This window comes from Chryseobacterium camelliae, assembly GCF_002770595.1.
GTDB classification, from domain to species: domain Bacteria; phylum Bacteroidota; class Bacteroidia; order Flavobacteriales; family Weeksellaceae; genus Chryseobacterium; species Chryseobacterium camelliae.
The window spans coordinates 4,037,005-4,152,347 of record NZ_CP022986.1; the positions used below are offsets into that span (position 1 = coordinate 4,037,005).

General features: G+C 42.8%; 107 protein-coding genes (2 of these 107 only partly in view). 65 read left to right on the top strand and 42 right to left on the bottom strand.

From position 1 onward, the window contains the following. The 3 genes from CGB83_RS18525 to rluF all read left to right on the top strand — a co-directional run. Positions 1 to 540 carry the 3' portion of an AAA family ATPase gene (locus CGB83_RS18525; protein ID WP_100077167.1) on the top strand. Its footprint begins 3 nt before the window's first position, so 540 of the gene's 543 nt are visible here — the last part of the coding sequence; its start codon lies off the left edge, out of view; the stop codon is at positions 538 to 540. 70 nt (positions 541 to 610) lie between these two features. Then, positions 611 to 1,345, top strand: a complete 735-nt coding sequence (gene truB / locus CGB83_RS18530; protein ID WP_100077168.1) for a tRNA pseudouridine(55) synthase TruB — start codon at positions 611 to 613, stop codon at positions 1,343 to 1,345. Then, positions 1,320 to 2,045, top strand: coding sequence for a 23S rRNA pseudouridine(2604) synthase RluF (gene rluF, locus CGB83_RS18535; RefSeq protein ID WP_100077169.1), 726 nt, complete (start codon positions 1,320 to 1,322; stop codon positions 2,043 to 2,045). The genes truB and rluF overlap by 26 nt, the downstream gene beginning before the upstream one ends. A gap of 45 nt (positions 2,046 to 2,090) precedes the next feature. Here the strand turns inward: rluF and CGB83_RS18540 are convergent, their stop codons facing one another. Continuing rightward, positions 2,091 to 3,377 carry a helix-hairpin-helix domain-containing protein gene (locus CGB83_RS18540; RefSeq protein ID WP_100077170.1) on the bottom strand — a complete coding sequence of 429 codons (1,287 nt, stop codon included), beginning with the start codon at positions 3,375 to 3,377 and terminating at the stop codon, positions 2,091 to 2,093. 143 nt (positions 3,378 to 3,520) lie between these two features. Then, complete coding sequence (locus CGB83_RS18545; protein WP_100077171.1) at positions 3,521 to 3,865, bottom strand: MerR family transcriptional regulator; 345 nt, start codon at positions 3,863 to 3,865, stop codon at positions 3,521 to 3,523. Between the two features lie 161 nt (positions 3,866 to 4,026). Here CGB83_RS18545 and CGB83_RS18550 point away from each other — a divergent pair, with 161 nt between their 5' ends. Continuing rightward, positions 4,027 to 4,908 carry an AraC family transcriptional regulator gene (locus CGB83_RS18550; RefSeq protein ID WP_100077172.1) on the top strand — a complete coding sequence of 294 codons (882 nt, stop codon included), beginning with the start codon at positions 4,027 to 4,029 and terminating at the stop codon, positions 4,906 to 4,908. Positions 4,909 to 4,910: 2 nt separating this feature from the next. Here CGB83_RS18550 and ccoG read toward each other — a convergent pair whose 3' ends face one another. Further along, positions 4,911 to 6,353, bottom strand: coding sequence for a cytochrome c oxidase accessory protein CcoG (gene ccoG / locus CGB83_RS18555; protein ID WP_100077660.1), 1,443 nt, complete (start codon positions 6,351 to 6,353; stop codon positions 4,911 to 4,913). A 210-nt stretch (positions 6,354 to 6,563) separates the two neighbouring features. On the opposite strand from ccoG, the gene CGB83_RS18560 reads away from it, so the two are divergent. After that, positions 6,564 to 7,457 (top strand): SMP-30/gluconolactonase/LRE family protein, encoded by an 894-nt coding sequence (locus CGB83_RS18560; protein ID WP_100077173.1) that lies wholly within the window; start codon positions 6,564 to 6,566, stop codon positions 7,455 to 7,457. A gap of 58 nt (positions 7,458 to 7,515) precedes the next feature. Here the strand turns inward: CGB83_RS18560 and CGB83_RS18565 are convergent, their stop codons facing one another. The 3 genes from CGB83_RS18565 to CGB83_RS18575 form a co-directional block, all read right to left on the bottom strand. Further along, a complete protein-coding gene (locus CGB83_RS18565; RefSeq protein ID WP_100077174.1) occupies positions 7,516 to 8,325 on the bottom strand; it encodes a PhzF family phenazine biosynthesis protein in 810 nt (269 codons plus the stop codon). Positions 8,326 to 8,336: 11 nt separating this feature from the next. Then, positions 8,337 to 9,644, bottom strand: coding sequence for a DEAD/DEAH box helicase (locus CGB83_RS18570; protein WP_100077175.1), 1,308 nt, complete (start codon positions 9,642 to 9,644; stop codon positions 8,337 to 8,339). A gap of 88 nt (positions 9,645 to 9,732) precedes the next feature. After that, positions 9,733 to 11,001: a carcinine hydrolase/isopenicillin-N N-acyltransferase family protein gene (locus tag CGB83_RS18575; protein WP_157761463.1), complete on the bottom strand. Its 1,269-nt coding sequence runs from the start codon at positions 10,999 to 11,001 to the stop codon at positions 9,733 to 9,735. A gap of 290 nt (positions 11,002 to 11,291) precedes the next feature. On the opposite strand from CGB83_RS18575, the gene rpsA reads away from it, so the two are divergent. From rpsA to CGB83_RS18595, 4 genes are all read left to right on the top strand, one after another. Next, positions 11,292 to 13,088, top strand: coding sequence for a 30S ribosomal protein S1 (gene rpsA, locus CGB83_RS18580; RefSeq protein ID WP_100077177.1), 1,797 nt, complete (start codon positions 11,292 to 11,294; stop codon positions 13,086 to 13,088). Between the two features lie 230 nt (positions 13,089 to 13,318). Further along, positions 13,319 to 15,928, top strand: coding sequence for a T9SS-dependent M36 family metallopeptidase (locus CGB83_RS18585; protein ID WP_228419997.1), 2,610 nt, complete (start codon positions 13,319 to 13,321; stop codon positions 15,926 to 15,928). A 109-nt stretch (positions 15,929 to 16,037) separates the two neighbouring features. Beyond that, positions 16,038 to 17,024, top strand: a complete 987-nt coding sequence (locus CGB83_RS18590; protein ID WP_100077661.1) for a DMT family transporter — start codon at positions 16,038 to 16,040, stop codon at positions 17,022 to 17,024. Positions 17,025 to 17,092: 68 nt separating this feature from the next. Continuing rightward, positions 17,093 to 18,091: an alpha/beta fold hydrolase gene (locus CGB83_RS18595; RefSeq protein WP_100077179.1), complete on the top strand. Its 999-nt coding sequence runs from the start codon at positions 17,093 to 17,095 to the stop codon at positions 18,089 to 18,091. Positions 18,092 to 18,188: 97 nt separating this feature from the next. Here the strand turns inward: CGB83_RS18595 and rplS are convergent, their stop codons facing one another. Next, complete coding sequence (gene rplS / locus CGB83_RS18600) at positions 18,189 to 18,545, bottom strand: 50S ribosomal protein L19 (RefSeq protein WP_100077180.1); 357 nt, start codon at positions 18,543 to 18,545, stop codon at positions 18,189 to 18,191. A gap of 410 nt (positions 18,546 to 18,955) precedes the next feature. Here rplS and purB point away from each other — a divergent pair, with 410 nt between their 5' ends. From purB to CGB83_RS18630, 6 genes are all read left to right on the top strand, one after another. Continuing rightward, the gene (purB, locus tag CGB83_RS18605) at positions 18,956 to 20,383 is read left to right on the top strand and encodes an adenylosuccinate lyase (protein WP_100077181.1); all 1,428 of its coding nucleotides are present in this window, start codon (positions 18,956 to 18,958) and stop codon (positions 20,381 to 20,383) included. A gap of 83 nt (positions 20,384 to 20,466) precedes the next feature. Next, entirely contained in the window at positions 20,467 to 21,426 is a 960-nt protein-coding gene (locus CGB83_RS18610; RefSeq protein WP_100077182.1) for a WG repeat-containing protein, read from the top strand. Between the two features lie 14 nt (positions 21,427 to 21,440). Next, complete coding sequence (locus tag CGB83_RS18615; RefSeq protein ID WP_100077183.1) at positions 21,441 to 21,908, top strand: transposase; 468 nt, start codon at positions 21,441 to 21,443, stop codon at positions 21,906 to 21,908. 448 nt (positions 21,909 to 22,356) lie between these two features. Beyond that, positions 22,357 to 26,052 (top strand): phosphoribosylformylglycinamidine synthase, encoded by a 3,696-nt coding sequence (locus tag CGB83_RS18620; RefSeq protein ID WP_100077184.1) that lies wholly within the window; start codon positions 22,357 to 22,359, stop codon positions 26,050 to 26,052. A 124-nt stretch (positions 26,053 to 26,176) separates the two neighbouring features. Next, positions 26,177 to 26,590 carry a barstar family protein gene (locus tag CGB83_RS18625; RefSeq protein ID WP_228419999.1) on the top strand — a complete coding sequence of 138 codons (414 nt, stop codon included), beginning with the start codon at positions 26,177 to 26,179 and terminating at the stop codon, positions 26,588 to 26,590. Positions 26,591 to 26,641: 51 nt separating this feature from the next. Further along, positions 26,642 to 27,271, top strand: coding sequence for an SGNH/GDSL hydrolase family protein (locus CGB83_RS18630; protein WP_100077186.1), 630 nt, complete (start codon positions 26,642 to 26,644; stop codon positions 27,269 to 27,271). A 51-nt stretch (positions 27,272 to 27,322) separates the two neighbouring features. On the opposite strand, the gene CGB83_RS18635 is transcribed toward CGB83_RS18630, so the two are convergent. After that, the gene (locus CGB83_RS18635; protein ID WP_100077187.1) at positions 27,323 to 27,685 is read right to left on the bottom strand and encodes a diacylglycerol kinase family protein; all 363 of its coding nucleotides are present in this window, start codon (positions 27,683 to 27,685) and stop codon (positions 27,323 to 27,325) included. A gap of 87 nt (positions 27,686 to 27,772) precedes the next feature. On the opposite strand from CGB83_RS18635, the gene CGB83_RS18640 reads away from it, so the two are divergent. The 4 genes from CGB83_RS18640 to CGB83_RS18655 all read left to right on the top strand — a co-directional run bounded on the left by CGB83_RS18640 (position 27,773) and on the right by CGB83_RS18655 (position 32,840). Beyond that, on the top strand, positions 27,773 to 28,372 hold the full coding sequence (locus CGB83_RS18640) for a hypothetical protein (protein ID WP_100077188.1): 600 nt from the start codon (positions 27,773 to 27,775) through the stop codon (positions 28,370 to 28,372). Between the two features lie 83 nt (positions 28,373 to 28,455). Then, complete coding sequence (gene dnaN, locus CGB83_RS18645) at positions 28,456 to 29,586, top strand: DNA polymerase III subunit beta (RefSeq protein WP_100077189.1); 1,131 nt, start codon at positions 28,456 to 28,458, stop codon at positions 29,584 to 29,586. A gap of 285 nt (positions 29,587 to 29,871) precedes the next feature. Further along, a complete protein-coding gene (pheT, locus tag CGB83_RS18650; protein WP_100077190.1) occupies positions 29,872 to 32,274 on the top strand; it encodes a phenylalanine--tRNA ligase subunit beta in 2,403 nt (800 codons plus the stop codon). Between the two features lie 155 nt (positions 32,275 to 32,429). Then, entirely contained in the window at positions 32,430 to 32,840 is a 411-nt protein-coding gene (locus CGB83_RS18655; RefSeq protein ID WP_100077191.1) for an META domain-containing protein, read from the top strand. Between the two features lie 184 nt (positions 32,841 to 33,024). On the opposite strand, the gene CGB83_RS18660 is transcribed toward CGB83_RS18655, so the two are convergent. The 7 genes from CGB83_RS18660 to CGB83_RS18690 form a co-directional block, all read right to left on the bottom strand. Beyond that, positions 33,025 to 33,267: a hypothetical protein gene (locus tag CGB83_RS18660; protein ID WP_100077192.1), complete on the bottom strand. Its 243-nt coding sequence runs from the start codon at positions 33,265 to 33,267 to the stop codon at positions 33,025 to 33,027. A gap of 38 nt (positions 33,268 to 33,305) precedes the next feature. Continuing rightward, positions 33,306 to 34,625, bottom strand: a complete 1,320-nt coding sequence (locus CGB83_RS18665) for a hypothetical protein (protein WP_100077193.1) — start codon at positions 34,623 to 34,625, stop codon at positions 33,306 to 33,308. A 65-nt stretch (positions 34,626 to 34,690) separates the two neighbouring features. Continuing rightward, positions 34,691 to 35,581: a 3-hydroxybutyryl-CoA dehydrogenase gene (locus tag CGB83_RS18670; RefSeq protein ID WP_172954742.1), complete on the bottom strand. Its 891-nt coding sequence runs from the start codon at positions 35,579 to 35,581 to the stop codon at positions 34,691 to 34,693. A gap of 23 nt (positions 35,582 to 35,604) precedes the next feature. Continuing rightward, positions 35,605 to 36,015 carry a hypothetical protein gene (locus CGB83_RS18675; RefSeq protein WP_100077195.1) on the bottom strand — a complete coding sequence of 137 codons (411 nt, stop codon included), beginning with the start codon at positions 36,013 to 36,015 and terminating at the stop codon, positions 35,605 to 35,607. 51 nt (positions 36,016 to 36,066) lie between these two features. Next, positions 36,067 to 36,945: a CGA/CIA family class A beta-lactamase gene (gene bla-A, locus CGB83_RS18680; RefSeq protein WP_100077196.1), complete on the bottom strand. Its 879-nt coding sequence runs from the start codon at positions 36,943 to 36,945 to the stop codon at positions 36,067 to 36,069. A 60-nt stretch (positions 36,946 to 37,005) separates the two neighbouring features. Then, positions 37,006 to 37,470 (bottom strand): DUF5362 family protein, encoded by a 465-nt coding sequence (locus CGB83_RS18685; RefSeq protein ID WP_100077197.1) that lies wholly within the window; start codon positions 37,468 to 37,470, stop codon positions 37,006 to 37,008. A 146-nt stretch (positions 37,471 to 37,616) separates the two neighbouring features. Then, the gene (locus CGB83_RS18690; protein WP_100077198.1) at positions 37,617 to 39,347 is read right to left on the bottom strand and encodes a cellulase family glycosylhydrolase; all 1,731 of its coding nucleotides are present in this window, start codon (positions 39,345 to 39,347) and stop codon (positions 37,617 to 37,619) included. A 286-nt stretch (positions 39,348 to 39,633) separates the two neighbouring features. Here CGB83_RS18690 and CGB83_RS18695 point away from each other — a divergent pair, with 286 nt between their 5' ends. Genes CGB83_RS18695 through CGB83_RS18705 form a run of 3 tightly spaced genes read left to right on the top strand, consistent with a single transcriptional unit; the run spans position 39,634 to position 41,162 of the window. Then, positions 39,634 to 40,194: a DUF6624 domain-containing protein gene (locus CGB83_RS18695; RefSeq protein ID WP_100077199.1), complete on the top strand. Its 561-nt coding sequence runs from the start codon at positions 39,634 to 39,636 to the stop codon at positions 40,192 to 40,194. A gap of 13 nt (positions 40,195 to 40,207) precedes the next feature. After that, on the top strand, positions 40,208 to 40,753 hold the full coding sequence (locus CGB83_RS18700) for a Crp/Fnr family transcriptional regulator (protein ID WP_157761464.1): 546 nt from the start codon (positions 40,208 to 40,210) through the stop codon (positions 40,751 to 40,753). A gap of 52 nt (positions 40,754 to 40,805) precedes the next feature. Then, positions 40,806 to 41,162, top strand: coding sequence for a bleomycin resistance protein (locus CGB83_RS18705; RefSeq protein ID WP_100077662.1), 357 nt, complete (start codon positions 40,806 to 40,808; stop codon positions 41,160 to 41,162). A 99-nt stretch (positions 41,163 to 41,261) separates the two neighbouring features. On the opposite strand, the gene CGB83_RS18710 is transcribed toward CGB83_RS18705, so the two are convergent. Further along, the gene (locus tag CGB83_RS18710) at positions 41,262 to 42,236 is read right to left on the bottom strand and encodes a Gfo/Idh/MocA family protein (RefSeq protein ID WP_100077201.1); all 975 of its coding nucleotides are present in this window, start codon (positions 42,234 to 42,236) and stop codon (positions 41,262 to 41,264) included. Between the two features lie 134 nt (positions 42,237 to 42,370). On the opposite strand from CGB83_RS18710, the gene CGB83_RS18715 reads away from it, so the two are divergent. From CGB83_RS18715 to CGB83_RS20660, 8 genes are all read left to right on the top strand, one after another. After that, complete coding sequence (locus CGB83_RS18715) at positions 42,371 to 43,021, top strand: protein-L-isoaspartate(D-aspartate) O-methyltransferase (RefSeq protein WP_100077663.1); 651 nt, start codon at positions 42,371 to 42,373, stop codon at positions 43,019 to 43,021. Positions 43,022 to 43,208: 187 nt separating this feature from the next. Next, positions 43,209 to 44,189, top strand: a complete 981-nt coding sequence (locus CGB83_RS18720; protein ID WP_100077202.1) for a 2-hydroxyacid dehydrogenase — start codon at positions 43,209 to 43,211, stop codon at positions 44,187 to 44,189. Positions 44,190 to 44,242: 53 nt separating this feature from the next. Continuing rightward, positions 44,243 to 44,536, top strand: coding sequence for a hypothetical protein (locus tag CGB83_RS18725; RefSeq protein WP_100077203.1), 294 nt, complete (start codon positions 44,243 to 44,245; stop codon positions 44,534 to 44,536). Positions 44,537 to 44,704: 168 nt separating this feature from the next. After that, entirely contained in the window at positions 44,705 to 48,904 is a 4,200-nt protein-coding gene (locus CGB83_RS18730) for a T9SS type B sorting domain-containing protein (protein ID WP_100077204.1), read from the top strand. A 273-nt stretch (positions 48,905 to 49,177) separates the two neighbouring features. Next, positions 49,178 to 51,166 carry a urocanate hydratase gene (locus tag CGB83_RS18735; protein ID WP_100077664.1) on the top strand — a complete coding sequence of 663 codons (1,989 nt, stop codon included), beginning with the start codon at positions 49,178 to 49,180 and terminating at the stop codon, positions 51,164 to 51,166. Next, a complete protein-coding gene (locus tag CGB83_RS18740) occupies positions 51,147 to 52,193 on the top strand; it encodes a cytochrome-c peroxidase (RefSeq protein ID WP_100077205.1) in 1,047 nt (348 codons plus the stop codon). The genes CGB83_RS18735 and CGB83_RS18740 overlap by 20 nt, the downstream gene beginning before the upstream one ends. 466 nt (positions 52,194 to 52,659) lie before the next feature. Beyond that, entirely contained in the window at positions 52,660 to 53,424 is a 765-nt protein-coding gene (locus CGB83_RS18745) for an isocitrate lyase/PEP mutase family protein (RefSeq protein ID WP_100077206.1), read from the top strand. Between the two features lie 2 nt (positions 53,425 to 53,426). Further along, entirely contained in the window at positions 53,427 to 54,470 is a 1,044-nt protein-coding gene (locus tag CGB83_RS20660; protein WP_100077207.1) for a bifunctional transcriptional activator/DNA repair enzyme AdaA, read from the top strand. A gap of 606 nt (positions 54,471 to 55,076) precedes the next feature. Here CGB83_RS20660 and CGB83_RS18755 read toward each other — a convergent pair. The 6 genes from CGB83_RS18755 to CGB83_RS18780 form a co-directional block, all read right to left on the bottom strand. Then, complete coding sequence (locus tag CGB83_RS18755) at positions 55,077 to 55,370, bottom strand: GIY-YIG nuclease family protein (RefSeq protein ID WP_100077208.1); 294 nt, start codon at positions 55,368 to 55,370, stop codon at positions 55,077 to 55,079. Between the two features lie 765 nt (positions 55,371 to 56,135). Beyond that, a complete protein-coding gene (locus CGB83_RS18760; RefSeq protein ID WP_100077209.1) occupies positions 56,136 to 56,510 on the bottom strand; it encodes a helix-turn-helix domain-containing protein in 375 nt (124 codons plus the stop codon). A 145-nt stretch (positions 56,511 to 56,655) separates the two neighbouring features. Continuing rightward, on the bottom strand, positions 56,656 to 58,119 hold the full coding sequence (locus CGB83_RS18765; RefSeq protein ID WP_100077210.1) for a DUF2130 domain-containing protein: 1,464 nt from the start codon (positions 58,117 to 58,119) through the stop codon (positions 56,656 to 56,658). 288 nt (positions 58,120 to 58,407) lie between these two features. Further along, positions 58,408 to 59,196 carry an EcsC family protein gene (locus tag CGB83_RS18770; RefSeq protein WP_100077211.1) on the bottom strand — a complete coding sequence of 263 codons (789 nt, stop codon included), beginning with the start codon at positions 59,194 to 59,196 and terminating at the stop codon, positions 58,408 to 58,410. A 256-nt stretch (positions 59,197 to 59,452) separates the two neighbouring features. Further along, positions 59,453 to 60,097 carry a hypothetical protein gene (locus CGB83_RS18775; protein ID WP_100077212.1) on the bottom strand — a complete coding sequence of 215 codons (645 nt, stop codon included), beginning with the start codon at positions 60,095 to 60,097 and terminating at the stop codon, positions 59,453 to 59,455. A 17-nt stretch (positions 60,098 to 60,114) separates the two neighbouring features. Then, complete coding sequence (locus CGB83_RS18780; protein ID WP_100077213.1) at positions 60,115 to 60,366, bottom strand: hypothetical protein; 252 nt, start codon at positions 60,364 to 60,366, stop codon at positions 60,115 to 60,117. 365 nt (positions 60,367 to 60,731) lie between these two features. On the opposite strand from CGB83_RS18780, the gene CGB83_RS18785 reads away from it, so the two are divergent. The 3 genes from CGB83_RS18785 to CGB83_RS18795 all read left to right on the top strand — a co-directional run bounded on the left by CGB83_RS18785 (position 60,732) and on the right by CGB83_RS18795 (position 64,263). Continuing rightward, positions 60,732 to 61,187 carry an Hsp20/alpha crystallin family protein gene (locus CGB83_RS18785; protein ID WP_100077214.1) on the top strand — a complete coding sequence of 152 codons (456 nt, stop codon included), beginning with the start codon at positions 60,732 to 60,734 and terminating at the stop codon, positions 61,185 to 61,187. Between the two features lie 125 nt (positions 61,188 to 61,312). Further along, positions 61,313 to 62,473 (top strand): cation:proton antiporter, encoded by a 1,161-nt coding sequence (locus tag CGB83_RS18790; protein ID WP_228420001.1) that lies wholly within the window; start codon positions 61,313 to 61,315, stop codon positions 62,471 to 62,473. A gap of 161 nt (positions 62,474 to 62,634) precedes the next feature. Next, positions 62,635 to 64,263 carry an NADP-dependent glyceraldehyde-3-phosphate dehydrogenase gene (locus CGB83_RS18795; RefSeq protein ID WP_100077215.1) on the top strand — a complete coding sequence of 543 codons (1,629 nt, stop codon included), beginning with the start codon at positions 62,635 to 62,637 and terminating at the stop codon, positions 64,261 to 64,263. Positions 64,264 to 64,519: 256 nt separating this feature from the next. On the opposite strand, the gene CGB83_RS18800 is transcribed toward CGB83_RS18795, so the two are convergent. Further along, positions 64,520 to 65,353, bottom strand: a complete 834-nt coding sequence (locus CGB83_RS18800; RefSeq protein ID WP_100077216.1) for an alpha/beta fold hydrolase — start codon at positions 65,351 to 65,353, stop codon at positions 64,520 to 64,522. A gap of 184 nt (positions 65,354 to 65,537) precedes the next feature. On the opposite strand from CGB83_RS18800, the gene CGB83_RS18805 reads away from it, so the two are divergent. Then, positions 65,538 to 66,035 (top strand): RNA polymerase sigma factor, encoded by a 498-nt coding sequence (locus tag CGB83_RS18805; RefSeq protein WP_100077217.1) that lies wholly within the window; start codon positions 65,538 to 65,540, stop codon positions 66,033 to 66,035. Positions 66,036 to 66,054: 19 nt separating this feature from the next. Then, complete coding sequence (locus tag CGB83_RS18810; protein ID WP_100077218.1) at positions 66,055 to 66,648, top strand: hypothetical protein; 594 nt, start codon at positions 66,055 to 66,057, stop codon at positions 66,646 to 66,648. A gap of 89 nt (positions 66,649 to 66,737) precedes the next feature. Here CGB83_RS18810 and CGB83_RS18815 read toward each other — a convergent pair whose 3' ends face one another. Continuing rightward, positions 66,738 to 68,300, bottom strand: coding sequence for a S41 family peptidase (locus CGB83_RS18815; protein WP_100077219.1), 1,563 nt, complete (start codon positions 68,298 to 68,300; stop codon positions 66,738 to 66,740). A 273-nt stretch (positions 68,301 to 68,573) separates the two neighbouring features. Here CGB83_RS18815 and CGB83_RS18820 point away from each other — a divergent pair, with 273 nt between their 5' ends. Beyond that, positions 68,574 to 69,671 carry an MBL fold metallo-hydrolase gene (locus CGB83_RS18820; RefSeq protein ID WP_100077220.1) on the top strand — a complete coding sequence of 366 codons (1,098 nt, stop codon included), beginning with the start codon at positions 68,574 to 68,576 and terminating at the stop codon, positions 69,669 to 69,671. Here the strand turns inward: CGB83_RS18820 and CGB83_RS18825 are convergent, their stop codons facing one another. Both CGB83_RS18825 and CGB83_RS18830 read right to left on the bottom strand, forming a co-directional pair. Beyond that, the gene (locus CGB83_RS18825; protein WP_100077221.1) at positions 69,672 to 69,959 is read right to left on the bottom strand and encodes a GNAT family N-acetyltransferase; all 288 of its coding nucleotides are present in this window, start codon (positions 69,957 to 69,959) and stop codon (positions 69,672 to 69,674) included. A gap of 85 nt (positions 69,960 to 70,044) precedes the next feature. Then, the gene (locus CGB83_RS18830; RefSeq protein ID WP_100077666.1) at positions 70,045 to 71,346 is read right to left on the bottom strand and encodes a hemolysin family protein; all 1,302 of its coding nucleotides are present in this window, start codon (positions 71,344 to 71,346) and stop codon (positions 70,045 to 70,047) included. A 209-nt stretch (positions 71,347 to 71,555) separates the two neighbouring features. On the opposite strand from CGB83_RS18830, the gene CGB83_RS18835 reads away from it, so the two are divergent. From CGB83_RS18835 to CGB83_RS18855, 5 genes are all read left to right on the top strand, one after another. Further along, entirely contained in the window at positions 71,556 to 72,461 is a 906-nt protein-coding gene (locus CGB83_RS18835; protein ID WP_100077222.1) for a helix-turn-helix domain-containing protein, read from the top strand. A gap of 88 nt (positions 72,462 to 72,549) precedes the next feature. Then, positions 72,550 to 73,551, top strand: coding sequence for an aldo/keto reductase (locus CGB83_RS18840; protein ID WP_100077223.1), 1,002 nt, complete (start codon positions 72,550 to 72,552; stop codon positions 73,549 to 73,551). Between the two features lie 70 nt (positions 73,552 to 73,621). Further along, positions 73,622 to 74,623 (top strand): aldo/keto reductase, encoded by a 1,002-nt coding sequence (locus CGB83_RS18845; protein ID WP_100077224.1) that lies wholly within the window; start codon positions 73,622 to 73,624, stop codon positions 74,621 to 74,623. Positions 74,624 to 74,695: 72 nt separating this feature from the next. Next, positions 74,696 to 75,886, top strand: coding sequence for an MFS transporter (locus CGB83_RS18850; RefSeq protein WP_100077225.1), 1,191 nt, complete (start codon positions 74,696 to 74,698; stop codon positions 75,884 to 75,886). 14 nt (positions 75,887 to 75,900) lie between these two features. After that, complete coding sequence (locus CGB83_RS18855; RefSeq protein WP_228420003.1) at positions 75,901 to 76,869, top strand: MBL fold metallo-hydrolase; 969 nt, start codon at positions 75,901 to 75,903, stop codon at positions 76,867 to 76,869. Between the two features lie 157 nt (positions 76,870 to 77,026). Here the strand turns inward: CGB83_RS18855 and CGB83_RS18860 are convergent, their stop codons facing one another. Next, a complete protein-coding gene (locus CGB83_RS18860; protein WP_100077226.1) occupies positions 77,027 to 79,246 on the bottom strand; it encodes an NADP-dependent isocitrate dehydrogenase in 2,220 nt (739 codons plus the stop codon). A 243-nt stretch (positions 79,247 to 79,489) separates the two neighbouring features. On the opposite strand from CGB83_RS18860, the gene tpx reads away from it, so the two are divergent. The 15 genes from tpx (at position 79,490) to CGB83_RS18935 (ending at position 90,146) form a co-directional block, all read left to right on the top strand. After that, entirely contained in the window at positions 79,490 to 79,990 is a 501-nt protein-coding gene (tpx, locus tag CGB83_RS18865) for a thiol peroxidase (protein ID WP_100077227.1), read from the top strand. Between the two features lie 94 nt (positions 79,991 to 80,084). After that, positions 80,085 to 80,489, top strand: a complete 405-nt coding sequence (locus tag CGB83_RS18870) for a glyoxalase superfamily protein (RefSeq protein WP_100077228.1) — start codon at positions 80,085 to 80,087, stop codon at positions 80,487 to 80,489. A gap of 32 nt (positions 80,490 to 80,521) precedes the next feature. Further along, positions 80,522 to 81,313, top strand: coding sequence for a helix-turn-helix domain-containing protein (locus CGB83_RS18875; RefSeq protein WP_228420005.1), 792 nt, complete (start codon positions 80,522 to 80,524; stop codon positions 81,311 to 81,313). A gap of 67 nt (positions 81,314 to 81,380) precedes the next feature. Next, positions 81,381 to 82,520, top strand: a complete 1,140-nt coding sequence (locus CGB83_RS18880; RefSeq protein WP_418219566.1) for an FAD-dependent oxidoreductase — start codon at positions 81,381 to 81,383, stop codon at positions 82,518 to 82,520. A gap of 76 nt (positions 82,521 to 82,596) precedes the next feature. After that, positions 82,597 to 83,808 carry a DUF763 domain-containing protein gene (locus CGB83_RS18885; RefSeq protein ID WP_100077229.1) on the top strand — a complete coding sequence of 404 codons (1,212 nt, stop codon included), beginning with the start codon at positions 82,597 to 82,599 and terminating at the stop codon, positions 83,806 to 83,808. Between the two features lie 152 nt (positions 83,809 to 83,960). Beyond that, positions 83,961 to 84,560 carry a Crp/Fnr family transcriptional regulator gene (locus CGB83_RS18890; RefSeq protein WP_100077230.1) on the top strand — a complete coding sequence of 200 codons (600 nt, stop codon included), beginning with the start codon at positions 83,961 to 83,963 and terminating at the stop codon, positions 84,558 to 84,560. Positions 84,561 to 84,720: 160 nt separating this feature from the next. After that, a complete protein-coding gene (locus CGB83_RS18895) occupies positions 84,721 to 85,125 on the top strand; it encodes a VOC family protein (RefSeq protein ID WP_100077231.1) in 405 nt (134 codons plus the stop codon). A 55-nt stretch (positions 85,126 to 85,180) separates the two neighbouring features. Then, positions 85,181 to 85,612 (top strand): VOC family protein, encoded by a 432-nt coding sequence (locus CGB83_RS18900; RefSeq protein ID WP_100077232.1) that lies wholly within the window; start codon positions 85,181 to 85,183, stop codon positions 85,610 to 85,612. Positions 85,613 to 85,685: 73 nt separating this feature from the next. Next, positions 85,686 to 86,102, top strand: a complete 417-nt coding sequence (locus CGB83_RS18905) for an SRPBCC domain-containing protein (protein ID WP_100077669.1) — start codon at positions 85,686 to 85,688, stop codon at positions 86,100 to 86,102. Positions 86,103 to 86,113: 11 nt separating this feature from the next. Next, the gene (locus CGB83_RS18910; RefSeq protein ID WP_157761465.1) at positions 86,114 to 86,377 is read left to right on the top strand and encodes a helix-hairpin-helix domain-containing protein; all 264 of its coding nucleotides are present in this window, start codon (positions 86,114 to 86,116) and stop codon (positions 86,375 to 86,377) included. A 66-nt stretch (positions 86,378 to 86,443) separates the two neighbouring features. Continuing rightward, complete coding sequence (locus tag CGB83_RS18915) at positions 86,444 to 87,307, top strand: VOC family protein (RefSeq protein WP_100077233.1); 864 nt, start codon at positions 86,444 to 86,446, stop codon at positions 87,305 to 87,307. A 49-nt stretch (positions 87,308 to 87,356) separates the two neighbouring features. Beyond that, positions 87,357 to 88,190 (top strand): SDR family oxidoreductase, encoded by an 834-nt coding sequence (locus CGB83_RS18920; protein WP_100077234.1) that lies wholly within the window; start codon positions 87,357 to 87,359, stop codon positions 88,188 to 88,190. Between the two features lie 100 nt (positions 88,191 to 88,290). Continuing rightward, positions 88,291 to 88,731 (top strand): SRPBCC family protein, encoded by a 441-nt coding sequence (locus CGB83_RS18925; protein ID WP_100077235.1) that lies wholly within the window; start codon positions 88,291 to 88,293, stop codon positions 88,729 to 88,731. Between the two features lie 26 nt (positions 88,732 to 88,757). Further along, positions 88,758 to 89,216: a DoxX family protein gene (locus tag CGB83_RS18930; protein WP_100077236.1), complete on the top strand. Its 459-nt coding sequence runs from the start codon at positions 88,758 to 88,760 to the stop codon at positions 89,214 to 89,216. A 174-nt stretch (positions 89,217 to 89,390) separates the two neighbouring features. Beyond that, a complete protein-coding gene (locus tag CGB83_RS18935; protein ID WP_100077237.1) occupies positions 89,391 to 90,146 on the top strand; it encodes an SDR family oxidoreductase in 756 nt (251 codons plus the stop codon). A gap of 72 nt (positions 90,147 to 90,218) precedes the next feature. On the opposite strand, the gene lipB is transcribed toward CGB83_RS18935, so the two are convergent. The 8 genes from lipB to CGB83_RS18975 form a co-directional block, all read right to left on the bottom strand. Then, positions 90,219 to 90,962, bottom strand: coding sequence for a lipoyl(octanoyl) transferase LipB (gene lipB, locus CGB83_RS18940; protein WP_100077238.1), 744 nt, complete (start codon positions 90,960 to 90,962; stop codon positions 90,219 to 90,221). A 32-nt stretch (positions 90,963 to 90,994) separates the two neighbouring features. Next, entirely contained in the window at positions 90,995 to 91,729 is a 735-nt protein-coding gene (gene trpA / locus CGB83_RS18945; protein WP_100077239.1) for a tryptophan synthase subunit alpha, read from the bottom strand. Positions 91,730 to 91,750: 21 nt separating this feature from the next. After that, the gene (trpB, locus tag CGB83_RS18950) at positions 91,751 to 92,962 is read right to left on the bottom strand and encodes a tryptophan synthase subunit beta (protein WP_100077240.1); all 1,212 of its coding nucleotides are present in this window, start codon (positions 92,960 to 92,962) and stop codon (positions 91,751 to 91,753) included. Between the two features lie 67 nt (positions 92,963 to 93,029). After that, the gene (locus tag CGB83_RS18955) at positions 93,030 to 93,707 is read right to left on the bottom strand and encodes a phosphoribosylanthranilate isomerase (RefSeq protein WP_100077241.1); all 678 of its coding nucleotides are present in this window, start codon (positions 93,705 to 93,707) and stop codon (positions 93,030 to 93,032) included. 9 nt (positions 93,708 to 93,716) lie between these two features. Beyond that, positions 93,717 to 94,508, bottom strand: a complete 792-nt coding sequence (trpC, locus tag CGB83_RS18960; RefSeq protein ID WP_100077242.1) for an indole-3-glycerol phosphate synthase TrpC — start codon at positions 94,506 to 94,508, stop codon at positions 93,717 to 93,719. Between the two features lie 75 nt (positions 94,509 to 94,583). Next, a complete protein-coding gene (gene trpD / locus CGB83_RS18965) occupies positions 94,584 to 95,570 on the bottom strand; it encodes an anthranilate phosphoribosyltransferase (protein ID WP_100077243.1) in 987 nt (328 codons plus the stop codon). Between the two features lie 32 nt (positions 95,571 to 95,602). Then, positions 95,603 to 96,217: an anthranilate synthase component II gene (locus CGB83_RS18970; protein WP_100077244.1), complete on the bottom strand. Its 615-nt coding sequence runs from the start codon at positions 96,215 to 96,217 to the stop codon at positions 95,603 to 95,605. A gap of 66 nt (positions 96,218 to 96,283) precedes the next feature. Then, positions 96,284 to 97,705 carry an anthranilate synthase component I family protein gene (locus CGB83_RS18975; RefSeq protein ID WP_100077245.1) on the bottom strand — a complete coding sequence of 474 codons (1,422 nt, stop codon included), beginning with the start codon at positions 97,703 to 97,705 and terminating at the stop codon, positions 96,284 to 96,286. A 332-nt stretch (positions 97,706 to 98,037) separates the two neighbouring features. On the opposite strand from CGB83_RS18975, the gene CGB83_RS18980 reads away from it, so the two are divergent. The 4 genes from CGB83_RS18980 to CGB83_RS18995 all read left to right on the top strand — a co-directional run bounded on the left by CGB83_RS18980 (position 98,038) and on the right by CGB83_RS18995 (position 102,136). After that, entirely contained in the window at positions 98,038 to 98,265 is a 228-nt protein-coding gene (locus CGB83_RS18980; protein WP_100077246.1) for a hypothetical protein, read from the top strand. Further along, a complete protein-coding gene (locus CGB83_RS18985) occupies positions 98,265 to 98,636 on the top strand; it encodes a c-type cytochrome (protein ID WP_100077247.1) in 372 nt (123 codons plus the stop codon). The genes CGB83_RS18980 and CGB83_RS18985 overlap by 1 nt, the downstream gene beginning before the upstream one ends. A gap of 129 nt (positions 98,637 to 98,765) precedes the next feature. Continuing rightward, positions 98,766 to 100,466, top strand: a complete 1,701-nt coding sequence (lysS, locus tag CGB83_RS18990; protein ID WP_100077248.1) for a lysine--tRNA ligase — start codon at positions 98,766 to 98,768, stop codon at positions 100,464 to 100,466. A gap of 263 nt (positions 100,467 to 100,729) precedes the next feature. After that, complete coding sequence (locus tag CGB83_RS18995) at positions 100,730 to 102,136, top strand: T9SS type A sorting domain-containing protein (protein WP_100077249.1); 1,407 nt, start codon at positions 100,730 to 100,732, stop codon at positions 102,134 to 102,136. Positions 102,137 to 102,161: 25 nt separating this feature from the next. Here CGB83_RS18995 and CGB83_RS19000 read toward each other — a convergent pair whose 3' ends face one another. Further along, positions 102,162 to 103,190 (bottom strand): cytochrome d ubiquinol oxidase subunit II, encoded by a 1,029-nt coding sequence (locus CGB83_RS19000; RefSeq protein ID WP_100077250.1) that lies wholly within the window; start codon positions 103,188 to 103,190, stop codon positions 102,162 to 102,164. Then, positions 103,187 to 104,533, bottom strand: coding sequence for a cytochrome ubiquinol oxidase subunit I (locus tag CGB83_RS19005; protein WP_100077251.1), 1,347 nt, complete (start codon positions 104,531 to 104,533; stop codon positions 103,187 to 103,189). The genes CGB83_RS19000 and CGB83_RS19005 overlap by 4 nt, the downstream gene beginning before the upstream one ends. Positions 104,534 to 104,824: 291 nt before the next feature. Between CGB83_RS19005 and gyrB the strand changes: the two genes are divergently transcribed. From gyrB to CGB83_RS19030, 5 genes are all read left to right on the top strand, one after another. Next, positions 104,825 to 106,759: a DNA topoisomerase (ATP-hydrolyzing) subunit B gene (gene gyrB / locus CGB83_RS19010; RefSeq protein WP_100077252.1), complete on the top strand. Its 1,935-nt coding sequence runs from the start codon at positions 104,825 to 104,827 to the stop codon at positions 106,757 to 106,759. Positions 106,760 to 106,873: 114 nt separating this feature from the next. Next, on the top strand, positions 106,874 to 108,766 hold the full coding sequence (locus tag CGB83_RS19015) for a DUF3857 domain-containing protein (protein ID WP_100077253.1): 1,893 nt from the start codon (positions 106,874 to 106,876) through the stop codon (positions 108,764 to 108,766). Positions 108,767 to 108,768: 2 nt separating this feature from the next. Continuing rightward, positions 108,769 to 110,706: a transglutaminase-like domain-containing protein gene (locus CGB83_RS19020; RefSeq protein WP_100077254.1), complete on the top strand. Its 1,938-nt coding sequence runs from the start codon at positions 108,769 to 108,771 to the stop codon at positions 110,704 to 110,706. Positions 110,707 to 110,803: 97 nt separating this feature from the next. Then, positions 110,804 to 111,628 (top strand): RsiV family protein, encoded by an 825-nt coding sequence (locus tag CGB83_RS19025; RefSeq protein WP_100077255.1) that lies wholly within the window; start codon positions 110,804 to 110,806, stop codon positions 111,626 to 111,628. Between the two features lie 44 nt (positions 111,629 to 111,672). Then, positions 111,673 to 112,524 (top strand): diacylglycerol/lipid kinase family protein, encoded by an 852-nt coding sequence (locus tag CGB83_RS19030; protein ID WP_100077671.1) that lies wholly within the window; start codon positions 111,673 to 111,675, stop codon positions 112,522 to 112,524. 2 nt (positions 112,525 to 112,526) lie between these two features. On the opposite strand, the gene CGB83_RS19035 is transcribed toward CGB83_RS19030, so the two are convergent. The 5 genes from CGB83_RS19035 to CGB83_RS19055 form a co-directional block, all read right to left on the bottom strand. Continuing rightward, entirely contained in the window at positions 112,527 to 112,982 is a 456-nt protein-coding gene (locus CGB83_RS19035) for a VOC family protein (RefSeq protein ID WP_228420007.1), read from the bottom strand. A gap of 67 nt (positions 112,983 to 113,049) precedes the next feature. Further along, the gene (locus CGB83_RS20260; RefSeq protein WP_157761466.1) at positions 113,050 to 113,196 is read right to left on the bottom strand and encodes a hypothetical protein; all 147 of its coding nucleotides are present in this window, start codon (positions 113,194 to 113,196) and stop codon (positions 113,050 to 113,052) included. Positions 113,197 to 113,413: 217 nt separating this feature from the next. Further along, on the bottom strand, positions 113,414 to 113,872 hold the full coding sequence (locus CGB83_RS19040) for an SAM-dependent methyltransferase (RefSeq protein ID WP_100077256.1): 459 nt from the start codon (positions 113,870 to 113,872) through the stop codon (positions 113,414 to 113,416). 449 nt (positions 113,873 to 114,321) lie between these two features. Continuing rightward, on the bottom strand, positions 114,322 to 114,768 hold the full coding sequence (locus tag CGB83_RS19050) for a GNAT family N-acetyltransferase (protein WP_100077673.1): 447 nt from the start codon (positions 114,766 to 114,768) through the stop codon (positions 114,322 to 114,324). Between the two features lie 12 nt (positions 114,769 to 114,780). Further along, on the bottom strand, positions 114,781 to 115,343 hold the final stretch of the coding sequence (locus tag CGB83_RS19055; protein ID WP_100077674.1) for a dicarboxylate/amino acid:cation symporter. The gene runs 718 nt beyond the window's last position; 563 of the gene's 1,281 nt are visible here — the last part of the coding sequence; its start codon lies off the right edge, out of view; it ends in the stop codon at positions 114,781 to 114,783.

The window sequence follows — 115,343 nt, forward strand, 5'->3', positions numbered from 1 at the left end:
AAACTGCATGTTTTCGGAGCATCAGGAAGCGGGGTCACGACATTGGGGCGTGCTTTATCAGCAGAGACCGGATTACCCTATTTTGACAGCGATGAGTATTTCTGGATCAAAACAGAAACACCTTTTACCGAAAAACGGAATCCTGAAGAGAGAAACCGAATGATCATTGAAGATCTTCATAAAGCAGGAAACTGGATATTGGGCGGTTCTACTTTTACGTGGGCTGATAACCTTTTCCCAGATTTTGACCTCGTAGTTTTTCTATATTTACCAGCCGGAATCAGGATGGAAAGACTGAAGAAGAGGGAATGGGAAAGATACGGAGATGTCATCTTCAAGGATGAAGAAAGGTCAAGGCTGCATCAGGAGTTTATCACCTGGGCAGAAGGCTACGATTACAAGACTGAATTGCATAACAGAACCCTCAAGGCACATGAAGCATGGTTGCAGCAACTGAAATGCCCTGTTTTAAAAATAATCGGCACTCAGTCGGTAGAGGAAAAAGTACAGCTGGTTTTGGAAAAGTTGTCAGTATTATAATAGGCCTCTTTATATAAAGCCTAATCACAAAGAAATTAAATTTAATCCGAAAAGTATCATAGACGATAAGATGACCGCAGAAGATTTACAGTCAGGACATATATTTTTATTGGACAAGCCATTGGACTGGACTTCTTTCCAGGCAGTCAATAAACTGAAATACAAACTTAAAAGGGAATTTAACCTTCCGAAAAAATTCAAGATCGGGCATGCCGGCACACTGGATCCCAGAGCCACCGGACTTCTGATTGTCTGCTGCGGGAAATTCACTAAGAATATCCCCGAAATACAGGATGCACCGAAAGAATACTGGACGGAGATCAAGATAGGGGTTCAGACCGAATCGTATGATACCGAGAAGCCTGAGATCCTTCATCAGGATATTTCTGATATTACCGAAGAGCAGATCAGGACGGTACTGGAAAAATTTACAGGGGAGATCCAGCAGAAGCCGCCTGTTTTTTCAGCCATAAAAATTGACGGGAAACGAGCCTATAATCTGGCCAGGGCCGGTGAAGAAGTGGAAATGAAATCCCGGGCAACCACCATTTTATACATCAATGCAATTGAAATTGATCTTCCGTTTGTCCGTTTTACGGTAGGATGCTCGAAAGGGACGTACATCCGCAGCCTGGCCCATGATATCGGTCAGGAGCTGGGAGTAGGCGCCTATCTGACCCAGCTGAGAAGGACCAAAATAGGAGAGTACTCCGTGGAACAGGCAAACAGCCGTTTCCTGGAGAATGATTTTAGATTTAACGATACCGAATATATAAGCGATGCAGGAAAAGACACGGATCAATAAGTACTTATCGGAAATAGGCTATTGCTCAAGACGGGCAGCAGATAAACTTCTGGAGGAAGGACGGATCAAAGTGAACGGGAAAGTGCCCGAGCTGGGAACGAAAATTTCAGATGAAGATGTTGTGGAAGTAGACGGAAAGCCTGTACGTGAGTCTCAGGAGAAACCCGTATATATTGCATTCAACAAACCCGTAGGCATTGTCTGTACCACAGATACCAAACGGGAACAGAATAATATCATAGACTATATCAACCATCCCCAGAGGATTTTCCCGATCGGAAGACTGGATAAGCCGAGCGAAGGACTGATCCTGCTGACGAGTGACGGCGATATTGTCAACAAAATACTACGGGCGCGGAACAATCACGAAAAAGAATATATTGTACGGGTAGATAAGCCTATTACACCGAGGTTCCTGGATAAAATGCGCAACGGAGTTCCTATTCTGGATACGGTGACCAAAAAATGCGAAGTAGAGAAGATTGATGAAATGAATTTCAGGATCGTCCTTACCCAAGGGCTCAACCGGCAGATCCGCAGGATGTGTGAATATCTTGGCTACGAAGTGAAGAAGCTGAAACGCATCCGCATCATGAATATCATGTTAGACCTTCCGGTAGGTAAATGGAGGGACCTGACCGAACAGGAACTTTCAGCTCTGAATGCCCTTCTTGAAGATTCAAGCAAGACAGCAGACTAACTTTGATAGAGCTACAGATTATGGATGATACAATATCTTTACGGTTTATTTAAGATACCACTTCATCCTTTCTTCATATTCCGGCTTGAGTTTGAGGAATTTCCAGATTTTCTTTTCATTAGGTTCGCTGAGACGGTAGAAAATAATTTTATCTGCTGAATATTTAAAATAGGGATGGTTCTTCAGCCATTCTTCAGGAGCTTCAGCAAGAGTGTATCGGGGAACATCTGATGTGTTCAGCGGAGCAGTGTTGACCAGTTTCTGTACCAGTTCCTGGTCAATATTGTAGGTCTGGAGGATCTGTTGGTTATTCATAAAGCCACCAAGCTTCTTCCTGAACCCAATGATCGACCCGGCACTTCTTTCATCAAGTCCAAACTCCAGGAGTTGCCTGAATGTAATGGTATTCAGGTCTGTTTTTGAAAAATCCGTTTTTTCCTGTTGCGGAATTTTATAGGTCATTTTATCTTTTGAATCAGCTGTTGCAGGATTCAGCCTGATGTACGGTTTCAGCTCCTCAAATTTTTCAGGTGATACCACGAAACATTTTTTAAGATCTTCAACGGTCCTGAACTGTCCTTTCAGAACTTTATCCCGATAACTGATGATGGTCTGTGCCTGTTTTTCAGAAAATCCCAGACGCTGCCAGTCGTCTGCTGAAGCGGCATTAGGGTCAAAAGTGAAATACCGGATTGCTGCTTTCTGATTGTTGAAAGTTTTGGTTGATGCCGGTGTCTTTTCCGGCAGTATAATGTAGGGCGCGAGCTTTTGGTAATTTTCGTCACTGATAATGAAACATTCCCTGAACTTTTCTTTGCTGAGGAAGCTGCCTCCGAGGTATTGTTTGTATTTCAGGATGGCCGCGGCCTGTTTTTCAGAGAATCCCATGGTCTGCCAATCCTGATGGGACAGATGATCGGGATTAAAGGCTCCCGGGACTGAAAGGGTTCTTTTCTCAGCTTTCCTGTAGCTGTCATAGGTACCTGCTCCTGCTTCCGGAAGGAGGATGTATTGTTCAAGCCTTGAGAATTGGTCTTCAGAAATGGCAAAACATTTTTTCAGCTGCTGCCGGGATGTGAAACTGCCACCTACGACTTTTTTATAATTCAGGATAACGGCTGCCTGGGATGCCGAAAATCCAAGCTTTTGCCACTGCTTCACATCCAGATCGTTGGGATCAAACTCCGAGAGTTTCGCCGGAATTGTATTTTTCGAAATAAAGGTAATGTCGGAAAAATCTGCTTTTTCCCTCCCGGTATATTCCTGGAAGATCAGTAAGGTCACCAGGATAATCCCCAATACACCCAGTTTTTGGTAATCATTTTTTTTCATCCTGATAAACTTAGGGCTTTAGAATCAGAATATCAAAAAAACAATCTTAAAATTTTGGTATACAGTCTGTTTGGATGTGATTTGTCTGTTTTCTGTTGATGCAGTACACCAAAAAAACAGCAGAGGTAAATATTTTGAAGATGCTATTCTGTATCCTTTTCTACCAGGGATTCCTTTAGCTTCAGAAGCTCAGCCTTCACAAATTCAAGCCGGTCGATCAGCGTGATGGTTTCGGAAATTCTGCTGTTGGTGGTCAGTGCTATCTTGGCTCCGTCCAGCGTATATCCTTTTTCTTTCACCAGGTGATAGATGATCTGAAGGTTTTTAATATCTTCCGGGGTAAAGTACCGGTTTCCTTTTTTGTTCTTTTTAGGCTTGATAATCGGAAATTCCTGCTCCCAATAGCGTATGAGGGAAGTGTTTACGTCAAATGCCTTAGCCACTTCACCGATGGAATAATACAGTTTATCTGGGAGATTTATCTTCATTGTAGCAATCGTAATGTTCAAAGATAAATATTTTTTGATTTTCGTAAAGAATATATGGAGTGAAATTATTAGCCCTTTGCAGGCGCTTAGGGGAAAAGTCAGTAATATTATTGATAAAATTGCTTTTGTTTTTGCTATTTTTGAATCTAAACAAAAGCAGGGTGGATTCCATTTCAGTACTTAACATCAATCTGTTCCAGGGCGGGAAGAATACCTCCGACTTTTATTTCAGCACCCTGAAGAATCATCTGATCGTAGGACATCGCCATCTTGAAAAACCGCATCGCCACGATTTTTATGCGACCATTCTGTTCACCGGCGGAACCGGTGTCCATGAAATTGATTTCCAGAAATATGATGTTGCCAGAGGCAGCCTCTTTTTTATGTCACCCGGACAGATCCATAGCTGGGAACTTTCCTTAGATATTGAAGGATATATTTTCTTTTGTTCGCAGGATTTTTATGAGATGCATTATGTAAGCCAGAAACTAAGGGATTTCCCTTTCTTCGGCTCCGTACATTTTCCGCGGAAACTTCAGCTGGACGATGATCATCTTAAACAATACCTCGATAAAATCGTGGAACTTGAACAGGAGTACAAGGCTCAGGACCTTATGAAAACCGGCCTTATATTATCTGTATTATCGCATATTTTTATCCTTTCGTCCAGGCTTTTTTCAAAAGATCTGGATCACAGGTCTCAATCTGCCGGCATTTCTTATCTTAAACATTACCAGGATTTTGAAGACCTTGTGGAAGAGCATTTTGTCCGTGAGAAGTCCGTTGCCTTTTATGCAGCAAAACTGAATGTCTCGGCGAAGCACCTGAACCGCATTATCCAGACTGTTGTTCAGAAAACAGCAACTGAGGTCATTACGGAAAGGGTAGTCCTTGAAGCTAAGCGAATGCTGATCCATCTGGATGAAAACCTGGGTGAAATTTCTTTCCGGCTGGGGTATGATGAATATTCTTACTTCGTAAGGGTTTTCCGGAAATCTTCCGGCGTGACGCCAACAGAGTTTATCCGGAAATACAACTCTTAGGATTACAGGGCAAGGGTAAAAGGCCCCTCAAAAACCGTCTCGAAAGTGTCCAGGAGTTTTCCTTTTTCATCATAGACTCCGATAGCGAGGTTCTGTTTGGAAAACCTAATTTCGTTTTCCGGAAATGAAATATTGATGTTGCCCTTCAGGATCTGATCGCCTTTAAGGGTGATTTTTTCTGAACCGAAAAATTCTATCCGTGCATGATCTGCATTAAGCACCTTGATCGTAAGCGTTTTTTGTTCGTTAGACTTATTCAGGAACGTATATATGAAGGTATTGCTGATTCTTCCGTCTTTAACGAAATAAGTTGATCCCGCAGGTTTGATGAATTTTGCCTCCAGCGAACCTCTGTCATACATTAGGAATCCCAGGAATCCGATCAGCAGAACGAGAATCAGGCTGGTAGCTTTCATCCGCGAAGTAAACCTGAATTTTTCACGGTTTTCTATTTCGGCCTCCGTAGCATAGCGGATCAGGCCTTTGGGAAGGCCTACTTTTTCCATGACCTCATCACAGGCATCGATACAGGCGGTACAATTGACGCATTCCAGCTGCTGCCCGTTTCTGATGTCTATTCCGGTAGGGCATACCACTACACATTGCTGGCAGTCGATACAATCGCCTTTGCCCACCGCTTTTCTGTCTTCCTGATTCCTCCATTTGGAACGGTTTTCTCCTCTCCGGAAATCATAGTATACATTGATGGTATTTTTGTCAATGAGTACCCCCTGAAGCCTCCCGTACGGACATACGAGCGTACATACCTGCTCACGCAGCCATGCAAATACAAAATAAAACGTACCTGCGAAGGCAATCATTCCCAGGAATTTCAAAGGGTTTTCCACAGGCCCCTGAACAATAATGCTGAAAACTTTTTCGTACCCTGCGATGTACATGAACATGAAGTTGGTAATGATGACTGAAATGACGGCAAACACGAACCATTTCAAAAGTCTTTTCCTCAGCTTTTCAGCGTCCCAATCCTGCCTGTCGAGCTTCATCTGCCTGTTGCGGTCACCTTCAATCCAGAATTCCACTTTCCTGAAAACACTTTCCATAAAAATCGTCTGCGGACAAAGCCACCCACAGAAGATCCTGCCGAAAACGACCGTAAAAAGCATGACAAAAATAACGGACGTTACCGCTCCCAAGGCAAGAATGAAAAAATCCTGCAGATAAAACGGCTGCCCGAAAATGAAAAATGCCCGGTCAATCACATTGAACAGCAGAAATGGATTTCCGTTAACCTTGACAAACGGCAATCCGAAAAATAGAGCAAGCAGCAGATAGCTGGTGTAATTCCGGTAATCGGTAAATTTACCTTTCGGTTTGCGGGGATACACCCATTTTCTCTTACCGGTCTCATCCATTGTACCTACTGAATTTCTGAAATGGTGAGCATCTTGTGGACGGGCCTGAAAACTGTCGGATTGCATATTCATCGTTTTTGCATGAATTAAGTAAGGTAAACTGTACGCCTTACGGTTAGTGCAAAGCTCATAAATATCAGCTTTTGCTGCTAATATCATCTTCGCTTTAAATAGGACTATTCGGACATTATGCCGTTTGATTCTATTATCTTTCAATGAGAAAATAACTTTTGAATCTGAGAGTACAAATCGTAAATTGTACCCATCAAAATTTATGAAGCAATGAAGAATATCTGGCGTGCCGGTTCGGTTGGTTTGGTTTTAGCATTAGTCAGTTGCAAATCACTAAATACTAATGCTATGTTTTATGAAGACATCAAACCGGAAAAAGTTTCGGACCAGTTTACCTTTACGGAAGGCCCATCTTCCGACAGCGAAGGAAATGTTTATTTTACGGATCAGCCCAATGATAAGATCTATTACTGGGACTGGAAAACAAATAAGGTGAACCATTTCATGGATCAGGCGGGAAGGGCTAACGGAACGCATTTCGACAAAGATGATAACCTGATCACCTGTTCAGACCATAAGGGTGAAATCTGGAAAATCTCAAAAGATAAAAAGGTAGAAATCCTGGTGAACCATTTTGAGGGCAAAAGGCTGAACGGCCCCAATGATATCTGGAATGATGCCTTTGGAGGAATGTATTTTACCGATCCTTTATATGAAAGGGATTACTGGGTGGATTTTAAACAGGAAATCCCTCACAAAAGCCTTTATTACAGGGATAAATCAGGCAATGTAACCAAAATTGAGACGTTTACGCAGCCTAACGGTATTGTAGGGAGCGAGAAATTTAAAAAACTCTATGTTTCCGATATTGATGCCGGCAAAACCTATGAATATGATATTCTGGGTGAAGGAAAACTGTCTGAAAAAAAGCTGTTCTGTGAAATGGGCTCTGATGGGATGACGATAGACAAGCACGGCAATCTTTATCTGACTGGCGATGGTGTTCATGTATTCAATCGTGAAGGAAAGAAAATCTACCACATCCCCATCAAGGAAGACTGGACATCCAACGTTACCTTTGCAGGAAAGCATAATGACATCCTGTTCATTACCGCTACAAAATCAGTCTATACTTTACCGACGAAAGTGAAAGGAATAAAATAGCGTCTATTAAAAAAACAAAAGCCACAAAAATCAAACAGATTTTTGTGGCTTTTAAATTTTAAACCGGCAGATGGATTTCACCGGACATGAATATAACGGCATTGCTCCTTATGACGGTTTGTCCATCCTCCAACTCAACCTCCATGCTTCCCGTCCGTTCAGAACACTGGAATGCATGAAGTACTTTTTTACTGAGCTTCACAGTCCAGTATTTACACAGGAAACTCTGTACGCCTCCGGTTACCGGATCTTCATCAGATCCTGACCATGGCCAGAAGTAGCGGTATTCAAAATCATAACCTTGTCTTTCCGAGCGGGCAGTGACGAGAACACCATTAATGGTAGTGTCAATGCTTTTCAGTCGGTTAAAGTCGGGCTCCAGAGCCTGAAGATCTGTGCTGCTGCCGATTTCCACCAGTACGATGTTATGGTATTCATTATAGGCACAGTCCAGCATGTCTTTAATTCCTATAGCGTCGCCTATTTCATCCGGAAGTGCATACTGCTGTGTATCGTGTACAGGAAAGAGCATTTCAATGCGGTCAGCATTTCTCAGCTCCAGGACAGTGCCGGAATGCGTTTCAAAGGTAATGGCCTTCATGTCCGGATGTTCCGTAAACAGCACTTTTGCAGAGGCCATAGTTGCATGGCCGCACAACGGGATTTCCATCACCGGAGAGAAGTAACGGATAGCATAGCGGCTATGGTCTTTTTTGGTTACAAATGCCGTTTCAGAAAATCCGAATTCTTTGGCAATCAGAATCATGTGTTCCTCAGACACCGGTGTTTCCAGGATGCAGACACCGGCCTGGTTGCCTTTGAATAACTCGTCTGTAAAAGCATCTGCAATAAATGTTTTAATTTTCATCCAATCTGTATTTAGTAGGCGATCTCCATTTTCACCTTTTTACCCTTCAGTTTTTCGCTGCTCAGCTTTTTCAATACTGTATTGACTTGAGTTCTGGCGACGGCTGCATAAGAGGTCGTATCCTTTACTTCAATCAGGCCGATATCCTCCTTCTGAAGTTCTCCTTTTTTAATTAAGTATCCAACAATGTCTACCTTATTTACCTTATCCTTTTTTCCTGCACTGATGTAAATGGTCTGGAATGGTGTTTTTTCGGGAACTTTATGGAAGCCTTTTACACTTTCTTCCTGCGTATCCTGTTTAATGAACGGGAAATTTTCATCTTCCGTCATGATCAGATAGGCAAAACCTTTGGCATTCATTCTTGCCGTACGCCCGTTCCTGTGGATAAAAGCATCCTCTTTCGGCGGCAGCTGGTAATGCACGATAGACTCTACTTCAGGCACATCCAGGCCTCTCGCAGCCAGGTCTGTCGTGATTAAGATCCGGGCTGAATCATTCCTGAATTTCAGCAGGGCACGTTCCCTTTCATCCTGTTCCATGCCACCGTGGAACGTTTCATGGTCAATGCCTTTTTCCCTTAAAAGTTCGGAAATACGGTCCACAGCATCCCTGTGGTTGCAAAAGATAAGCGTTCTTTTATTCCCGATCTTACAGATCAGGCTGAAAAGGGTATCCAGTTTCTCCTCAGATATCGTCATTACTTTTCTAAGCTGAATATCAGGTTTTGCTTCATTAAGCTTCAGGAAGCTGACTGTTTTTTCATTTTTAAGTCCTGTAAATGCAGGGATTTCATCCATGGCAGTAGCGGACGTAAGGATTCGTTGGCTTAAGCCTTTCAGGGAATTGGAAATGAATTCCATATCATCATGAAATCCGAGTTCCAGGGCCTTGTCAAACTCATCAAGCACCAATGTCCGGATGCTTTTAGGGTCAAAATTATTGTTTCTCAAATGATAAACCACCCTTCCCGGTGTACCGATCAGGACAGCAGGAGCTTCTGTTAAATTATTGACTTCAATCTTTTTATCATGGCCTCCGTAACAAACGGAAACTTTAAAATCGGTTCCCATCGATTTGAAAACCTGCTCGATCTGAAGGGCCAGTTCTCTTGCCGGCACCAGAATCATAGCCTGGATTCCCTGGGCATCCTTTGTAAGATTTCTCAGTACCGGAAATAAAAAAGCCAGCGTCTTACCGGAGCCCGTAGGAGAAAGCAGCACTATGTCCTGCCCGTTTTCCGTTGCCTTATAAGCCGATTTCTGCATCTGATTCATATCCTGAATCTGGAGTTTCTGATAAATAGATTGTAATTCCATGATGCAAAGGTAATAAATTTGGATGGGGGAAGTGTGGGAGGGATTAAGGGTTATTTATTCTCTGCCTTTCTTCAATGAAGATTTCATGTTATTTATTTCCGTTTATTCTTTCAAGCATTTCTTTTCCGCGAACCAGAGTTACACTGTATGCCTGTTCAGGGTTGAATATTGCTTTTTCATATAACTCTTTGGCTAAAATATTATTTCCCTGTGTGAGATTGGTGAAACCCAAGATTTCGTACATGAAGCTTTGTAATTTGTGATCGATGTGGTCTTTGGCTGATAAATATTTTAATAGTTTCTCCGCACAATCAAGTTTAGAATCTTTATATTGCTTTATTTCATATCCTAAAGGCTTGCTGAACCAATAATCCCACATACCGCCGTGATTATGCTCATTCCAGGAATATTTAATAAGCTGTAAAGCAACCTCCAGTAAGGCAGGATCTAAATTTTTATTTTTTGATGTTTTACTTTCTGATATATAGCGATCTGTGGTGGCTGTGATACCTTTATCTGTCATTTCCCGGAAGATAGATTCTTTAAGATATAAAGCATGGTTTTTTGAGAAACTTTCATAAGCAAATGTTGCAGGAAAATGATCTGCCAGATTTTCTATCCTGTAGCCTTTTTTCAGCTCAGCTTTCAGATCAATTTTATATACTGTATTGTAATCATGAAAAAGATAAACATAGATCATTCCGTTTTTCAAATCGCAGATTGTGGAATACAATGTATTTAATTCTCCTTCCTGATGAGTTTTGTCGAGGATGCTTTTCAGGAAATTCACATTGTTTTCTTTAGATTCAGACAGCATCTCATTGGCGATTTCCGGTCTTCTGCATGCCAGCTTTCCATTAATCATATTGCAGTTTGAGTTGATCTGGAAGTCGCCTTCTTTTTTGATAATACCTTTGGGGTTAATCAGGATAGAATTTCCTTCTTTATCGGCCAATAAAACCTGCGACTGAGAGATGTAGTCATATTGTTTCAAAATGACCATCGCTTCTTCTACATTTTTACATCTTCCCAAAACCTCCCACATGATATCACTTTTATAAGGGTTGGTAAGATTAAGTTTACTTAAATCATAATTGGCTGCTGCGTAATCAAAAAATAATCCATGTTCATTCATGGCAGCAGCAATCTGCATATCCGGTGCTCCAAAACAAATGGAAGCGTAACGGTCTTTGGTCGCAGGGTTATACCATATTCTGGTAAAAGGTGTTGTATCATCCTCATTAGAGGCTACATATGCTTTTCCTCCTCTGGAACAGGAAAAAATAGTACATGCTTTTAAACTGTGGAAACCAGAGGTCATCATACTGATTACCAACAAAAGAATAATTTTATTCATGAGATAGTTTTTATAGATTGATCTTTTGATCGTTATAAATTGATATTGTTAAATGACTGTATGGATTTAAATCGGAATATATGGATCTTAAATAATGATTGACCTTTGATGATCTAATCCTAAGAGAAAGTAAACATGTTGTTAATCTAAAATAAAACGTGTATCTTTGCACCGCTTTTTGTGGCGAAAGGTTTGAAAAGCAAATAACTAAAAATTAATTACTTCCGTATTTTTTAATCCGCATTGATTCGAACCGTTAAGAAAGAAGGAATACAAATTTTATTAGAATTATGTCAAAAGAGACAAATTCAGCAGAATTATTATTAAACCAAAACGTAGCACCTGAACAATTTGACTGGGATTCTTTCGAATCTGGTCTTGATGCTGATGCTAGAAAAGAAAAAAGCGATCTTGAGGAAATCTACAACGGATCTTTGAACAACCTTGACGATAACGACGTATTGGTTGGAAAAGTAGTTAGATTAACTGACAAGGAAGCTATCGTAGACATCAACTTCAAGTCTGAAGGTGTTATTTCTCTTAATGAATTCCGTTACAACCAAGGCCTTAAAGTAGGGGACGAGGTAGAAGTAATGGTAGACAGAAGAGAAGACAAAACCGGACAGTTACAGTTATCTCACAAAAAAGCAAGAACGCTTAAGGCTTGGGATAAAGTAAACGAGCTTCACGAAACAGGTGAAATCGTAAACGGTTTTGTTAAGTCTAGAACTAAAGGAGGTATGATCGTTGACGTACACGGAATCGAAGCATTCTTACCTGGTTCTCAGATCGACGTTAAGCCAATTAAAGATTACGATCAGTTTGTTGGTAAGACTATGGAGTTCAAAGTTGTGAAAATCAACCCTGAGTTCAAAAACGTAGTAGTATCTCACAAAGCTCTGATCGAAGCAGATATCGAAGGTCAGAAAAAAGAAATCATCGCTCAGCTTGAAAAAGGTCAGGTTCTTGAAGGTACTGTTAAGAATATTACTTCTTACGGTGTGTTCATCGACTTAGGAGGAGTAGACGGATTGATCCACATTACAGACCTTTCCTGGTCTAGAGTGAACCACCCATCTGAAATCCTTGAAGACGGACAGACTGTGAAAGTGGTTATCCTTGACTTCGATGATGAGAAGACAAGAATCCAGTTAGGTATGAAGCAATTAGAAGCTCACCCTTGGGATGCTCTTTCTGCTGACTTAAAAGTTGGAGATAAAGTAAAAGGAAAAGTAGTAGTTCTTGCTGACTATGGTGCGTTCGTAGAAATTGCTCCTGGTGTGGAAGGATTAATTCACGTTTCTGAAATGTCTTGGTCTACACACTTGAGATCTGCAGGTGACTTCGTAAAAGTAGGTGATGAAGTGGAAGCTGAAGTACTTACTTTAGACAGAGAAGACAGAAAGATTTCTCTTGGTATCAAGCAGTTAAGCAAAGATCCATGGGAGAATATCGAAGCTAAGTATCCGGTAGGATCCAAGCATGTAGGAACGGTAAGAAACTTCACCAACTTCGGAGTATTCGTAGAATTGGAAGAAGGGATCGACGGTTTAATCTACATCTCTGATCTTTCTTGGACTAAGAAAATCAAGCACCCGTCTGAGTTCTGTGCAGTTGGTGATAAACTAGATGTTGTAGTTCTTGAACTGGACATCCAGGCCAGAAGATTATCTTTAGGTCACAAACAATTGACTGACAATCCATGGGATGCATTCGAAACTAAATATGCTGAAGGAACCATTCATGCAGGTAAAGCTGTAGACGTTCACGATAAAGGAGCTTCTGTACAGTTTGAAGATGCTGAGGTTGAGGCATTCTGTCCTTCAAGATTATTAGAGAAAGAAGATGGATCTAAAATCAAGAAAGGAGAAGAAGCTGACTTCAAAGTAATTGAGTTCAACAAAGAATTCAAGAGAGTTGTAGTTTCCCACACAGGAATTTTCAGAGATGAAGAGAAGAAAAACGTAAGAGAGTCTTCTAACAACAGATCAAACAATGTTTCATCATCTTCAAACGAAGAGAGATCTACTCTTGGAGATATCGATGCATTAGCTGAACTTAAAAGAAAAATGGAAGAAGGTAAATAATCTTTAACCATCATTAATATTAAGAGCTGTTTCTGAATGAAACAGCTCTTTTTTTTATTACTTTTCCCAAATACAGGTTAAATTATTTCGCTAAATCATCATAGGGTAAATATATCATAAAGTGGTGTTTTTTATTGATTTTATTGCATTATGATTTTATAAGTGTAAAAGTTTAAATATTTATCGTTTTAATGGTAAATATTTGTAATTTAGCGCCCTTATTAATGGATATGAAGAAATTAATTTTACCTGTTTTGATTGCTGTTTTTTCAGCATTTCCTCTTTCTTTACATGCTCAGGATAGCGAAAAGCTGATCAAGCAATATATTTCTCAAAATACAATCAGAGATTATAAAAAACCGGATCTTACCGGTTTCATTATTGATAATGTTGATCCATCCACATCCATGAATGGGGATGTCATCAAAATTCAGCAGACATACAAAGGATTTCCTGTGTATGCTTCAGTAGGAACAGCTTTAGTCAAAGATGGCAGGGTTGCTTATTATACTGATAATTTTGTAAAGGATTATACGGCTGTATCTTCTGCCTCAGCTGGGATTACACAGGAAACAGCATTGCAGAAAATAGCAGCTGAATTAGGCCGGCCGGAAATTTCTCAAATGTCCGTGATGGCTTTTTTTGAAAAAGGGGTGCATAAAAATTCTGCTGCTAAGCAGAGACTTGTGTATACCAAAGATGCAGATAGTAATTTGAAGCTGGCCTATGAGTATCTTTTGCATGAGCCTAAAACCTCAAATCACTGGAATATTCTTGTGGATGCTTCTACCGGAAAAATTATAGCAAAACTCAACCTGAATCTTTCCTGTAACTTTGGTGAGGGTGCTTATTCCCATGGCGAAAATACCATGGTTTCCCTGCCGCAAAACGAGGATTTCTACCATACAGACCACAGCAATACCAATTTTATCGCTTTAGCACCGGATAATGCAACTTACAATGTATTTGCCCTGCCTCTTGAAGCGCCTACATTCGGATCCAGATCAATAGTGAGTAATCCCTGGATTCTTGCTGCGTCACCGGAAGGATGGCATTCCAATGTAGCCAATCATTATACGATTACGAGAGGGAATAATGTCTATGCATATGATGATAAGGATGATGATGAAGATACATTTGGAACCTCCCCGAATGGTGGAACAGCAAGAAATTTTGATTTTTCATACAATCCAGCGGATTTATCATATCTTAACCTACCAGCTGCTACCACTAACTTATTCTATATAAGTAATATGGTGCATGATATCTTCTATAAATTCGGTTTTACCGAGTCTGCAAGAAATTTTCAGAGCAACAATTTTAACAATGGGGGGTTGGATGATGACGAGGTTTTCGCAGAGTCGCAGGATGGCGGAGGTTTTAACAATGCCAATTTTGCTTCTTATCCGGATAATTATAATCCCGTTATGCAGATGTATTTATGGCTGGGATCAAACCGTAAGGTATTTTATAATGCCCCCTCTGATGCTGTAGGGAGAATAGTGAATGCAGGTGCAGCTCAGTTTGGGTCACCTTTAAATGACATTGGAATTACAGGAGATGTGAAATTAGCAAGCGCTATTACCGGATGTGCTGCATTGCCTGCTGGTGAAATGTCAGGCAAAATCGGTCTGATTGAAAGAGGAGGAGCTTCAAGCTGTACATTTACTGTAAAAGTTAAGAATGCACAGAATGCAGGAGCTATTGGTGTCATCATTTATAATAATACGGCTAATGGTTCCACATTAGGTAATATGAGTGGAACAGACAATACCATCACGATTCCTTCTGTTTTGATTACCAATGCTGAAGGAGAATATATCAAATCGAAACTTGCTGCATCTATTCCTGTAAACTTATCGCTGAGAGCTGATACGAAATATGACGGAAGTTTTGATAACGGTATTGTAACCCATGAGTATGGCCATGGAATTTCCAATAGGCTAACAGGCACAGGATATAACTGTCTTAATTCCGGAGCGGATAAGGAACAGATGGGAGAAGGCTGGTCTGACTTTTTTGCTTTAATGCTGACCAATAAACCCGGGGATAATGCTTCAGTAGCCAGAGGAATGGGTACCTATCCTATAGGTCAGGCAACTAGCGGCGGGGGAATAAGACCTGCAAAATACTCACCTGATTTTTCAATTAACGGTTTTACTTATGATGATACTAATGGCATGGAATATACTGCTTCAAATGGAGCAATTGTTCCGGATGTACACTCTATAGGATTCGTATGGGCTTCAATGCTTTGGGATCTGCATTGGCAGTATGTCGCAAAATATGGTTATGCTTCCAATGTTACTTCCAATACGACCAATGGAAGTTCAAGAGTATTGCAATTGGTAACTAATGCATTGAAATTGCAGGTATGTAATCCGACTTTTATTGACGGAAGAGAGGCTATTCTTACTGCTGATCAGAATACAACCGGTGGAGCTGACAGATGTATGATCTGGAGAACTTTTGCCAAAAGAGGATTAGGGGTAGGCGCCAGCGCAGGAAGCAAAACGAATATCAACGATCAGATTGCAAGTTTTGCCGTTCCTTCAGACTGTGTACTTGCCACTGATGAAGTAAAAGCTGTGAAAAGTAATATCTCAATTTATCCGAACCCGGCAAGAAATGAATTCTTTATCAATTTCCCATCCAATACATTAGGGAAAGTAAGTGTGGAGATTTATGATATGTCAGGAAAATTGGTTTCTTCAGAAGATAAAATTTCCCCTGATGCCAAAAAATCGATTCCTACAGATAAGCTTGTTAGCGGAACATACCTTGTAAAAGTCAAAGGGCTTAATGTGGATTCAACTTCCAAAGTGATCATAAAAAAATAAGCGGATCATCACTTTATTTAAAAAAAAATACCCCGGCTTGTCCGGGGTATTTTTTTAATACCATTTCTTTTCAATGTCATATCTTTGCAGGGTCAAAAAAACAATGGAGATGAAAAAGAAAAATGTTCTAAAAGGAGTCCTGTTTGTAGGACTGGGAGCCAGTATTTACGGTATGTTGGCTACGTTTGTTAAAATGGCTTATCATGAAGGGTATACAACGTCGGAAGTTACTACATCACAATTTGCACTGGGAATCATCGGGCTTCTGATCCTCAACGTCATTCAGACCGCTGCATCAAAAAAAGATTTACCGAAACCGGATTCCAGGGAAATAGGGAAGTTGTTGCTGGCGGGTACTTCCTTAGGGTGTACCAGCCTGTTCTATTACATTGCGGTGCAATATATCAATGTTTCTATCGCTATTGTACTGCTTATGCAGTCGGTATGGTTCAGTGTGGTCGTAGAAAGTGTGATTACGAAAACATTGCCGAATGCAAGGAAAGTTATTGCCACCATCATAGTCCTTGCAGGGACAGTCCTGGCAACCAATCTCATCCATGCGGACATCGATCTGGACTGGCACGGAATATTCTGGGGGCTTATGGCGGCTGCATCGTATACTTTAACAATGTTTACATCCAATACCATTGCCACCCATCTTCCGGTGTTCAGGAAGAGTATTATCATGCTTTGCGGAGGATCGGTTATCATCCTCCTATTCCTGTTTTTTGCTCAGATCGGGCCTTTGCACTCTGAGGTTTTAAGGTCATTCTATCTGAATTTTACAGAAAACACCGGTCATATAAGAGCTTTTGATTATTCCATATTCTGGAAATATGGTTTCATTCTGGCTTTATTCGGAACGATTATTCCTCCGATCCTGTTCAATGTAGGTTTTCCACAGGCGGGACTGGGTTTAGGAAGCATTGTCTCTTCACTTGAATTGCCCGTATCTGTAACCATGGCTTTTATACTGTTGGGTGAAAAGGTTCTCCTGATACAGTGGATAGGAATTATTCTTATTCTATTGGCTATCGTACTGATGAACCTGCCTGCAAAAAAAGATCTTCATATCGCTGATGAACAGGTGTTATAATACTGAGAAAATAATCAAAACCGTTTCTTTTGGAACGGTTTTTTTATAACCATGGTAAATTAAAAAAGATGATTCGATCCCTTAAACTAGCTGCCCTTAGAATTTTTCTGTGCTCTGCACCTGTATTGGCTTTTTCCCAGATAAAGCCGCTGGATGCCATGCTTACCGAATACCGGTATCCTTTTCAGGTAGAATATATGAATCTGAATTCCCAAAACAATATTCTTAAAATGGCCTACATGGATGTAAAACCGAAAAAGGCTAATGGGAAAACTATTATGCTTCTGCATGGCAAGAATTTTAACGGAGCGTACTGGGAAGAGACTGCAAAAGATCTTTCTTCAAAGGGGTTCCGGGTGATCATACCGGATCAGATCGGTTTCGGGAAATCCTCAAAGCCGCAGACTTACCAGTTTTCATTTTCGCAGCTGGCGGAAAATACCAAACTGATTCTGGATCAGCTGAATCTTGATAAGGTTATTGTACTTGGACATTCCATGGGAGGCATGGTAGCGGCAAGATTCGTACTGCAATATCCGGAAAGAGTTCAGAAACTGATCCTGGAAAACCCTATCGGACTGGAAGATTATAAAACCTTTGCTGCCTATCAGGACATAGATAAAGCCTATCAGTCTGAACTTAAAAATACTACCGAAACATATAAGGCTTATCAGATGAAATTTTATTATGATAATCAATGGAAGGCAGAATATCAGCCATGGCTGGATCTGATTGCAGGCTGTACTTTGCATCCCGACTATCCTAAAGTTGCCTGGGATGCTGCGCTTACTTCAGATATGATTTATAACCAGCCCGTATGCTACGAGTTCAAAAATATTAAAGTCCCTGCACTGCTTATTATCGGGACGAGGGACAGGACAGCCATTGGGAAAGACCGGGCACCGAAAGAGCTCCAGGAGAAAATGGGACAGTACCAGGAATTGGGTAAAAAGACACAGAAGGAAATACCGGGATCGAAGCTTGTAGAACTTGATAATGTAGGACATCTTCCCCATATTGAGGCTTACAGCCGGTTCTGGAATGCTCTGTATGACTTTATAAAATAGAAATAATCTGGGAATTTTACATTCTAAAAATACAGCAAAAAAGTAAAAGAGACTGTCCGGATGGAACAGTCTCTTTTGGTATGTATTGTTGTCTGAATTATTTCTTTTTGTAAGCAGCGTCTTTGATTCTTGCTTTCTTACCTCTAAGATCTCTGAAGTAATAGATTCTTGATCTTCTAACTCTACCTTTTCTGTCAACTTCGATTTTCTGAAGTGCAGGCATGTTGATCGGGAATACTCTTTCAACACCTACATCACCACTCATCTTTCTGATGGTAAATGTTTTTGTAGAACCTGTACCTCTTAATTGGATAACCGTTCCTTTGAAGAACTGGGTTCTTGTTTTCTGTCCTTCTTTAATCTCGTAATACACAGTGATGGTATCACCGGCTTTGAATTCAGGGAATTCTTTTTTTGTAATGTACTTGTCTTGTACGTACTTTAATAAATCCATTATTAATAAAAATAAAAGTTTAAAAGCTAAGCAACTTACACGGTTATCGTCAGAGGTTGAATAACAGGTTGCAAATGTACAAAATACTTTTCAGATACTCCAAATAAATTATTTCCAAATATCAATAATTATTCTTTTGTGTAAAGTCCTGATAATTAATGGCTCATCATCAAATCACATCACTGCATCATGCGGATCACCAAATAGTTTATTATAAGAATAAGCTTATTTAATATGTATAAAGGCTGTTTTTAAAATACGCTTGATATCAGGAACAGATCTTCAGCTGATATTAATGATACAATGAGTACATGTGCATCTTAATATTCTGACTGCAGTAAACCGCAATTCTGATTTTTCACTCTCAGCGAAAAACCTTATTTTTGCATATCTAAAAGTAATAAGAAAAAATGAATTCCTACAAAAATCCATTGGAAGAGCGCTACTCCAGTGAAGAAATGTTATTTAATTTCTCACATAATAACAAATTCCGCACCTGGAGAAAACTTTGGATTGCGCTTGCTGAAATTGAAAAAGATTTAGGCCTTGACATTACCGATGAGCAGATTGCAGAGCTGAAAGCCAATGCCGAGAATATCGATTACGATAAAGCAGCAGAGTATGAGAAAAAGTTCCGTCATGACGTGATGGCACATGTTCATACGTATGGTGATGTAGCTCCTTCAGCTAAAGGAATCATCCACCTTGGAGCAACTTCCGCATTTGTAGGAGATAATACGGATTTGATCCAGATCCGTGACGGACTGTTAATCCTGAAGAAAAAGCTCGTTAACGTCATGAAGAATTTGGCGGATTTCGCTATTCAGTATAAAGACCTGCCAACATTAGGCTTTACGCACTTCCAGCCTGCTCAGCTGACAACTGTTGGAAAAAGAGCCACATTATGGCTTCAGAGCCTGGTGCTGGACATTGAAGAGCTGGATTTCTTCCTGGAAACTTTACGCTTCAGAGGCGTTAAAGGAACCACAGGAACGGCGGCCAGCTTCCTGGAGCTGTTTAACGGGGATTATTCAAAAGTAAAGCATCTGGATAAAGAATTATCCAAGAGATTCGGATTCGAAAAGGTATTCGGTGTTTCCGGACAGACCTACGACCGTAAAATAGATGCTAAAGTGGTAGCTTTACTGGGGAATATCGCACAGTCTGCCCATAAATTTACCAACGATTTACGCCTGCTTCAGAACCTGAAGGAGATTGAGGAACCATTTGAGAAAAACCAGATCGGTTCATCGGCAATGGCATATAAGCGTAATCCGATGAGAAGCGAAAGGGTCGGGGCGTTGGCAAAATATGTAATGTCTCTTACCACTAGCTCTGCCATGGTAGCTTCAACCCAGTGGTTCGAAAGGACACTGGATGATTCCGCTAATAAAAGGTTAACCATTCCTCAGGCATTTTTGGCTGTTGATGCTATCCTGTTGATCTGGAACAACATTATGAACGGAATCGTAGTTTATCCGAACAGGATCAACAAACATATCATGGACGAGCTTCCCTTCATGGCCACGGAATACATCATCATGGAAGAAGTGAAAGCCGGAGGCGACCGTCAGGAAATCCATGAAGTGATCAGAGTGCATTCCATGGAAGCATCCAAGCAGGTAAAAGTAGAGGGTAAAGAAAACGACCTGATTGAAAGAATCCTGAATGATGATTCTTTAAAGCTGGATAAATCCAAACTGAAAGAAGTACTGGATCCTAAGAACTTCATCGGTTTTGCTCCGGTACAAACGGAAGAGTTTATTAAAAATGAAGTACAGCCGATCATTGATCAGAATAAAGACCTGATCGGGCTCGAGGCTGATCTTAAAGTATAAAGCAGTATGCAGTCTTTCGGGCTGCATATTTTTTTTGTAAGCGTTTCAGGATAGATTTTTTGTACCACCATAAACCCAGCAAAATGAAAAAAATACTTATCGCCACATTATTGATCCCGATGATTGCTTTTTCACAGAAGAAAGAGGTTTTGAACTATTTTAAGACCAGAGATTCTTTGGTGGGTGTTAAAAATGCAGCCGGTAAAATTATTGTTCCGGCACAGTTCAAAATTTTTTCCGATCTGAAAGACGGTGAACCGGTGAAAGGAGAAACCATCTATTTCGATGGTCCGAAAAAAGATGAACTGCCGGAGAAAAATGCCTGGGGATATGTCTATGACACAAAAGGAAACTTCCTGTACAGGCCTTTCTTTTATGATAATGGTGCGGATTATTTTTCTGAAGGGGTCAGAAGGTTCGTTAAAAACGGGAAAGTAGGTTTTGCAGACAGAAACGGAAAAATGATCATACAGCCTGAACATGATTTCGTGTCGCCCTTCAGGTATGGTTATGCTGCTTACTGTGACGGCTGCGATTGGGAAAAGACAGAAGAAGAGCATAAAGCCATGGTAGGCGGAACCTGGGGTGTAATGAATTTCAAAGGAGAAACCGTACAGCCGGTAGCCAAATCCGCAAATACCATAGAAGTTAACGGGAATCATTATCCTTATCCGTTTTCATACAGCAGTAAAGAAAAACAGATGTTGCAGTTTTTTGAAAAGCAAAATAAAAAATTATCGGATCTCTATTACGTCAACTACTATGAGAAATTATCCGATGCCGATAAAAAACTATATTTTGAAATTGTAGAACGCCCAAAAGAAAACTTTCCTTTTTATCAGGTGAATGCTTACGACTACAGGAAAATAGAAGCCGGTTTATCCGGGATGAGGTTTCTGGTTTCGGAAGATGGTAAAAAAGTCTTCGCGCTGGAGTACGATGATGAACAAGTGCCTTTTGAACAATGGCTGAAAGATCAGAGAGCGCAGGCTGAGAAATTTCAGGAGGAACATCCGGATAATCCGAATAAGTTAAGGGAGTAGAGTTATACTAAAAAATGCCAAATACCTATACACAGATCTATCTTCAGGCGGTATTCGCAACGGAAGGGCGCGAGATTAAAATCATGCCTGATATCCGAGAGGAAGTAGAAAAATACATTTGCGGAATTTTTGTCAATAAAAAGCAAAAAATACTTGCCATTTATGCAAATCCCGATCATTTACACGTATTCTTCAGCTACAAGAACTTGCAGATCACAATCCCGGATCTTATCAAAACGGTTAAAATAGAATCTACAAACTTTATTAATGAAAAGAAATTCTGTTCAGGAAAATTTTCATGGCAGGAGGGATACGGTGCTTTTTCTTATGCTAAAAGCCAGAAAGATAAAGTGGTAAATTATATCTTAAATCAGGAAAAACATCATGTAAATAAAAATTTTAAAGAAGAATATTTGGAGATGCTGGAAGCATTTGAAATTGAATTCAAAGATGAGTATTTATTTGAATTTTATAATGAATAAGATAGCATTCCTACGGAATGCCGATGGATATTAATGAATTTGCTACACAGATATAATTCCTACGGAATTTGGAAGAGTTTGATAAATAATAGTACTTGGATCCAGTAACAGTTATGTAGAATTAAACGATTAAAAATGGAATTATCTTTTGAAGGAATTAAAATGTGTGAGGTTGAATATAATACAGCAGTATATGATATTGTCCAACATAATTCTGCAAAATTTTAAGGGAGCATAATTCGCAACGAACATAAACATTATCTTATTGTGCAGAAAAGGTTTTAAAGATTCATTATTCATTCCGTAGGAATGAAATCTGTGTAGAAATGTAAGTCCAAATAGGACAAGCATTCCGTAGGAATGCTATCTTTGTGATGACAAAAAACAAAGCCGGCGCTAAGTAAATTTGAAATAAATAAGTCTAATAATATATAATATCTGACATCTAATGTCTCAAAACAAAAGAATTTTCGTAGAAAAAAGAGGAATTTTCGATGTGGAAAGTCCAAAAATTTTTGATGAAGTAAAAGCGGTTGTTCCATCCGTAAAAAGCGTAAAAGTATACAACGTATACGATATCTTCGGATTGAATGAAGGTGAATTTGAAAAAGTAGTCAACAGTACTTTCGTAGATCCGGTTACAGACATCCTGCACACCGGTAATCCTGCAAAAAGAATGCATTTCGCCATGGAATTCTTACCGGGTCAGTATGACCAGCGTGCAGATTCTGCCCAGCAGTGTATAGCTTTGCTGACTGAAAATGAGAAATCCAAAGTAAGAAGCGGAAAACTCATTGAACTGGATGGGGTATCTGAAGACGAACTGTCTGCGATCAAGGACCTGCTCATCAATAAAGTCGAGTCACAGGAAAAAGACCTGTCTATCCTGGATATTCCGGCAGAGGAAGCGCCGTCAAAAGTGATGATCCATGACAATTTCATCAGCTTCGATGATGCGCAGCTGGAAAATTTCTACAATAACCATGGTTTTGCCTTGGGACTGGACGATCTGAAATTCATTCAGGAATATTTTAAGTCTGAACAGAGAAATCCTACCGAGACTGAGCTGAAAGTTCTGGATACTTATTGGAGCGACCATTGCCGCCACACGACATTTGAAACAGAATTATCAAATATTGAGTTTGAAGGACAGTTTAAACATACGCTGGAGACCATCTTTAATGACTATATCGAAAAAAGAAAATTCTTAGGCCGCGAGCTGAAGCCGATTTCCTTAATGGATCTTGCTACAGTTTGTGCCAGGTATTTCCATAAAACAGGCAACCTGGAAAATCTGGTGGTCTCTGATGAGATCAATGCCTGTACCATTCAGATTGAAGCGGAATACGACGGTAAGAAAGAGCCGTGGTATTTACTTTTTAAGAACGAGACCCACAATCACCCGACGGAAATCGAACCTTTCGGAGGCGCTTCAACATGCCTTGGAGGCGCTATCCGTGACCCTCTGTCAGGACGTTCTTTTGTATTCCAGGCCATGAGATTAACCGGTGCCGCCGATGTATTGGAGCCGGTGGATAAGACATTGCCGGGGAAACTGCCGCAGAAAACGATTACCAAACAGGCTGCCAACGGATACTCTTCTTACGGGAACCAGATTGGACTGGCCACAACTACGGTTTCTGAAATTTATGATGAGGGTTATAAAGCTAAAAGAATGGAAGTCGGTTTCGTTGCCGGTGCCGTTCCGGTAGACTGGGTGAGGCGTGAAAAGCCGGCCAATGGTGATTCGATCATCATTTTAGGAGGCGCTACAGGACGTGACGGTGTTGGAGGTGCCAGCGGAAGCTCAAAAGAGCAGGATGAAACCTCTATCCACACCATGAGTTCTGAAGTGCAGAAGGGAAATGCCGTTGAAGAACGTAAAATCCAGCGCTTGTTTAGGAATCCTGAAGTAACGAAGCTGATCAAGAAATCAAATGACTTTGGCGCAGGAGGTGTTTCCGTAGCTATTGGTGAAATTGCTGATTCTCTTGAAGTAAACCTGGATGTACTGCCTTTAAAATATGAAGGACTGAACGGAACCGAGCTTGCTATTTCAGAATCTCAGGAAAGAATGGCCGTGGTGGTAGATCCGCAGGATAAAGAAGCGTTCATCAGGTTCTGTGAAGCAGAAAATATTGTCGCTGTTGAAGTGGCTAAAGTAACCGATTCCGGAAGGATGCAGATGTTCTGGAAAGGCGATAAAATCGTAGACCTTTCAAGGGAATTTCTGGATACGAACGGCTGTTCCAAAACACAGGAAGTGAAAATTACCCATCTTGATGAAGTTAAAGAAGATACACAGGCTTTCAGCGGAGAAAACTTCCTGAAAATATTAAGCGATAAAAATGTCGCTTCCCAAAAAGGTTTGCTGGAAATGTTTGATTCTTCCATCGGAGCTACTACCGTAGCAATGCCTTTGGGAGGAAAATACCAGCAGACTCTGATGGAAGGCAGTGTTCAGACGCTTCCTGTTTTAGGAGCAAAAGACATTGAGACCGTTTCCCTGGCCAGCTGGGGCTTCGATGCGGAGATTTCCAAGCAGAATTCGTTATTAGGAGCTTCCTATGCCGTCCTGGAAAGTGTAGTGAAAATTGTAGCGATGGGCGGCGATTACAGGAATATCAGGCTAAGCTTCCAGGAGTATTTTGAGAAACTGGGGCAAAACCCTGAGAAATGGGGTAAACCTCTGGCTTCCTTGTTGGGGGCATATGATGCGCAGATGAATCTCGGTCTGGCAGCCATCGGAGGAAAAGATTCCATGAGTGGTACGTACCAGGACCTGAATGTTCCGCCAACATTGATTTCATTTGCCTGTGCAAACGGAGAGAAGAAAAACATCATTTCCCCTGAATTTAAACAAGCCGGAAACAAAATTTATCTGTTCAGCCACAAGGCACAGGAAAACGGTCTTCCGGATTACAATACCCTTAAAGCTGTTTTTGAATTCATCTTTGAAAACATCAGAGCCGGAAAAATAATTTCCGTAAAAACAATAAAAGAAGGCGGAGTGGCCGTGGCTTTAGCGAAGATGAGCTTTGGAAACCGTTTGGGTGCAGATATCACGGTTGATGAAAACGTATTGCTGACTAAAAGCATCGGCAGCCTTATCATTGAATCTACAGAAGAATTGGGTTTTGCAGATCTTAAGCTTATCGGATCAGTCAATGATTCAAAAAATCTCAAAATCAACGGTTCCGAATTTGCCATTGAAAAATTGCTGGCTGCGAATACCCATACTTTTGAGAACCTTTTCCCGACTGCTGAAAAGGAAAAAATAACGGTTGAACTGGACGGAAAACTGAATTCGGTCAATCCGAGGAATATCATCATTAAAAAGCATGGAATCGCGCAGCCGAAAGTATTCGCTCCGGTATTCCCCGGAACCAACTGTGAGTACGATACGCTGAATGCATTCGCAAAAGAAGGAGCAGCCATAAGCAGCCTGCCGCTGATCAATATCAACCACCAGCTGCTGGAGGAGAGTATTGATGCCTGGGTGAAAGAGATTAGTACTTCACAGATTTTAGCTTTCTCAGGAGGGTTTTCTGCCGGTGATGAACCCGATGGATCAGCAAAATTCATCGTGAATGTGCTGAAAAACGAAAAGATGAAAAATGCCGTTCACGAACTGCTGGAGAGGGACGGAATGATCATCGGGATCTGCAACGGATTCCAGGCGTTAGTGAAGTCAGGCTTACTTCCATACGGAAGGATTAAAGATCTGGATGAGCATTCTCCTACATTGGCTCATAATGCTATCAGAAGGCACATTTCCCAGATGGTAAACGTAAGAGTTGTCAATGATGAGTCGCCTTGGTTAAAAGGAATGAAAGACCAGGTATTTACCATCCCGATTTCCCATGGGGAAGGCCGTTTCATAGCCTCGGAAGAAGAAATCCAGAAGCTGTATGAAAATGGGCAGATCGCTACGCAATACCTGGATCTGGAAGGGAATATTGCCCACGGGATGCCGTTCAATCCTAACAATTCACTGTTCGGTATTGAAGGGATCACCAGCACCTGTGGTAAAATCTTCGGAAGGATGGGCCATCCGGAGCGTTTTGCAGAAGGACTGATGAAAAATATTCCTACCGCGAATTACCATAATATATTCAGGAATGGAGTTGAATATTTCAAATAAAAATAAATAAAAAAATGGCTGTCATACATGACAGCCATTTTTCTGATCTATCCCTAAACCTAACGAGTTTACAAAACCCGTTAGGTTTGATTATTGTATCATTCAGCGTTTAAAATTACCGTTGATGAATGTAAATGACAATAACATTAACAACAAAATAATCGTCATCCATGGCAGTCATTTTAGTGATCTGCAGGGTTTTTATGAAGAAGCCTCAAGGGTATTCATGAAAGATACCGGCTGGAACATCGGAACGCTGGACGGTTTCGATGATATCCTGTACGGAGGGTTCGGTGTCTTTGAAAATGGAGAAAATATTACCGTTACCTGGAAAGGTGCCCGCAAATCAGAACAGGACCTCGGTCCAGACGCTACAAAAGCATTTTACGAACATAAAATCCATCAGGGAAAGCCCTTCAATACACAGCTGATCCAAGAGAAGCTGGATGACCTGATCAACGGAAAAGGGCAGACGCTGTTTGAAGTTTTAGTAGAGATTATAGAGTCCCATAAACATATTACCTTAATTTTGGACTGAAATATAAAACGGCTGATGATAACAATATCAGAAACTATTACATTTAAAACAATGAAAAAAATGAGGTATGGATTATTCTTCGGGGATAGCATCACTTATGGGGAATATGACGGCGTATTTGGCGGCTGGGTCGATATTCTGAAGCGGTATGCCCTGCAGAAATACCATGAAGGAAGCCATGAGCTGATCCTGTTCAACCTGGGAATCGGTGGTGAAACAACCGAAGGGCTCGTAAAGCGGATTTCCCACGAAATGGGTGCCAGAAATGCTGCAGACGGGAATATTGTTTTTATCGGTTACGGTGCGAATGATCTTGCCATAAAGAATGGGGATCAGATGATAAATCCGGAACTGTTTGAACAGAATATACGGTCTGCTGTTCAAAAAGCCAGACAGTATGCTGAAAACATTTATCTCTTAAGCATTCTTCCGTTTTCAAAACGCGTTGATGGAGTAGTGGTGGCTTCAGGAAAGCTGAGAACGAATGATGAAGCGATAAGATACAACTGGATATTAAAAAAGATCGCTCTTGAACTTGAAGGCCTTCATTACATTGATTTCCATGCCGCATTTGAACATGACAAGGAATTCCTGCTTTCTCCGGACGGGGTCCATCCTAATGAAAAAGGGTATGGAATAATGGCTGAAATAATGATTCCGGTCATTGAACACTATCTCTGAACACAAATCCAGTGAATTGCTTAAAGATCTGATTTTATGTAAATTGCAATATTAAAAAGCATTGACGAGATACTTTCCGTAAACCATAATTCCCACCACTACAGAAGCAATAGCCATCAGAAGCACGGCGCCTGCTGCAACATCTTTGATAAACCCGATTCTTTTGTCGAATTCAGGATGAACCATGTCACAGACCTTCTCAATCGACGTGTTGAGCATTTCTGCGGCGAGGACTGCAAAAGACATGAGAAGGATGAGCGCGGTATCGTATGATGAAAGGTGGAAATAAAAAATCAGCACCACATTAACGGCAAAAGCAAGGAGTTCAATCCGGAAATTCCGCTCACTTTTCATGATGAGGAAAACACCCCGGAAAGCATTCAGGAAACTTTTATGGAAAAGTGGTTTTCGCATGGAGTGATTTATTTTAGCAAATATAAAACAAGTATTCCGGGATTATCTGTTTTATCGGCTATCTTTGAGAAACGATAATTGAAATTCATGAAAAAAAATCTGTTTGCCTTATTCCTGATCCTGCTTTCTACAGTGGCATTTTCGCAGGAATACAAAGCTAAGATCGGAAAGTCGGCCTGTGAATGTTTTAAGAAAGTGAAGGCAGAAAACCCTGATCCCAAAACACTTGAAACCAAACTGGGATTCTGTATTATCAATGCTGCGGAACCTTATGCCAAGCAACTCAAAAACGACTATAACCTGGATATCCTCCGTGATGATTCTTCGGAAACCGGAAACCTGATCGCTGCGTTGATCCTGAAGGAGTGTCCTGACCTCTTTATGGAAATGATGGAAAATGAAAAAAAGGATGACACCTCGGAAAAGTCCTCTGAACGATCAGTCAGCGGTACCGTTACCCGGATAGAAAAAGATGGCTTTGTTGCGTTCCATATCGTGGGAGAAGACGGCAATCTGACAAAGCTGTACTGGGTAACCCCTGTACAGTCGGGCTTAGACCTGCCTAAAGTATATCCAACGCTGCTGCATCAAAAAGTAACGGCCAGGTATTACAGGAATGAAATATTTGATGCCGGATTAAATGCTTACAGAAATCTGAATATAATCTCTGCCCTGAAAAAAGATTAACGGTCTTTGTGAAAAACTCCTTTGATTATTTTTTTTAATCTGTTTTCTATTTGTTATATTTGTAAAAATTTATTTTTAAATCTATGAAATTTATTATTTCAAGTGGTGAACTTCAGAAGGCTTTACAAACTGTAAGTGGCGTAATATCAAGTTCTCAGTCGAGACCGATTTTAGAAAACTACCTTTTTGAATTAGACGGAAACAACGTTACCATTACAGCATCTGATGGCGAAACGACTCTGGTGACTTCCCTTGAGGTAAGGTCTGATGATTCGGGTAAATTTGCCGTACCGGCCAAAATCTTTCAGGATTTTATCAAGACCTATGGCGAGCAGCCTCTCACACTGTCTGTAAAAGACAATGCGGAAGGTACAGGGAGCCAGCTTGAAATTTTAGATGAAAAAGACAACTTTGCCGTGGCGCTGGACAATGCGGACGATTATCCGGAACTTCCGGAATTCGATGCTTCGCAGAGTGTGACCATGTCAGCCGGAGTTTTGTCCGAAGCATTGACCAATACGCTTTTTGCAACCAGCAACGATTCCCTTCGCCCGGTAATGACAGGAGTATTGTTCCAGTTCGGAGAAAATGAGACCAACTTTGTGTCTACAGACTCTCACAGACTGGTCGTGTACAAGAGAATTGACCTGATGAATGCCGAACCTATGGAGTTCATCATGCCTAAAAAGCCGCTGAACATCTTTAAAAATATTCTTGCCAGCTCTAACGATGACGTAACCATCGATTTCAATGAGAACATGGCACGTTTCACTTTTGGGAAGCATACCTGGATTTGCAGGCTTATCGATGGAAAATACCCGAACTATACTGCGGTGATTCCAAAAGAGAACCCAAATGTCCTGACGATTAACAGGAACCTTCTTTTGGGCGCTATTAAAAGAGCCTCTATCATGTCCAATAAATCAACCAACCAGGTAAGATTTAAGCTTTCGGGCAATATTCTCCACCTTCATGCAGAAGACACGGAATATGCTAACAAAGCGGATATGCAGATCCCTTGTGATTATAACGGGGAAGATATCAACATCGGTTTCAGCTCCAAGTTTTTAACGGAGATGTTAACCATCCTGGGTTCAGACGATATTACGATGAAAATGTCCCAGCCTAATAGACCGGGAATCATTGAGCCTCTGGACGGTCTTGAAGAAAATGAAAATATCCTGATGTTATCTATGCCGGTAATCGGATTGTAACAGGACAAGGTTTTAATATACAAGAGGTTTTGATTTCAAAGCCTCTTTTTTTATGGATATGAGTACAATAAAGTTAAGTGTATATCTAAGATGCTGGTGTAAAGAATCAAAATATACCGTTGTCTAAGATCATTTTCAGGTAGGGAAATCATTACAAAAAGCAATATTCATGATCTGAAACAGCCGGATAAATTTCGCTGTTTCTCAAAAAACACGACATTTGTAGGCGGAAAATACCTGCTGGTATCGGTACAAAATTCAAACAAAAATTTTCAAAATATAAAAATGAAAATATCAAACAACTGGCTGAAAGACTTTATCAAAACGGAACTGAAGACGGAAAGAATAGGGGAGTTCCTTACCGATATCGGTCTTGAAGTGGAAGGTATAGACAAATTTGAAAGCGTAAAAGGAAGTCTTGAAGGTATTGTCGTAGGAAAAGTCCTTACATGCGAAAAACATCCGAATGCAGATAAGCTGAAAAAAACAACCGTTGACGTAAGCAGCGGAAAAGTACTGCATATTGTTTGCGGCGCACCAAATGTGGAAGCGGGACAAACCGTTCCTGTAGCGGTAGTCGGAACAAAAATCTATGACAAGTCCGGAAGCTTTTTTGAAATCAAGGAAGCTAAAATAAGGGGAGAGGTTTCCCAGGGAATGATCTGTGCCGAAGATGAATTGGGATTAAGCGATGATCATGGCGGCATTATGGTGCTGGATGAAGACAAATATGAAGTGGGGAAAAACTTTGCCGATTATTTCGAGCTTTCCAATGATGAGGTATTTGAAATCGGCCTGACTCCGAACAGGACGGATGCGATGTCACATTACGGGGTTGCGCGTGACCTGCATGCCTATCTTTCCACCAATCAGCAGAAATCCCAGTTTGAAAAACTGTCTTCCGAAAGCCTGCAAAGTGAAGACTCGCATGAGTTTACCCTGGAAGTGGAAGATGCAGAATTATGCCCGAGGTATATCGGAGCCGTCATCAGGGATGTTAAAGTGACAGACTCTCCTGACTGGCTGAAAAACAGGCTTAAAGCCATTGGTTTGAGTCCGATCAATAATATTGTGGATATCACCAACTATATCCTTCATGGCTATGGCCAGCCGCTTCATGCCTTTGATGCCGATAAAATTGCAGATCAGAAAGTGAAAGTCGGAGTTGTTAAGGAAGGAACCAAATTCACTACCCTGGATGGGGTAGAAAGGACATTGAATGGTGCTGAGATCATGATCAAGGACGGAAAAGACCAGCCGATGTGTATTGCCGGAGTTTTCGGTGGTGCCCATTCCGGTGTTTCTGCGGAAACGGTCAATATTTTCCTGGAAAGTGCCTATTTCAATCCGGTAGCAGTACGAAAGGCAGCAAAAGCCCACGGACTGAATACCGATGCATCATTCAGGTTTGAAAGAGGCGTGGATCCGAATATCACCAGAACAGCGATTACCCATGCCATTAAACTGATCCAGGAACTGGCAGAAGGAAAGCTGACAGGTGAATTGCTGGAGCAATACCCGAAAAAAATAGAAGACAGCTATGTGATTTTGCGTTTTTCTAAAATTGAACAGATCCTAGGAACGAAAATTCACCGTGAAAAAGTAAAGGAAATACTAAAAGCCCTGGATATCCAGGTGCTGAATGAAATTCAGAACGGATTTGAGGTTTCCGTACCGGCTTACCGGGCAGATGTTACCCGTGAAATTGATGTCATTGAGGAAATTCTGAGGATTTACGGATACAATAAAATAGATGCCCCACAGAAAATATCGTTCACCCCGGTGAAGCTGAACGCCAAAGACCAGGATGAGCTGGAAAACAACTGGGCGAGAAGCCTTCAGGCATTAGGCTTCAACGAAGTGATGAATAACTCGCTTACTTCGGTAAAAGATGAGACGGATGCCGTTAAACTTTTGAATCCGTTGAGCGGTGACCTGGCATTCATGCGGAAATCATTACTGGAAGGCCTTCTTCAGAATGCGGTGTACAATATCAACCGTAAAAATGCGGATATCAAATTCTTTGAATTCGGTAAGATTTATCATAAGAAAGAAAAATATCTGGAGCGGAAACAGCTTGCGATACTGGTAACCGGAAGGGAAGTGGCAGAAAACTGGCTGCAGCCTAAATCTGCAGTAAGCTTTTACAACCTGAAGGCCTATGTTAAGGTATTGCTGGAAAAACTACAGGCAGATTATACGGAAACAGCATTGTCAGACGAAAGGTTCTCAGACGCTCTGTCCTATGAAGTAAAGGGTAAAACCCTGGTAAGGATAGGAAAAGTATCTCCTGCATTGCTGAAGGAATATGACATCGACCAGGAGTGTTTCTATGCTGAAATCGAGCTGGAATACGCGCAGGAACTGAGGTCCGGAAATGAACTGAAATTCAGGGATATCCCTAAGTTCAATACCATCAGGAGAGACCTTGCCCTGCTGATCGATAAAAATATCGGCTATCAGGATCTTTACCGTACGGCAAAAAGCAACAAGTCCCGTTTCATTAAAAACATTAACCTGTTTGATGTATACGAAGGGAAAAACCTTCCGGAAGGAAAAAAGTCCTATGCCATGAGTTTTGAACTCCTGAACGAAGAGAAGACCCTGGAGGAAAAGGAAATATCCGCAGTGATGGACAGCCTGATCAAATCCTTCCAGAAAGAATTCAATGCGGAACTGAGATCATAACAGATAATCAGCATTTAAAAAACAGAACGGGCTTTTGGCCCGTTTTTTTATGTATGCTTGTAGCAACGGCATCAGAGTGCATCCTGCTTCTGTCAGCCGTTCCTGTAAATAAAATAAAATTTCCGTACATTTGATAAGATCTAAAAAAGAAACGAATGAAAAACCTTTTTTTAAGTATATGTGCAGCTGCCGTTCTGGCATCCTGCGGAAGCATGACAAGTGCCTCTGCTTCTAAAGTAGGCAAATCCCAGCCGTCACTGGCCAACACGAAATGGACACTGGCAGACAATGTAAAAGGCAAAGTCCCTACGCTCAACGTTGAAGGAGAAAGAGTAAACGGAAATGCGGGATGCAACAGCTATTTCGGAACAGCAAGACTCGATGCCTCCAACGGAAGCTTTTCGGCATCCCAGATTGGATCTACTAAAATGATGTGCGACAACATCAGTGTCGAGAAAAACTTCCTGGATATGATGGCCAAAGCCAATAAGTATGTGGTATCAGGAAATACACTTGAACTGTACCAGGACAATCTGTTGTTGCTTAAATTCAATAAATCAGAATAAAAATCGAAGACCCGGACGTATAAACATCCGGGTCTTTGATTTTTTTAATATTGATGCTGTCTGCCTGTTATCTGACAGGGCAGGAATTGAGGCACAAAGACTTTTAATCCCATAGTATATCGACAGATATAAACAATAAAAGGAACTCAAGTGAGTCCCTTTTGTATGTTGAATAAAGATTTTCTTATTCTTCGTTTTCTTCGTCATCGTATTTAGCCAGCTCTTCATCGCACCATTTGAATGCAGCTTCTACCACTTTAGTCGCTTCATCTGCCATAGTTTCTTCATCGTCTCCTTCCAGATCATCCAGCCATTCTACTTCTTCCTCTTCCACATTCAGGATAAACCTTGGATATTCCGTATGAACAACGAATAAATCTTCTGGAAATTCCGAATTATCTGCTAATAAAAACTTTGGTAATTTCATTTTTTTAATGTTTTAACGTTAAACCAAAGATAATAAAATTATTGATATTTGTTCTTGTGGATTTTAATTTTTTGAAAAACTTTATAATGTGTTAATGTGGTTCTTTTAAGCGTGTCTTCCGGTGTTTTTACTACTGTAATTCTGGGATTTACGGTGCTGATAAGTTCGGCCATCTGGCCGCCTTCCATATCATCCGGACCATTGACGTAGAACTTGAGGGTAGCGGTTTCCAGCTTTTCAGATTGTAGGTAGCGGCTCACTTCTTTCCTGTTCTCCAGGTAATTGCCCTTGGAAAGCCAGGTGAATACGCCCCCGGTCATAAGGCTTAATGCTCCTACCGCATATACTTTAAGAGAAAAAATATTGAACAGCTTCCGGAAGTAGATGATCCATACAGGAAAACTGAACGGCGCCAGAAGCCTGTAATCCAATGGGTCCGTCGGATAAAAGAACTGGACCAGGAACATGCAGCCAATGCCTGTGCCACCAATGAAAATAAAGTAGGACTCGGTCTGATTCAGCCTGTATCTGATGAAAAGCCAAATCATACCAAGAATATTGACAAAGCCTAAACCATAAATCCCATAATTGACTATACCGCCACCCGGACTGGCAATATGGATGAACGGATTGAAAGTAGTACATAAGCCCTGGAACAGTTCCGTCAGAAGCTCGGGAATATTCTGAGAACCACCTTCCAGAACGTTTTTAATATAATCCTGGGTAAAATAATCAATGAAAAGAAACTTATAGGCTACGACATATATACAGGCTAAAGCAGCCGATATGGTAAAGGCTGCAGAATATTTTTTACGCCAGCTAACCAGGCCGAAAAGCCCGGACGCCCCGATAATAAATAACGCATTATAACGGATCGTATACATCAGGATCAATAAAAAGGAAAGATAGAAGACCGCTTTCCGTAATGGTAGCTTTTCCCGTATAACCAGATCCGAAACATAAAGAAGTATAAAAATAAAAGGAAGAATGAACGCTTCACTCAAAGTAAAGGAAAAGATGGATACGAAACTGAACAGTGAACAGGTTATCAGCACCTCCCGAAAATAAAAATTCTTTTTCCATGCAAAAAGAAAGATACCCAAAAGCGACACAATCCCGATGATCTTACTGCTCCAGAATTCATCCGTACCTAAAAAAGTGAACAGCCTGATGGCTGCGGGATAGCCGGGCGGGGCAATGGTGTTGTCTATCTCCGGCAGGCGGCGGGCAAAGCGCATAAAACGGATGGAGTCCGGGGTAATCCTGCCTTTTTCATTCAGCAGAAAACGCAAAATGGTCATCATTACCGTAATGATGACCAATGCTGTCTGAATATATTTTTCTTTAAGTTTAATCACGGTTCACCGTTATCAGGTTACAGGAAACTTTACGGATAGGCAATACAGCGGGAGTAAATGCCATACTATTTTAAAAACATTTTGGACACTTTTTCCGCCTTTTTGCTTTCAGCATAATCATAGAATCCCTCCCCGGATTTTACGCCCAGTTTTCCTGCCATCACCATGTTGACCAATAATGGGTTCGGAGCATATTTAGGGTTTTTAAAGCCGTCATACATTACGTTCAGGATGGCCAGGCAAACATCCAGCCCGATAAAATCTGCCAGCTGAAGCGGTCCCATCGGATGGGCCATTCCCAGTTTCATGACCGTGTCAATTTCTTCCACGCCTGCTACGCCATTGTACAATGTTTCAATAGACTCATTGATCATCGGCATTAAAATTCTGTTGGCTACAAATCCAGGGTAGTCATTTACCTCTACAGGCACTTTCCCTAAGGTTTTGCTCATGTCATATACAGCATCAAACGTTTCTTTTGAAGTGGAATACCCCTTGATGATTTCCACCAGCTTCATGATAGGAACCGGATTCATAAAGTGCATCCCGATCACTTTATCCGCTCTTTTGGTAGCTGCAGCAATTTTGGTAATGGAAATAGAGGATGTATTGGTTGCCAGAATACAATGCTCCGGAGCGAACTCATCCATCTGCCCGAAGATTTTCAGTTTCAGGTCCTGGTTTTCCGTAGCCGCTTCCACAATCAGGTCAGCATTTCCTGCTGCTTCCTGAAGCGCTGTAAAAGTGGTGATATTGCCTAATGTTTCTGCTTTCTGTTCTTCGGTAAGGTTTCCCTTTGCAATTATTCTGTCAAGATTGGTGGTGATCGTTTTCAGGCCTCTGTCCAAAGCTTCCTGGGATACATCTACCAGATTAACTTTAAAACCGCTTTGCGCAAAGGTATGTGCAATACCGTTCCCCATGGTTCCTGCACCGATAACTACAATGTTCTGAATCATTTTTCCTTATTTAATTAAAATTATTTTTTATAGATCGTTAGGTTTCTTGCTTTGGAAAGATCTGTTTTCTTTATGGTCTCATTGACATTAAAATTAACCATTCCGTCGCTCTCTTTTTTCCTTGAATTATTCTGGGCATCGATGGCCGCTTTCAAACCTTTCATCAGGTTCGTTTTCTGCGTTCCGGACAGCCTGTCGGTACCGATGTACAGGTTATATTCTCCTTCCCGACCCAGTCCGCTCTGCTTGAGGATTTCCAGGGTGCTTACCCTGTTCTTTTTCTTAAAACTGTTCAGGTAGTCTATCACAGGTTTTTCAGATGGCGTTCCGCAGCAGACGCTGGCGTAGCCGACCTGAAGGTAATTTTCGCTTTTCTGTGCAAAGATGGTTGCGAAGCTGAATATGCAGGATAAGATCAATAGCTTTTTCATAACAGGATTTGTTTTAGGTGATTTCGTGTGCTTAAAATTAAGCTTTAAATTTTACTTATTCAAATCATCCCAGACGGCTTTGGAAATATCTGAGATCATCCTGCAGTTCACCGCATCAGATTCTGTTGAATCACTTACCAGTACGGCGATTGCGTAATGGTTTCCATTCGGTAAAGTGACAATGGCAATTTCATTTTCAGCACCGGTTAATCCCGCATTGTTTTTTCCTGAAGCTCCCGTTTTTCTGGCCACAGGTGTATTCTTCGGGAGCTGCTCTACTATTTTATTCATCCCTGTTGAGGTGGAAAGCATTATTTTCATCAAATAAGCGGTGGACTTTTCAGACAGCAGTTTTCCGTCATAGAACTTTTTAAGAACATCAGTGGCAGATTCTGCTGTAGTATAATTAGAATATTGGGCATTCCAGTCTTTGTGCATTTGCGCTTCACTATAACGGATTTGAAAGTCTTTTACACCTTTGGAGTCCATGAACTTCTGAACAGTATCTGTTCCTCCCAGGAGATTAAGCAGGATATCACAGCCATTATTGTCGCTTTTGGCTACAGTCATTTCCAGGATTTCACTCACCGGAACACCCGGATTTCCATCCGGATACCGGTCTCTGAGCGGAGACCAGGTGTTTTTAAGCAGATTGGAGGCATTAAGCGGAATTTTCTGATCCAGTGACAGCTTCCCCTGATCCACAATATTCAGGACCGCAACTGCAATGTGAAACTTGAAGACACTCTGCATGGGTAGTTTTTGATCTGCATTTTTATGATAGGCAAACCCATTTTCAAAACCCAGGACAGAAATGCCTACGGTGGCTTTTTTATTGCTGATGATGGATTGTATCTTCTGGTTCAGAACGGTTTGCTGGCCAAATGTCCAGATGGAAAACAGGAGGGTGAGCAGGCTTATTTTTTTCATAAGGTAATATTAAAAAAAAATCCTTCTGAAAAGAAGGATTTAGATATAAAATAATAGGGTTTATCTGATATTACCCATTCCGGCAATCCCCATAAACATGCCTGCAATAATGGCTAAAATGTAAAGTCCCATCATGACAATCGTAAGGATGCCGATAAACTTATAATGCGATTTAAGGTACTCAAACGCTTTGGTCAGGCTTGCCTGGTTATTGGAATTGATAGCTGTTTTCATATTGGAACCGAACCTGTACAGGTAATTGACCGGAATGAAATATAACGCTGCTATTACGAGATAGACCAGTGAAAATACCATTCCGCCTCCCATAGGCATCATGCTGTTGTAAGAACTCATAGAGGCACCTACAAACATCATGAATACGGCAGCCAGGATCATAAACCCGATGCCGATATACCCTAAGATGGCCAGAAAAGTAGTCCATTTCGCTGCCTCAGCAAGAAAAAGTTTGCCTGAAGCATCAATTCTGAGTTCGTCAAATTGTTCAAAAGGAGATTGATTGTCCATGTAAATTGTTTTAGATTATTATCTTACCAAAATACTTAATTGGCGGAACTCTTACAATAGGATAAGCCATCTTTTTACTCCATCATGATATTCCTGAACTATTGCCTGTTTCAAAAAACTAAACAGTATCAGAATTACTGTATATTCTATTTCAGTTCAATGTAGTTCAGGTTGAGTCCGCTGGTCTCAAAAACAATCCTGATTTTATTCTCTCTCTTCTTCAGATGGATACTCTTTACGGCAAAGCTTTTCCATTTCTCGTTGCCTCCTGTTGACGGCAGGGAAACAGAGGCCAGCTTATTTCCGGTACTATCTTCAATCCTGATTTTTGCATTATTTGGCGATGCATAACGGATTTCAGCCATATAATTTTTATCGGATGCAGACTGAATGGTATACTGCATCCATTCACCGGTCTCCGTCTTGCCTACGTAGTACTGGTTGGTTACCTGATCATGGCAGGGGTAAATATCCACACCATCGTTCCTCATCTGGTTTCCCGAGTTCCATTCCGATCTTTTGGCAGGATCGCTCACCCAGAGGTTGATGTAATCCTTGTCCAGATAGGCTGAACCCATCCGTCCAAGGTCATATTCTGAAGCGAAAATCCTTCCGGGAGCCTGATGGTTTTTAAAGGGCAGGGTAGAGGTCTCTGTGGTCTGCCTGAACATTGCATCAATCACATCTTTTTTAATTTCCACGCGATCGAATTTGTAGCCTTCTGCAATGTCCATCAGTGCTTTGGTAGCGAATTCCCTTGATGGTTTTTCACCGCCTTTTTTCCAGTAATCAAGCAGTTTCTGATATTCAGGCGTGATTTTTACATTGGTAATGCCGGCAATATTATCAATCTTTTTCATCGGCCAGAAGGCATAACCGATGTTGTGTCGATCCAGCAACTTGATAAGTTCCGTAAACCAGACATTGGAATTTTCACCGGTTTCTCCCAGCCATATCGGGGCATTATGTTTACTTCTTAGGTCAAGGGCAAATTTCAGGGTTGCATCATCATTATTGTTCCAGTACTTATGGAAGCTGAATACCATATTACTGTCCCAAAGCGGCGGAAGCCCGTTGTAATTATTCCCCCATCCGTTTCCTTCAATAATGATGATGTGTTTTTTATCCGCTTCACGGATGGCCTGGGTGATTTCCTTTTGCAGTTTCCAGAGCGGTGCATTGGACATTTCATCGGTTCCGTTCGGATTTTTACCGGTGAAATTAATATTCGGCTCGTTAATCAGGTCATAGCCTCCGATCCATGGTTCATCCTTATACCTTTCGGCCAGCTTTTTCCATAGCGCTATAGTTTTTCTCTGGTTTTCAGGACTTTCCCACAGGGACGGTTTGGATTTGTCATTATCGGAAATATTAACGTCATTGCCCTGGCCGCCCGGAGCGGCATGGAGGTCCAGGATCAGGTACATATTATTCTCTGCGCACCATTTCAGAAGGTCATCCGTCATCCTGAAGCCTTCCTCCAGCCAGGTATCCTTGCCTTTCACCGGCTCCTTTTCAATAGGAAGGGTGTACAGGTTATAGTGCATGGGCAACCTGATGGAATTGAATCCTGCCTGTTTTAAAAAGTCGATATCTTTTTTGGTAATGCCGTTTTTCAGGTAGGTCTGATAGAACTTCTTCATTCCGTCTTCACCGGTAAGCTCTGCAATTTTTTCTTTGATCTTGTATTGTGGACCAGCAAAATCCGCGGTTTTAAGCATATAGCCTTCCTGGAGCATCCATCCACCGGGCCCGAGGCCTCTGAGCTGAATATTTTCACCTTTGTCATTCACGATTTTCTGGCCGCTCGTTTTTAAAAGCTGTGATGTCCCAAATTGAGACAATAATAAAGCGGACAATGCGATAGCTCTTTTCATAATGGTTTGATTATTTAATATGAGGAGATTTGTTTAAAGAAATTAAGTTATTGCAGACAAATATATTTAAAAATTATTCATCACCTTATCATTTTAATCAGAAAATCAATTTAAATGCTACAATTACATCTTTGGTACTGTACCAAATTGGTTTAATTGCTGTTTTTAAATGTATTATTTGATATTTCCTGATCTATATTGCTGATTTATTGCAAAATTTGTGGATGCAGATCATAATTGTTTATATATTTATGCGCTGAAAATGCACTGCAAAAACTGAATAATAATGAAAAATGAATTCTCTGATCAACTGATCCGAATGGCAGCCTCTGATCAATCAGTCCGGGAAAGGCTCCTGGAAGAGAATGCGCTACGAGGGGGTTACCATCCGGAAATGGAAAGCGTCCACCGCGAAAATACTGACAGACTAAAAGCAATCATTGCTGAAATCGGATTTCCTACCATTTCAAAAGTTGGGGAAGAGGCCGCTGAGGCCGCATGGCTGATCGTTCAGCACTCCATCGGAGATCCGGATTTTATGAAAGATTCATACCGGGAAATGCTGGAAAGCCGAAAGGATATTAATCCTGCCAATCTGGCTTTTCTGTTTGACAGGATTCAGTATTTTCAGGGGAAACCTCAGCAATACGGTACCCAGCTCAACGCAGATGGCAGCATCTATCCGGTTATGGATAAAGATCGGCTTAATACTTTGAGGCAGGAAAATAACCTTCCGGCTTTACCGCAGGATAGGATCGCTGATATCCTTCCGGCAGATCAGATAGAACAGCTGGAAAATCAAAACCCCGATTATATCCTTTGGAGGAAGAATGCTGGATGGAAATAATATAATTTCTGATATGCTGGAACAATTCGGGTCTTTTTCAGAAGCTGAGACACAGCTTTTCCATACGATGCTGGTCAACAAATCTGTGCACAAAAATGAAACGCTGGTCAGGCCTGGTGAAATTTCAAGGTCCATATTTTTTGTTAGAAAAGGTTCCTTCTTCCAGTCTTACTTCAGTGAAGATTGTGAACAGACCATGATTACGGATCTGTACATGGAAAACGAATGGCTTTTTAATGCGGACAGCCTGATCAACCAGATCCCGTCAACATCAGCCATCATCTGTTTTTCTGATGCTGAGGTAGCTGAACTCACGCTGGAAAATTTGCATCAGCTGATTGCTTATTCCCCTAATTTCCTGCTGTTGAATAAAATATTTAATGCATTAAGTGCTAAAATAGGTCTTTACGATGAAAATATGAATCCTGCCCGGAAATATACTTATATACTTTCTTCAAGGCCTCAACTGTTGCAGGCATTCCCGCTGTCGATGATCGCTTCCTACCTTAAAATAAGACCGGAAACGCTGAGCAGGGTAAGGGCAAACATCGGTATTTGATTTCAGTCAAGTGCCGGTATGGGAAATTATGATGATATTTGATCAAAAAAATATGATCGAAAGTATAATTCCCAAACTGCCGATGCGCCATAAGGCAATGACCGAAAAGTTCTATACTGACTTAGGATTTGAAGCCTCAAAGGACGGCTTCCCGCATTACCTGATGATGAAAAACGGAACTGTAGAAATTCATTTCTTTGAGTTTAAGGATCTTATTCCGGAACAGAATTACGGTCAGGTTTATGTCCGATGTTCCGGTTTGGAAGAACTCTATCACCTTTATATAGAACGTGGAATTACCATTCATCCGGCAGGAAATCTAAGCAGTAAGCCATGGGGACAGAAAGAATTTTCCATCCTTGACCCTGACCATAATTTAATAACATTCGGTGAGGCAACCGGTCTCTAATGCTGATACAGCATCCGGGTCAGTATCAACGATAAACCCTCCGGATGGGAGGGTTTTATGTGTATGCTTAGTATTTTTAATGCTGATGAATGGGTAATCCTATTTTGAGGATGGAGAAATGAGTTTCATGATTTCCAGCGCGACTTTCAGGGCTTCGGTACCGTCTTCCAGCGAAACTTCCACATTTTTGTTATTGACGATGGCATCAGCGAAAGAATTCAGTTCGTCCAGAATCGCATTATTGGCCTGGATGTTCGGGTATTCAAATAGAATCTGGTTTTTCTCGCCGTCTGAGTTTTCTATGATCATATCAAATGGAGTAGGCTGTTCCGGAGCCTCTTTCATCCGGATTACTTCTGCTTTCTTCTCCAGAAAATCCACGGAAATGTATGCATCTTTCTGGAAGAAGCGGCTTTTCCTCATGGCTTTCATGGATATTCTGGATGTGGTAAGATTGGCTACGCATCCGTTTTCAAATTCAATCCTCGCATTGGCAATATCCGGGGTTTTGCTTACTACGCATACACCACTGGCATGGATGCTCTTTACCTTTGATTTTACCAGGCTCAGCAGGATATCCAGGTCGTGGATCATCAGGTCGAGTACTACAGAGACATCCGTTCCGCGCGGGTTGAATTCTGCCAGGCGGTGGATTTCTATAAACATCGGATCCTTAATGTACTCTTTTGTCGCCATGAATGCAGGGTTGTACCGCTCTACATGGCCTACCTGTGCCTTAATGCCGTTTTCATGGCACATCCTGAGGATTTCTTCCGCCTCTTCCAGGGTCTGAGTTACCGGTTTTTCGATGAAGAAATGAAGTCCCTTACGGAGGGCCTGTAAAGCGTAGTCATAATGATAAATGGTAGGGGTTACGATGTCCAGCATATCGATCTGGTCCAGAAGATCATCAAAATGCTCAAAATACCGGTATCCGAATTCAGCTTCCAGCTTCCTGCCGTTTTCGGCATCTTTGTCATGAAACCCAACCAGTTCATATTGATCCGACTGGTTCAGAAGCCGTAAATGTATTTTGCCCAGGTGTCCGGCACCTACCAAACCTGCTTTTAACATAGTCCTTTAAAATTTCGGTAAAGATAATCATTTTATAAATCCGGAGAACAGTACAGGGCTTTTAAGGTTGACCCGTACCGATTGTTTTATTACTTTTGTGCCTTAGTATTGTGATTCCAAACTATGACCCCATGATGCATGATTCGTTTGTCCATAAAGGAAAAAGAAAGATTTTGGTTGACTATCTCCGGTATAGGATCGGGATTTCCGATGAAAACGTGCTTTCAGCCATGAATGACGTTCCGCGGCACCTGTTCATTGAAAGTATCTTTGAAGATTATGCTTATGAAGACCGTGCATTCCCCATTCTTGCCCATCAGACCATTTCCCATCCCTCAACCGTAGCGGAGCAGACGGAGCTCCTTCAGGTAAAGTCCGGTGAAAAGATCCTGGAAATAGGGACAGGATGCGGATATCAGACCGCTGTTCTTCTCGCTATGAAAGCACAGGTGTATACCGTGGAAAGGCAGAAAGACCTGTTCGATTTTTCCAAGAAAAAACTCAGGGAATTAGGCATGTACCCGAAATTCCAGAGCTTTGGGGACGGTTTTGCTGGGCTTCCGACTTTTGCTCCGTTTGATAAGATTATTGTTACCTGCGGCGCATCCGTGCTTCCTACCGAATTGCTGAAACAGCTTAAGGTGGGCGGAACGATGGTTATTCCGCTGGGGCCAACCGATGAACAGGTTCTGTACCGTTTTACCAAAGTATCTCAGACGGAGTTTGAAAAAGAGGAGTTTGGGGCGTACAAATTTGTTCCGATGCTCGGCAATACCAATCAGTAGAATTTTTACCTATCATAAAAGCAGGACTTAATTTTTTTAAGTCCTGTTTGTTTACAGCCATTCCAAACGGCTTTCTCAGATTAATATCAGAATAAATATTCCGAAATTTTTGGCGAATGCCATATCTTGGGTCATTGTTTGCTTATGGTAATTCTCAGGTGAGTACCTGATCATAAAAATCATAGCAATGAAAGTTTTTATTACCAAGAAAATTCCTGAAACAGGGATGAAGATGCTGGAAGAGGCGGGGATGGACATCATTCTTCCGGAAAGTCAGGACCTTACCCGCCATGAGTGGCTGGAGTATTGCCGCGATGCAGATGCTGTTTTGAATGTAGGAAGCAGGTTCCGGTATGACAGGGCTTTTTTTGAACGTTGCCCGGATATTCAGGCTATTGCCCTGTATTCAGTGGGCTTTGACCATGTGGATGTCTGGGAAGCGAGCCGCAGAAATATTCCTGTTGGGAATACCCCTGATGTGCTGAGCAGGGCTACTTCGGATGTTGCCTTTTTACTCATGCAGTCCGTGGCCAGGAGAGCAAGCTATAATTTTGAAAAAGTAAGGGCCGGCAACTGGACAGATTTTGATCCGATGCATGCTTTAGGGCAGGAATTGTACGGTAAAACTCTGGGTATTTTCGGGCTGGGCAGGATCGGCTTTGAGATGGCACTTAAAGCACAGCGGGCTTTTGATATGAAGATCGTTTATCATAACCGGCACCGCAACGAAAAATCAGAAAAGCTGCTTGATGCCCAATATGTTTCTTTTGATGAGCTGCTTGAAGTTTCGGACGTACTCAGTGTCCATGCCAGTTTTAGTCCGGATCACAGAGGGATTTTCAACCGCTCCGTGTTTGAGCGGATGAAGCCCGGAGCAATATTCATCAATACGGCGCGCGGAGGATTCCATCAGCAGGAAGACCTGTATGAAGCCCTGGTCTCAGGACAGATCTGGGGGGCTGGCCTTGATGTTACCGATCCTGAGCCTATGTTGCCGGATGATCCTTTGCTGCAGCACTCAAGGGTATGTGTGCTTCCGCATATCGGTTCAGCAACCCGCGAAGCGCGGAATGGGATGGCACGTATTGCCGCCCTCAACATAATTGCGTATTCGCACGGGGAAATAATGCCGTATTGCGTGAATCCGGAAATTTATTCCCGAAGATAGCAGAAGCTTGGAACTATTTTTGATTTTAACATTGAACACTAAATAACAATCTTATGATATCAGAAAACAGCCCTGAAGAACAGGAAAGAAAAATAGAGCAGATGGACTACAGTCCGGGAGAAGATATTTTCAATCAGGAAGAGCATATTCCCCTTGACGGTGACGGAAATCCTATTCCGGATGAAGTGACCGATGAGGACGAAATAGACAAAGGACTGGATATCCCGGGCACTGAAGATGATGAAGTTGTGGATAACAATGGCCTGGACGATGAGGAGAATGACTACTGGAGCATCAGTGACAATGATGATAACCACGAAGAAGAAAATACAGATTTAATCCGTTAACCTTACTGAATTCAGTAAGGTTTTTTAATGTTCACTATATTGGGAAAATTTTTGATTTTATTTCATGCATATTAATTTATTTTTAAATAGATAAAAATAATAATTGTTTATGGGTATGAATAAGAAAAAATATATAAATTTATTTCTGTTTAGAGATAGTTTTTATATATGGTTAAATTTTTACAATTTATTTCAGTATGTATTGGGGGATTGCTGTATGCACAATCTCAGGTGAATGTCAAAGTTAAAGATGCTTCCGGCAATGAGAGCTTTAACGTGACCTGTACCAATACTCTCGATTCAAACGGATGTCTGCCGCTTCATGTTGAATATCCGGTTCTTAAGGAAACAACAGGCTACCAGGTGAGCCAGGAAACCTACAATCCTGCCTTGGCATTCAATCAGGGGACTGCACTTAATGCCAATTACGATGATGTATTTGCGAAAAAGCTGGATCTGCCTTTTAAATTCTGCTTTTACAATCAATATTACGAGTCTCTCGTGGTAGGATCCAACGGGATGATTACCTTTGATCTCAGCCAGTTGGGACAAATCAATTATCCGAATGTTCAGGGACAGAACCCGAACGTCAACCTTCCTAAAAATGCTGTTTTCGGCGCATATCATGACATGGTGTTTTCCGCTTCGGATCCTTCGGAAATCTATTATGCTGTCATTGGAACGGCACCATACAGGAAATTGATCATCAGCTTTTATGAAGGAAGGATCGCAGGATGCACTGACCGGTCTTCTTCACAGATTGTCCTGAATGAAACCACCAATATCATCGATGTATTTATTGATCAAAAGCCCCTTCCTTGTCCGACCAGGAAATTTGAAAATGCACTGATCGGAATTATCAACAGCAGTGGTACGGAAGGCGTTTCACCGGTTTCCAGGAATACCGGCAACTGGCAGGCTGCGCAGGAAGCATGGCGGTTCACGCCTACCGGAAATGTGATCCAGCCTCAGGTGACATGGACCAATGCTGCCGGACAGACGGTAGCAACAGGAATCCAGGCTACAGTTTGCCCGGCTCAGAATGAAGTATATACGGCTAATGTAGTATTCAACAGCTGCGGAAACAGCACACTCACCTTAACGGATGATTTTCCGGTGACCTTTGATGCAACATACCCTGCGGCAAAAAACTTTACACAGGATATCTGTGGCAATGCTCCGGTAAACATCAGTCTGAACAGTTTTCAGCAAAATCTGACCTCCCAGAACCCTGCAAATTTTAATTTCAGTTTTTATACGACATTGCAGAACGCTCAGAACGGCCAGAATCCATTGCCTAACAATTACACGGTCAGTTCCAATACTGTCCTGTATGCACGGATACAGAACCCTTCTGTTCCGGGATGTTTCAGGATAGCGGTGCTTACGCTCAATTTCCTGACCAGGAACCTTCTGAAGAATACTGTAGAAATCTGTGATACCAATAATGATGGTACAGAACCCGGATATGACCTTGCTGCTATTGGAGGCGAGCTTTTTCCTCCGGGTACTTCTGGCTACACCTACTACCTCAGCCAGGCTGATGCACAGAACAACACCAACAGTGTTACCACCGCTACCATTACAGCCAATACCAATCTTTGGGTAAGGCTTCAGGATGGTTCATGTACGTATATTCTGGGGCCTGTCCATTTCCAGTTCAGGCCCGGTGCCAATATTAACACACCGATTACTTATCCGTATACGATATGTGATATTAATGCGGATAATAAGGAACCCTTTGATTTTGCGGTCAATATCGGTCCGCTGATCAGCAGTCAGCAGGGTGTGACATTTAGTGCATACGAAACCTATGCTGCCGCAATTGCAGGATTAGCACCGGTGCTGGCAACAATCAAGGAAGGGCAGTATCCTGTATTTATACGGGTTCAGACCCCAAACGGATGCTTTGCCATAGCACAGGTAAACATGAATGTCACTTTTACGAAAATACAGGCCAATGAAAAGAATGAATACATCTGTTTCAACGGGACCGATAACATCAGTGTGAACCTGAATACCCTGTCTGCGGGAATGCTGATTTCGCCTGCATCGGTTCCTGTAACTGAATTTTATGCTGATTATACGGAAGCGATGGCCGGAACTAATCCTGTCAGCCCCAACCAGACCATTACCACAAATGGGAATTTTGTCACCCAGACCTATTATGTGCGGTTTGAAATTTCGGATCAGTGCTTTACCGTGAGACCGATCAACATCAATCTTGTCCATCCTGTTGCCGTACAGTCCAGCTTTACCGTATGCGATATCAGCAACAATAATTCTGAAAATATTCAGCTGAACCAGTTTTCTGCAGCCGTTATCGGGACACAGAATGCATCTGCGGTATTTTACCTCACCCAGGGCGATGCTCAGAACGGGACTAATCCTGTCAATGCCATTACCCTGAACGGTACCCAGCAGGTTTTTGTTAATGTGACTTCGTATAATTGCTCACAGGTATATCCTGTAACTGTTGGACTGGTATCTACTCCGGCAGTGAGTTCACCTGTGACGGTTACGCTCAGCAATATCTGCGACAACAATAATGACGGTACGGAGATCTACAATCTGACGCTGGCCCAGCCACAGATTTATAATGGGTCCAATGTTACATTCACCTACTATGCTTCATACAATGCAACTACCCAGACTTTTTCAGGTGAAATTACCAATCCGTCCCAGTTTCCGGTACAGGGAAATGCTACAGTGTATGTAAAGGTTAAATTCAACAACAGCGAATGTTTTTCTGCCGCACAGCTGAATATTCAGATGAGCTACCTTCCACCGGTGGTGCTGAACAATGCCGTCCTCAATATCTGTGATGAGGATTTTGACCTGAATGAGACTTTCCAGCTGAATACTGCTACCCCGCAATTGTTTATCGCTTCTCAGAATACCCAGCCTGTATCCAATATGACCATTACCTATTACAATACGGCTGCGGATGCCAATGCAGGAAGCGCTTCTGCACAGATCGGCAGTTCGGTTACGACCAATGTGTCTACAGTGACGGTCTGGGCAAGGTTCCAGTCTAACACTACAGGATGTTATTCTATAGCGTCGATCCAGCTGAATACCTATTTTCCGCCGAAAGCCATTAATTCAACCGTTATGGTCTGCGATGAAAACCTGGACGGAAGCTATGAAGTCAACCTGCTGAATTATACCGGCCAGATGGTAGACCTGCCCAATGCAGCCAACACATTTGCTTTTTACCTGACGCAGCAGGATGCACAGAACAATGCCAATCCTATTGCCAACCCGCAGAACTTTTCCGCACAGCCGTTCCCGGCTCAGATATGGGTGAAAGTCCAGAATCTGCCCGGCTGTAACGACATTGCCAGTGTCAGCTTTGTATTCGGGAATAAAGTTACCCTTCAGAATGCAGGGCCTTTCCAGCTGAATAATGTGTGTGATACAGGCAATGACGGGATTGAAACTGTGAATCTTAAACAGTTTGAAAGCCAGATGTATGCAGGATCCAATGCGACGTTTACGTATTATGCTTCACTGGCTGATCTTAATGCGGGCACTAATGCCATTGCCAATCCGGATACCTATCCGTTTAATCAGAATACGGGACCTAACACGATTTATGTTAAAGTAAGTGTTCCGGGATTGTGTCCTGAAAAAGTACTGATCAACCTGTCGCTTAAATCAACGCCTGTGTTTGATATTCCGGACCAGTACATCTGTCCGGACGGTTCCCTTACTTATACTCTGAGCGTGGAAAATTACATCATCACCGGCTATACCTGGACCAATCCTTCCGGTCAGATCGTTTCAACCACCGATACTTTGTCGGGAGTGAATGCAACAGGAACTTATACCGTTACGGTGACGGCATCTAACGGATGCTCACACACCGATACCTTTGCCCTGAAATATTATGATGTTCCGGTCATTGAAAAACTGGTCGCAGACGGCAATGCCTTTACCGTTTTTGCTACCGGATCACAGCCGATCCTGTATTCCATAGACGGACTCACCTGGCAGACCGGGAATGTGTTTTATAACCTTCCTACCGGAATCACCACATTCTATGTGAAGTATGCGGAAGGGAAATGCATCATCAAACAGGATGGGGTTATCCTGGATATCAAAAATGCCATCACGCCTAATGGCGACGGGAAAAATGACCAGTGGATCGTTAAAAACCTGCATGTTTTCGGAAGCAAAATGACGAATGTTAAAGTCTTCGACCGTTACCAGGCGCTGATCTTCGAGCAGAATACCAATACGCAGATCGTGTGGGACGGCACCATACAGGGCAGGGCTATTCCTACGTCCAGCTACTGGTATGTGATCACATTGCCGGACGGAAGGACGTTTACGGGGTGGATTTTGGTAAAGAATAATAATTAAGGTGTGAGACCATATCAAACGTTTATCGCGCGGCAACGAAGTTGCCGCGCGATAAACGTTTTTAAGGTTTGGCAAAGCATCCTGTTTTGGGAAATAAGATTTTAAAATCAGCGTACTCTCGATTTAAATAGTAAGTCGGGCATATACAGAAATCATTCTGTTTCTGATTGTTTTTCCATTTTGAAGGAATTTTCAGGCTTTTGTTTGCTTGGTATTTTCTAATTTGAATATCTTTAAAACCTTGAATTTAAAATCACAGACTTGAATACGACCATCACATTCCAGGAACAGATCCGGCAGGGCATACCGGCAGAACTGCCCCAGCCGAAACCATATGATACCTCCATCAACCATGCCCCGAAACGGAAAGGAATTTTAGGTGAAGAGGAGAAAAAACTGGCTTTAAAAAATGCCTTAAGATATTTTGATCCTGTATTCCATGCTGAGCTGCTGCCTGAATTCAGGGCGGAGCTGGAACAGTACGGCAGGATTTATATGTACCGCTTCCGTCCGGACTATGAGATGAAGGCAAGGCCGGTTTCAGAATATCCGGGAAAATCCGGGCAGGCGAAAGCGATCATGCTGATGATCCAGAACAACCTGGATTATGCCGTTGCGCAGCACCCACATGAGCTGATTACCTATGGAGGAAACGGAGCCGTATTTTCCAACTGGGCCCAATACCTCCTGACGATGAAGTACCTTTCGGAAATGAGCGATGAACAGACGCTTGTGATGTATTCAGGCCATCCGATGGGACTGTTCCCATCCCATAAAGATGCACCAAGAGTGGTGGTGACCAACGGAATGGTGATCCCGAATTATTCAAAGCCTGACGACTGGGAGAAATTCAATGCCTTAGGCGTATCGCAGTATGGGCAGATGACCGCAGGAAGCTATATGTACATCGGCCCGCAGGGCATTGTTCACGGGACGACGATTACCGTGCTGAATGCCTTCAGGAAAATTAAAAAAGAACCTAAAGGCGGACTGTTTGTAACGTCAGGATTAGGCGGAATGAGCGGTGCACAGCCTAAAGCGGGAACCATTGCCGGATGTGTGACGGTGTGTGCGGAAGTCAATCCTAAAATCACTAAAATCCGTCATGACCAGAAATGGGTCAATGAAATCTATGATAACCTGGACGAATTGACACAAAGAGTCAGAAAAGCACAGCAGCAGAAAGAAACTGTTTCCCTGGCGTATTTAGGGAATATTGTTGAGGTGTGGGAAAAATTCGACCAGGAAGATTTACGCATCGATATCGGTTCAGACCAGACCTCGCTTCATAACCCTTGGGCAGGCGGATATTATCCTGCGGGCCAGAGTTTTGAAGAATCCAATGCAATGATGGCTGAAAATCCAGAGCTGTTTAAGGAAAAAGTTCAGGAAAGCCTGAGAAGGCATGCCGAAACTATTAATAAACACACGGCAAAAGGAACCTACTTTTTCGATTATGGGAATGCCTTCCTGCTGGAAGCATCTAGGGCAGGGGCAGATGTTATGGCAGAGCATCCTTCGCTTGGCCGGGAATTCAGGTATCCGAGTTATGTACAGGACATTATGGGGCCGATGTGCTTCGATTATGGTTTCGGGCCGTTCCGTTGGGTATGTGCAAGCGGAAAGCCGGAAGACTTGCAGAAAACCGATGAAATCGCCTGCCGTGTGCTGGAAGAAATTCAGCAGCATTCTCCTGAAGAGATCCAGCAGCAGATGAAAGACAACATCCAGTGGATCAAAGGGGCGCAGGAAAACAACCTCGTTGTAGGTTCCCAGGCGAGAATCCTGTATGCCGATGCGGAAGGAAGGATGAAAATTGCGGAAGCATTCAATAATGCGATCAGAAACGGGGAAATCGGACCGGTAGTTTTAGGGCGTGACCATCATGATGTTTCCGGAACGGATTCTCCTTACAGGGAAACCTCCAATATTTATGATGGGTCAAGGTTTACCGCCGATATGGCGATCCATAATGTAATCGGCGACAGTTTCCGTGGTGCCACCTGGGTGTCCATCCATAATGGCGGCGGTGTAGGCTGGGGCGAAGTGATCAACGGAGGTTTCGGGATGCTGCTGGACGGCAGCGATGATGCGGACCGCAGACTGAAATCCATGCTGTTCTGGGATGTCAACAACGGAATTTCCAGAAGGAGCTGGGCCAGGAATGAAGGCGCCATATTCGCGATTAAAAGAGCTATGGAAGCTGAGCCCAACTTAAAAGTGACGCTTCCGAATTTCGTGGATGAAAACCTCCTGTCATAAACAGGATTGTACTGCCGTGAATTCAAAACTGAAACCTGCGGGATTGCTGCTGCTGTTTGTGCTGATGGCTTTTTACAGCCTTCAGGATATTCCGCTCATTTATCCTTCCTATTTCCCTGTTTCGGCATATGATTTCAAATCCCGTCCGTTAAAACGTGCGGTCATACAGCTGGGCAGGAAACTGTTTTACGATCCTGTGCTGTCGCGGAGCAATACCATTTCCTGCTCTTCCTGCCATCAGCAGGAACATGCTTTCTCCGATGCCGGCAACCGCCTGAGCAAAGGTGTTGAGGATGGAATAGGAGACCGTAATTCACCGGCGATTTTTAATTTGGCCTGGCAAAAGACATTCATGTGGGACGGTTCGGTAGGAAATATCGACGTGCAGGCTTTGGCGCCTATTAACCATCCCAAAGAAATGGGGGAGGACATCAATGCAGTGGTCCGCAAGCTGAATGCCTCCAAAGCGTACAGGACACTGTTCTACAGGAGTTTCGGAGATAGCTTGGCTACTGCGGAACGCGCGATGAAAGCCCTTTCTCAGTTCCAGCTCACCATTGTGTCTGCTAATTCCAGATATGACCGCGTAAAGCAGGGAAAGGCAACATTCACAGGAAAAGAAATAAAGGGGTATGAACTGTTCCGCAAGAACTGCAACTCCTGCCATACCGAACCGCTGTTTTCAGGGTATGGTTTTGCCAATAACGGACTTCCGGTAAATCCGGACCTTAAAGATTACGGCAAATGGAACAAAACCATGGAACCGCAGGACCGGCTGATGTTCAAGATTCCCAGCCTGAGAAACCTGGCGTATACCTATCCGTATATGCATAACGGCCGATTCGGGACATTGCATGAGGTTCTGGATCATTATGAAAAAGGAATCGTAAAAAGCCCTGGGTTAGCGAAGGAGCTTCAGCAGCCGATTGTATTCAACGCAGAAGAAAAAGAAGCCCTGCTGACTTTTCTGGCCACACTGAATGATTCCACTCTGGTTTCAGACAGCAGTTTCCGGAAGCCTGAATAGTCAGTGTATGCTTATATTAGTTTTTACTTACTGAATCGGATTTGAATTGGAGATCATTGGAACAAAACGAACTGCAATGGAAAAGCAGGCTCATAGAAGACGATCATCTTTTGTTTATCAATCACCGGTTCTCGATGCATTTTTCTCCGTTTCACTACGAAAAACACCCGAACGGACGGTGCCGCAATTATTGTCAGATAATTGATTTTCCTTCTGTTCAAGTGCAAAACGCAGTGGAACGTATCGAGAACTTAGTGCGAATAGTATCCACCTTTTATTTGATAACCACCGGCCCCCGATACATTTTCTTTTTGCCGCGCCAGTGGAAGGAAAACAAAATCAGCTGAAGCTTTAAATCTATTCGACTTTAAAACTGAAGTTCAGACTCAGAGAATGATAAAAAAAAAGATGTCCATTTTTCGGTTGTAAAGCAGCTTACCATCTTTCTAATTTTGAAAAAAAAAATATGATCAGCTTTAAACAGTTACATTATGGTGAAGAACCATTACTTTTGGGTAATGTATGGAATGTAGAAAGTGCAAAAGTATACGAAAAATTAGGATATAAGGCATTGGCAACATCAAGTTCGGCAGTGGCGCTTAGTTTGGGATATGAGGATGGAGAGCAAATGACCTTTGAAGAATATTTTTATATCATTAAGAGGATCAGGGCTTCTGTATCAATTCCTCTGTCGGTAGATCTGGAATCCGGATACGGATCTGAAAATGATACTGTGGTTTCCAATATCATGAAACTTATAGAAGCAGGAGTATCAGGAATTAATATTGAAGATACAAAGGTTATTGATGGAACACGAAGGCTAACAGACAGAAATGTTTTGTACGAAAAACTGAACGATATTTTTATCAGACTGGGAGAAGACAGGCATCGGGTGTTTATCAATATTCGTACAGACCCTTTTTTACTGAATATTGAAAACGCGTTGGAAGAAACTTTAGCAAGGATACCATTGTTTGAAGAACTTAAAGCGGATGGCATTTTTGTTCCGGGAATAACTTCTGAAAATGACATCCGAACGGTTACTGCATCTACTTCTCTTCCTGTGAATGTAATGAGTATGGCCGATCTGCCGGATTTTGATCAGCTTAAAGAACTAGGAGTGAAAAGGATTACTTCTGGTGCTTTTATGTACAAGCATATTTATAGAGAGATGGAAAAAGCGGGTCAGGCCATTACAGATGAGAAAAACTTTTCAAAACTTTTTATGTAATCATGAAGCTTACCGAAAAAATAATGTATGAGGCCTCTTATACCAAAGACGTTTCATTTGAAGGGATATTCTGGATGGGGGTAAAAACCACGGGAATATTCTGCAGACCGACTTGTACAGCACGAAAACCTAAATTTGAAAATGTAGAATTTTTTTTCAATACCAAAGAGGCAATGCTAAAGGGCTACCGTCCCTGTAAAGTATGCCAGCCTTTGGAAAACCTTGATGCAACACCGCAGTATATCAAAGAGTTGCTGAAAGAAATTTCAGATGATCCAACGCTGAAGCTTAAAGATTATGATCTTGTACAAAGAGGCCTGGAACCGGCTACCGTCCGCAGGTGGTTTTTAAAACACCATGGAATCACGTTTCATGCTTTCCAGAGGATGTCAAAACTCAATACGGCTTTCAAAAAGCTCCGTCAGGGAGAATCCGTTACAGAAGTAGCTTTTGATATGGGATATGACAGCCTGAGCGGTTTTAACGAGGGCTTTAAAAATATTTTTGGGGTATCCCCTAAAAATACTCACATGGAAAAGGTCATTGACCTTAAGAGAATAGAAACCATGCTGGGAACCATGATCGCCTGCGCCGATGAGCACGGAATCTGCCTTCTGGAGTTTTCAGACAGGAAAGCGCTTCCCACAGAGCTGAAGAGTATCGCAGAATATTTTAAGGCGAATATTATTCAGGGAGAAAATCCTCATTTTATTACTCTGGAAGAAGAACTGAAAGATTATTTCGAAGGAACAAGAACCCGGTTCTCCGTTCCGCTTTCTCCGGTAGGAACCGATTTCCAGAAAGAAGTGTGGAGGGTTCTGCAGGAAATTCCTTACGGAACAACAAGGACATACCAGGAACAGGCCGATATTCTGGGAAATCGCAAATCTGTACGGGCCGTAGCCAATGCCAACGGCCTGAATAAAATATCCATTATCATACCCTGCCACCGCGTAATCGGGAGTAACGGGCATTTAACAGGCTATGGAGGAGGAATCTGGAGGAAACAAAAGCTGCTGGAACTGGAAAAGGCTATTTTATTTTAGAAATATGTAAGTTAAAAATTTTAACTTTAAATAGATATTTTACTATCGCTGTTGATTGCCGTCTCCGTCAGTTCGAGTGCAGAACGAAGTGGAGCGTATCGAGAACTTTTTGCGGATTGTAACCACCTTTTGTTTGATAATCAAGGGTTCTCGATACATTTTTTCTCCGCTTTGCTACGAAAAACACTCGAACGGATGGTGCCGCAGTGTTAGTCAAGGATTAATTTCTGCATTCGTCAGTTCGAGTGCGAAACGCAGTGGAGCGTATCGAGAACTTGTTGAAAATAATGACACTTTTGTCTGTTATTCACCGGTTCTCGATACATTTTTCTCCGCTTTGCTGCGAAAAAAACTCGAACGGACGGTGCCGCAATGTTTGTCAGATAATTGCTTTTTTCGTCTCGTAGATTGCGAAACTCGGTGGAGCGTATCGAAAACTTGTTGCAAGTATAAACCTTCTTTTATTTGATAATCATTGGCTTTCAATACATATTTACACTGTCACTGGTGTGGGCATCTTGTCCTTACCATTTATGTGTTATTTGATATTAGATTTATTTCGTAGTAAGTACGAGCTTGGAAGCTCGCTAGCGAGGAGAGCATCAATTATCTTTTAAAACTTTTTTTCGCCAGATTCGGTAAATCTTCAAACCGCCCTTCTATAAGCGCAGTCTTTTTAGCCTGTGACCATTTCTTAATTTTCTTTTCAAATACAATGGCCTGACTGATATCGGTAAAAGCACAATAGTAGACCAGTTGTACAGGCCTTCTTGTAGAGGTATAAGAGCCGAAGTATTTTCCGTCCTGGTGCTCATCAAACCGTTTATAAACATTTTCTGTAACGCCTGTATAATAGGTATTATCTGAACAGAGCAGTATATAAACAAAGGAAGTTTGCATCACATAAAAATAGTGAATTTATTGATGGGATTACACTATTATCATGTGTTTAAATACATTTATATATGCTTTAAACAATCATAATTAGAAAATTAATTTTCCTTCCGTTCGAGTACGCAACGGAGTGAAGTGTATCAAGAACTGGTTTCGGATAGTAATCATCTTTTGTTACTCACCGGTTCTCGATACATTTTTCTCCGCTTTGCTGCGAAAAAAACTCGAACGGACGGTGCCGCAGTGTTTGTCACCAGTTGATTTCCGTCGCCGTATGTTCGAGTACGAAACGAAGTGGAGTGTATCGAGAACTTGTTGAAAAGGATTACGCTTTTGCATGTTACTCACCGGTTCTCGATACATTTTTCTCCGCGTTGCTGCGAAAAAAACTCGAACTGACGGTGCCGCAGTGTTTGTCACCAGTTGATTTCCGTCGCCGTCTGTTCGAGTGCGAAACGAAGTGAAGTGTATCGAGAACTTGTTGAAAAGGATTACGCTTTTGCCTGTTACTCACCGGTTCTCGATACATTTTTCTCCGCGTTGCTGCGAAAAAAACTCGAACTGACGGGGCCGCAGTGTTTTTCCGGGATAGATTTCTGTCGCCGTCTGTTCGAGTGCGAAACGAAGTGAAGTGTATCGAGAACCTGTTGAAAAAATGAAACCGAGTTACTAAACAGCAAAGTAGACACCGCCTAACCTTATTTTCACTACAACAAAAAACCCAGCACAACGCTGAGTTTTATTATCGTAATTATTGAATGTATAAAACGGTTACCTATTTTTAAGCGCTTCTATTTCTTCCTGCAGCCTTTGGTTTTCTTTTTTCAGCAGCTCTATCAGGTCACGCTGGCTTTCCAGCAGAAATTCCGGGACGTTGCAGTAGTAGTTGCCGCTTACATTTCCAATATTATTGCTGTGCGTATTATTTTCAAAATGATTCACCTGTCGGGCTTCCTCTTCTTCATAGATGTCTTCTACGGGAACCTCCAGGAAACGGGCGATTTTTTCCCATTCTTCTTTTCTGATGGATACGTCTCCGCTTTCTTTCCGGCTGTAGTTGGAAACGTCTGTGGCAATGGCGTCAGCGATCTGCTGCTGGGTGATGCCTTTTCTCTTTCTTACGCTGCGTAGCTTTTCTTTTTGCATGACTCGTATTTTATACAAATATGCAAAATATTAGCGGAAAAAAGAGGGGTAGCGGTATTTTTGTTTGGGTAATCTGCCATTTTTAAAGCCTTGTAGGAACATGAGCCTAAGGCTCGCGCTGGTATAGAAGAAAATCCATACAACATCACATCTCTTCTGTATTGGAGCCGTTTTTCAGCTCTTCAAATTTTGAGGCCATGGTCGGGTTGCCTTTCGTCAGCTTTTTGATGGTTAGATCATCTGCTTTGTTATTGGCCAGCCGTAGATTGTTTTCTGAAGAAAGCAGGGCATCCTTGGTTTTCTGGAGGTGCGTAATGGTTTTGTCGATTTCTTCAATGGCCGTTTTAAATTTCCTGCTGGCCAGCTCATAGTTCCGGGCAAAACCTTCTTTAAAGGCATTGATGTTTTCCTCGAAATTGGTAATGTCAATATTCTGGTTTTTAATCATGGCCAGCTCGGCTTTTACCTTCATTGAATTGAGGGCCGCATTCCTCAGTAAAGTAATCATTGGGATAAAAAACTGGGGCCGTACGACATACATCTTGGGGTATTTATGCGATACGTCCACTATCCCTGCATTGTACAGCTCGTTATCTGCTTCCAGAAGGGTTACGAGAACGGCATATTCACACCTTTTGTCATTCCTGTCTTTGTCCAGTTCCCTGAAAAAGTCTTCGTTCTTTTTCTTGGTCGCGGTTTCGTCGCCTTCATTTTTCATTTCAAACATAATTGAAATCACTTCATTGCCGGCATCATCGGTTTCCCTGTAAATGTAGTCGCCTTTACTTCCCGATCTGGCGTCATTGTCTTTTTCGAAATAGGCATTCTGGAACGCAATAGATCTGAGCTTGTTGAACTCCACTTCGCAATGCTGCTCCAGGGTTTCTCCCAGCATCTTTGTGGATAACCTGAGCTTCATATCCTTGCGGAAGGCAATTTCTTCATCTTTATGGCGGATGATGTCTTCTTTTGCTTTCAGTTCGGCCAGGTATTTTTCGTTCAGGGACTTTTCCAGCAATTCCATTTCGGTTTTGGTAAGCGTGACCTTACTGGCAAAATCATCCCTTTCCTTTTCTATTTTCTGGACCGCTTCGGTAACGGAAAGTTTTTTTTCTGTTTCGGCATTATCCAGCTTGAGTTTCAGCTCCGAGATCATGAGGTCCCTGTGAGACAACTGCTCTGTCAGATTCCGTTCTATATCGGCTTTCAGCTGGATGATTTCCTTCTCTTTCTCGTCTTTTTCTTTTTCTATGCTTTTAACAGCTTCAGAAACCGATAACTTTTTTTCAGTTTCCGCGTTGTCAAGTTTCGATTTTAAATCGGTAAGCAGTTGGTCTTTTTCAGCCAGTTTCTCAGTCAGGATTTTATCATTGTCTGCTCTAAGACGGAGGATTTCCTGATCTTTATCGGCCAGTTCAGCCTGGATGGTATTTTTAAGATGGGCTTCCGCAAGCTTTACCGCATTTTCTTTTTCCTTTTCAGCAAGGGCGAGCCTGGCGTGCAGCTCTTCTTCAAACTGATGGTCCCTTACCTGTTTCAGGATGTCCGCGAAACCGGCTTCATCTACTTTGAAAACTTTCTGACAGTGGGGACATTTAATATCGTTCATGATGTACTTTACCTTTGTTGTATGATGGGAGTTCGGCTTTCTACTTTGATAGTGCAAAACAGTAAGGCCAAACTGTAATGAATCAAATATAGAAAAACTAACTTGAATTCTCAATGAGGTTTCCCGTAAATGCGGCTGAATGTTTTTTGGTGTTTTCTGTTTTGATAACAGCGCAGATGCCGCCGGTTTATAAGGCCGCGATTTAATTCTGATCCTGATCAATTTATTTTCACAATTGTAATGGCATTATAATATGTTGATAATTAGAAAAGGCAGATTTTCAGCAAACTACTTCCTCAGCATTTCTTCATACGTCATTCTGACCGTTTCTTTACCATAGATATTTTCCAGCCTCCTGACGGTAAAGTGCCCTTTTGCCATCGCCTGGAAATGATCGATAAACAGGGTATTAACGATCGCACCTCCCGCAGCTCCGATAGCCGGAACAGCCTGTGCTGTTACTTTTTCAGAAACCTGTACGCTGAATCGTGCGGCTACTTTTGAAATTAACTTAACGATGACCGATGCGCCTTCATCCGCTACGGTTTTGGTGGTAAACTGCCGGGCTGCTTCTGCCATGGTTTGCGCCAAAGCAATTCTGGCCGCGAAATATCCGCTTTCGCTCGCGTCATCAGATTCGCTCTTTCCGCCCAGTGCAAACACTTCGAGACAGGCCAGCTTCACATCCGGATCGGCTATGGATTCCCCTTCACTTCGTGCTATATCGATAACGGAGCGCAGCATAATGGTGGTAGATACCGGAAGCTCAATCGCAAGCGCAGGCAACCCGAAGAAGCCGCCGACAGCCCCGGATGCCGCAACCCCGAATTTATGCCACCAGTTGGAAGGCCGGGCGTTCAGTGTGTCTTTCATCGTAAAGATCGCTGTATCTGCCGCTTTGATTAATGCCGCTTCCGTAATGGTCCCGATTTTTTCATGTACATTTTTAGGAAGGAATTCCAGTGCTTTTTCCAGAGGCTGACCGATCGCGTTGGTAATTTTGGCCACAATGCCCGGGTTTTCCAGGATTTCCATGGCCTGGCGCAATTCTTCAAGGTGATTTTCAGATAGGTTCATTATAATAGTGGTTGTTATTGGGTTTATGCCGTTTCGAAATATTCAAATGTTGTTAAAATGTCTATTCCAAAAGATGAACGTGTTGATACAGTAAGCACATTTCCGGCCATGAAATTTATATGGTCTGCACATAATCAAAAATAATAAATTCTGATTAATTTTCTTTAAGCATAAGCTTGACGCTCGTACTCGTGATCCTGATTGGACTTGTAAATAAAGTATCAAAAACTCCTTCTACAGCATGCGTTTTATGGTATTATTGTAAACTTTTAATCCTGTCCAGATAAGAGTAATTCTCTTTAACTTTTTCAATCCATTTTTCTCTACCTGTTGGTTTACTAAGGAAATCCGAATGAAATTTTTCTGATTCAGAGTACACTGAAATCTGATTCGCTAAATCTTTAACTAATGCAGTGTTTTCAGAGTCATTATTCAAGACGTTTAGCGCATTATATAAAAGACAATAGCCGACATATTTTGTGTTCACTAATTCTCTTGTATATTCTTTGATAATGTCTTCCTGGTCTTTTGATGGTGTTTCAGTTTGAATTCCCAAAAGATCTTTTTTAGCAAATAAAATATAAATAAGATACTGTTTTGAAGCTGTGCTCAAATCAGCACTATAAAGAGAGTTCAGGGTTTTCCAATCAATTTTCGGATCATTCATTTTATGGCCCAAATCATTTTCAATATTAAATACCATAAAATCAGTGTGGGCATCCAGATACGGCAATTGGTCCATATACTCTTTCCCCGCAATTTTTGAATTATCATTCTTATTTAAAATAGATGATTTAAATTGACCCTTATCGGTTATCTTTTCATTATTTGTAATGTCTTCTTTTGAGCAGCTTGAAAAAATTGAGGCCACTACAATTCCGCTTAAAATTAAATTTTTCATGATATACTATTTCTTAGTTAACATCCTACACTTGTACCTTCCCATGAATCTACAACACCGGAATCAAAAACCCCCTCAGTTGTTGCATAAGCAAAGTAAACGGTCTTTCCGCGGGGAGGATTCCCGGAGCATGCAGTTCCGTTCGGGACATTCCATCCCATCCCGATTCCGTAACCGCCTGATGAGTTATAACAACTCTTTGTACATACTTTTGCTTCGGCCGCTGTAAGGACCAAGACAGCTAAAAATGTCAGTGTTTTTCTTTTCATTGTTTTTGGTTTAAATTGATTAATGATTTAGTTTTTCAAAAATAGCAAGCAGCACAGAAATTAAATTGTGGAAAACCTCAACAGGTAGTAAGAAAAGCATATCTATGTTTTTTAAGCAGGAGATTAAACGTCAAAAATAATGATTATTGTTCAGCATGGCACTCCGGCTTTTTACGGTGATTCTATTTTCTTTAATAAAGAGTCATTTAGTTAACTATCTGTTGGATAGGGTGTAATATGACACGAAAAATGACATTTTTTCATTTTCAATGACAAAATTTCACTTCAAAACCACTGGCACAGCCTTTGAAAATATTGTAGTGTGTTCATTAAAAATATTGTTTAACCTTTAAAATTGGTTTGTTATGTCAATCGTAAAAAGAAACAACGGCAGCATGCTCCCTGCCGCTCCGCGTACCCTGTTCGATGACTTTTTCGGACGTGAACTTTTTAACTGGGGCAACAACAATTTCTCTTCTACCATGACCACCGTTCCGTCGGTGAACATCAGGGAAAACACAGACAACTTCGAGGTGGAAGTGGCCGCTCCGGGAATGGATAAAAAAGATTTCCAGATTACCCTGGAAGGCAACCTGCTGACCATTTCATCGTCCAGAAAAAATGAGTCGGAAGAAAACAAGGACCAGTACACCAGAAGAGAATTCAGCTACCAGTCTTTCAGAAGGACCTTTGAGCTTGCCAAAGATGTGGTGGATGAAGAGCATATCGAAGCCAGATATGATAATGGTGTCCTGAAGCTCACCATCCCGAAAACGGAAAAAGCTAAGAAGCAGGCGCCGAGACTGATTGAAATTCAGTAAACTCCATTATTGAACTAAGTTATGTATACTATACAGCAATTGGTTTTCCTCAGGAAAACCAATTGCCGTTTACAGACCCAATCTTCTGAAATTACTTTGGTTGTTACAGATAAAATACGTTTGTCATGAATACATTACTGGTATCCATAGCCATTCTGTGCCTGACCACAACAGGATTGATTTTCCTGCTGAAAAAGCTCAGGCAGCCTTACCTTATTGCATACATTATTGCAGGAATCCTTCTGGGACCGTATGTTTTACAAGTATTTACGGAAACGCATCAGATTGAAGTGATTGGTGAGATCGGTATCCTCCTCCTGATGTTTTTCCTGGGAATGGAAATCAACATCCCGAATCACCACAGCCTGATTGTACGGCCGCTGATTGCCCAGGGATGTAAGATCATTCTCAGTTTTGCCTTTGCTTTTCTTGCGGGCTATTTCCTGCATCTGGATGTCAGGAGCATGGTGCTGATGGCGTTCCTGTTCATTTTCAACAGTACGGCGGTGGTGAGTGAATTCCTTAAAAAAGACAGGATGCTCAATACTTCTTTCGGGATGATGATCCTGAACATCCTGATCATTCAGGATCTGCTTCTGGCTCCCGTCCTTACGGTTCTTAAAGTATGGAAAGGGGAACATTTCAGCCTGCTCACCATGGTTCTCCCGGTGATCCTTTGTCTCCTGATCTTTTTCCTGTTCCGGAAAATACGGAATACCCAGGAAATTAAAATACCGAAGATTTTCAGGGGAATAGAATACGACCACGACCTGCAGGTATTTACCGGTTTGCTGATCTGCCTCGGCTTTGGGATCCTGGCTGAAGCCATTGGCCTGAGCGGGGCTTTGGGAAGTTTCCTGGCAGGTGTCCTGGTGGGAAGGATCAAATTATTCAGCTGGCTGGAACATTCTCTTACGCCTTTTAAGGTATTTTTCATCACGGTTTTTTTCGTTTCCGTCGGTCTGAGGCTTGACCTGGCTTACCTGTACGAGCATTACAGTCTGGTGATTACAGGAACCCTTGTAGTGCTGATCAGCAACAGTGTGATGTCTGCATTAGTGTTCAAGTTTTTACAATTCGACCGGAAGAGCAGCTGGTACGGCGGCGCATTGTTGGCCCAGACCGGGGAATTCGGGATCCTGGCGTTGTCTGTGGCTTACAAGGCCGGTATTATTCCTTATGACCTTTTCAAAGCCGGGCTTTGCATTACCTGCCTCAGCCTGCTGCTTTCCACCATCTGGATTACGGTTTTCAAAAGAATTGCGGACAGGAAGATTGTTGAGTAAGTAAGTTTTTTTTAATAAGGTGCATCCAGGAAGCATTTTTCATGGTTATTGATCTGAATAAAGCTGTTGAAAAATAGAATAAATCTATGGACAAGGCCTTTGAAAAACGGGTTTTTACCCCTACCTTTAATAGACCCGATTATTAAAAAAATAAAATATTTATGAATTCAGAACACAAGCATCCTTTCCAGGACATTTTTAAAACTGAAAATGAAATCCCTGAAGAATATAAAATACCCGAAATCCATCAGCGGGAGTATCTGGTCAACGGAGAACTGGTAGAGTGGAACGGGGACGTCACCGAAATTTATTCACCGGTCTGCATCCCTACAGAAAACGGATTGCAGAGAAAGCTGCTCGGAAGCATCCCGAATATCAGTCCACAGGAAGCCATGGAAATCCTGGATGCAACGGTTAATGCCTACAACAACGGTTTGGGAGAATGGCCTTCCATGTCCGTTGAAAACCGCATCAAGTGCATGCAGAAGTTCGTCTATCTCATGCTTCAGCAGCGTGACCTTGTGATCAAGCTGCTGATGTGGGAAATCGGAAAAACCCTGTCAGATTCTACCAAAGAATTTGACCGTACCGTAGATTATATCAATCAGACCATCGATGCCCTGAAGGATCTTGACCGCGAATGTTCCCGATTCCAGCAGGCTGAAGGAACAATCGCCCAGATCAGGAGGGCTCCTTTAGGCGTAGTACTGAGCATGGGACCGTTCAACTATCCTCTGAATGAGATTTTTACAACGCTGATCCCTGCACTTATTATGGGGAATACCATTCTGTTCAAACTTCCCAAACACGGAGTTCTTGCGCATTACCCGTTGCTGAAAGCTTTCAGGGAAGCCTTCCCGAAAGGAACAGTGAATACATTGTATGGTAAAGGAGCGGAAATCATCACCCCGATTATGGAAAGCGGGAAAGTGAATGTACTGGCATTTATCGGTTCCAGCAAAGTGGCCAATGGCCTGAAAAAGCTGCACCCTAAAGTCAACCGCTTGAGAGCGATCTTAAGCCTTGATGCAAAAAATGCCGCGATCGTAACTAAAAATGCCGATCTGGATGTTGCAGTCAGCGAATGCATTCTCGGAGCTCTGTCATTTAACGGACAGCGCTGTACTGCGCTTAAGCTGATCTTTGTTCAGAAAGATGTGGCTGCCGAATTTACCGAAAAACTTACCGCAGCGGTTTCCGCTATGAAGCCCGGACTTCCATGGGAGAAAGGTGTCAAAATCACCCCGCTTCCGGAAGCCAATAAGCCGGGCTATCTGAAAGAATGCATTGACGATGCAGTAGCCAAAGGATCGCAGGTGCTGAATGAGCACGGAGGGTTTACCGAATCCTCTTTTGTCTTCCCTGCCGTAGTGTATCCGGTGAACAGCGAAATGAAATTATACCACGAGGAACAGTTTGGACCGGTGATTCCGGTGGTTCCTTTTGATTCTGTTGAGGAGCCCCTGGAATACCAGATCCACGCTTCCCACGGAATGCAGGTCAGCATTTTCAGTGAAGATGCGATGGAAGTTGCCCAGTTAATTGATCCTTTCGTTAACCTGGTAAGCCGTGTGAACATCAACTGCCAGGCGCAGCGTGGTCCGGACGTATTTCCGTTTACCGGAAGGAAAGACAGCGCCGAAGGAACACTTTCCGTTTTTGACGCCCTGAGATCTTTTTCGATCCGATCACTGGTTGCTGCAAAACTGACCGAGTCTAATAAAAACCTGCTGAACACCATTGTCCGCGATCATGACTCCGGTTTCCTGAGTACGGATTACATTTTTTAAAGGTGTTCCTGTACCATTAATGAAGCTCTGTTTGAATGTGTTTCAAAGGAGAAAAGAGCATCAGGAGCCGGTCAATAACAGACAACAGAATAATTCTTTTCAGTAAGTTGGCGATACGCTGAACTTTGTTTCGTACTCAACTGACAGAAATTTGATTCTTGCAGTTAGTCGATGATCAGTAGCTGAATATGAATAAAAAATCCGCAATGAACAAAGTTCATTGCGGATTTCTATAGTAAATATTAAGGGTCAGCTTCTATTTCATCAGGAAGTCAGACAGAACTGCATTCAGTTCATCAGCGTGGGTAACATTCAGTCCGTGAGGCCCTCCTTCAACGATTACGAAACGGTTATCTGCAATACCCTGTGCAGCCTGGCGGCCAGCGGTATCAATCGGGACTATATTGTCATCATCACCGTGTACAATCAGTGTTTTTACGGTCACATTCTGAAGTTCCGGGCGGAAATCGGTATTGGCCCAGCTTTCTGCGCATTTGATGGTTGCGATAGGACAGGCATGTGCTGCAATGCTCCAGTCGTAATCCAGCTGTTTCTGGCTTACCGAGTGCGAAAGCATCCCATAGTTGTAAAAATCTTTGTGGAAAGACTCCAGGAAGGTAACCCTATCTTTCTTCAGGTTATCCATGATTTCATCAAGTTTCTCCTGCGGAACGCCATCCGGATTGTCTTCTTTTTGTTTTACGATCGGAATGATGGAAGAGATTAAAGCCACACGGTCTACATTTTCGGCTCCGTAATTGGTTAAGTAGCGGACTACTTCTCCACCTCCCATAGAGAATCCGAACAGGATCACATTTTTAAGGTCTAAAGCTGTAATCAGTTCGTGCAGGTCTCCTGCAAGCTCATCATAATTATAGCCTTCGGGCGAAGAAGACGGAAACGATTTTCCGAAACCTCTCCGGTCATATTGGATGACACGGTAACCCAGGTTAAGCAGGACAGGAACCTGAAGCTCCCATGATTTTCCGCTGAGCGGCCATCCGTGAATTAAGATAACGGGCTGTCCGGAACCTAAGTCCTCATAGTAAAGCTGAACATTTTTTTCATTTTCTTTGGTAATGTAAGGCATATTTTTGATTTTAGTGTTGTATCGTTCTGAACAAATACTGAGCCACAAAAACAACAATACAGTTAAAAAAATTAACAGAAGATGCAACAACAGAGTACAGGTTGGAGTATATGATCATATGAATTTTTTGAAACCGGTGTAACATTTTTTTCAGAAGGCAACTAACTGTATAGAGTTTATAACCATGGGTGCACAGGAAAACGAATTTTTAGCTAAAATGGAAAAGCATAAGGGAATCCTTTTTAAGATTTCCAAAATGTATATGGACGATAAGGATGATCGCGATGACCTGTTCCAGGAGATTACCTATCAGGTCTGGAAGGCCTATCCGAATTTTAAGGGCGAAAGTGAATTTTCCACATGGTTGTACAGGGTAGCCCTTAACACTGCAATCATCTTCCTGAAATCTGAAAAGAAAAGAAGCTTTATCAGCCATGAAGATTTTACAGGATATAAAATAGAGCAGGATGATTACAACCATGAAAAAGAAGAGCAGCTGGAAAGAATGTACACCGCCATCCATCAGCTTAACCCAATTGATAAAGCATTCATTTTCTATTACCTGGAAGATTTTTCCGGAAAGCAGATTGCAGAGCAGATGGGGATCTCCGATGGGAATGTCCGTGTTAAAATGAACCGCGCCAAGAACAAACTGAAAGATATCTTACACTCCAATACCTAACCTTTTAAAACAGACAACAATGAATATAGATGACCTTAAAAATGCCTGGAATGAGGACATTTTTGAAAATACCCCTGAAATAAGCACCGAACAAAGCCATAAAATCAATCTTCCCCTGGAAAGGATGCGCAGGAACATGCGCATGGAATTCTGGTCCACGGTTGCTATTTTTATTTTTTCCTTCAGCGTTATTGCCGTTTGCAACGCTCCGTTTAAATTTAAATTTTATTTTGACGTACTGATTGCGTCTATGCTGATTGTAACCGCATTTTTCTTCAGTAAGTTTTTTAAACTGTACCGCGAAATGAGCAATCCGGTGATGAAGACGGCTGACGCCCTGCGCGATCTTTTGTTACAGCTGAACCTGAACAAACAATACTATCTTTCGTTTTGCCTGGCTTTTGTCCCGTTTCTGGTGTGTGAACTCATTATTGTGATAGAATGTATCCCAAGACAGGAACCTCTGTCTGATCTAAGGATTGCCGTGATCCTCATCAGTACCCTGGTAGCGGGCCTTTTCGCCCTGTACTTCTTTGGTCAGTGGTGGTTTGAAAGGCTGTATGGGAAACATATCACGAAAATTGAAAAGCTTGTTCAGGAGCTTGATCATTGAAAAAGTACTGATCTGGTACAGCTCCGCCTCCGGAAACGCAGATTTGAAGATCCGGAGGCATGAGAAATCGACAGAAGGTGTGGCTGATCCTATCGCTTAATGCCCGCATTTGGTCTCACCAATGTTCCTTTTTCCATCATAATCGTGCTCATGACCCAGTTCATCTCCGGATCCTGATGGTCGATGACTTCCTGCATATTTTCCCGTATGGTAACATCAGGAACAACACCTTTACGGGTCCCGGAAAAGCTAATGTCGGGCTGTACCAGCAGTAATCCTACCGGTAAGCTGAGCTTCGAGTTCGGAAGCTGCTGATAGGAATAAAACCCTGCCACGGTACCATCATTGGCACCGCCGGTTTCTTCTCCTATCAACGTTGCACGATGGTCATTCTTAAGTTTGGAGGCCAAGATGGACGAGGCAGAAAAGCTGGAGCCGTTGATCAGCACGAAAAGTTTGCCTGTAAAAGCATTTGGCTGAGGCTTGTTTGGCCTGCTTTCCTTCATCCTGTAATATGTTTTTCCATCCCTGCTGTAGGTGCTGAATGCCTGGGTGGTAAGGTAAACAGGGTAGGTAATACCTTTGATAATGTACTGCCATGGGCTGCTCTGCCTGAAGTAATTCGTTTTTAAAGGCGTTTTTGCTGACGCAAGCTGTGAAGGATGGATCAAGGTGTAGGGCTCAGACGTCAGGTAAGAGTACAGATGATTGATTTCGTACAGTGAACCGCCGTAATTATTCCGGATATCCAGGATAAGGTAGGAGGCCCCAGCCGCTTTTATCCGGGCAAAAGCATCTTTGTAAAACTGTTCCGAATGGCTTTCTGAAAAGCTTTTTACTTTGATGTAGGCCACGGTGCTGTCCTGATCAAGAAAACTGAAGCTCCGGTTATAGCTTTGTGTGAATGCATCGTAATCATGTACTTTTTTTTCAGGGGTAAGCTTGGCCTGCTTTTTTTCGCTGGCAAGTTCAGACTCAGACTTGGATTCCCTTTTCAGGGTGTAGGTTTTGTGTTGTCCCTGATAAACGGTTTCCAGTACTGCCTGGTTGTCAAATCCGTGTTCTGCTGTATAAAAATTGAAAAATACATCTTTCAGGTAATATGGATAAAAAGTTGTGTTGAATCCGTCGCTGCTGATCAGCTTCCTGTATTTTTTCATATAATCTGAAACGGGAACATGATTGATGGAAAGGATTTCGGTACCAGGCTGTATATTTTGAATAGAATCTGCATTGCTGACGATAAACAGGCGGTCACCTTCCACATAATACCCGAAACGGCTAAAAAGCCCTTTGGTATGCTCCAATGCTTTGACTTCTTTCTTGGTAAACCTTCGTGCAGGAACCTTCAGGGAAAGGTGCCCCTCACGGACCGAAGCGATGAGCGGTTGCAGCCTGAAGTAAAATTGCAGCGGGCTTAGGGGAGTGTTAAGTGTGTTCTTAAGACTGTCAAATTTATATTTAAGATCCTGTTCCGAAATGTACCAATATAGGTTCGGATGCATTTCTTTCAGCTTGTTATAAGCATAGTCCACATCTTCCCTAAGCTTTTCAGGAGGGATGCAGGACATTCTCTGGGTATTGTATTTGCTTACCGATGTGCATGAAGTAAGAAATACAATGATAAATATTAATATCTGATGATTTTTCAAGCAGTGAATTTAAAAATTTAAATTGAATCTGCTACCATATTCCGTTGACTGCTCCCGTAAGTTTTATTTTTATCTCTATAGTGTTGATTTAGTATGTGTTAATATAGTTGCTGATAACAGAGGTAATTTAAATGTAAAAATTAAATCCTGATCTTAACTGCTTTTTTAAAGTAAAAAAGACTTTTCTTTCGTCTCCTTCCTTAAGTACGTCCGGAACAGATTTGCCTGTTGCCTGAAAAGTAATACATTTGAACGTTAACTTCAACACCATTTATGATTTATTCCATCGTTGTTATTGCATTGGTCATTATCGGAGCTTATTATCTGATTACTTCCCGTGAAGTTTTCGGAGCTGAACCCCGCGGAAAAAGGCTTGAGCGTATGAAGCAGTCCGGGCATTATAAAGACCGGCAGTTTCAGAACCTCAGTTATACACCATCGATTGCTGAGGGGTACAGCATGCCCCGCGTGATGTATGATTTTTTCTTTGCTAAAAAAGATCCTTTGTTGAAACCGCTGAAAGCAATTCCGTCCGTCCATACCGATTTAAAAGCGATACCGGCGGATCAGGATGTCATGGTATGGCTGGGTCATTCATCCTATTTTATCCGCACCAATGGGGTTTCGTTTCTGATCGATCCGGTTCTGAGCTCCTATGGTTCTCCGTTTAAATATTTCAATAAAGCGTTTTCCGGATCAGATATTTTCCGTCCGGAGGATATCCCGCATCTTGATTATTTGGTCATTACCCATGACCATTATGACCACCTGGATTATCCTACGGTAAAAGCCCTGAAGGACAGAGTAGAAAAAGTTATCCTGCCCTTAGGAGTGGGAGCGCATCTGGAACGTTGGGGATATGCCGAAGAAAACCTTATTGAAGAAGAATGGGGCACCACCATACCGCTGAAAAATAATATCAGCATTACTTTTACGCCGGCAAGGCACTTTTCGGGGAGGAAAGTCAGAAGAAACGGGACATTATGGACTTCTTACGTATTGCAGACCCCGGACAAGAAAATATTTCTGGGCGGAGACAGCGGTTACGATACCCATTTTAAAGCCATCGGTGAGCAATATGGGCCTTTTGACTACGCCATCATGGAAAACGGGCAGTATAATGAAGCCTGGAAATACATCCACTCTTTACCCGAAGATGTTGTAAAAGCAGGGATGGATGTGAAAGCAAAAAATATCATTCCCGTACATTCTGCAAAGTTCGCCCTTGCGCTCCATCCGTGGAATGAACCACTTGAAAAGGTAAGTGTTCTTGGTAAGGAAAATCACCTGAATATTCTGACTCCCATGATCGGACAGCCGGTCAGTCTCAATGGATCCGATCAGCATTTCAATCCCTGGTGGAAGGATTGATCAGGCGTGCCAGATATCCCGGTAACGGTCCGGATGGTTTTCAAACTGCTGCCGTACAAAGTCGCATTCGGGATCTACCAATAGGTCATTTTCCTCGGCATACCGCACCAGTTCGTCCAGCAGCAATTTAGCATAGCCATGCCCTTCATATGCTTCGTCAAGCTTGGTATAATATACGATCAGTTGTCTACCGTCTACTTTTATAGACATATATCCGGCTTTATGGCCGTCGATCAATAGCTGCAGCTCATCCTGATAGGGACTTAACTCAAATGTGATATTTTCCATGACTTTTATTATTTGGTTAAAGGGCAGAGAACTTTTCTCATGATTAAAGGTACAAATTAATTGATTATGAGCGGTAAAACACGAGTTATGAATTAGGAGTTGATTGTGGTGGATCAGTTGTTCTTGTAGCCAGGATTTTGTCAATTTTATGTCCGTCCTTATCCACAATTTCTAGGATGAGATTGCCAAAGGTCATCTGGTCCCCGGTTTTGGGCACTGTATCTTTTCCGTGGATGAATAATCCTGAAACGCTCACGAAATTCTTTTCAATATCCTGGTCAAGCGTCAGGTTAAAATATTTCCTGAAATCATAGATGGAGCATTGGCCGTCAATCAGCCACGAATCTTCACTCCTGGCGATTATGTCCGGTTCATTATCGGAACCGTCCGGAATATTGCCAACCAGATCATCCAGGATGTCATTGAGGGTGACAATTCCTTTGGTCGTGCCGTACTCATCAATGACAATAGCAAGATGGGCCTTGTTTTTCTGGAAACTTTCCATAAGGGGATACACAAAAGAATTTTCACTGATGAATATTGCCTTTCTCAGATGGGACCTCAGGTTGAAATTGCCGGGATCCAGGTCAAACAGGTCACACAGCTTAACGACTCCGATAATATGGTCTGGATTATTATGTTCAGTAACAGGATAGGTGGAAAATGAACAGTTCCTGATTTTCCGCTTCACCGTCTGGTAATCATCACCGGCATCCACAGAAATGATCTTTGACCGGTGGGTAGCGAGTGAACTGACCTTTCTGTTGCCCAACTCGAATGCATTTTCCAAAACATCATGTTCCATATGCTCAATAATTCCGCCATCTCTACCTTCCCTGATAATGGATTTTATTTCTTCTTCAGTCACCATTTCCTTTTCATCATGACTGATGCCGAAAAGCTTTAAAATTCCTTCATTGGTTACCGTTAACAACCAGACAAACGGAGAGGTCAGTAAAGCCAGCCAGTACATAGGTCCGGCGATCAGCATGGAAATCTTTTCCGGAAATTTCAGCCCCAGTCTTTTTGGGATCAGTTCACCGAAAACGATGGACAAAAATGTAACTGTTATAATGATAATCACGGATGCAATAGGCTCGGAATAGGCAGTAAGCAGCCCGATATCAGAAATCAGGGCAGCAAGATCAGCCGTAAGCCGGTCACCTGAATGAATACCCAGAAGGATGCCGATCAGGGTAATACCGATCTGCACGGTTGAAAGAAATGTACTTGGATTGCCGGTGAGCTTAAGGGCACGTTCCGCACGGTGGCTGCCCCTCTTCTTTTCATTTTCCAGCTTAAAATTCTTGGCAGATACCAATGCCATTTCAGACATTGAAAAAATCCCGTTGACCAAGATCAGGATGATGATAATGATAATTTCCATGATGAAATATCTGTGAATAGTGTTAGCTAAATATAACCATAATTTTACAGAAAGGATGTTCACCATGCATGTTTAACGGAAATTATAAAATAAAATATGTTAAAGCGCTTAAGATGGTACTATGTCATGCTTCCCCGAAAAAAGAAATGATCTTATCATGAAATTATATTTATAGGATATATATTGTTTGAATTTTATAATTTAGAGGTATGGAAACAACTGAGACATTAAAAGGTTTTTACGAACGGAACACTTTTTACAGGCTGCCGGAAGGCTGCACGGCTCCCGGACTCGGGCACTTTAATGTATTCGCAAGGGATAATTGTTCGTCGATCACTCCTTACAGCAGAAGGGATTATTATAAAATTTCACTGATTATAGGAAAAGGCACTATCCATTATGCGGATAAGTGGATCTATTTAGACCGGCCAGCAGTCCTGTTCTCAAATCCTCTTATTCCGTATTCATGGGAGGCTGAAAATGATGATCAGAAAGGTTTTTTCTGCCTGTTTACTGATCATTTCCTGCATAACGGCAGCCGTTTCGGCAGCCTTTCGGATTCCTGGCTGTTTAAAATAGGCGGCACCCCGGTATTCTTCGTAGATGAAAAACAGCAGCAGGAAGTGGCGGAGATCTTCGGTAAAATGATGACGGAAATACAATCGGATTATTCCCATAAATACGATTTGCTGCGGGCTTACCTCCATCTCCTCATTCACGAAACCATGAAAATGCACCCTACGGAAAATTTTCAGCCGTACCAGAATTCTTCACAGCGCATTGCTTCGCTGTTTATGGAGCTTCTGGAGCGTCAGTTCCCCATTGACAGCCCGGAACGGTACCTGAGGCTGAAAACGCCTAATGACTATGCGGCCAGCCTTTCCATTCATGTCAACTCGCTGAACCGTTCCGTAAAAGAGATTACAGGCAGGACAACAGGGCAGCAGATTGCCTCAAGGGTAATCCAGGAAGCCCACGCGCTGCTGAAGCATACGGACTGGAATATTTCGGAAATTGCTTATGCACTGGGTTTTGAAGAGCCTTCTTATTTTACCAATTATTTTAAAAAACAGGCCGGGATAACGCCTAATGCTGTAAGAAATACACTGGTTTGATTTTTATAATTCTTGGTTTGAATTTTATAGGGTAAAGGATGTATTTCCATTCTAACTTTGTCTTATTAATCATAAAATATAAACCGTTATGCAATTCAGAAAATTAGGAAATACAGGAAAAGAACTTTCAGTTATTGGATTAGGCTGCATGGGGATGAGTTTTGCCTATGGACCGACGGATGAGCAGGAAAGCATCAACACACTTCATAAAGCACTTGATCTTGGCGTAAACTTCTGGGATACCGCAGACATGTATGCCAATGGGGAGAATGAAAAACTGATTTCTAAAGTGCTGGTTCCGAACCGGGATAAAATTTTCATTGCCACTAAATTCGGGTTCAGGTTTAAAGACGGTAAGGCAAGCCACAGCGGTGCGCCGGGAACATACTTTGACGGTTCCCCGGAATGGGTAAGACAGGCTGTAGATGCAAGTCTTCAGCGGCTAAAGGTTGATGAAATCGACCTGTATTATGCCCATCGTGTAGATCCCAATATCCCTGTCGAGGAAACGGTAGGGGCTATGGCGGAACTGGTAAAAGCCGGGAAGGTGAAATATATCGGGTTATCAGAAGCTTCCGCATCCTCTATCAGGAAGGCGAATGCTGTTCATCCGATAACGGCCTTACAATCTGAATACTCACTGCTTACCAGGGATGTGGAAAATGAGATTTTACCCGTAATCAGGGAGCTTGGGATTACTTTAGTTCCTTATTCTCCGCTGGCGAGAGGATTGTTTTCCAACATCAATGACGTTCAGAACTTCGGAGCGGAAGACTTCAGAAAGTCGCTTCCACGTTATCAGGATGAATACCTTGAAAACAATAGAAAGCTGGCTCAGGAAATCAATGATTTTGCGGCTTCCAAGGGGGTGAAAGGAACCCAGCTGGCTCTTGCCTGGGTATTGAACCAGGGAGAGGATATTATCCCGATTCCGGGGACGAAAAGAATCAAGTACCTGGAGGAGAATATTGCAGCAGCAGGGTTGAAACTGTCCGGTGAAGATCTCAGCACCATCGATTCAATTCTGAAGAAATATCCTCATGTAGGGGAAAGATACAGCGAAGGATCTATGAAGCTGGTTAATAATTAATCTTACAATAACATGCTGTCCTTAATTTTATATACAGGCAGGATGGCATATATTAAATTCACAAATCGTTATGGAATTCAGAAAACTAGGAAATACAGGAGAAAAACTTTCAGCAGTTGGTCTGGGATGTATGGGAATGAGTGCTGCTTATGGCCCGGCTGATGAACAGGAGAATATCAAGACACTTTATAAAGCCCTTGACCTCGGCGTTAACTTCTGGGATACGGCTGATATTTATGCCAATGGTAAGAATGAAAAGCTGATCTCCAAAGTGCTGGTTCCGAACCGGGATAAAATTTTCATTGCCACGAAATTCGGCTTCAGGTTCAAAGACGGAAAGGCAAGCCACAGCGGTGCGCCGGGCACCTATTTTGACGGCTCTCCGGAATGGATCAGGCAGGCGGTAGATGCAAGCCTCCAGCGGCTGAAGGTTGATGAGATAGACCTGTATTATGCGCACCGCGTTGATCCCAATATCCCGGTTGAGGAAACGGTAGGCGCTATGGCTGAACTGGTACAGGCAGGAAAAGTAAAATACCTTGGATTGTCAGAAGCTTCCGCAGCTTCCATCAGAAAAGCACATGCTGTTCATCCGATCACTGCTTTGCAGTCTGAATATTCGCTGCTCACCAGGGATGTGGAAAATGAAATCTTACCGGTCATCAGGGAGCTGGGAATTACGTTGGTTCCTTATTCTCCGCTGGCGAGAGGATTGTTCTCCAATATCAATGACGTCCAGAACTTCGGAGCGGAAGACTTCAGAAAGTCGCTTCCAAGATATCAGGATGAATACCTGGAAAATAACAGAAAGCTGGCTCAGGAAATCAATGATTTTGCGGCTTCCAAAGGGGTGAAAGGAACCCAGCTGGCGCTTGCGTGGGTATTGAACCAGGGAGAAGACATTATCCCGATTCCGGGGACAAAAAGAATCAGATACCTGGAAGAGAATATTGCCGCCGCAGGGCTGAAACTTTCCGGGGAAGACCTCAAAACCATTGATTCGATTCTGAAGAAATATCCTCATGTAGGGGAGAGGTACAGCGAAGGATCTATGAAGCTGGTTAATAACTAAAGGCAAGAATATACAATCCTCAGGTTCCGGAAATATCCGGGATCTGAGTTTTTTATCAATATAACGACGATCATGGTTACACTTAAAGAGAAAAATAAATTTATTGCCACACTGCTGGCTTTTGCCGTCATCCCGATGTCGGGGCTGTCAACGGATATTTACCTGCCTTCCATGCCGAGCATGGCCGTAGAACTGAATCAGCCGGAAAGCCGGATCCAGCTCACCTTATCCATATTCCTGATCAGTTACGGATTAACCCAGTTTTTTGCCGGGAGCATTGTGGATTCGTTCGGCAGGTACAAGGTTTCTATGGTATCGCTGGCTCTGTTTGTGGTTTCATTTGTGATTACGGCAACCACCCAGAATATCTTTATCATTTACGCCATGAGGGTTTTGCAGGGAATACTGTCGGGCTTTGCGGTAGTGTCGAAGCGGGCATTTTTTGTAGATGTCTATGACGGCGACAAGCGGAAACATTACCTCAGCATCATGACCATTGTGTGGTCTGTGGGACCTATTATTGCACCGTTCATCGGAGGTTACCTGCAGAAAAATTTCGGGTGGCAGTCCAATTTCTATGTGCTTGCAGGATACAGCCTGCTGCTTTTTATACTGGAATTTGTTTTTTCCGGTGAGACCCTGAAAAAGAGAAACCCTTTCCGTGTGGAGTTCCTGATTGAGCAGTATGCCTCTATGTTTAAAACGAAGGATTTTTTCTACGGCATGATCATGTGCGGGCTCAGCTATTCGATGATCATGTTCTTTAGCCTCTGCGGCTCTTTCATCATCGAACATAAAATGGGCTATTCCGAGGTGGTGGCCGGCTATGTTTCACTGATCCTCGGGTTTGCGTGGATGACCGGTGGATTTCTCGGAAAAGCGCTGATCAATAAAGCGTTCCTGCCTAAGATCCGGTATGCCAATTTCATTCAGCTCGCTTGTATAGTGCTGATGTTTATCGCTTCTTACTTTTTAAGCAATATTTACAGCCTGGTGGCTTTTGCGTTCTGTATTCACATTACGGCCGGGTTTGTCTTTAACAACTATTTTGCCTACTGTATCGGCCGGTTCCCGGAATCCGCAGGCATTGCGGGCGGTCTTACCGGTGGTGTAGCCTACATTATTACTTCTGCAGTCAGTTATGGGATCGTTGCAGTCATCAGGCCACAGGTCCAGCTGGAAGTTGCAGAAGGCTATTTTGTTCTGGGCCTGCTTGGATTGCTTGTCCTGAGCATGATCAGGATCAGGAAAGCCCACATTTAAGATAAAATTTAAGAATGATGGATAAAAAAGAAACTGTAAAAGAAGGTTCAATGAATGAACCAATACATTCAGACCCGTTTCCTCTACAACAGGAAAATGATCTTTCAGGTTTTAAAAAGATCATGCTCGGAGCGCTGGAACTGTTTATTTTTACAGACGGATACCTCCACGAAGAGAATGTTGCCTCTTTTGCTCCCAGAGGTAACCTGACAGAATTGAAAACCATTCTTAAACAACATTTCCGGCCGGAAAATTACATTGATATAGCCCTGAATATACTTTTAGTAAAAACAAAGGACAGGCTGATCTTACTGGATGCAGGCATGGGTATTTTTGCTGATGAAAGAGCTGGTTTTCTTCTCAAAAGCCTCAACAAAGCAGGTTTTTCCGTGAAAGATATTACTGATGTTTTCATTTCTCATGCACATCCTGACCACATCGGAGGTTTAGTGGACGAAAAAGGTAATCTTGTATTTTCCAATGCAGATTATTTCATAGCAGAGGCCGAATATGATTTCTGGATGAATGCCACCCTGGAAGATTTCGGCAACAGCGCCCTGAAAGACCAGCCGGAGCTGATCAGTCAGATGATTCCTCCGGTACAGAATATCCTTAAAACCATACATCCCATATTGACATTTTTTGATTTCAAGCAAGAACTGTATGGGCATTTCAGCTTTCAGCTGGCGCCGGGACATACCCCGGGGCTCACTATGACAACCATTTCTTCCGGAAAAGAAAAGCTGATCTGTATCGCTGATACAGTCCATTCAGATGTGATCTTATTTTCACATCCTGATTGGGGTTATTTCGGGGATGCGGATCTTGATATTGCTATCCAAACACGTATCAATGTTCTCTGCCAGTTATCGGAAACAGAAATGCGTGTATTTGCCTTTCATATGCCATGGCCTGGATTAGGTTTTACCGGAAAAGCAGGGCAGGAGTTTAAATGGATTCCGGAAGGCTTCATGCATGCCTGATAAAGACACTTATATTTTCTATTTTATAATTTTCTTCATGAATCCTCTCAGCAATGAGGGGATTTTTATGATCCCGTAATGGCTTTGAAACTATTATGTGGATCCAACAAAAAAGCCCCTTAAAAAGGAGCTTTTCAGTGTATATTGTGTACGGAGATTAAATTCCGTCAATGATTTCATTCAGAACCGTGCTCGGTCTCATGGCAGAATACGTTTTATAGGTATCAGCCTTGTAGTATCCGCCGATTTCCTGCGGTTTACCCTGTGCACCGATCAACTCGGCATTGATTACCTCTTCGTTTTCTTTCATGGCCTGTGCTATAGGGGCGAACTTAGCAGCCAGTTCTGCATCCGCAGTCTGAGCAGCCAGTGCTTCAGCCCAGTACATCGCCAGGTAGAAGTGAGATCCGCGGTTATCGATCTGTCCTACTTTTCTTGCCGGTGATTTGTCAGTAGCCAGGAATTTTGCATTCGCCTCATCAAGGGCATCCGCTAAAATCTGGGATTTTTTATTGTCCTGGGTCTGTGCAAGATGTTCCAGAGAAGCCTGAAGCGCAAGGAATTCACCTAAGGAATCCCAACGTAAATACCCTTCTTCCAGGAACTGCTCAACGTGCTTAGGAGCAGAACCTCCGGCACCGGTTTCAAATAAACCTCCTCCGTTCATCAGAGGAACGATGGAAAGCATTTTCGCTGAAGTCCCAAGTTCAAGGATCGGGAAAAGGTCTGTAAGGTAATCCCTAAGTACGTTTCCGGACACTGAGATGGTATCTTTTCCTTCCCTGGCCCTTTTCAGGGTTTCTGCCATGGCATCTTTCACATCCATGATCCTGATGTCAAGGCCGGTTGTATCGTAATCTTTAAGGTATTGTTCTACTTTTTTGATGATCTCCCTGTCGTGGGCTCTTCCTTTGTCCAGCCAGAAGATAGCAGGCGTATCAGAAAGTCTGGATCTGTTCACGGCCAGTTTTACCCAATCCTGGATCGGTGCATCTTTAGTCTGGCACATTCTGAAAATATCGCCTTTCTCCACTTTCTGGGAAAGAAGGACGGCTCCGTTCTCATCCTGAACTTCAATAGTTCCTTCAGCAGAAGCCTGGAAGGTTTTGTCGTGGGAACCGTATTCTTCAGCTTTCTGTGCCATTAATCCTACGTTCGGAACAGAACCCATCGTCGTTGGGTCCAGTTTTCCGTGTGCTTTCATATCATCGATCACCGCCTGGTAGAATCCTGCATAAGAACGGTCCGGGATAATGCATACGGTATCTTCCTCTTTTCCTTCCTTATTCCACATTTTACCTCCGCCTCTTACCAGGGCAGCCATAGAAGCATCAACGATAATGTCAGAAGGTACGTGGAAATTGGTGATACCCTTATCGGAATTCACCATAGCCACTCTTGGTCCGTTAGCCAGGGCAGATTCTATATCAGCTCTGATATCTGCTTCCTGAGCGCTTCCTTTTATTTTTTCAAACAGATCGGCAAGACCGTTGTTAGGATTGATATCCAGAGATTTGAAGGTATCAGCATATTTCGTGAATACATCTTTGAAGAATGTTTCCACTACAGCCCCGAAAATAATAGGGTCAGAGATTTTCATCATCGTCGCTTTCAGGTGGGCGGAAAGAAGGACGTTCCTGTTTTTTGCCTCATCGATAGCCTGCTGAACGAAAGCTTTTAAAGCATTTAGGTTCATTACGGAGGAATCGATTACTTCTCCTGCCTGAAGTTTTGCGAAATCTTTGAGCTGGGTTTCAGAACCGTCATTGCCTTTGAAAACGATTTTATATTGTGTAGCATTCTCCAGGGTGACAGAAGTTTCTGTTCCGTAGAAGTCACCGCTTTCCATATGGGCTACATCCGTTTTGCTGTCAGAAGCCCAGTCACCCATTCTGTGCGGGTTGGCTTTAGCATAATTTTTAACGGCCTTAGGAGCACGTCTGTCAGAATTTCCTTCTCTCAATACCGGGTTTACGGCGCTTCCCAATACTTTGGCATATTTAGCTTTAATGGCTTTCTCATCATCATTCTTAGGTTCTGCCGGGTAATCAGGCAGTGCGAAACCTTTGGCCTTCAGTTCTGCAATCGCTGCATCCAGCTGAGGAACGGAAGCAGAAATATTCGGAAGCTTGATGATGTTCGCATCCGGCTGAGTAGCCAGCTGGCCTAATTCCGCCAGGGCATCCCCGATTTTCTGATCTTCTTTCAGGAACTCCGGGAAGTTGGCTAAAATCCTTCCTGCCAAAGAAATATCCGGAACAGCAATTTCAATGTCCGCTGATTTTGTAAATGCTTTTACAATCGGCAAAAATGAATGTGTTGCCAACATGGGAGCTTCATCCGTAAGGGTGTAATAGATTTTTGATTTGTCTGACATTATACTGTTATTTATTATTTGATTTTTTTAAGACTCACAAATTTAGTAAATATGATTGTGTATTGGGTTATTTTGCATAAAAAAAGAGGCTGCCGCCTGTTGGGAATTATATTCTTATGATGGTATTTGATCCTTTAGCGTGTAAAAATACCTATTGTATGCACTTTAAGATTTATTTAACCTGCCATTGATCGGAAAAGTCCCTGTTTTAATTAAATTTGTAAGGAACTAAAATAATAGATTATGTCAACAACCATTACTTTGAAAGGCAATGAAGTGCATACCATTGGTACGCTTCCTTCCGTAGGTACTACCGTTAAGGATTTCGCTCTGGTGGATTCCGGGCTGAATGTAAAAACCCTTCAGGACTTTGACGGAAAGAAAAAAGTATTCAATATTTTCCCGAGCATCGATACAGGCATCTGCGCGGAATCAGCCAGGAAATTCAATGAAGCAGCTTCCGGACTGGATAATACCGTAGTGATTAATGTTTCCAAAGACCTTCCGTTTGCACTGGGCAGGTTCTGTGCAGCAGAAGGACTGGACAATGTGGAAACACTGTCGGATTTCAGAGGGACTTTCGGCGATGATTATGAAGTTACCATGACGGATTCTCCTATGCAGGGGCTTTTAAGCCGTGCCGTGATTGTAACGGATGTTGACAATACAATAGTTTACACCGAACAGGTTCCGGAAATTGCCCAGGAACCGGATTATAATGCCGCTTTAGAAGCATTAAAATAATCGAAATAAAATCAATAGGCCTTGCGGATTAGTTTTCGCAGGGCTTTTTTGACTTTTGTATTTTTCAGGAGATCACCCCTTTAAAAGCATTCCTATGAAAGCAGAGCAAATCATACCCGTTATAAGAATATTTGATTATCAGAAAGCCATTGAGTTTTATATCGACTGGCTGGGTTTTGAAATGGTGTGGGAACATCGTTTTGAAAGCCGTTCACCAGCCTATATGGAAATAAAAAAAGACGGTATGGTATTTCATCTCAGCGAACATCATGGTGATGCAACTCCGGGGAGCAGTACCTTTATCTGGGGCCAGGGGATTGTTGAATACCACAGGGAATTAATTGACAAGAACTATATTTATAACCGGCCCGGAATTGAGAAAACCTTTTATGAAGCTGTTTCATTTACCGTGAATGATCCTTTCGGAAACCGGATTATCTTTAACGAGAAATTTGATGAGACAAAGCATAAAGATCTAAATTTTAATTCTATTCATTGATCTGTTCCATGCAATAATCCATTCGTTCAACCATGCCACCGCTTCATACCTATTATCAGGAGTTTCAGCCTGCAGAAGAATTGAAGGACATCATCCAGTGTTTCTGGTATTATAAGAGAGCTGTTGGTGAAGAGCAATCCTGTTTTGAGGTGATCCCTGACGGACATACCGAAATTATTTTTCATTTCGGAGACGGTTTAGACCTGTTTGATAATGAGAAACTGACTCCGCTGCCTTCACCCTTCATTATGGGGTTACAGGAGGGTCCTGTTTGTTTTCATATAAAAAACACAATGGAGATCATGGGCATCAGATGCTATCCGTGGGTACTATTTGACCTGCTGGATATTCCTTCCGGTAAAGGGATCCATCTTCCAAAACATCCGGTCAGTCAGTTGTATCCGGATTTGAATGCCCTCATTCTTTCCGGAACAATAGAACCTGCTGTTGCCCGGATACAGCAATATTTCCTTGAATTATTTTCACAGAAATCTTTTGACGAGGTTTTAAGTAAGGCTGGAACGGCTATAAGAGCGGCCAAAGGGAGCATTCCCGTACATGAGGTAGCCGATTCTTCCCATACAACCCTGCGTACCCTGGAACGGAAGTTTAAAAAGTCTTCCGGAAAGACGGTAAAGGACCTGTGCGCGCTCATCCGTTTTGAACAGGTAAGAAATGAATTAATGCTCAATCCTGATGCTAATCTTGCAGGTCTTGCTTATGAGTTGGGCTATACCGACCAGTCCCACCTCACCAGGGAATTTAAGCGCTATGCCCATGTGACGCCTGCTGCCTTCGCCAGGAAATGCAGAAATGAGCAGTAGCCCGTCTCTATTTTGTCGCATTTATACAATCGTAACTTATCGGTATTGCTGAATTTTGTCATCATAAATGATACAGAATATGCTATTGCAAAATAAACAGGTGGCTATTTTAGGAGCGGGTCCGGCAGGTCTTACCATGGCGCGGCTGCTACAGCTGAAAAATGTCCAGGTAACCGTATATGAGCGGGACCTGAATGCGGAAACAAGAATCTGGGGAGGCACTCTTGACCTGCATAAAACTTCAGGACAGGTCGCCATGAAAAAGGCCGGACTGCTGGAAAAGTATTATCAGGCTGCCATCCCGATGGGAGTGAATATGGCCGATAAACAGGGCAATCTTGTGTTTACCAAAGAAATAACAGCAGAAGACCGGTTCAACAATCCGGAGATCAACAGGAACAGCCTCAGGACTTTACTGATGAACAGTTTACAGCCGGGTACGGTAGTCTGGGACAGAAAAGTGACCGGACTGAAAGAACAGAATGGCCAATGGGCAATTCAGTTCGAAAATAAGGATGATGTAATGGCCGATATCGTGATTGTGGCCAACGGCGGGATGTCTAAAGTCCGAAAACATGTTACAGAAGCTGAAGTCGAAGAAACAGGCACGCTCATCATACAGGGAGATGTTCCCCAACCCCAGATCAGCTCCCCGGTTTTCTACCGCCTGTGCGACGGCAAAAGGCTGATGACAGCCCATAACGGAAACCTGTTGGTAGCCAATCCATATAATAATGGCCTGCTCTCTTATGGAGTTATGTTTAAAATGCCGGAAAAAAAGGACATGGATGCACTGGACTTTAGTAATCGGGATGCGGTGACCAGGTTTCTTTTACAGCGATTTTCTGGCTGGGGTGATGTTTATAAAGAACTGTTCCGGGCAACCACTTTTTTCGTTGGTCTTAATACAAAGAGACTGCCTTTAAATCAGCCCTGGAAAAATGACAGGCCTCTGCCGGTTACCCTGATCGGAGATGCTGCGCACCTGATGCCGCCTTTTGCCGGGCAGGGCGTCAATACAGGATTGATGGACGCCGTTTATTTATCCGAGAACCTTACCGGCGGGAATTTTGAAAGCATTGAAGCTGCCATTCAGGATTATGAGCGGAGGATGCTGGTGTATGCAAGGGAAGCACAGCAAGAATCAGAAGACAATGAAATCCGGATGCATGATCCTGACTTTTCTTTTGCCAGCCTTATTCACTGAACCGGAATTGTGTTTAGATGATGCAGGTCATCAGTTGTTTAGATAAATAGAGCTATCTTTATGCTTTGAAATACCAATGAAACGTTCAGGAACCGCAGATTTACCCCTTCACTATGGCAAAGTTCCGCCATGGCTGTATGAACGTATGTCTGCTTTAGGGCTGTCGATTATTGAAGTCATCTTGATGGACTATGGGAAAGATGAGGTGTTGCGGAGGCTGGCCGACCCGTTCTGGTTCCAGAGTTTTGGTGCGGTGATGGGGATGGACTGGCATTCTTCAGGGATTACCACCTCCGTGATGGGTGCTTTAAAACGGTCCGTCAATCCGAATTCCCAATCGCTGGGCCTGTACATTTGCGGGGGAAAAGGCAAATTTTCAAGGGAAACGCCTTCTGAACTGCTTCAGATTGCCGATAAGACAGGACTTGACGGAAATGCACTGGTTAGGGCCAGTAAGCTTTCTGCCAAAGTAGACAATACAGCTATTCAGGACGGTTATCAGCTTTACCTGCACAATTTTATCCTTGCCGATAACGGCAACTGGAGCGTTGTCCAGCAGGGAATGCATGAATCCGACAGTACGGCAAGGCGCTACCACTGGCATTCTGAAAACATCAGGTCATTTGTGGAAGAACCGCATACGGGAATCAACGGTGTTTCAAGGGGAATGATCCTGAACCTGACCGATGCGGAAGCTTCAGGCAGCAGGAAAGGCATTCTGGAAATATCCCATACTGATTCCGCAGAGGTTATGAATGATTTTTCGAGGCTGATCCTTCCTGCCCATCACGATGTGCAGGCTTCAGATGTAGACCTGAAACGGCTGGGTGCGCTTTTGTATGTTACCCGGGAACAGCAGCCGCAAAACTTTGAGGAGCTCCTTCTGCTGGAGGGGGTAGGGCCGCGGACCATGCAGTCTCTTGCGCTGGTAAGTGAGGTCATCCACGGTGCACCGTCACGGTTTACCGATCCTGCCCGCTTTTCATTTGCCCACGGTGGCAAGGACGGCCATCCTTTTCCGGTTCCTACCAAGGTATATGATGAGAGCCTCGGCATCATTAAAAAAGGAATTGAAAAGTCTAAACTGGGAAATTCGGATAAGCTCAAAACCCTGAACAAGCTTCATCAGATGATTGCTGAAACTGAAAAGGGATTTACTCCGGATTTTGATATCCAGGCAGTGATTGAAGAAGAAAGGCAGAATTCCTGGCGCTTTGGCGGGAAAACTGTTTTCGGGGATGCACAGAAACCTTCCCCTCCAAAACCGATCCAACTCTCTCTTTTCTAAATTTCATATCCGGAACCTGGCCTGAAGAAGTGAGAATGACAGATATTTCTGATCTGAATATTTTTTAGCAGAACTAAAAGTATGGCCAAGATGATTTCCTTGATCATATCCGGTAAAAAAAGTACTTTTAAGGGTCTAAAAATTTTAAAGTAATGACCAGTAAAGCTTTACAGATTTCTTATGAGTTTCCGTTCTTTCTTGATGAAGAGCTTGCGGAGATCTTCCAGGCGCATGAACAGGTATCCTTTCAGAAAGGGGAATGCATCCTGCGGGAAGGTAAGACGGCCAATGAGTATTTCATTCTTGAAAAAGGGCTTGCCCGTTCTTTTGTGAACGATTTTAACGGAAATGATGTGACCACTAATTTTTTTACTGAAAACGAAATCATTATCGAAGTCTCTTCTCTGTTCCAGAGGATCCCGGCACAGGAAAATATGGTCTGCATTACGGATTGCGACTGCTGGAAACTGAATTTTGACACTTTTCAGGATTTATTCCACCGCATCCCCAACCTCAGGGAATGGGGGAGAGCCTGGATGTCACAACAGCTTTTCCTGTATAAACAGCGTTCTGTAGAAATGTTTACTCTATCCGCTACAAAGCGTTACCTCAACCTCCTGGAACAGAAACCTGAAGTCATCCGGTATGCGCCGTTAAAGCAGGTCGCTTCTTATCTGGGGGTTACAGACACCTCTCTGAGCCGCATCCGTAAAGAACTGGTTTCGCATCCTGGCAAAAACGGATCCCGTTGATCTGATGTCTTTTTCCGGAGCTGATCAAGGTGCTATTGCCCAATAAATGATACCATAGAACAAATATTATATCGGCTCAGTTTTAATTCTTGTCTTATGGCAAGCTGATTGTCCTGTCAAGCCGGTAATTTTGGTTTAAGATTATGCTAAAACAACGACTATGGAAATCAATCAGATCTATGTAAACCTTGCCGTAAAAAATGTTCAGGAAACAAAAGAATTCTGGACAAAGCTGGGCTTTGCCGCTGACGAGCAGCTTTCAAATGAGAAAGGTATATGTATTGCCATGAAACCAGGACAGATTTCCGTCATGTTCCTCCAGGAAGACTTTTTCCGCACATTTTCAGAAAAACCCTTGCCGGTGGCCGGTACAGTGCAGATACTTCTTGCTTTAAGCCTGGGCAGCCGCGAAGAAGTGGACCGTTTGGTAAATATGGCTGTTGAAAATGGCGCCACACAACATGAAGAACCTCAGGATTACGATGGGATGTACCAGAATTCTTTCTGGGATATCAATGGCTATGGCTGGAACATCATCTCCGTAGATGCTCAGATTGCAGAATAATCCATTGCCTCATCCTTTCAACGACTCATAACTCATAACTTATAACTTCAATCCTATGCCTAAACTTAATCCGTACTTAAATTTTGACGGAAAAGCAGAAGAAGCTTTTCATTTTTACAAATCCGTTTTCGGAGGGGAATTCCTCGGAGAGATCCACAAAATGGGAAATGCTCCCGGGACGGAAAGCCTTTCAGAAGAAGAGAAAAACCGTGTGATGCACATTGCCCTTCCGATAGGCAATGATCTTCTCATGGCGTCTGATATTGTTCCGGGCTTCGGGCAGCACCTGAACATAGGAAACAGCAATTATGTCTCGGTCTTTCCTGATTCAAAAGCAGAGGCAGACCGGCTCTTCCATGCCCTCTCGGAAGGAGGAACCATTGAAATGCCGATTGAAGACCAGTGCTGGGGAGATTATTTCGGAAGCTTCCAGGACCGTTACGGGATTTACTGGATGATCAACTATAATGAATCTTATCCGAAATAATCTTACCTTTAAAATCAGCCAAACGGTATTTGCTTTGCAGGTACCGTTTTACACCATTTCTAAAATCAATATTATGGAACCTATCACTCTTGAAATTACTATTCTGGTTTCTGCGGACAAAGTATGGCAATATTTTAATGGTCCCGAACATATCACCCGCTGGAATGTTGCGGATGACACCTGGCAGTGTCCCGAGGCAGAAAACGATGTGAAAGAAGGCGGAACTTTCAGGTACCGCATGGAGGCAAAAGACGGTAGCTTCGGATTTGATCTTCGGGGAGTATACGACGAAGTCATCCCTGAAAAACTGATACGGTACCATCTGGAGGATGGCCGGAAAGTGGAAGTGGTCTTCGAACAGATCGATGCGCACACCACAAAGCTGATCCAGACATTCGAGCCTGAAAAGCAGAATCCTGTACAGATGCAGCGGGACGGATGGTACGCTATTATGAATAATTTCCATAAATATGCAGAGGAAAATGCGTAATCCTTCAGGGAATGATTAATTTAGTGCTTATGGCGAAATGCCTTAAAACCATGGCTCCGGTACCTTTCGAAGGCTGTTTTTTGAAGGGTATCCTGCCGGTTACAGCCAGGAGGGCACTTGAAAGGGAGAAAATCGATTCCCTGGAAAAGCTGTGCGGATATTCCGAAGCGGAAATTCTTCAGATGCATGGTTTCGGCAGGAATTCCATGAACAGGCTGAAGATCTACATGAAAAATCATCAGGCATACTTCAGCACCCATCCGGAAGCAGATTAATCAAAATGCAGCTGGAAACCGAAGTCCAGATAAGTACAACAAAAGAATCTTTTATATCAGAAAATAATGAACAATACTATTTTTCCATGCCTGTGGTGCGACCAGGATGCCGGAGACTCGGCGCGGTTCTACTGTGAGGTTTTCAGCGGTACGCTTACGGCGGATACTCCGGTAGTGCTGAATATCGAACTCTTCGGACAGAAACTGATGCTGCTGAATGCCGGTCCTCAATTCACAAAAAATCCTTCCGTATCCTTTACGGTCTTTTGTGACAGTGAAGAAGAGATCATCAGGTACTGGGACCGTCTCAGTGAAAACGGGGAAGTGATGATGCCATTGGATTCCTATCCGTGGAGCAAAAAATTCGGCTGGGTCCGGGATCGGTTCGGGGTAAGCTGGCAACTGGTGCTCGATGAAAAAATGAGTGAGCAGAAAATAATGCCGACTTTAATGTTCATCCATCAGAACAACGGTAAGGCATACGAAGCAATGAAGCTGTATACTGATACTTTCCCCGATTCGGAAATTAAACAAATACAGCGATATGGTGATTCAGATGGGACAAATGATACTGAACCTGCCGGAAATATCAGCCGGGGATATTTTACAATCAGTGGGTACAGCTTTTTATGCACGGAGAATTCATATGACCACCAGTTTGATTTCAATGAAGCCATATCTGTGGTCGTGATGACCGATAACCAGGAGCAGACTGATCATTACTGGGATGCACTGGTGGCAGACGGCGGCAGGGAAAGCATGTGCGGATGGCTGAAAGACCGGTACGGGCTCAGCTGGCAGATCGTTCCCAAAAAACTGATCGAGCTGATGAACGATCAGGATCCTGTGAAAGCCCATCAGGTAGTTCAGGCAATGTTCCGGATGCAGAAAATTATTATAGAAGATTTGGAAAAAGCTTATTATTCGTAAGTGTATTTCGGCGTATTGTTTGATGTGTTAAGGTGAAACTTAAATTAATATGAAAACACACAACCAATCACAATCCAAATCAGAAGTTCCACAGGAAGGGCTGTATCCTGAAATCATCCGTGAAAACTACAAAGGCAGTGAAAAACTTGCAGGACGAAAAGCATTAATATCCGGAGGCGACAGCGGGATCGGCCAGGCCGTAGCCGTACATTATGCCAGGGAAGGAGCCGATGTGGCCATCATTTATAAAGAAAGTGATGACGATGCTGAGGAGACCAGGAAACTGGTTGAGCAGGAAGGCCGCCAATGCCTGTTGCTGAAAGGAGACATTTCCGGTAAAGAATTCAGGAAACAGTGTATTGATCAGCTGAAGCAGGAGTGGGGAACACTGGATGTTCTGGTCAATAACGCTGCCATACAGTCTCCTAAAAATGAAATCGAAAACATCAGTGACGAGCAGATCCTCGAAACATTCAACACCAATATCATTTCCATGATCTCTTTCACCCGGGACTGCCTTTCGCTCATGCAGGAAGGCAGCAGGATTATTTGTACTACATCCGTTACAGCATACCGGGGCAGTGAGCATCTCATTGATTATTCTTCCACGAAAGGGGCAATCGCCACTTTCATCCGTTCTATGGCGACCAACCTTGCCGAAAAAAAGATTCTGGTTAACGGAATTGCACCGGGACCGATCTGGACCCCTCTTGTTAAAGAAACTTTTGACGATGTATCTAATTTCGGGAAAGACACGCCGCTCAAAAGGGCCGGGCAGCCTTCCGAAGTGGCTCCTGCATTCGTTTTTCTGGCTTCCGAAGATTCAAGCTTTATTACCGGTGAGATCATCCACATCAATGGTGGGGATTTTGTAGGCGGATAGTTAGAATATTATGTTAAAGCTTTATTAACATATTTAAAAATTCAAAAAAAAACCTTTTTTTTGTACTCACGAATTTGTGATTTTACACTATAACAATTATATGGAAACATTATCTTACATGATTATGATTGAATCTTCGTTGCAGAAGATATGGAATGTGCTTTGGGGAGATGAAACGTATGGGCAATGGACTCAGTATTTTAACCCGGGATCAAAGGTTAAATCTGACTGGAAGATCGGAGGTAAAACATACTTCCTGAATGCAGAAGGGAACGGATTGGTTTCTACGATAGGAAGTCTTCAGCAGCCACACTACGTAGTATTTAAACATTTAGGCGTATTGAAGGACGGGGTAGAAGATACGCAGAGCAAGGAAGTGAAAGAATGGAGTGGCTCATTCGAAAGGTATTTTCTTACAGAGTTTGGCGGAAAAACAAAACTTTATATTGAAGTCCAGGCAGAAAAACACAGAAGAGAGGCGATGGATGCAGGTTTTACAAAGGGCCTTGAAACAGTAAAGCAACTGGCTGAAAAGTCTTAGAATGCTTAAACGCATATAGTAAGGCTATGAAATTATTGGTGATCATGTTTACGGGATTTGCCTTATCACTAGTAGGGATAAGGATTTTTCAGGGAGAATGGAATGTTCTGTTTTCCGGGAATTTCGGGATGGCCGTTTTCCTTTTCTTTACCGGAGCAGCCCATTTCAGATATCAGAAGGGAATGGCCATGATGATTCCGGATTGTATCCCGGCAAAAGTATTCTGGGTATATGCTACCGGACTTATGGAAATGGCAGCCGGCATCGGCCTCCTGATTCCATCAGTGCGTGAACTGACCGCCATTCTGCTGATCGTCTTTTTTGTGCTTGTTTTTATCGCCAATATCAATTCATCAGCAAAAAGGATCAACCTGTTCAAAGCAGATTATACCGGCCCGGGAATGAATTACCTGTACAGGGAAAGGCTGCCGATGCAGCTTATCTTAATAGCCTGGACATGGTATTTCGGGATTTACTTACACTAAAAAACGTCTCACGACTACTCGTGAGACGTTTTTGTTGGCTGGTCATAATCCTGTTCAGCGGATAGCCCGGTATTATATTTTACAACAGCATCTTTTCATTCAGATACAGCAGGTTCCGGATTTTTCCGAAGCCTGAAAGTCTCCATCTTTGCATCAGAATTTAACTTAAAAACTATGCAGAGATTTAAAAACAGATTTGCCCTGATTACAGGCGGAACCAGTGGAATGGGTTTTGCCACGGCAGAACAGTTCATCAGCGATGGCGGAAGTGCGATCATTACAGGAAGAAGCGAAAGGACCGTTAATGAGGCGGTAAAAAACTTAGGAAAAAGAGCATCCGGGATCGTTTCTGATGCGGGAAGCTATCATGATCTTATGAAGTTGCAACAGCAGGTCAGAAGGTATACAGAAACCATTGATGTAGTTTTTGCCAATGCGGGCTACGGAAAATTTGCTCCTGTGGAATCTGTTGATGAAATGCTTTTTGATGAATTGTTTAACATGCTGGTCAAAGGATCTTTCTTCACTGTACAGCAGGTACTGCCCCTGATGAAAAGAGGAGGATCGGTTATTTTCAATACCTCCATCGCTACAGAAATGTCAATGCCTGATTTTTCAGTCTATTCAGCAGCGAAATCAGCCGTGCAGTCCTTGATCAGAAGTTTTGCTGCGGAACTGACCGTCAGAGGAATCCGTGTCAATGGCATAAGCCCGGGACACATAAAAACAAATATATTCAACAATACCGGCCTGAATCCTGAGCAGATTAACGAAGCGGTTGATCATATTATTCCTGCTATCCCCTTTAAAAGGCTGGGAGACCCGTCGGAAATAGCCAATGCTGTCCTTTTTCTTGCCTCCGGGGAAGCGTCCTATATCCATGGTGCGAAACTCAGGGTAGATGCAGGAATTTCTGTGGTCAGTCATTAAAAAAGAAAAACCCATCACATATCATGATGGGTTTTTATCTATTGCTATAGCCGAAAGTGAATGATCTTGCCGCTAATTTTCCTGTTTACTGTACATAATCAGTTCAGCTTCGAAAACTTCAGTAAAATGTTTTCTGACGGCAGACTTTACCTGTTCTTTTTCTTCAGGGGTCAGGTCCCTTTCCAGTTCTCTTTTCAGGGAAGTTACCTGCTTATCCTTGATGCCACATGGGATAATATATTCAAAATACCGCATATCAGTGTCAACGTTCAATGCAAAGCCGTGCAGGGTAACCCAGCGTGATGCTTTAACGCCCATGGCGCAGATTTTCCGGGCATAAGGTTTTCCCACATCCAGCCATACGCCGGTTTCACCTTTGGAGCGTTCCCCTTTCAGCCCGAATTCGGCGATGGTCCTGATGATCACTTCTTCAAGGTTCCTCATATATAAGTGAATGTCTGTGAAGAAATTTTCAAGGTCTAAAATCGGGTATCCTACCAGCTGCCCGTAACCGTGATAGGTAATGTCCCCGCCGCGGTTGGTTTTTACGAAAGTGGCCTCTATCTCTTTCAGCTGTTCCATTCCGGCCAGCATGTTTTCTTCGTGGCCGCTTTTGCCCAGGGTGTATACATGCGGATGCTCTATAAAAAGCAGGTAATTGGACGTGGTATGATGCTGCTCCGGCGGCACATCACGGTTTTTGATCTTGGTATCGATGATGCCTTTCATCAGCTGTTCCTGATAATCCCACGCAGACTGGTAATCTTTAATGCCTAAATCTTCAAACAGCACTGCTTTGTTCTGATGTGTATTCATATCCCTCAATTGAAATACAAAGATAGTGAATTTTAACCTTTAACAGAGCGGATAAAGCCCGAAGCTTTGTCCTTCCAGTCGGTCTCCTGAAGCAGGATATTGACGAAAGCCGTGCCTATAATTCCGCCGTCCGCATGCCGGGTTACCGTTTCGAAATCCTGTCTTGACTGGATACCGAAGCCGATCATCAGAGGGTTGGTAAGCGGTAATGAGGCCAGGCCGGAAAGATAATCTTCGTTGTTGACCGCAGCCTTCTGGCTGCCGGTTGTAGAGGAAGAACTTACGGCATATAAAAAACCGGAACTCAGGGAATCCAGGTAGAGGATCCTTTCCGAAGAGGTTTCAGGAGTGACCAGGAACGTGAAGTTCAGGCCATATTTACGGATAACGGGCCCGTAATTTTTTTCAAATTCAACCGGCGGAAGGTCCGGAATGATCAGCCCGGAAACTCCGCTATCCGCACAGGCTGCACAGAAGTTTTCAAATCCGAAGCTCAGCACAGGATTGATATATCCCATCAGGATCACCGGGATTTTGATATCATGTTTAACGGATTTCAGCTGGGAAAACAGCTTTTCAAGTGTCATTCCGTTATGAAGCGCGCGTTCATGGGCCTGCTGGATCACAGGGCCATCCGCTACAGGATCAGAATACGGCATGCCGATTTCCATCATGTCCGCTCCCGAATCCTGGATCAGCTTCATAATATCCGCCGTATCTTCAGCTTCAGGAATGCCGGCCGTAAAGTATATATTAAGTTTTTTCATTTGAATAAAGTGGTAAATTGGTTAGAATTGATCAGGTAGTTGCCCATCCATATCCTGGACTTTTTTTAAGTACGTTTCCATATCCTTGTCTCCGCGTCCGCTCAGGCAGATGACAACCACATCATCCGGTTTAAAGGTCTTCTGATCAAGCACTGCCAGTGCATGAGCGCTTTCCAGTGCCGGAATAATGCCTTCGGAGCGGGTCAGTGCAAAGGCAGACTGTAAGGCCTCTTCATCCGTTATGCTGAAAAACTCCGCCCGCTTTTCATTGAAAAGATGCGCGTGAAAAGGCCCGATACCCGGATAATCCAGCCCTGCGGAAATCGAGTGGGGCTCAATCACCTGTCCGTCTGCGGTCTGCATCACCAGGCTTTTGCTTCCGTGCAAAACGCCCAGGGTCCCTAAAAAGGTCGTTGCTGCCGTTTTTCCCGAATCTATGCCTAAACCACCGGCTTCTGCGGCAATCAATTGTACATTTTCTTCCTCTACGAAATGGTAAAAAGCCCCTGCCGCATTGCTTCCGCCTCCTACGCAGGCAATGACATAGTCGGGATTCCGGTTTCCGGTCTGCTCATACAGCTGTTCGCGGATTTCTTTCGAGATAATACTCTGGAACCTGGCCACAAGATCCGGGAAAGGATGGGGACCCACCACACTTCCGATGACATAATGAGTCGTCACAGGATTGCTGATCCAGTCGCGCAGGGCTTCATTAACTGCATCTTTCAGTGTCTTGGAGCCTGATGTGGCTGCCACTACTTTCGCACCCAGCATATTCATCCGGGCCACATTCGGTGCCTGCCGTTTGATATCCACTTCTCCCATGTAGACAATGCATTCCAGTCCAAGCAGGGCGCAGGCAGTCGCAGTCGCTACCCCGTGCTGTCCGGCTCCTGTTTCTGCGATAATCCTGTTTTTGCCGAGCCTTTTGGCCAGCAAAACCTGTCCGAGCGCATTGTTGATCTTATGGGCCCCGGTATGGTTAAGGTCTTCCCGTTTCAGGTAGATCCGGGTATTGTATTTTTTACTTAGGTTTTTAGCAAAGTACAGCGGTGTCGCACGCCCTACATAATTTTTAAGGAGCTCCTGGTATTCCTGCTGGAAATCTTCAGATTCTATAATGGCTATATACTTCTTTTGCAGTTCCTCTACATTCGGATACAGCATTTCAGGGATGAACGCTCCGCCAAATGCACCGTAATATCCGTTTTCGTCTGGGTTTTTATATTTCATTTTTTTGTTTTTTAGTAATTCAATGGTCTTCTATACAATCTGGAGTGGCTGTGCAGTTTGTTCATGATCAATCTGTTTTGTAGATATTGGATACGAATTCTCTGATCCTGTCCAAATCCTTATCACCCGGCGTCCGTTCAAATTTTGAATTGATATCAATGGCAAAAGGCTTATGGCTGATGGTATCCAGGTCACCAATATTGTCTCTTGAAATTCCGCCGCTTAAAAAATAGGGAAGCGGAATATCCAGGCTGTCAAGGAGACTCCACTCAAAGCGTTTTCCGGTGCCGCCGTATCCTTTGCTGTCCGTATCAAACAAAATATAATCCACATCGTTCTGAACGGCCCGGATCTGTTCCGAAATCTCTTCTGAATGCTGCTCTTTTGAAACAGCATCGTGAATCCCGATTCTTACCGCCTTCATGATTTTAATTTTATGGCCTGCCTGTTTTCTGAGTGTGCTGATGTAAGTCTGGTCCTCATTTCCGTGCAGCTGGATCATAGCCAGGCCTGCTTTTTCGGCTACTTCAATAACCTTTTCAACTGATTCATTCACAAATACCCCGGTTTTTCCCGGATGGTCAATAGACTGAATATAGGCTAATGTGAGCGAGTTCATGACAAAGCGGGGAGAACGTTCATAAAATATGAATCCTATAAAGTCCACGTTCAGGGCAATCAGGTCCCGGATCTGTTCCTTTTTGGTCATGCCGCACACTTTCAGTGCCTGTATTCCGTTCTTCATATCCGTTCTTTATAATCCATGCACATGGGAAGACTGGCTGACAAAATCTGCAAAAGACTGTCCCGGATCGCTGTTTTTCATAAAATATTCGCCCATCAGGAAAGCATCAAAGCCCTGCTCTTTAAGGAACAGGAAATCCTTAACAGTATAAATACCGCTTTCCGCCACAGAAAGAGCCTGTTCCGGAAGCATATCTTTAAGCTGTACGGAATGCTGCAGATCCACTTTAAAATCTTTCAGGTTCCTGTTGTTGATACCTACCATGTCAATCGCGGACTGATAATGCTTAAGTTCAGTTTCGGTATGGATTTCCAGCAGTACTTCAAGGCCCAGTTCATGGGATAATGCGGTGAAATCATTCACCTGTTCCGGTGAAAGGCATGCCGCAATCAGCAGCACAGCATCGGCACCGATGCTTTTAGCCTCATAAAACTGGTATTCATCAATCATGAAATCTTTGCGTAGAACCGGAATATGGATGTGGTTTCTTACCTTCATAACATCATCCAGGCTCCCGCCGAAAAAATCATGATCGGTAAGGATGGAAACGCCTCCGGCTCCGGCACGCTCATAGCTTGAGACCACTTCTAAAGGAGCAGCGCTATTGTTGATGATGCCTTTAGACGGTGACTGCCGCTTGAATTCTGCAATGATTCCGGTAGTATTTTTCAGGGAAGCCTTCATGGAAAGCGTTTTCCTGCCGAAAAACTCAGCATCTTTAAGCATAGCTAACGGCACTTTGGATTTTGCCGATAACACTTCTTCTTTTTTCCTCTGTATGATTTGATCTAATATCGTCATAATATGTTTTTTAGCTTTTATTAAGGATTATTCGTGCTTGAGCATCATTCCTGATTGAACGGAGAAATCCCGGTTCTATTGAAGCAGCATTTCCAGGCTTTGCAGGGCTTTACCGCTCTTCAGACTATCCTCAGCAAGCAGGAGGCATTCTTTATAATCTCCGTATCGGTGGGTGTGATGAAGCGCTACGGCAGCATTGGCCAGGACAACCGAATTCTGCTGTTCCGTCCCTTTTCCTTCCAGGATTTTCCTGAATAATGCTGCCGTTTCCCCGATGGTTCCTCCTGCCTGGATGCTTTCCGGACTGACGGCATTGAATCCGAGATCTTCTGCGGAGTACATTTCTTCGCCGTATTTGGTAATGATTTTGGTATCCCGTGTAAGGCTGATTTCATCATATCCGTCCATGCCGTGAACCAGGACAAATTCACGGCTGTCTTTCTGCAAAAGGTATTGGTAGATCCTTGCAATTTCAAGGTTATACACGCCGATCACGGAATATTGGGGTTTCGCAGGGTTCACCAGCGGTCCTAAGAGGTTGAAAAATGTACGCAGTCCCAGAGCTTTCCTTAAAGCTCCCACTGATTGCAGGGCAGGGTGGAAGTAAGGCGCGTGCAGGAAACAGATGTTGGCTTTCGCCAGGTCCTCATTCAGTTCTTCCGAAGTTTTTTTGAACTGATAGCCAAGTTCTTCCAGTACATTGGAAGCACCCGTGGTGGTTGAAGCCCCGTAATTTCCGTGCTTGGAAACTTTCTGTCCTGTCCCGGCCACAACAAAACTGGCCAGGGTTGAGATATTGATGGTGTTTTTTCCGTCACCGCCCGTTCCGACGATATCCAGCAAGCCGTCTTCTTCAAGGGTTACCGGAACTGCCATCTGTAAAAGGGCTTCCCGGAAGCCTTCCAGCTCCTGAAGGGTGATGTTGCGAAGCAGGAAAACACTGATGAACGCTGTGATTTCAGCATCATTGAATTTATTATGGGCTATTTCAAGCATCATTGCTTTCGCTTCAGATTTGGACAGCGTATAATGATTGAACAGGTATTGCAGTATTTCTTTCATAACAGGATTCTGTAAAAATTAATCAGTCTGGTTTAGTGGAGAAGAAAGTTCCTGATGATGGTTTCTCCGTCCGGTGTCAGAATGCTTTCGGGGTGGAACTGCACACCATGCACATCATATGTTTTGTGTTGCAGAGCCATGATCATGCCGTCGTTATCCACAGCGGTAATTTCCAGTTCTTCAGGAAACCCTTCGGTGTTGACTGCCCAGCTGTGGTATCTCCCGACTTCCATTCCGGAAGCAAGGTCACGGAAAAGTTTTGTTTTTTCTTTGACCAGGTTAGCTGGGGTAGAAACCCCGTGGAAGATCTCGGAAAGGTTGATCAGGGTTCCGCCGAACGCTTCCGCAATCGCCTGCTGTCCCAGGCATACGCCCAGGATGCTTTTGCTGGGAGCATACTCCCGGATCAGGTCCAGCAGAATGCCTGCTTCTTCCGGGATACCGGGACCGGGCGAAAGAATGATTTTATCATATTGTGCAATATCTTCGAGGGAGATCTCATCATTCCTCACGACATCCACTTTTCGGCCTAAGATCCTTTCTATGATCTGCACCAGGTTGTAGGTGAAGCTGTCATAGTTGTCAAAGACCAGGATTTTTGCTTCGTAATCCGTATCGGATGGAGGTATGGGTAGGGTAGTATTCATTTTTAAGGATAAGGTTGGTTATTGTATCAGATATAAATCTGTCGGTTATAAATGGTTAGTCGTGGATCAGTCTGCTATTTTCTCTGCTTTTTCCACTGCTTTTTTCAGGGCATTCAGCTTATTATTGACTTCCTGCAGTTCATTTTCAGGTACCGAGTGGGCGACAAGGCCTGCTCCTGCCTGATAATATAGGGTGTTGTTTTTACTCAGGAACGTCCTGATCATGATGGCCTGGTTGCAGGTTCCGTTCAGTCCGATCATCCCGATACAGCCTCCGTAGTATCCCCTGGAATCTTTTTCATACGCATCAATCAGCTGAAGGGCTTTGTGTTTCGGTGCACCGCTTAAAGTTCCCTGGGGAAAGGTAGCCGATACCATTTCGAAAGGCTGGATGCCGGCCGGAAGATCGGCTGTTACTTCGCTTACCATATGAATCACGTGGGAAAAGAGCTGGATCTCTTTCAGTTTCGTTACCGTAACATTGTTTCCCAGTTTCCCCAGGTCGTTTCTGGCCAGGTCCACCAGCATCGTATGTTCTGCGTTTTCTTTCGGATCTTTTTTTAAGGTTTCAATAGCCTTCAGGTCAGTGTCCAGATGGCCCGTCCTTTTGAATGTCCCGGCAATCGGGTGGATTACAGCCTGGTTATTTTTGATGATGAGCTGGCTTTCCGGGCTGGAACCGAACAGTTTGTAATTGCCATAGTCGAAGAAAAAGAGGTAAGGAGAGGGGTTGATGTTCCGCAATGCGCGGTACACATTGAATTCATCACCGGTAAACTTCTGCTGAAACCTCCTGCTGAGTACCAGCTGGAATACATCGCCCCTCATGCAGTGCTTCTGGGCCGTTTTTACCAGTGCGATATATTCTTCATCGGTAAGGTTGGACGTTTCCGAACCGGATTTCCCGAAAGGATAAATCACCGGATTCCTGTTCTTGATCAGGCTTTCAAGGTGATAGAGCTCGGAGCGAACGCCTTCAATGCGGTTTTCAATAAAATGCATTTCATCATTGTAATGATTGATCGCAATCACATACTGGTAAAGGCGGTACCTGAGCAGCGGGATCTCCACTTCCGGGCTCTGTGCTTTAAAGGTGACTTTTTCAAAAAGCTGTACCGCATCAAAACTGGTATACCCGAACACGCTCTGTGCGGTTTCCTCTACTGCGTCTTTTGCCTTTTCACATTCAAAAATCTGGCAGAAATCCCTGAAAATATCGGTTACCGAATGTCCTTCCAGCGGCTGTTTTACCGGTTCTTCCAGCGGGAGTTTTACCTCAAATTCTTTCAGCGACCTGATCTCTATTCCGGCAATGGCATTGATGCCGATATACGAGAAATTGTGCTCTGCATTCCTGGAATCCGAACTTTCCAGCAGTACCGTATCCCTGAAATGGTCCCTTACCTGAAGGTAAATGTTCATGGGAGTCTGCAGGTCTCCGAGTGTTTTTTTTGAAACGGTTTTTATTTTGATTTTTTTGTGGAACATCTGTATTGGTTTACATTTTTAAATAAAAAAAAGACTTCAACGGTATCCGTCAAAGTCTCTATATGCTAAATATTATTTTTGTCTTGCGTTAACAACATAACAATACTTCCAGACCCGACGAAGAGTTTGAAAGCCACCACCAGTTATTGTTGCTGATCTGATTCATGAGACAAAAGTAAATATTTTTTTGATATGAAATACAAAAATCCCGAAAAATTATCAAAGCTTAACTTTTCTCCTGATATTAACCGGTCAAGACCCTGAAAAAATCCTGATTTGTCATAACCTGAAATTTATTTTTTATATTTTTGCTTAAATAATATAGAAAAAGAATGAAAAAAGTATTAGCCGCCGCATTTATTGCAAGCTTATTGATGATCAACTGTTCTAAGAAAACAGATCATTCCCTGCAGGACAGCAACACGATGCTGGAAGAACCTGAAGTACCAACAGTAACCGATTCAACCGCTAAAAAAGCAGATACACCGGCTGCCACAGCTACTGCACCTGCCGCCACAGCTACCGACGCTGCCAAAAAAGATTCCACAGCAGCCAAATAATGAAAAAACTGTTTTTAACAGGATGCATAGGGCTGCTTATGGCATCCTGTTCTAAAAAAGAAAATACGGCCGTACAGTCTCCGGAACAGCCCGGCCAATCTGAACAGGCGGTCAGCCAGCTTTCCGGGGAACAGCTGATTCAGACGCTGGATTGCTCAGGGTGCCACGCTGTGGATGAAAGGATGATCGGCCCTTCGTACCGTGACATTGCAGGCAGGTACACCGAGAAGGATGCGGAACTGCTGGCTTCCAAGATCATCGAGGGAGGAAGCGGAGTGTGGGGAAGCGTCCCTATGCCGCCCCATCAGCAGATTTCAAAGGAAGACGCAAAGAAGATGGTAGGCTATATCCTTACGCTGAAAAATAAATAAATTTTTACATTCGTAAAAGAATACATGCTGTTCCCGTGAGGGAGCAGCATTTTGTTGTATAAGGGCGGAATTTTTTTGCCTCATACCTTTAAAAACCCTTATCTTTGCCCGTTATTGAAATACAGAAAAATGCAATTATCAGAACAGGAAATAATCCGAAGAGAAAAGCTGTCCAAGCTGACTGAAATGGGGATCAATGCTTTCCCTGCCGATGAGTATACCATCACAGATACTACAGAATCTATAAAACAGGATTTCGCTGATAATAAACAGGTTAAGATTGCCGGTAGACTGATGTCCAGAAGGATACAGGGGAAAGCGTCTTTTGCTGAACTGCAGGATTCCAAAGGAAAGATTCAGGTGTATTTTAACAGGGATGAAATCTGTACCGGAGAAGACAAGACTTTATATAACGAAGTATACAAGCATCTTCTGGACATTGGTGATATCATTGGTGTGGAAGGTGAGCTGTTCAAAACCCAGGTAGGGGAGATGACGGTAATGGTGAAGAATTTTACGCTTCTGACAAAGGCGTTACGTCCTCTTCCACAGCCGAGGACCGATGAAAATGGTGTTGTATATGACGCATTTAACGATCCTGAATTAAGATACAGGCAGCGCTATGTGGATTTAACCGTAAATCCTCAGGTGAAAGAAGTTTTTGTAAAGAGGACCAGGCTTTTCAATGCGATGAGGACGTTCTTTAATGATGCCGGTTATTTTGAAGTGGAAACCCCGATCCTGCAGTCTATTCCGGGAGGAGCTGCTGCCCGGCCGTTCATTACCCATCATAATGCATTGGATATCCCGTTATATTTAAGGATTGCCAACGAATTATACCTGAAAAGGCTGATTGTCGGTGGCTTCGACGGTGTCTATGAGTTTTCCAAAAACTTCAGGAATGAAGGGATGGACAGGACCCATAACCCTGAATTTACCGCTATGGAAATCTACGTAGCTTATAAAGACTACAACTGGATGATGGATTTCACTGAAAAACTGCTGGAATTCTGTGCCGTACAGGTTAACGGGACTACCAAAGCAACTTTCGGGGAATATGAAGTGGATTTCAAAGCACCGTACCAGAGGATTTCCATGACCGATGCGATCCTGAAGTTCACCGGTTTTGATATCACCGGAAAAACAGAACAGGAACTGTTTGATTTTGCGAAATCAATTGGCATTGATGTGAACCAAACCATGGGGAAAGGGAAGCTGATTGATGAGATTTTCGGGGAGAAATGTGAAGGAAACTTTATCCAGCCGACATTCATTACGGATTATCCGGTGGAAATGTCTCCGCTCACCAAAAAACACCGGAGCAAAGAAGGGCTTACCGAGCGTTTTGAGCTGATGGTATGTGGTAAGGAAATTGCCAATGCCTATTCCGAGCTGAATGACCCCATAGACCAGAGGGAACGTTTTGAAGACCAGCTGAAATTGTCTGAAAAAGGAGATGACGAAGCCGGTCAGTTCATTGATGAAGATTTCCTGAGGGCACTGGAATACGGAATGCCGCCGACATCCGGATTAGGAATCGGAATGGACCGCCTGATCATGTTCCTTACCAACAATGCTTCTATCCAGGAAGTGCTGTTCTTCCCGCAGATGAAACCGGAAAAAGCCGTACCTCAGATTGAGCTGGGAGAAGATGAAAAAGTAATCCTTGAGATCCTGAACTCCCGTGAGGAGCCTTTTTCACTGGCAGAAGTTAAGGAAAGAAGTCAGCTGTCCGGTAAAAAATGGGATAAAGCTTCCAAGATACTGACGAAAAATAACCTGGTAAAGGTTGAAAAGATTGATGAACAGCTTCTCATGAAGCTCGCATAATACGGATTAAATTCCAACCCTATACCTCTGCAATTCCTGCAGAGGTTTTTTTATGCCTTCCTGTACTCCTATATTTTTAAAAAGTGTAAAAATTGCAGATTTTGAAGAACTTATTGCTTTTATTTTTTCAAAGCTGTTGCTTAAGATCGTAAGGTGTTTAGAAGAAAATTTCTATTAGTACTACAAGAGTATAACACATTACTTCATACTATTTTCAAAATTTAAATTAATTTGTACATTTGCTGAAGTAAAAAACACAGACAATGAAAAAAACATGTACCTTATTGGTATTGGCTTGTTCTATAGCTAATGCCCAGATTACCATCACTAAAGACACTTCATTCGGAAACAACGGGACTGTAAGTGGTTTAGGATCTTCTTCGCCCAATGACTGGCTGCTGCTGATTCCCCGTATTCATTCGACTTTCCAGGGAAGCAAAATTTTTGTCAGTTATCATGTGGACAACAGTTCTTTCACCCAGTTTACGAGGCTGAATGCTGACGGTTCTCCCGATGTTGCATTCGGGACTAATGGAACTGTGGTGATTCCGGCGTTTGAGGCCTATTATTTTTACGCCAATAATGATTTTTTCTATACCATTGGAAACCGGAAATACCTTTCCAATGGCCAGGAAGATACCAATTTTTCCAATGCCACGATGCAAATAACGGACTGGAACTATAAAATTGTGCTTCCGGATGGCAAGATTTTCTTCCGGGGAGATCATGCCTTCAGCAAATTTCTTCCAAACGGTAATCCGGATACCTCTTACGGAACTAACGGTTCTATGAACATTGACGCCTCTGTTGCCGGAGATCCTAGTGGGAATTTCAATTATGAGTTCTTTTTTAACAAAGACCAGGCAGTATACGAATTTATCTCTCCGTCTGTTGGCTTGTCCAATATCCGTAAAGTGAGCGTGGGTACAGGCAGCCTGGATACTTCATACGGCCAGAGTGGCTATGCCCATGTAAAAAATTCAGTGCTCACTACAACAGCTTCTTATGCTGTGAGTGTGCAGACTTCTTTAAATGATGGATCTTTCATCAATAAATTTACAGATAGCGGAAATATCTATTTCACCAAGACAGATGGCCAGGGGATGCTGGACCAGACTTTGGGAACCGGTGGTGTGATTATCGCTGAAAAGTCATTTTTGTATAACGGGACTGCGTATTCTGCACAGGACACGGAGCCACTGGTGTATAATGATGTAATCCTGGTTCCCGCAGAAAATTCTTCCCATGATCTTGGGATTGCCTGTTATTCAATGAACGGTAATAATCTTACGGTTAATAACGGTACGTTTTATCCCCTGTCAGGAACTTCATACACGACGTTGAGATTCACTTTTGTGAAAGATAATTACCTGTATGTGATGCATGACAATAATATTTCAAGGTACATTATCCAGAAACCTGTACTATCCGTAAAAGAACAGGCAGGTCAACAAGATGTAATAAGATTCGAAAATCCTTTTAACGAACAATTATCCATGTTTTCCGATGCTGATATCAGAGAAGTGGAAATTCTGGATGAAAGCGGGAAAACCGTTCTGAGAGGAAAAGGTCCTAAACTCAATACCTCATCTCTGCTGAAAGGCAGCTATCTCATCAGAATAACTTCAGCATCCGGTAAAGTAACGGTAAAAAAGGGAATTAAAAACTAACAGAATATACATATTGAAAAAACCGTCATCGCGACGGTTTTCTCAATAAAGATCTTCTTTGTTTGCTGAATGAGACCATCAGGTAGAAAAGGAATGGAAGAATAAAAACGGAGCCTAAAATTAAAGCCCATCCCAATGCATTGATGGTTTTGGGAGCCGCCACATGCTCCAGCAGCGAAAGATGCTGTCCGTTCCCGAACAGAATGATGTTCGGATTATGCTGATACGTGGCAGCTACCAGGATCATAATGATCTGGAATCCTGCGAGAGCCCTTACAGAAAGCAGTTTTCCGGTATGCATTGCTCTTAGGATAAGCCCTAGGCAGATCGTCGCAAAGACTGTAGCCATAATTCCCAAAGGTTTGGAGAAAACCCACATCACCAATGGGATATCGGAAATATAGGCTGTAAGAAAGACCAGAAGCCCTGTAATGACTACAAATACCATGGTTTGTTTTGATTTTTTGATCATCAGCTTCAATTCCATACGGTCTATCGCTTCCCTCAACGCAAATACCGAAGCGACATAAGCGCAGATGGCAATCGTAAAGAGGCCTACAGCCACACCGAACCAGTTCAGCCAGCTGAAAATATAGAGTTCTGCAAAACTGTTCGCATCCGGATGGATGGACCTGGAAATGGTTGCTGCAGCAATCAGTCCGAGGAAGAAAGGTGTTAGTAAGCTGGAGAAATAAAAGATCTGGGTATACACTTTCTGCCACTCATCTTTTACGGCATCATAATGCCTGAAGGTAAACGAAGTACCTCGGGCAATAATCCCGATCAGCATCAGTACCAAAGGGATATGAAGGTAAGTGGAAAGGGTGGTGTACACTTCCGGGAAGCCGACAAAAAGAATCACAATGGCTATAATCAGCCACATATGATTGGCCTCCCATACCGGAGCGATCGATTCATACATAATGACCTGTGTTTTGGGGCGGTTTTTTTCTTTGGTGAACATTTCCACGATTCCTGCCCCGAAATCAGCTCCCCCTAAAATCACATAGAGGCAGATAGACAGCCAGAGAAAACCTATGACAACATAAATCATAATTTCTTGTTTTTAATAGTGTTGAACTGAGGATCGGTAGGATCATATAATTTCGGGACCATCCTGATCTGCCTGGTCAGAAGGAATGCCATCACGAAAGAGAGGGAAACAAACACGGCAGTAAAGAAATAGAAGGAATACTGTATTCCGGGCATCGGAGTCACCGCATCCACTGTTCTCATAATTCCGTAGATGATCCACGGCTGACGTCCGACTTCGGTTACCGTCCAGCCCGCTTCCAGTGCCATATAGCCGAAAGGCGTGGCAATCAGGAATGTTTTTAGGAACCAGGTTTTATTCAGCCATTCTTTCTTAAAAAAGCTGGCATACAGGTAGAGCATTCCGATGATGATCATTACCACCCCGAAAAAGATCATGATCTGAAAAGCATAATGGACCACCGCTACCGGAGGCCATTCGTCCCTTGGGAAATCTTTCAGTCCTTTTACTTCTGCGTTGAAATCACTTGCAACAAGGAAGCTGAGCATTTTCGGAATCTTAATTGCATATTTCAGTTCTGCCTTTTGCTGGTTCGGAATTCCGCCAATGACAAATGCAGCCCCTTTTTCCGTTTCGAAATGCGCTTCCATGGCGGCAAGTTTGATGGGCTGCCGTTCAGCAACCGATTTTGCCGCCGTATCACCTGTCAAGGGTGCTCCGAAGGCCCCGATCATCGCAAAACCGGCTGCAATCCTGAATGCTTTGGTATGGAATTCCACATTTTTTTTACGCATGATTAAAAAAGCGTGTACTCCTGCTACCGCAAATCCGGTAGCACAAAAGGCGGCAACGGTCATGTGGAGCGCCTGTGAAAACCAGGCATCATTGAACATGGCTTTGATAGGATCTATATTCAGGTATTGTCCGTTGATGTAATCAAATCCCGAGGGAGAGTTCATCCAGGCATTGGCTGCAACGACCAGGATACCGGATGCAAGACCGCTTAAACCTACCAGGAATCCGCAGAACCAATGGAACCATTTGTTGAAACGGTCCCAGCCGTACAGGAAGAACCCTATGGCAATGGCTTCAATAAAAAATGCGGTTCCTTCCAGGGAAAAAGGCATCCCGAAAATAGGGCCGGCATGCTTCATGAACTGAGGCCATAAAAGGCCAAGCTCAAAAGAGAGCATCGTCCCGGATACCGCTCCGGTGGCAAAAAGGATGGCTACCCCTTTACTCCATGCTTTGGTAAGGCCTTTATAAAGTTCGTTGCCGGTTTTCAGGTATTTCCAGTGGGCAAATGCCATTAAAAACGGCATCACCATCCCGACACATGAAAAGATAATGTGAAAACCCAGGGACATGGCCATCTGGGCACGGGCCGCAATAAAATCATCCATACACTCAACTTTTAAGTACTCAATTTACGGATAAATTATAAGAAGGAATATGATATAAGACAGTAGAAGTTCCCAAAATCTGCCTTACCTTCGAATTCTTATGCTTTTGAAAAGTTGTGTCTAACAGCAATGACTTTTATATAAGCATTATCATAGGGTTATTTATCTGTTCTTTTAGTGAATAATCCGCTTTTTCCACTCCTGTTTTTTGACACTTTTTAACTTTCATACCTCGAAAAAAATCACGATATTTGTGGGTCTCTGCATTGAGCAGGATTTTTAATATTTTATATGAGTCAGAAACAATATACAGCTAGTAGTATTCAGGCATTGGAGGGAATGGAGCACGTACGTATGCGTCCTTCCATGTACATTGGTGACGTAGGCGTAAGAGGCCTTCACCATTTGGTTTATGAAGTAGTGGATAACTCTATTGATGAGGCTTTGGCAGGATACTGCGATACGATCTTCGTCAGCATCAAGGAAGGGAACGGGATCGAGGTAAGCGATAACGGTAGAGGTATTCCGGTTGACTTCCATGAAAAGGAACAGAAATCCGCTCTTGAGGTTGTAATGACAAAAATCGGGGCCGGAGGTAAGTTCGATAAAGATTCTTATAAGGTTTCAGGAGGTCTTCACGGGGTTGGGGTATCGTGTGTGAACGCGCTTTCCAATGAAATGGTGACTACCGTTTACCGTGACGGCAATATCTATCAGCAGATTTATTCACGAGGAAAAGCACAGACCGGTGTAGAGGAAATAGGACACAGCGACCAGAGAGGAACGAAGCAGTTCTTCCAGCCGGATGATTCCATATTTACCGAACTGGTATACAATTATGATACATTGGCAAGCCGCTTAAGAGAACTTTCCTACCTTAATAAAGGAATTACGATCACCTTAACCGATGAAAGGGAACAACTGGAAGACGGATCTTTCCGTTCAGAAGTATTCCATTCTGAAGGCGGATTGAAAGAATTTGTCGCTTATATCGATGGAAACCGTGAGTCCATCATGGAAAACGTGATTTTCATGGAAGGTGAGCGTGATGATATTCCGGTTGAGGTAGCGATGCGCTACAATACGTCTTTTAATGAGAACCTCCACTCATACGTTAACAATATCAATACCCATGAAGGAGGAACGCACCTGGCCGGGTTCAGGAGAGCATTGACCAGGACGCTGAAAAAATATGCTGATGATCTTGGGATCCCGCAGAAAGAAAAAGTGGACATTACCGGTGATGACTTCCGTGAAGGATTAACAGCTGTGATCTCCGTGAAAGTTATGGAACCCCAGTTTGAGGGACAGACCAAAACCAAATTAGGGAACTCCGAAGTTTCCGGTGCGGTAGATAAAATTGTGGGCGAAATGCTTTCCAACTTCCTGGAGGAAAACCCGTCTGAAGCTAAACTGATTGTACAGAAGGTGGTATTGGCAGCCAAAGCAAGGCAGGCGGCTAAAAAAGCGCGTGAAATGGTTCAGAGAAAATCCCCGATGGGAGGTTCCGGACTTCCGGGTAAGCTTTCCGATTGTTCTTCCAAAGATCCTGCTATCTCCGAACTCTTCCTGGTAGAGGGAGATTCCGCAGGAGGAACGGCCAAACAGGGTAGGGACAGGCACTTTCAGGCCATCCTTCCATTGAGAGGTAAGATTCTGAACGTGGAAAAATCAATGCTTCACAAAGTATATGATAACGAAGAAATCAAAAATATCTATACCGCTCTCGGTGTTTCCGTAGGAACCGAAGAAGACAGTAAAGCGTTGAATATGGCCAAATTAAGATATCACAAAGTTGTCATCATGACCGATGCCGATATCGACGGTTCGCACATTTCAACATTGATCCTTACCTTCTTCTTCAGATATATGAAAGAACTTATTGAGAACGGATATATCTATATCGCTCAGCCGCCATTATACCTGCTAAAGAGAGGAAATAAAAAAGTATACGCGTATAATGAAAAAGAGCGTGAGGAATTCACTCTTGAAATGGCTCCGGACGGAAAAGGAGTAGAAGTTCAGCGTTACAAAGGTCTCGGAGAGATGAATCCTGAGCAGCTATGGGAAACCACGCTGAATCCTGAACACAGGATCCTGAAGCAGGTAACCATTGATAATGCCGTGGAAGCGGACAGTATCTTCTCCATGCTGATGGGGGATGAAGTTCCGCCAAGAAGGGAATTCATTGAGAAAAATGCAAAATATGCCAACATCGATGCTTAATCGATAGCGGAATATAAATGATAGGAGCCTCCTTAACCGGAGGCTTTTTTTGTGATGAAAAATTAATTTTCCAGTTCATAGATATTTCATTACTTTTGGAAAATTTTAGTAACTATGATGAAAATATTTTGTATCGGAGCGCTTTCTATTGCTTCTTTACATTTCGCTCAGAATTATCCCGCTTCAGCCATTCCTGAACCTTTAAAAAAAAATGCCAACCTGGTCATCCGTAAAGACCTGACCACCCTCCAGATCAACAGCGTGGATGAAATCCGGTACCAGTACCAGAAAGTAAGAACGGTGATGAATAAGGATGGTAAAGACCAGGCCACTCCTGTCATTGCCTATCAGAAAGGAGACCAGATTTCAGATGTTAAAGTAACGATCTATGATGAAGCCGGCAAGAAAATAAAATCATACTCTAAATCAGACTTTGGCGATTTTGCCAATACTCCCGACGGGATTTTCTACTCGGATGACCGTTTCATGTCACTGCCCTATACTCCGACACAATATCCTTATACCATAGAGTTTTCTTATCAGCTCAAAGACCAGAATACGGTTTTCATTCAGGATTTTGTCCCGTTTTCCATCACCAATACTTCGGTGGAAAGCAAAGAGCTGAGAGTCATCAACAATTCAGGGATAGAGCTTAAAACCAAAACCTATCCTTCAAAATACAATTATGCTGCGGTAACTGAAAGCGGAAGCAGTACAGATAAAGTCTATTCTTTTAAAGATGTCCCTGCGGTTGACGGTACTTTTTTAATGCCGCAGCCGGACAAAATTTTACCTAAGGTAAGCTTTGCCCTGACGAGGTTCAACCTGATGGGAAAACAGGGAAGCATCAGCAGCTGGAAAGATTTCGGGACTTGGTATTATAACAGCATCCTGCAGCCCGTTTCCACAATAACGCCTGCCGTTAAGGCTGAAGTGGCAGCATTGCATTTACAGGGCACTACAGAGGAGAAAGTAAAAAAACTGTATCAGTACATGCAGTCTAAAACACGGTATATTGCGGTCGCTTTAGGGATTGGAGGATGGCAGCCGATGCAGCCTGAAGAAGTATCCAAAAAAGGCTATGGTGATTGTAAAGGTCTTACGAATTACATGAAAGTATTGCTGGATGAGGCCGGGATCCCTTCAAATTACTGCGTGATCAACTCTGGAGACTCCCAGTTGACCTTTGATCCGGAATTCCCGAAAATGGGCGGAAACCACGCCATCCTTATGGTGCCTACTGAAAAGGGAAGCATCTGGCTGGAAAATACAAGCCAGATGATGGCATTCAATCATTTAAGCACATCCACAACAGACAGGAATGTGCTTTCAATCGGTAAGAATGGCATCGAGCTGATCAGCACGCCGGTGTATTCACCGGAGCAAAACAATGAAAAGCAGGTGCTGAAGATCAGGATCAACGAGGATAACAGCATTACCGGGGAAGGCCAATTCTCCTACACCGGCAATCAGTATGATTACAATGTCGCTTTCACCGGCCTTTCGCCGAAAGAGCGTAATGAAGCCATCAGGGACAGGCTGAGTGTTCTTAGTTTCGATAAAATTGAAATGAAGAACGTCATCAATGACAGGGATAATGCCGTTGCCCGGTACGAACTTGATTTCAAAGCAGGCAATTATTCCAAAACGGCCGGAAACAGCATGCTGTTCAGGGCAGTTCCTATTTTTACCAATGTCATCTATAAAAATGATGAAGCCAGAGAGCTCCCTTTTGAGCTTCAGCAGTCGTTTCAGGATGATTATGAGATTACATTTACGGTTCCTGCACAGTATAAGCTGGATGAAGTTCCTGAAAATGTCAGCTTCAATTCAGAATTTGGGAGTTACCAGCTGAATTTCGTGCGGAATGGTACCGAGCTTAAGGTGAACAGGAGCATCAGGATCAATAAAGGCATTTACCCGAAAGAAAAGTACAATGAGTACATCAACTTCAGGAAGAAAACATTAAAAAATGATAATTCAAAAATTCTAATTTCAAAAGCATAACCATGAAAAGAATACTGTGGGCGGCATTAGGCTCCCTTACGATGACCTACGTTCAGGCTCAGAAACATGAGTTCCTTAATCCTCCGAAATTCAATGATGCGGACCTGTCCAAACCCAAATCCCTGCTGGATGAGAATGCACCGGTGGAAGTATTGTACCGTTCTGCGCATTATAAGATGGATTCCCGTACCGGATATCTTTCCAAAAGTTATTTTTACCGGGTGAAAATTTACCGGAAAGATAAGGCTGAAGACTGGCTGAACCTTGAAATTCCTCTGTATCAGGGTAATGGAGGCAGCCAGGAAACCATCAGTAGGATCAAAGCATTCACCTATAACCTGGATAATGGAGTAAAGGTAGAGACTAAGGTGGAAAACAACTCCAAGTACAAAAGCAAGGAGAACAAAAATGTAACGGTAACAAAATTTGCATTTCCTAATGTAAAGGACGGCTCTGTCATCGAATACCAGTATACGGTGGAATCGCCGTTCGCCTATGCTATACCTGAATTCCTGATTGAGACGGATACACCTACCCTCTATACGGAATATGTACTGGACAATCCTATCAATATGTCCTATAATGTGAATTATACCGGGTCACTCAATCCAAAATACAGGGAAATCGCAGATAAAAACTTATACGGGATGGATTATAAGACGTACCGTTTCGCCTACGAGAACCTGAAGCCCTTCAAGGTGGAAAAATTCGTTAAAAACGACCATAATTACAGGACAAAAGTCAGCGCAGAGCTGCATTCCACCAATTTCAGCGAGCTTAAACTCTACTCTTCTTCATGGGATCAGATCCGGCAGAGGCTGTACGATGATGAGGACTTCGGCGGCGAGCTGAAAAAAAGCAGGTTTGCCAAAGATAATATGCCCGCCGGAGTGGCAGGCATGAAAAATGAGCTTGACAAGGCCAATGCCATATTCAGCTATGTACAGAAAACCTTTACCTGGAACAACAAACGGGGCATCTATACGGAAGACGGACTGAAAAAGATGCTGGAAACAAAGACCGGGAACGCTGCGGAAATCAACCTGTTCCTGGTGATGCTGATGCGCGAAGCCGGCATCAAAGCTGATCCTGTACTGATTTCCACCATCAATAACGGTATGATCAACCTGGTTTCTCCCAATGTCGCCAATATGAACCTGGTTATTGCAGCCATTGAGGTGAACGGAGCCATACATGTCTACGACGCTACCACGAAGCAATCATCCGTAGACCAGCTTCCGCCGAGAGACTGGAATGAATACGGTGTACTGATGGCCAAAGATAACGTAAAGCAGATCCGGATGATCAATGCCAAGCCAAGCTTTACCTATCTGACCACCAATGCAAAAATTAATACGGACGGAAGCATTTCAGGGAATTATACGGACAGGGATACAGGGACTTATGCCATGTATGCCAAAGAAAATTACGATGACAATCAGGAAAAGTACAAAAAGCAGTACAAGGAAAATTTTGCGATAGATTTCACAGGCATTACCTCTCAGGTATTGGAAAACGGTGATTTTGAAAGCAGCATGAGCTTTTCATCCGAGAACCTGATTGATAAAGTGGGCAAGAAAATCATCATTAACCCGTTGCTGTTCATGAATAAAAATTCAAATGAATTTGACCAGACCGATGAAAGGAAATACCAGATTGATTTTATTTCCCCGTTTACCAAAGTGAAGAAAATTACCTTGGAAATCCCGGAAGGGTATGCCATCGAGGAAATGCCGAAAAATAAGAAGATCGTCACTCAGGACAAGGAAATAGAATACAGCTATACAGCGGAGCAGAAAGGAAACATGCTGGAAGTAACGTCGGTGATGACGGTTAAGAGCGCAGACTATCCTAAAGAATATTATTCTGCATTCAAACAGATCTGGGGAACAGCTTCGAAAAGCGAAAACCAGGTTATCAGCCTGATCCGGAAATCATAACCAGGTACGTAGATTCACATTGTACGAAAACCTTTGAAATAATCTTAAAACCATTCATTTTTGAATGGTTTTTGCATGCATATCCAAAATAAAAGTTATGAAAAATATACTGGCAGCCATAACATTGGCTGCTCTATTTTCGGTTTCAGCGTGCAAAAAAAGCGAAACCTCAGGGACCTCCTCTGCAACAGAAAATTCCAAACCGGGCACGTTCAGGACAGATTCTGTAGCCATCAATGATTCCGTAAAGCTTGCGGATTCCCTGACTGTGCAGTATTCTGCTAAACTTCTGGTATTTCCTTCCTTACAGGATAAGACCTTGCTCGACAGTATCTATTTCAACAGAAAGGTGCTCAAAGATTTTTCTCAGAAAGGCCTTCAGGCTTATCTTGAAAAGGATAAGAATGGGTATTTCGATAAATTAAGGAAAGAAAGTAAAGAATACCTGTCGGATATCAGGTTCGGAGAGAAGTGGTATACGGATACATCCATGCACCTGAAATCCGTTAATAATGATTTCATGCATATCCAATATATGTGGGGGTCGTATGAAGGCGGTGCCCATGACAATTATGGTTTTTCAGAACGCGTTTTCGACCTTAAAAACAATAAAAAACTGGAGCTTAAGGATATTACCACCATGCCGGCAGGTAATCTTGAAGCTTTGCTGATGAAAAACATCAACAAAATCAACAGCGGAACCACAGACAATAAAGGGCAGGTGAACAATTCGGAGATGCTCCTCGTAGAGGTAATTCCTGCCACGGATAATTTTTATTTTGATGACAAAAACCTGTATTTCCATTACAGCCCGTATGAAATTGCAGCTTTTGCAGCCGGAGATATTACCATTCCGGTTTCCTGGCAGGAACTGGACAAAACTCTTACTCCTGCTTTCAGGGAAAGGATGAAATTTAAATGATATTTAATGCTTCCCTTACGGAAGCATTTTTTATTTTTGTGACCATGGAAAATGTCGCTTTCATCATCAATCCTTTTTCAGCCAAAGGAAATTACCAGCCGTTTCTCAATGCGCTGAAAGCTAAGGTTAAAGATCCCTTATACTATATTTCAGATTCCATTGCCGGGACCCATGATTTTATACAGGAACACTTCAGCCATGTGGATATTTTTGTCGCGGTAGGAGGGGACGGGACTATTTCCACCGTAGCACAGTACCTGATCGGTACTTCCAGGATCCTCGGAATTTTTCCTGCCGGTTCCGGAAACGGATTTTCAAATGAGACCAATTTCGGGAAAAACCTGGATGAGCTCATCGGTAAACTGCAGGCCGGGAAATCAAGGAAGATCGATACTTTTACGGTAAATGACAGGCTTTCCATCAATGTTTCTGGGACCGGCTTTGACGGAAAGGTGGTGAAGGAGTTTGAAAAAACCACGCGCGGCTTTACAAATTATATTAAAGTTTCCATGAAGACATTTTTCAGCTACAAGCCGATCAAGGTTAAATTTTTCGATGAGAAATACCGGCAGTACAACGGTAAGTACCTGATGCTGAACATTGCCAATACCCGACAGTTCGGGAATAAGGCCTATATTGCCCCGCAGGCAAGCAAAAGTGACGGGCTCGTGGATATGGTGCTGGTAAAAAAGTTTCCGTTCACCTATTCGCCGCTGTTTGCGTTCAGGATGTTTACCAAGAAGCTTAGGAATGATGATTATATTACCTATATTCCCGTTTCCGAGATCGAATTTAAGGTGAATACCAAAAACTGGCACCTGGACGGGGAATTCAACAAAATAAAATCTCCGGTACATGTGAAGGTCCAGCCGGCCAGCCTGAATATCCTGATCTGAGATTATAGGGTCTGATGAAGGGCAATGCGGTTTCCTTCGCTGTCTTCAAATTCTGCGACGGCAAAACCATGTTTTCTATTAACGGTTTTAGGATAAAGGATCTTCCCTCCTTTCTCCAGGACTTTTTCTAATGTAAGATCAATGTCTTGGGTCCTGAAATAAAGGATAACACCCTTTCGGGTCGGCTGGTAGACATCGCCTTTTGCCAATGCCCCGGAAATCCCGCTGCCGGTTTCTTCAAACGGGAACAGCAGCATTTCATAGTCATCAATCATTTCTTTTTCAAACCTGAAACCAAATACATGGCTGTAAAATTTCCGGGCCCTTTCCAGGTCTGTGACAGGAATTTCAAAATAGACCACCGGATTGTTTTCTTTTATCATCTTATGGTTGTTTTTTGTACAGGACATAAGCAGGATACCGGTCACGCATAACAGCTGCCTGATGTATTGATGCATTTCAATAGTAATTTAATGATGCCTCCGGTTTTTCATCAATTTTATGAGGGTCATTAAAGCAGTACTGTCACTGCTCTTTATCCAGTTGCTTCTCCCAATTCGCAACTACAACTGCCGCTACAGAGTTTCCGATCACATTCGTCAGCGCTCTGCATTTGCTCATGAATTTATCAATACCAAGCACCAGGTCAGTCCATTTTATGGTCTTGGTCAAAAATTTCTTTTGATATATTCCGCGTTATTTGCAGTCGGGATATTACCTAATAAGCTCAGGGATGATTATATCACCTATATTCGCGTTTCTGAGATTTGAATTTAAGATGAATACCAAAAACTGGAATCTTGACGGGGAATTTAACAAAATGAAATTACCGATTCATGTGAACGTACAGCCGTTAATTTTAAATATTTTAATATAGTTTTTTGCCGGACTATTTCCAGTAGTTTTTCATAAGATCCGCTACCCATATAGGCTGTTTGATCTCTGTTTTTGGCTGGAATTCCTTAAATACAGGTTTAATATCAAGTACAGGCGTTCCGTCAATAGCATCAAGAAACTTTACTTTGATAGTTCTATTATTGTGTTCCAGTAATTCCACTGTTGCAAGCCCTATTGTGTTCGGTCTGTCCTTTTTACGCTGCCCGAAAATACCTGTCATCGGATAATTTACATTACCTCTCGGATGGCCTGAAAAAACGATATCTTCTTTTTCTACCTTATCAAAATAATAAATAATTTCCAGATGGGAAAAGCTTGAAATGCTGTTAAAAGCTTCCGTAGGAATATGGTCTGCCAATTCAATTTCTGCAATGATGGTTTCCCAATTGTCATCGATTAGTTCCGTCCTGGAATTTTTTACCGTTGCTACAGGCTGAAGTGTAATTTCCATATATGATTTGATTATTACTATTTTATATTGATTTTTAGATTTCCAGTTTTTTCTCAACTTTACCCGGGTGATCCAGGCAGTATCGAAGTTATTCCTGATCCAGCTGCTTCTTCCAGTTGGCAACCATAACATTAGCTGCAGAATTTCCGATCGCATTTGTCAGTGCTCTGCATTTGCTCGTAAATTTATCAATACCAAGCATGAGGGCGTTCCATTTTATGGTTTTGGTAAAAAATTTCCTTTGACATATTCCGCATTACTTGCATTCCGGATGTTACCTAACAAGCTCAGTGATTATCATTACCCCACCTATATTCGCGTTTTTGAGATTGAATTTAAGATAATAAATACCAAAAACTGAAATTTAAACCGGGAATTTAATAAGATAAAATCTCCCACTCATCTAAAGGTACAGCCTTCTAGCCTTACTACCCTTAATTTAACATGAATTATTCACTGTAAACATTTTTGTTGTGCAGTTCCATCCATTTAGTAGGATCTGCAATATCGGTCCATCCAAATTGTCGGTACAGCCCGTGTGCATCTCCGGTAAGTAAAATCCATCTTCTCAGGCCTTGTAAATCAGGATGATTCATAATTGTTTCCATTAACCATTTAGAAAGTCCGTTTCCTCGATATTCTTCCAGGATATATACATCACCTAAATAGGCAATAGTAGAAAAATCAGAGATAATCCGGGCAAAACCTATTTGTTTTTCATTCAGATAAACTCCGAAGCACATGGAGTTTTGTATGGCAGCCTGTACTTTTGCTTTAGGAATATTTAAGCACCAATATGCTTTGGTTGATAGAAACTCATGTACAGCGTCAATATCCAGCCTTGATTTATCTGTAGAAATACAAAACTGGTCTTTATATAGGGCTATATTTTTCATGTACGTCATCTATTAGATTTCCAGTTTTTTCTCAACTTCATCCGGGTGATCCAGACAATACTGCAGCCACTCTTTATCAAGCTGTTTTTCCCAATTAGCTACGACAACCGTCGCTACGGAATTTCCGATCACATTCGTCAGCGCTCTGCATTCGCTCATAAATTTATCGATGCCCAGGATCAGGGTCATTCCTGCCAGGGGAATTTCAGGCACAACGGCTAGCGTTGCCGCTAAGGTAACGAATCCGGCTCCTGTTACGCCTGCTGCGCCTTTTGAGCTGAGCATCGCTACCAGAAGCAGCAGCAATTGTTTTTCCAATGGCAGGTGGATGTTCAGTGCTTGGGCAATAAACAGGGAGGCCAGCGTCATATAGATATTGGTGCCATCCAGGTTGAAGGAATAGCCGGTAGGAACAACCAGCCCTACAATAGCTTTCGAACAGCCTGCTTTTTCCAGTTTCTCCATGATTCCCGGCAAAGCGGATTCTGAAGAGCTGGTTCCCAGCACCAGCAAAAGCTCCTCTTTAAGGAAATACATCAGCTTAAAGATATTAAAGCCGTTATAAAGGGCGACCG

Coding starts and splice junctions, on each gene's coding strand:
- rplS (WP_100077180.1), bottom strand. CDS start 18,545: ATGGATTTATTAAAGTACGTACAAGACAAGTACATTACAAAAAAAGAA.
- CGB83_RS18610 (WP_100077182.1), top strand. CDS start 20,467: ATGAAAAAAATACTTATCGCCACATTATTGATCCCGATGATTGCTTTT.
- CGB83_RS18795 (WP_100077215.1), top strand. CDS start 62,635: ATGAATTCAGAACACAAGCATCCTTTCCAGGACATTTTTAAAACTGAA.
- CGB83_RS18985 (WP_100077247.1), top strand. CDS start 98,265: ATGAAAAAACTGTTTTTAACAGGATGCATAGGGCTGCTTATGGCATCC.
- CGB83_RS18930 (WP_100077236.1), top strand. CDS start 88,758: ATGAAATTATTGGTGATCATGTTTACGGGATTTGCCTTATCACTAGTA.
- CGB83_RS18820 (WP_100077220.1), top strand. CDS start 68,574: ATGATTTATTCCATCGTTGTTATTGCATTGGTCATTATCGGAGCTTAT.
- CGB83_RS18630 (WP_100077186.1), top strand. CDS start 26,642: ATGAAAAAAATGAGGTATGGATTATTCTTCGGGGATAGCATCACTTAT.
- CGB83_RS18885 (WP_100077229.1), top strand. CDS start 82,597: ATGAAACGTTCAGGAACCGCAGATTTACCCCTTCACTATGGCAAAGTT.
- CGB83_RS19020 (WP_100077254.1), top strand. CDS start 108,769: ATGAAAAGAATACTGTGGGCGGCATTAGGCTCCCTTACGATGACCTAC.
- CGB83_RS18890 (WP_100077230.1), top strand. CDS start 83,961: ATGACCAGTAAAGCTTTACAGATTTCTTATGAGTTTCCGTTCTTTCTT.
- CGB83_RS18710 (WP_100077201.1), bottom strand. CDS start 42,236: ATGTTAAAAGCAGGTTTGGTAGGTGCCGGACACCTGGGCAAAATACAT.
- CGB83_RS18995 (WP_100077249.1), top strand. CDS start 100,730: ATGAAAAAAACATGTACCTTATTGGTATTGGCTTGTTCTATAGCTAAT.
- truB (WP_100077168.1), top strand. CDS start 611: ATGACCGCAGAAGATTTACAGTCAGGACATATATTTTTATTGGACAAG.
- CGB83_RS18690 (WP_100077198.1), bottom strand. CDS start 39,347: ATGAAAAGAGCTATCGCATTGTCCGCTTTATTATTGTCTCAATTTGGG.
- CGB83_RS18545 (WP_100077171.1), bottom strand. CDS start 3,865: ATGAAGATAAATCTCCCAGATAAACTGTATTATTCCATCGGTGAAGTG.
- CGB83_RS19050 (WP_100077673.1), bottom strand. CDS start 114,768: ATGAAAAATATAGCCCTATATAAAGACCAGTTTTGTATTTCTACAGAT.
- ccoG (WP_100077660.1), bottom strand. CDS start 6,353: ATGAATATGCAATCCGACAGTTTTCAGGCCCGTCCACAAGATGCTCAC.
- CGB83_RS18560 (WP_100077173.1), top strand. CDS start 6,564: ATGAAGAATATCTGGCGTGCCGGTTCGGTTGGTTTGGTTTTAGCATTA.
- CGB83_RS18720 (WP_100077202.1), top strand. CDS start 43,209: ATGAAAGTTTTTATTACCAAGAAAATTCCTGAAACAGGGATGAAGATG.
- CGB83_RS18635 (WP_100077187.1), bottom strand. CDS start 27,685: ATGCGAAAACCACTTTTCCATAAAAGTTTCCTGAATGCTTTCCGGGGT.
- CGB83_RS18640 (WP_100077188.1), top strand. CDS start 27,773: ATGAAAAAAAATCTGTTTGCCTTATTCCTGATCCTGCTTTCTACAGTG.
- CGB83_RS18980 (WP_100077246.1), top strand. CDS start 98,038: ATGAAAAAAGTATTAGCCGCCGCATTTATTGCAAGCTTATTGATGATC.
- CGB83_RS18740 (WP_100077205.1), top strand. CDS start 51,147: ATGAAAACCTCCTGTCATAAACAGGATTGTACTGCCGTGAATTCAAAA.
- CGB83_RS18675 (WP_100077195.1), bottom strand. CDS start 36,015: ATGAAAAAGCTATTGATCTTATCCTGCATATTCAGCTTCGCAACCATC.
- CGB83_RS18900 (WP_100077232.1), top strand. CDS start 85,181: ATGCCTAAACTTAATCCGTACTTAAATTTTGACGGAAAAGCAGAAGAA.
- CGB83_RS18840 (WP_100077223.1), top strand. CDS start 72,550: ATGCAATTCAGAAAATTAGGAAATACAGGAAAAGAACTTTCAGTTATT.
- CGB83_RS19015 (WP_100077253.1), top strand. CDS start 106,874: ATGATGAAAATATTTTGTATCGGAGCGCTTTCTATTGCTTCTTTACAT.
- CGB83_RS18595 (WP_100077179.1), top strand. CDS start 17,093: ATGATTCGATCCCTTAAACTAGCTGCCCTTAGAATTTTTCTGTGCTCT.
- CGB83_RS18790 (WP_228420001.1), top strand. CDS start 61,313: ATGAATACATTACTGGTATCCATAGCCATTCTGTGCCTGACCACAACA.
- CGB83_RS18755 (WP_100077208.1), bottom strand. CDS start 55,370: ATGCAAACTTCCTTTGTTTATATACTGCTCTGTTCAGATAATACCTAT.
- CGB83_RS18880 (WP_418219566.1), top strand. CDS start 81,381: ATGATACAGAATATGCTATTGCAAAATAAACAGGTGGCTATTTTAGGA.
- CGB83_RS18955 (WP_100077241.1), bottom strand. CDS start 93,707: ATGAAGAACGGAATACAGGCACTGAAAGTGTGCGGCATGACCAAAAAG.
- pheT (WP_100077190.1), top strand. CDS start 29,872: ATGAAAATATCAAACAACTGGCTGAAAGACTTTATCAAAACGGAACTG.
- CGB83_RS19005 (WP_100077251.1), bottom strand. CDS start 104,533: ATGGATGATTTTATTGCGGCCCGTGCCCAGATGGCCATGTCCCTGGGT.
- CGB83_RS18585 (WP_228419997.1), top strand. CDS start 13,319: ATGAAGAAATTAATTTTACCTGTTTTGATTGCTGTTTTTTCAGCATTT.
- tpx (WP_100077227.1), top strand. CDS start 79,490: ATGTCAACAACCATTACTTTGAAAGGCAATGAAGTGCATACCATTGGT.
- lysS (WP_100077248.1), top strand. CDS start 98,766: ATGCAATTATCAGAACAGGAAATAATCCGAAGAGAAAAGCTGTCCAAG.
- CGB83_RS18565 (WP_100077174.1), bottom strand. CDS start 8,325: ATGAAAATTAAAACATTTATTGCAGATGCTTTTACAGACGAGTTATTC.
- CGB83_RS18830 (WP_100077666.1), bottom strand. CDS start 71,346: ATGGAAATTATCATTATCATCATCCTGATCTTGGTCAACGGGATTTTT.
- CGB83_RS19040 (WP_100077256.1), bottom strand. CDS start 113,872: ATGGAAATTACACTTCAGCCTGTAGCAACGGTAAAAAATTCCAGGACG.
- CGB83_RS18570 (WP_100077175.1), bottom strand. CDS start 9,644: ATGGAATTACAATCTATTTATCAGAAACTCCAGATTCAGGATATGAAT.
- CGB83_RS18895 (WP_100077231.1), top strand. CDS start 84,721: ATGGAAATCAATCAGATCTATGTAAACCTTGCCGTAAAAAATGTTCAG.
- CGB83_RS18835 (WP_100077222.1), top strand. CDS start 71,556: ATGGAAACAACTGAGACATTAAAAGGTTTTTACGAACGGAACACTTTT.
- CGB83_RS18785 (WP_100077214.1), top strand. CDS start 60,732: ATGTCAATCGTAAAAAGAAACAACGGCAGCATGCTCCCTGCCGCTCCG.
- CGB83_RS18615 (WP_100077183.1), top strand. CDS start 21,441: ATGCCAAATACCTATACACAGATCTATCTTCAGGCGGTATTCGCAACG.
- CGB83_RS18620 (WP_100077184.1), top strand. CDS start 22,357: ATGTCTCAAAACAAAAGAATTTTCGTAGAAAAAAGAGGAATTTTCGAT.
- CGB83_RS18855 (WP_228420003.1), top strand. CDS start 75,901: ATGATGGATAAAAAAGAAACTGTAAAAGAAGGTTCAATGAATGAACCA.
- CGB83_RS18910 (WP_157761465.1), top strand. CDS start 86,114: ATGATTAATTTAGTGCTTATGGCGAAATGCCTTAAAACCATGGCTCCG.
- CGB83_RS18780 (WP_100077213.1), bottom strand. CDS start 60,366: ATGAAAAGAAAAACACTGACATTTTTAGCTGTCTTGGTCCTTACAGCG.
- lipB (WP_100077238.1), bottom strand. CDS start 90,962: ATGAATACACATCAGAACAAAGCAGTGCTGTTTGAAGATTTAGGCATT.
- CGB83_RS18685 (WP_100077197.1), bottom strand. CDS start 37,470: ATGGACAATCAATCTCCTTTTGAACAATTTGACGAACTCAGAATTGAT.
- gyrB (WP_100077252.1), top strand. CDS start 104,825: ATGAGTCAGAAACAATATACAGCTAGTAGTATTCAGGCATTGGAGGGA.
- purB (WP_100077181.1), top strand. CDS start 18,956: ATGAATTCCTACAAAAATCCATTGGAAGAGCGCTACTCCAGTGAAGAA.
- trpD (WP_100077243.1), bottom strand. CDS start 95,570: ATGAAAGAAATACTGCAATACCTGTTCAATCATTATACGCTGTCCAAA.
- CGB83_RS18575 (WP_157761463.1), bottom strand. CDS start 11,001: ATGAATAAAATTATTCTTTTGTTGGTAATCAGTATGATGACCTCTGGT.
- CGB83_RS20660 (WP_100077207.1), top strand. CDS start 53,427: ATGAAGCTTACCGAAAAAATAATGTATGAGGCCTCTTATACCAAAGAC.
- CGB83_RS18850 (WP_100077225.1), top strand. CDS start 74,696: ATGGTTACACTTAAAGAGAAAAATAAATTTATTGCCACACTGCTGGCT.
- CGB83_RS18920 (WP_100077234.1), top strand. CDS start 87,357: ATGAAAACACACAACCAATCACAATCCAAATCAGAAGTTCCACAGGAA.
- trpC (WP_100077242.1), bottom strand. CDS start 94,508: ATGACGATATTAGATCAAATCATACAGAGGAAAAAAGAAGAAGTGTTA.
- CGB83_RS18905 (WP_100077669.1), top strand. CDS start 85,686: ATGGAACCTATCACTCTTGAAATTACTATTCTGGTTTCTGCGGACAAA.
- CGB83_RS19000 (WP_100077250.1), bottom strand. CDS start 103,190: ATGATTTATGTTGTCATAGGTTTTCTCTGGCTGTCTATCTGCCTCTAT.
- trpB (WP_100077240.1), bottom strand. CDS start 92,962: ATGAAATATAAAAACCCAGACGAAAACGGATATTACGGTGCATTTGGC.
- CGB83_RS18925 (WP_100077235.1), top strand. CDS start 88,291: ATGGAAACATTATCTTACATGATTATGATTGAATCTTCGTTGCAGAAG.
- CGB83_RS18970 (WP_100077244.1), bottom strand. CDS start 96,217: ATGAATACTACCCTACCCATACCTCCATCCGATACGGATTACGAAGCA.
- CGB83_RS18715 (WP_100077663.1), top strand. CDS start 42,371: ATGCATGATTCGTTTGTCCATAAAGGAAAAAGAAAGATTTTGGTTGAC.
- CGB83_RS18770 (WP_100077211.1), bottom strand. CDS start 59,196: ATGAACCTATCTGAAAATCACCTTGAAGAATTGCGCCAGGCCATGGAA.
- CGB83_RS18800 (WP_100077216.1), bottom strand. CDS start 65,353: ATGCCTTACATTACCAAAGAAAATGAAAAAAATGTTCAGCTTTACTAT.
- CGB83_RS18845 (WP_100077224.1), top strand. CDS start 73,622: ATGGAATTCAGAAAACTAGGAAATACAGGAGAAAAACTTTCAGCAGTT.
- CGB83_RS18625 (WP_228419999.1), top strand. CDS start 26,177: ATGAATGTAAATGACAATAACATTAACAACAAAATAATCGTCATCCAT.
- CGB83_RS18590 (WP_100077661.1), top strand. CDS start 16,038: ATGAAAAAGAAAAATGTTCTAAAAGGAGTCCTGTTTGTAGGACTGGGA.
- CGB83_RS18745 (WP_100077206.1), top strand. CDS start 52,660: ATGATCAGCTTTAAACAGTTACATTATGGTGAAGAACCATTACTTTTG.
- CGB83_RS18660 (WP_100077192.1), bottom strand. CDS start 33,267: ATGAAATTACCAAAGTTTTTATTAGCAGATAATTCGGAATTTCCAGAA.
- CGB83_RS18805 (WP_100077217.1), top strand. CDS start 65,538: ATGGGTGCACAGGAAAACGAATTTTTAGCTAAAATGGAAAAGCATAAG.
- CGB83_RS18540 (WP_100077170.1), bottom strand. CDS start 3,377: ATGAAAAAAAATGATTACCAAAAACTGGGTGTATTGGGGATTATCCTG.
- CGB83_RS18760 (WP_100077209.1), bottom strand. CDS start 56,510: ATGCAAAAAGAAAAGCTACGCAGCGTAAGAAAGAGAAAAGGCATCACC.
- rluF (WP_100077169.1), top strand. CDS start 1,320: ATGCAGGAAAAGACACGGATCAATAAGTACTTATCGGAAATAGGCTAT.
- CGB83_RS18825 (WP_100077221.1), bottom strand. CDS start 69,959: ATGGAAAATATCACATTTGAGTTAAGTCCCTATCAGGATGAGCTGCAG.
- dnaN (WP_100077189.1), top strand. CDS start 28,456: ATGAAATTTATTATTTCAAGTGGTGAACTTCAGAAGGCTTTACAAACT.
- CGB83_RS19035 (WP_228420007.1), bottom strand. CDS start 112,982: ATGCATCAATACATCAGGCAGCTGTTATGCGTGACCGGTATCCTGCTT.
- CGB83_RS18655 (WP_100077191.1), top strand. CDS start 32,430: ATGAAAAACCTTTTTTTAAGTATATGTGCAGCTGCCGTTCTGGCATCC.
- trpA (WP_100077239.1), bottom strand. CDS start 91,729: ATGAAAAAACTTAATATATACTTTACGGCCGGCATTCCTGAAGCTGAA.
- CGB83_RS18695 (WP_100077199.1), top strand. CDS start 39,634: ATGAAAAATGAATTCTCTGATCAACTGATCCGAATGGCAGCCTCTGAT.
- CGB83_RS18860 (WP_100077226.1), bottom strand. CDS start 79,246: ATGTCAGACAAATCAAAAATCTATTACACCCTTACGGATGAAGCTCCC.
- CGB83_RS18810 (WP_100077218.1), top strand. CDS start 66,055: ATGAATATAGATGACCTTAAAAATGCCTGGAATGAGGACATTTTTGAA.
- CGB83_RS19030 (WP_100077671.1), top strand. CDS start 111,673: ATGGAAAATGTCGCTTTCATCATCAATCCTTTTTCAGCCAAAGGAAAT.
- CGB83_RS18875 (WP_228420005.1), top strand. CDS start 80,522: ATGCCACCGCTTCATACCTATTATCAGGAGTTTCAGCCTGCAGAAGAA.
- rpsA (WP_100077177.1), top strand. CDS start 11,292: ATGTCAAAAGAGACAAATTCAGCAGAATTATTATTAAACCAAAACGTA.
- CGB83_RS19025 (WP_100077255.1), top strand. CDS start 110,804: ATGAAAAATATACTGGCAGCCATAACATTGGCTGCTCTATTTTCGGTT.
- CGB83_RS18705 (WP_100077662.1), top strand. CDS start 40,806: ATGATCGAAAGTATAATTCCCAAACTGCCGATGCGCCATAAGGCAATG.
- CGB83_RS18775 (WP_100077212.1), bottom strand. CDS start 60,097: ATGAAAAATTTAATTTTAAGCGGAATTGTAGTGGCCTCAATTTTTTCA.
- bla-A (WP_100077196.1), bottom strand. CDS start 36,945: ATGAAAAAAATAAGCCTGCTCACCCTCCTGTTTTCCATCTGGACATTT.
- CGB83_RS18975 (WP_100077245.1), bottom strand. CDS start 97,705: ATGTTCCACAAAAAAATCAAAATAAAAACCGTTTCAAAAAAAACACTC.
- CGB83_RS18765 (WP_100077210.1), bottom strand. CDS start 58,119: ATGAACGATATTAAATGTCCCCACTGTCAGAAAGTTTTCAAAGTAGAT.
- CGB83_RS18870 (WP_100077228.1), top strand. CDS start 80,085: ATGAAAGCAGAGCAAATCATACCCGTTATAAGAATATTTGATTATCAG.
- CGB83_RS18935 (WP_100077237.1), top strand. CDS start 89,391: ATGCAGAGATTTAAAAACAGATTTGCCCTGATTACAGGCGGAACCAGT.
- CGB83_RS18915 (WP_100077233.1), top strand. CDS start 86,444: ATGAACAATACTATTTTTCCATGCCTGTGGTGCGACCAGGATGCCGGA.
- CGB83_RS18725 (WP_100077203.1), top strand. CDS start 44,243: ATGATATCAGAAAACAGCCCTGAAGAACAGGAAAGAAAAATAGAGCAG.
- CGB83_RS18700 (WP_157761464.1), top strand. CDS start 40,208: ATGCTGGAACAATTCGGGTCTTTTTCAGAAGCTGAGACACAGCTTTTC.
- CGB83_RS18730 (WP_100077204.1), top strand. CDS start 44,705: ATGGTTAAATTTTTACAATTTATTTCAGTATGTATTGGGGGATTGCTG.